We start from the raw sequence: 111650 nt of genomic DNA, 5'->3' as shown, positions 1-111650 counted from the left end.
TAGCCTTGAACAAATGACCACCCAGGTCCAGGCCATCGCCGAGCAATTGGGCCGTGCCGACGCCGGCCGGCAATTGGCCGCGCACCTGCGCCAGCGCCTGGCGCAGTTGCGTCAGCGTTATCAGCGGGCCGAACCGTTGCGGGTGTTCTACCAGGTGTGGAACCAGCCGCTGTACACCGTGGGCGGCGGCCAGATCATCAGCGACGCGCTGAGCGTGTGCGGTGCGCGCAATGTGTTTGACGACCTGAAGCTGCCCGCGCCGCAGGTCAGCATCGAGTCGGTATTGCAGCGCAATCCCGAGATGATCCTGGTGGGCGATCAGGCTCAGAGGGAAGCCTGGAAGATCTGGCCAGCGATGGCGGCGCGGGTGCGGCTGGTTCCGGATAAAGGCCTGGAACGGCCCAGCGGGCAGATGCTGGAAGCGCTGGCGCGGCTGTGTCAGGTGATCGCTCCGAGCCGTTGAGACCAGTCCGGGCGACAATCAGATTTCAGGTGTCCAGGTCACGCCAAACATCCACGTCCGGCCTTCTTCACGGTAATCGTGATTGTTGACGAATGCCGGATCGTTGTAGCTGTAGCGCGCCCGCGCATAAGACTTGTCCAGCAGGTTGTCGACCTTCAGCGACAGCCCCACTTCCCGCGTCACCGCCCAACTGCCGCGCAGCCCGAGCAACCCATAGCCGCCCAGGCGCTGGGTGTTGGCTTCATCGTCATAGCTGTGGCTGATCGCCTGCCAACTGGCGCCCACGCCCACCTGGTCGAATTGCCGGTCCAGGTCCAGGCTCAACGTACGCCGCGCCCGGCGGGCCAGGGTGTGGCCACTGTCGCGGTCGCGCGGGTCGATGATCGACAGTCCGAGGTTGCCTTGCCAGCCGAACAGGTCCTGCTTGAGCGCCGCCTCAACACCGTTGAGGCGTGCCGACGCCACATTCTGCGGCTTGCCGGTTTGGTCGAGAATGATCGCATCGCTCAAATCGGTGCGGTACAGGGACGCTTCCAGGCGCGTGCTGTCACTCAACTGGCTGCGCCACTGCAGTTCGTAGCTCTTTGATGTTTCGGGCTGCAGGTGGGGGTTGCTGTACTTCGTGTCCGGATAATAGAGGTCGTTGAAGGTCGGCGCGCGGAAGCCTTCGCTGTAGCTCAGCAGCACGTCATTGTCGGGGTTGACCGGCAAGGTCAGGATGCCGCTCCAGCTGTTCTGCCCGCCGAACTGCTGGTTCTGGTCGTGACGCAGGCCCAGTTCGGTGGAAAACCACGCGCTGTGAAAGCGATGCTGCATAAAGGCGGCGCGGTTCCAGCGGCTGTTTTCGGTAAAGGTGGTGGAGCCGTGGAAGCGGTCTTCGTACCAGTCGCCGCCGAGGATCAGGCTGTTCTGCTCATCCAGCCTCAGGTCGTTCTGCCAGTTGACCGAATCACGGTAGGTGTTGAATACGCTGAAATCCTCGCTGAGGGTGTCGCGCTTGGTGTCGCGGTTCTCGCTGTGGCCCAGCTCCAGGCGCGATTGCCAGTGCTCATTGAGCGTGGCGTCGACATAGCCGCTGGCGCTGCTCACGGCGTAGTCGGTGTAGGGTTTCTGGCTAACGGTTTGCCCGGTGGCGGCGTCGTAGCGGCCGAAGCTGTTGTCGTACTCCGATTTGCCGCGGTTATCCAACAGATTGAAGCCCACCTCCAGTTCATCGCTGAAGGAGTGGCTGAGGTTCAGGCTCACGGACTGGTTGCGATAAGCATCATGGTCACCGTCGCTGGGGAACGACTGGCGGGTTGAGTTGATGCCGGCAGTGTCATCCAGGCTCGCGCCCAGGTTGAAGCGCGTCTGTTTGTCACCGCCCGAAAGGCCAAGGCTGCGCTCCCAGGTGTTGTGGCTGCCGAACCCGAGTTTCACGCGCGGTTGCACGCCTTGCTCGGCATTGCGCCGGGTGAATACCTGGATCACGCCGCCAATCGCGTCGCTGCCGTAGATCACCGAGCGCGAGCCGCGCAGCACTTCCACCCGCTCAATCTGGTCGACGTTGAGGTATTGCAGGCCGCTGTCGCCGGAGGTGGTGTTGGCGATGCGCTGGCCGTCTACCAGCACCAGGCTTTGGGCGGACTTGGTGCCCCGCAGGTAGATGCCCGGCAAATTGCCACGGCCGCCGGAGGGTGCGACTTGTACACCGGGCACACGGCTGAGCAGGTCGGTGAGGCTGGTGGGTTGCAGGCGGTCGATGTCGTCGCGGGTGAACACGGTGTTGGCGGCGCTGCTGTCGTTGCGTGCCTGGACCTGGCGGTTGGCGCTGATGACGACGTCGGGGAGTTTCAGGGCGTTGTCGCGGGTGTCGGAGAGCAATTCAGGGGAGGGCAGAAGCAGCAGGGCAAGGTACAGGTGTTTCATGGGCTGTCCATAGCGCTTGAGGATGGCACCAATCAAATGTGGGAGGGGGCAAGTCGAATCGTCGCACCGCCCCTCCCACATTGGGTCCCGGTTTCTACTGGGCCAGCAGCGCCAGGCGCTCGCGCACCGAAGCCTCGATCCCTGCTTCATCCAGCCCGCACTCAGCCAGCATCTGCGCCGGCTTGGCATGTTCGACGTAGGTATCCGGCAAGCCCAGGTGCAGCACCGACCTGAGGATGTTTTCCCGCGCCAGGAACTCACTGACCGCCGCACCGGCACCGCCCATGATGGCGTTCTCCTCGACGGTCACCAGCAGCTCATGACTGCCGGCGATGTCGCGCACCAGGGCTTCATCCAGCGGCTTGACGAAGCGCATGTCGACCACGGTGGCGTCGATCTTCTCGGCCACCTTGAGCGCTTCGGCCAATTGCACGCCAAACACCAGGAACGCGGTCCTGCTGCCCTGGCGACGCACAATGCCCTTGCCGATTTCGATCGGCTCCAGGTCCTTCTCGATCAGCGCGTTGGGGCCGTTGCCCCGTGGGTAACGCACGGCGGCCGGGCCGTTATACAGGTGGCCGGTGCTGAGCATCTTGCGCAGTTCGTTTTCGTCGCTCGGCGTCATCACCAGCATGCCGGGGATGCAGCGCAAGTAGGACAGGTCGAAGCTGCCCGCGTGAGTCGGGCCGTCTTCGCCGACTAGACCGGCGCGGTCGATGGCAAACAGCACGTCGAGGTTCTGCACGGCGACGTCATGCACCAACTGGTCATAACCCCGCTGCAGGAACGTTGAGTAGATTGCCACCACCGGCTTGGCGCCTTCGCAGGCCATACCGGCCGCGAACGTGACAGCGTGCTGCTCGGCAATGGCCACGTCGAAATAGCGCAGCGGGAAACGCTCGCTGAACGCCACCAGGTCGGAGCCTTCCTTCATCGCCGGGGTAATGCCCACCAGGCGTGGGTCGACGGCGGCCATGTCACACAACCATTCGCCGAACACACCGGAGTACTTCGGCCCGCTGGCTTTTTTCGGCGCAGCGGCGGGGGCGTCCAGGGGTTCCAGCTTGGTGATCGCGTGGTAGCCGATCGGGTCGACTTCCGCCGGGGCGAAGCCTTTGCCTTTCTTGGTGACGATGTGCAGGAACTGCGGGCCCTTGAGGTCGCGCATGTTGCGCAGTGTGGCAATCAGGGTCGGCAGGTCATGGCCGTCGATGGGGCCGATGTAGTTCCAGCCCAGCTCTTCGAACAGCGTGCCGGGGACCAGCATGCCCTTGGCATATTCTTCGGTACGCCGGGCAATTTCCCAGGCGCCGGGCAGACGCGAGAGCACCTTCTTGCTGCCTTCGCGCATGCTGGCATAGGTGCGGCTGGAGAGAATCTTGGCCAGGTAATTGGACAGGCCACCGACATTGCGCGAGATCGACATGTCGTTGTCGTTGAGGATCACCAGCATGTTGGCGTTCACTTCCGGCGCATGGTTCAGCGCTTCGAAGGCCATGCCGGCAGTCAGCGCGCCATCACCGATCACGGCGATTGCCTTGCGGTCGCTGCCTTGCAGCCGGGCGGCAATCGCCATGCCCAGCGCTGCGCTGATCGAGGTGCTGGAGTGGCCGACGCCAAAGGTGTCGTACTCGCTTTCGGCGCGGCGCGGGAAGGCGGCAACGCCGTCCTTCTGGCGCAGCGTGCCCATGCGCTCGCGGCGGCCCGTGAGGATCTTGTGCGGATACGCCTGATGGCCCACGTCCCACACCAGCCGGTCATCCGGGGTGTCGAACACGTAGTGCAACGCGATGGTCAGCTCGATGACGCCCAGGCCGGCACCGAAATGCCCACCGGTCTGGCCGACCGTGTAGAGCAATTCCAGGCGCAACTCATCGGCCAGGGTTTCCAGCTCGGCTTCACCCAGACGACGCAGGCCGTCCGGCGTGGCAGCACGGTCGAGCAGGGGCGTGGACGGGCGCTTGCGGGGAATCTCTTGAAACGTCGTGGGCATCAGGCGAATCGTTATAGGTATAGAAGAGGCGGCAGTTTACCTCAAGCATCGCAAACTGCCCACGCAGAGCGCCGAACTTGGCCGATATGCGGTTGCAATGGCCGCCGTAATCAGTGGCGGCGTTCGACGATATACCGCGCCAGGTCACGCAGTGGCTCGGCCGCCGCGTCGAAAGGTCGCAGGGCGTCCAGCGCCTGGTCGCGTAGTTCCACGGCGTAGGCCTTGGCGGCTTGCAGCCCGAGCAGCGCAGGATAAGTCGGTTTGTCCCGTGCGATATCGGCGCCCTGGCGTTTGCCCAGGGTGGCGGTATCGCTTTCCACGTCGAGAATGTCGTCCTGCACCTGAAACGCCAGGCCAATGGCCCGGGAATAGGTCTGCAGCGCCGCCAATTGCGTGGCTTCGGCATGTCCGCTGGCCAGCGCGCCCAAGTGCACGGCGGCTTCGATCAGTGCGCCGGTCTTGTGGCGGTGCATGTGCTCAAGGGCTTTTTGATCCAGCTTGACGCTGACTGAACCCATGTCGATCGCCTGCCCGCCCACCATGCCCGCAGGGCCGGCAGCCAGGGCCAGTGCGGTGACCATGCGCAGGCGGATCTCGGCGTTGACGCTGCTCAGGCGTGGGTCCAGCAACGCGCTGAACGCCAGGCTCTGCAAGCCATCACCGGCGAGGATCGCATAGGCTTCATCAAAGGCTTTATGGGTGGTGGGCTGGCCGCGACGCAGATCGTCATCGTCCATCGCCGGCAAATCGTCGTGTACCAGGGAATAGGCGTGAATCAGCTCGACCGCACAGGCGGCACCGTTGGCCTGTTCGGCCGGCGCGCCCAGCGCTTCACAGGCCGCATACGCCAGCAACGGGCGCACGCGCTTGCCGCCATTCATCACGCTGTAGCGCATGGCTTCATACAGACGCTTCATTTCCGGGCTTGGCGCAACAAACAAGGGCTCCAGCGCCGCATTCACCCGGGCTTGGCTACTGGCCTGATACGCGTCGATCATTCCGGCTGTTCCGCGTCGAAAGGTTCTTCGGCCAACTCTCCGTCACGCTCCAGCAATACCTGGACCTTCTGCTCCGCCTGCGCCAACGCGCTCTGGCAGTCACGGGTCAGGCCGATGCCTTGCTCAAACGCCGTCAGCGAGTCCTCCAGCGACAACTCGCCGTTCTCCAGACGCTCGACCAATGTTTGCAGGTCGGCGAGCGATTGTTCGAAATCGAGTGCAACTTTTTTGCGGGCCATGGCGGCTATTCCGGTAGACGGTAAACCGGCGCGACACTAGCAGACATGGGGATTCTGGGCAAATGAGTGGGGCGTCACTCGCCCCCTGTATTGACCTGATAACGCGTGCTGCGGCCGCCTCCGGGGAGACGGACCAGGCAGTTTTTTTCCAGCAGGTCCGCCAGGTGTCGCGTCGCTGTCGCCTTGGAGACCTTGGCCACCGCCTGGTACTGCGCCGCGCTGATGCCGTGTTCGAAGCCCTTCTCACCACCGTCGAGCAGTCGATTGAGGACCTTGATCTGTTCAGCCGACAAAGGGAGGTCGCGGTGTTGCTGCCAGAACCGACTCTTTTCCAGCACCCGGTCAATCCGCCCCATGGCCTGCTGCACGCTGCGTAACAGGGTTTTAAGGAACCACTCCAGCCAGGCAGTGATATCCAGGGAGGCCTTCTGGCTGGATTCCAGCGCGTTGTAGTAGCCGGTGCGGTCTTCGAGGATGCTGGCTGACATGGCATAGAAACGGATGGCCTGGTGTTCACCCTGGGCCAGTGCCAAATCGGTGATAGCGCGTGTCAGGCGACCATTGCCGTCATCGAAGGGGTGCAGTGTGACAAACCAGAAGTGCGCGACGCCGGCGCGTACCAATGGGTCCAGTTCCGGCTGATCGCGGCTGGTTTCGAACCACTCCAGGAAATCCGCCAGTGCCTGCTCCAGTCCCAGACGTGGCGGGGCCTCGAAATGCACGGTCGGCCGATCAAGCCGGCCCGACACCACTTGCATCGGCTCATCTCCCCTCAAGGATCCAATATTGAGCGCTCGAGCGGCATAGCCCGCTTCCGGGGCCGGGAACAATAAGTGATGCCAGTTCAATAGGCGGGCGAGGGTAAACGGCTGGGTGAATTGTTGAGTGGCATCCATCATCAACTCGGCGAGGCCTTCGCTGCGGCGGCTTACCTGACCGTCTTCCATCGCTTCCAGGCCCATCCGCCTTGCCAGGGACGAGCGCACCGAGCCGACATTCAACTGCTCACCCTCAATCGCCGAGGACGTCAGGATATTTTGCAGCAGCGCATCCAGTTCATTCTGTGCGCTGACTGCCTGGCTGACGGAGCCGAGCATGCCCAACAACTTGCCCTGGGCTTGTCCGCACTCGCGCAGCAAAGCCGCGAAGCGACCGGGTTGCCAGTGGAAGTGAGGCCAGTCGGCGCGTTGCCAGATCCAGTGCGGATGAGCCATAGTGGGATGCCTGGGGTGCGTGAGCCGAATAAAGAGGTTATTCGGCTCATTTGGTGAGCCGATTGTGCTGCGGATTTGGCTCAGGGTCTAGTCTGGTGATCGGTGTTTTCTGTAGTTTTTGTGATGTGAAATTTTGACTTATGCCCCTAGACCATATGGCTATCAGCAACCATTAGAAGATTACCTATCTGGCATCTAACAGTGGAAGCGTGGTCATTTGTCGTTAGAATATCAAAGGCAATATTTTGGGGTCTCAGCCCGTAATTAGCTCGTAGCTGATTTTTTTGCGAACCTTTAGTGAGTTGTAATACTCGTTGTCCTAGACACCGGACACACAAGTTAATCCCAGCGAGCCTATCTATTGTATGCGATCCATAAACCCCACCTACCCAACAGTGGGTTAACGATTTACCGTGGCATTTCTGGCGAGCAGTTCCACGGCAGCAAGGCTTCATAATCTTCAAGCGACGAAGCCTGAGGCAGCCACGTATAGGGCTCCTGGCCGTTGACCTTGGCGGTCTCGACCAAGCTGTAGATCTTTGCGCTGGCGGCGGCGCCGTTGACGGTATCGCTCGCCAGGCCAAGCAGGGTTGGGGCAGCAAGGTTATTGAACGTCTTTCCCAGGATTTACGCGCAGCCTTCCCGAACATGAAGGGTTTTTCTCCACGTAATTTGAAGTACATGCGTGCTTTTGCCGAAGCTTGGCCGGATTCGGAATTTGTGCAAGAGGTGCTTGCACAATTGCCTTGGTATCACCAACTGGCGCTGCTGGACAAACTCCCTGGCCCCGAAACCCGTCGCTGGTACGTCGGCCAGGCAATTGAACACAACTGGTCGCGCAACACGCTGGTCATGCACATCGAAAACCGTTTGCTGGAGCGCAGTGGTAAAGCTGTCAGCAACTTCGAAATCCATCTGCCCAAACCTCAATCCGATCTGGCGCGTGAATCGCTGAAAGACCCTTACCGCTTTGACTTCCTCAGTCTGACCTTGGGTGCGCAGGAGCGCGATATTGAAAACGCCTTGATCAAGCACGTCACCGACTTTTTATTAGAGCTGGGTGCGGGTTTCGCTTTCGTTGGTCAGCAGGTGTTGCTGGATGTCGGCGGTGACGAGTTCTTCGTTGACCTGCTGTTCTATCACTTGAAGCTGCGCTGCTACGTCGTGATCGAGCTCAAGGCCGGCAAGTTCAAGCCCGAGCATCTGGGCAAGTTGAGTTTCTATCTCGCCGCCGTGGATGCCCAACTTAAGCATCCACAGGATGTCCCGACAATTGGTCTGCTGCTGTGCAAGAGCAAGAACGAAGTGGTAGCCGAATATGCGCTTCGCGATAACAACCGGCCCATAGGTGTGGCGCAGTATCAGTTGGTGGAGTCCTTGCCAGCGGAGCTGCAAACCAGTTTGCCGAGCATAGAGCAGATAGAGCGCGAGCTTGCCAAATAACAACAAAGCCTGCTTTTGAAGGCAGGCTTATCGCGAATCTCGGCTCACTTACTTCTGATGCGCCGTCAACGCCGCATATCCATTCATCAAGTTGCGATAGTTGGGAATGCGCTGGGACAAGAGATTGCCCAGGCCTTCGATATCGTTGCGCCAGTCGCGGTGCAGCTCACAGGCTACCGAGAACCAATTCATCAACTGCGCACCGGCCTGGGTCATCCGGCTCCACGCGGCCTGCTGCACCGTGGTATTGAACGTGCCGGAGGCATCGGTCACCACAAACACCTCAAACCCTTCCGCCAGTGCCGACAAGGTCGGGAACGCTACGCATACATCCGTGACCACGCCGGCGATGATGATCTGCTTGCGGCCGGTGGCTTTGATTGCCTTGACGAAGTCTTCGTTGTCCCAGGCATTGATCTGGCCGGGGCGGGCGATGTACGGCGCGTCCGGGAACATCTCTTTCAACTCCGGTACCAGCGGGCCGTTGGGGCCTTGTTCGAAGCTGGTGGTGAGGATGGTCGGCAGGTTGAAGAACTTGGCCAAGTCGGCCAGGGCCAGCACGTTGTTCTTGAACTCGTTGGGCGAGAAGTCCTGCACCAGGGAAATCAGGCCGGTCTGGTGGTCGACCAGCAGGACTACGGCGTCGTCTTTGTTCAAGCGGTTGTAGGTTGGAGTGCTCATGGTTGAATCCTTTTTTGTTCAGGTTGGTTGGGCGTTGCGTTCAACATGGGCACAGATTAATGGGTGGATGCTGGGGGATAAATCGGCTGGAATGGGTAATACCGTCAACTCAAAGGCGACAATTCATGGATTGTCAGTAGGACTGATCCTTTTAGCGGTCGGGAAAGTAAGTCAAAAAATCTCACGCGTGAGCTATTGAGTGTGGCAAAAAATGCCTGTAGATTTTCTCACGCGTGAGTTTTTCACAGCGAGGTCAGTACCATGGAAAGCAGCTCTCCATCGAGTCCGCCTAACGGGCCCGATACCGATTCAGCAAGCCTCAAGGGAGAGCGCTTGAAGCCGTCCGCCAAAAAGCCATCGAGCTTTTACATGAAGCAGATGCGTGCAGGCCTGGCGGCCGCCGGCTACGTGAAACACGAGACTTGGGTGCTTCCCGAAAACCGAAGCCTGCTCAAGCAGATGGAGAAACAGCTTCGCCAGCCGATTCTGGCTGGCTCATTCATGTCGGAGAATTTCATGAGCGCAGGTACCAACTGGAATATCGATCGCCTCTTCACCGCTCTTCAGGCCCTGGACGACGTGGTGTCCAAGGACATTACGCTTTCTCTGGTTCAAGGCTCCGAGTCCAGCATCAAGCTGGAAATGAACGACTTCGGTGGCCTGCCGATTTACATCGCGGTGGTGGGCGAGCAGATCATCGTTGACACCGTGCTGGTCGATGTCGAGTCCATCAACGATGTCGCTAAATTCAATGACGCGGTGTTGCGCAGCCGGGAAATGTTCCCGCTGTCCTCCATCGGCATCGAGTCCATGCCTAACGGGCAAGTGGTCTACAACATGTTCGGTGCATTGAGCTCCGACTCCAGCCTGACCAATATCGTCACCGAGGTGAAAACCCTGGTCGACAACGTGCAGCGCGCCAGCGAAGCCTTCGAACGTTTCTTCAATTAAGTATTCGGGAGTATCCAATGACTCAGTCCATCTGGAGCAAATTGTTCACCGCGCTGCGTGGCGGTGCCAACGAAGTCGGCGAATCGATCGTCGACCAACAGGCCCTGCGCATCCTCGATCAGGAAATCCGCGATGCCGATACCGCGCTGGCCAACGCCAAGCGTGAGCTGGTGAGCATCATGGCCAAGCACAAATTGGCGACTGATCGCGTCAATGAGTACGACGCCAAGATCAAGGACCTGGAGTCCAAGGCCGTAGCTGCCCTGCAGGCCAATCGTGAAGACCTCGCCCTGGAAGTGGCCGAAGCCATCTCGACCCTGACCAACGAGCGGGATGTCGAGCATAAGCAAGCCACCGAGTTCGGTGGCTATGCGGAAGGCATGCGCAAGGACATCACCAAGGCCGAAAGCCGGATCAAAAGCCTGCGTCAGCAAGTGGACATGGCCAAGGCGCGCGACAGCGTACAGAAGGCCCAGGTCAGCGCCTCCATCGCCAGCGGCGGTGCCAACGGCAAGCTGGAAACCGCCGTCGGTACGCTGAATCGTTTGCAGGCCAAGCAGCAGCAACGCGCCGCTGAACTGCAAGCCCAGGATGAACTGGCAGATGCATCGACCGGGACCGACCTGGAGCGCAAGCTGCGCGACGCCGGCATCACGCCGAACGAAGGCAGCGCCAATGCGATTCTGGAGCGTTTGAAGCAAAAATCGGCCGAGTAAGCAACGTCGCCGCAGGAAGGGCAGTGTCTGCCCTTCTTTTTTTACGTCGAGGTCAGGATGGGCGCCCTGAAGGGTTTCAAGACAATCGCAGGCCTGGCGCTGTTCATGGTCGCGCTGCAACTGCTCAATGCAGCGACCGGTTACAGCCTGATGACGTTCGGCCTGATCCCGAGAACGCTGCAGGGGCTGCCGGGCATCCTCACCTCACCGTTTTTGCACGGCTCGTTCGCCCACCTGAGCGCGAACCTGGTTGCCTTTTTGATCCTGGGCACCCTGGTGATTATCGAAGGGCTCAATCGGTTTGTGACCGTCAGCGCGATCATCATCCTGCTGGGCGGTTCGCTGGTCTGGCTGTTCGGTTTTGCGGGTGTGCACGTGGGGGCCAGCGGCTGGGTGTTCGGGTTGTGGGCCTACCTGTTGTCTCGCGCCTGGTTCCGCAGGAGCTGGAGCAACCTGATCACTGCCGGAGTGGTGGCGGTACTGTATGGCGGACTGGTCCTTGGCTTCCTGCCTCGCCAAGGCGTTTCCTTCGAAGGGCATCTGTTTGGTGCCTTCGCCGGATTTATTGCCGCCAAGGTACTTCTCTCTCAACCACGCAGCAGGTTTAATGCCGGCTGAACGCACTTGAGCACCCAGGGAGTCAGGGACGCAATGCCGATTTTTCTTTTGTTGCGCAGGTACGCCGCTTCCCTCTTTCACCGCTTCGGCTGGGCAGGCCTGGTCATCGCCTTGGGGGTACACCTGAGCACGGCTTATCTGGGCCTGGTGGTTCTGGGCGAACAACACCTCACCGCGCCCGCCACGTTCGTTTACTTCTATCTCACCACCACGCTGACCGTCGGCTATGGCGATCTATCGCCGCAGACCTCTTTGGGACGCTTGTTCGTGGCGACCTGGGTCATGCTCGGAGGCATTGCGCTGCTGACGGCAGCCATCGGCAAAACCACCAGCACTGTCATCGATGCATGGAGAAAAGGCATGAAGGGCAAAGGCGATTTCACCGGCAAAATCGGCCATACCGTGCTCATTGGCTGGGAGGGCGCGTCCAGTGAACGGGTCATCGAGTTGTTGCTGCAAGACGAAACCTCGAACGACAACCTGATCGTCATTTGCGATTGCACCCTCGAAGAAAACCCGATGCCGGGCAAGGCGGCCTTTATCCGGGGGGAGAGCTTGTCCTCCACAGCGCTGTTGCTGCGTGCCGGTGTGCCCGGTGCCGAGCGTGTGCTGGTGCGAACCCCGTCTGACGATCTGACGCTGGCCACCGTGCTGGCGGTGAATCAATTGAATCCGGTCGGGCATGTGGTCGCCCACTTCAATGCAAGTGAGATCGCCGCACTGGCCAGTTCCTACGCCCCCAGCCTGGAATGCACCTCAAGCATGGCTATCGAAATGCTGGTGCGCGCCTCTCAGGACCCGGGCTCGTCGGTGGTCATTAATGAGCTACTGTGCGTGGGGCAGGGGGCCACCCAATACTTGATGAGATTGCCCGAGGCGTTTGAAGCCACGTTCGGCGATCTGTACACCCAGATGAAAGAACGCCACAACGCCACCCTCATCGGCTATCGCGCCAAAGGTGCCCCGCAACCGTCGATCAACCCGCCCAGTGCCACGCGCGTTGAAGGCGGCGAGCTCTTCTACATTGCCTCCACCCGCCTCAAGGAAATCTCCAATGGGATGGTTTAAACAGTTGATGGGGCTTGAGGCCCCGCAAGCGAATACACACTCGAAAGGCGCCGCCGAACCGCTGCCGACCACCGGGCCGCTTGGCCTGGCGCCGGGCAAAGGCGTGATATTCGACACGACCCTGAAGTTGTTGCTCGAAGGGAAGACCACGGTGGTTATCCCCGGCTCCCAGGAAATCTGGAGTAACGGCACCGTTGACCTCGGGCAGTCGACCTGGCTGTCGCGCTACTACATGAACGACGAAGATTACTGGCTGCAGGTGCACACCACGGGCGACATCGCCGGGCAGGTCGAGTCTGTGATCCTGTTCAACTACCTGAGCTACGTCACTATCAGCAGCGAAGCTGAATTGCGCCGGCTGGCGGGGCCGCAGAGTCCGATCGGGTTGCCGACCTACACCCATAACGGCGTCGAATACGCGCGCGTGTGGGGCAGCGAGGCTGGCCAGACAGAATTGGTGGCCATGAGCGAGCAGGTGATAAACCCCGAGGACTCCTACAGCGTCGAACACCGCTCGATGCTATATGCCCGTGACACCGGCCTGACCGATCGACGGGAGTTTCTGCTGTTCTCTGTCGAAGAAGACGCTGAAGGCACTGTCAGCCTGAGCACCTCCCTGGGCATTTCACTGTACACAACCGACCTGAATGCGCTCTAAAAAAGGAAGAAATCCATGCTAGAAGCTCTCTCCATCTCCCTGAACAAAGCCGCCGTGCTCGGGTTTGTCACCTACATCCTGGGGGCTGCCGTGCTGTTTGCGCTGTTCCAGTTCATCTATACCCGCGTCACCCCGCACAAGGAATTCGAGCTGATCCGGGCGGGCAACGTTTCCGCAGCGGTCGCCCTGGGCGGTGCCATCGTCGGTTTCGCCATTCCGGCCAGCAACGTGATTGCCTATTCGATCAGCATCCTCGACTTCGTCGTCTGGGCGGTGATCGCAGCCGTCGTCCAACTGTTGGCGTTTCTGCTCACCAGTCTCGTGCTCAAGGGCACTTCCGAGCGCATCAAGAGAGGCGAGCTCGCAGCGGGCATCTATGTGGCGGCGGTGGCCATCAGCGTCGGCATGTTGAATGCCGCCTGCATGACACCTACCCAGAACTGATTGCGCACGGAGCTCCCGATGAAACGAAGCAAGTACGTCCAGCTTTCGCTGGCAGCGTCGGTCGCCATGGCGATATCCGGTTGTGGGCCGACGGAAAAAACCTACGATTTGCAGAAGAAGTACAACTTCCAGTCGGTGCAGCAATGCGCCGATGAAAAACTGCCGGTGGACGTCTGTTCGGACGCCTACATGACGGCCCTGGCCGAGCATCGCCGCATCGCCCCGGTATACGCCAGCCAGGCCGATTGCGATGCCGACTTTGTCGCCGGCTGGTGCCAGCTGGACTCCAATGGCCAGTTCATTCCCAAGCTGGGCGGTTTCGAACTGACCGCCGAAGGCCAGGTGACACAATCCCAGGTAGACGCGGCCAACGCCCAGGCGGGTAACGCTCAGGCAAGCGGCGGCTCCGGCTTCTCCACCAGCAGCCTGCTGACCGGTCTGCTGATCGGCAACATGCTGAGCAGCAATCGCAACAGCTACCGCTCTGAGCCCGTGTATCGCTATCGCGATGATCGCGGTGATTACGGCAACTCGACGCTCAATCAGCGCGTCTCCAATGGCGCGACGTTTGGCCGCTCGAATCAGGCCCGTTACGGCAGCAGCAATTACACCAACACGCTGCGCACCTCCAGCCAGTCGAGCTCCGTGGCGTCGGCCACCTCCCGTGGCGGCTTCGGCAGCAAGGCCAGCGCACGCAGCGGCTGGGGCGGTGGCGGGTCGAGCAGTTAAGGAAGCCGGGCCATGAAGAAAATCCATTGTGCAGAACGTCATGACTGGAAACAGACGGCTGAAAACCTCGGCTTTCTGTTCCATACCATCGACAACGAACCCTACTGGGACGAGCGCGCGTATTACCAGTTCACGCTCAAGCAAATCGAGCACGACCTCGAAGACCCGACCACCGAGATCCACGACATGTGCATGGACCTCGTCGCCCGCGTGGTCCAGAGCGAAGAGCTGCTCGAACGCCTGAGCATTCCCGCGCCCTTCTTCGACATGATCAAAACCTCATGGCTCGAAGGCCACCCGCACCTGTACGGGCGCATGGACTTCTCCTACAACGGCACCGGGCCCGCCAAGCTGCTGGAACTCAACTACGACACACCGACCAGCCTCTACGAGGCCGCGGCGTTCCAATGGGGTTGGCTCGAGCAATGCATCGAACGCGGCCTGCTGCCCAAGCATGCCGACCAGTTCAACAGCATCGACACCAAACTGCACCAGGCCTTCGCCCAACTGCAAATCAACCAGCCGTTCTACTTCGCCTCGATGAAAGACTCGGTCGAAGACAAAGGCACCACCGACTACCTGCGCCTCGTCGCGGAAAAAGTCGGCATCGAATCACGCCACATCGACATCGAAGACATCGGCCTGACCAGCGAAGGCCGCTTCGTCGACCTCCAGGACCGCTGGATTCCCCACCTGTTCAAACTGCACGCCTGGGAATTCATCTTCCACGAACCCTTCGGCGCCGCGATTGCCGAGAGCGACACCCAGTTTTTCGAGCCTGCGTGGAAATCCATCATTTCCAACAAAGGCATCCTGCCGCTGCTGTGGGAATTCAACAAAGGCCACCCGAATCTGCTCGCGGCCCACCTGGATACCGAACCGGGTAAAGCTGTGCCGAAGGGCTGGGTGCGCAAGCCATTCTTCTCGCGGGAAGGGGCGAACATCGAGCTGCAAACGGCCGATGGGCTGATTGTTAAGGAGGACGGGCCCTATACGGATGCGCCGTTTATTCTCCAGGAGTTTGCGCCGTTGCCGCGGTTTGGGGACAGCTACACGTTGATTGGGTCTTGGGTGATTGGGGACCAGGCGGCGGGGATTGGGGTGCGGGAGGATAATAGTTTGATTACCAAGGATTCGAGCCGGTTTTTGCCGCATTTGATATTGGATTGAGGCTGGAGCTTAAAGGGCCAGCAGGGCTGATCCCTTTCATTTGCAGGACGTTTCCGAGAGAATTCCAACTGCATTGCGCCAGCGGGAATGGTTGACTAGGCTGCGGATCGTCACTGCCTATTCAGTGATCGGGTTTAGTCGCCCTTACCTCGCTAGGCGCACGCCATCTCAAAGACAGGTGTCTTCTCATCTGCACTTTATGGTGGCTGTGCGCAGGGCACCCTCGGGTGCGCCGGTGCCTAGCGGCCGGTCGACTAACCTGCGTACAGCCGCCACCTCTGATTGTTTAGTCGCGAAAGGACGGTGGTAATCACTTACTGCTAGAGGTTTTGCTATGGATAACGTTATTTCGGATTCACAGTCTTCGCGTGCAACCAATCCATTTGTCGTAAATGAAGAGTTGAGCTTTGAGGATGCCTGGGTGCGTGTGGCTGAGTTGCTGCAGTGTGCGGTGGCGACTTCGCAAGTTCTTGGGGAGCCGGTGGCTGCACCGCAGAGGGCGGTGATGCATCTGGTGGAGATGGCGAAGATGGTGGCGGATCGGGCTGTGGAGTGCATGCGGCCCGCATAAGGCGACTGAGAGAAGGGCCGGATATGACAGCCCGCTTTTGATTACTCAATTGTCCAACAGCTGTTGGACAATTGAGTCTCGATACTTATCAGGCATTAAAAAGCCGGCTTGTGGCCGGCTTCTCTGTGATCGCCTCAGCTTGTTTTTGACAAACCTCAGCAGTCTTCAAATCGCTCAGCCCACATTGCGTCGGGCTGAATAGTAGGGGCATCTGCGGGAAATCCTCCGCATCGCCGAGCAGGGTGGATAGCGCAAAGCCACCCCCTGCCAAATGTGCGGCGCATGATACCCACATTCACTTCAGTTGCCCACCTCCGGATCCGATTTAGAGCCTTCCCAGCCCAATAAATGCTCATCCAGCGGCACCGGCGGCCTACGGTTATTCAACGTGGACCACCAGAACACCCACCCCACAATCTGGAAGTTCTGCTCAAACCGTTGCTCGTGGGTCAGGTATTCGTCCGGATGTTCACCGGCATTGTGGCTGCGCATGCGCAACCCACCTCCAGGGCGGTTGTAGAGGTATTTGATGCGGAGCATTCCGTCGTGTTCGACCGCGTAGATTTCACCGTCGATGATTTGGGTGCGGCCTTTGTCGATGGCGAGGGTGGCGCCTTGTTGGATGATGTCGATCATGCTGTTGTCGACCATGTAGGCGCCCAGCGCGCGGTCGGGGTTGACGTTGAGGGTTTCGAGGGTGTGCAGGGAGACGCGGATGCGTTCGGTTGAGGTGAAGGTGGGGTGGAGGGGGATTTCCACGTCGATTTTTTCCGGGCGGCAGGCGGGGCCTGTGAGGTATTTGCCAGTTTCTTCGCGGGCGGGGAGTCCTTTCCTGGTGCCGGGGCCTTCCAGCAGGAAGTTGGCCGGTGGGTGTTTGGGGCCTTCGCCGGTGCGTAGCCAACGGCTGGAGATGCACAGCAGTTCTGCGATCTCGTTGAGTCGGCCCATGGGTACACCGCGTTTGAACCAGTTGTTCACGTGTTGAGGCGTGACACCACGGTTCTTGGCGAAGTCGGAGGCGGAAAGATGAACTTCCCGTAATAGCGCTTTTAAGCGATCACCTGATGTATTCATAAACGCAGAGTTTACTGGCCGAGAAAACACATCAAATAAACCATGCGTTGAGTTAGGCCTGTAGGTTTTTGCTTAGTTGTGGCTTATTACTTCGGAATTCACAGATGATTAAACTAAGTTTATAAGATGTTGAACTTGTCGTTTAATTTTTCCCACAAAAAAAGCCCCAAGTAATCGGGGCTTTTTCAATTGCCGAGGCAATGAGTAGCCGGTATCAGCCTTTGTAGGCAGCGACCGACTTCATGATTTCGGCGCGGGCGGCGTCTGCGTTGCCCCAACCGTCGATCTTCACCCATTTGCCTTTTTCGAGGTCTTTGTAGTTCTCGAAGAAGTGCTTGATCTGTTCCAGCAGCAGTGGCGGCAGGTCGGTGTATTCCTTCACGTCCACGTACAGCTGGGACAGCTTGTCGTGTGGCACGGCGATCACTTTGGCATCGCCACCGCCGTCGTCGGTCATGTGCAGGATGCCGACCGGGCGAGCGCGGATGACCGAGCCTGGGGTAACCGGGTAAGGGGTTACGACCAGCACGTCGAGGGGGTCACCGTCGTCGGCCAGGGTGTTCGGGATAAAACCGTAGTTGGCCGGGTAGAACATCGGGGTGGCCATGAAACGGTCAACGAACAGGCAGTCGCTGTCTTTGTCGATTTCGTATTTGATCGGCGCGTGGTTGGCCGGAATCTCGATGGCGACGTAGATGTCGTTCGGCAGGTCTTTGCCAGCCGGAATCTTGCTGTAGCTCATTGGGCGTTGCCCCCGTAGTTGGCCATATGACATGGCCGGATTGGCCTAAAAGTGGCGGCGATTATAGGCATATTCTGACGGCGATGCCATGCGCCAGACGTCGTACGGTCATTCGCCTTGTGGCTGATAACGCGGGTCGTGCGCTTGCAGTTGGGTCAGGCGGGCCAAGGGATCCTGGCGGTAAAAGCGGCTGAGTTGGGCGTACACCTGTGGATAACTATTGACGAGTAAATCCGGGGCGCTGAAAAAATATTCGCTGGTGACCGCAAAGAACTCCGCCGGGTTTTCCGCCGCGTACGGGTCTATCTCCGTCTCGGCGTCGGGGTTGGCGTCCAGCTGGCGATTGAGGTCGTCATAAGCACCCTGCATCACGCTGGCCCACTCCTGCACGCGCATGTCGGGGTGCAGTGGCGGCAGGCCATTGGCGTCGCCGTTGAGCATGTCGAGTTTGTGGGCCAGTTCGTGGATCACCAGGTTGTAGCCTTCCCACTGACCGCTGGCCAGTACGCCGGGCCAGGCAAGAATCACCGGGCCTTGCTGCCAGGCTTCGCCGCTGTGTTCGCCGTCCCACTCGTGTTCGATGCCGCTGCTGTCGCGATGGCGCTGGGGGCTGAGGAAGTCGTCGGGGTACAGCACGATTTCATGGAAACCCTGGTACCAGTCGAGGTCGCCCAGGTTCATCAGCGGCAGTTGCGCCTGGGCGGCGAGCAGCAGGCGTTGTTCCTGGTGCAGCTCGACGCCGGGCAGGGCGGTGAGGTGTTTTTCGGCGAGGAACACCACGCAGGCTTCGCGCAGCCACTGGTCCTGCTCGGCACTGATGCCGTCGAGGAAGGTCAGGTGGTGGCGCACCCGCTGCCAGGTGTCATCGGCAATCGGGTGCTTGGCCAGCAGGCGTCGGCGCCGCCAGGCGCTGAGGGACCACATGCCGGGTTACTGCGATTTGGCTTCTGAAGACGTGCGACCAAAGCGGCTGCGGAACACGCCAATGATCATCGGCACCAGCGACAGCAGGATGATGAACACCACCAGCAGCGAAAGGTTTTTCTTGATAAATGGCACGTTGCCGAAGAAGTAGCCCAGGGTCACCAGGCCGCCGACCCAGAGAATGGTGCCCAGCACGCTGAAACCGAAGAAGCGTGCATAGGGCATTTTCGCGATGCCGGCAACGAACGGCGCAAAGGTGCGCAGGATCGGCAGGAAACGCGCGAGGGTCACGGTTTTGCCGCCGTGCCTGTCGTAGAAATCGTGGGTCTTTTGCAGGTAGTCGCGGCGGAAGATTTTCGAGTTCGGGTTGCTGAACAGGCGTTCTCCCGCCGTTCGCCCGATCACATAATTGGTACTGTCGCCGAGGATTGCCGCCAGCATCAGCAGCCCGCCCAGCAATACCGGGTCCATGCCACCGCCTGCTGCCACGGCGCCGGCGATAAACAGCAACGAATCACCTGGTAGGAACGGCATGACCACCAGGCCGGTTTCGCAAAAGATGACCAGGAACAGAATGGCGTATATCCACGGACCATAATTGGTTACCAGCATGTCGAGGTACACGTCGAGATGCAGGATAAGGTCGAGCGGGTTGAAATCCATGGATGGCACCTGTGTGAACGGCCCGACTCGGCAGGCCTGTGCGGAAGCTCGGGTAATAAGGCTACACGTGTATGTAGTGTTTCTTACAACCCTGAAAGGTCCGCATTATACGGATTGAGAGGTGAAAAGCGTGTTGGTTTTGTAGCGGGGGATGTCGCGGGGGGACGGTCCACAGATCGCCAGAAAGGCACTGTGGGAGCGAGTTTGCTCGCGAAAGCATTCGGTCAGTTATAAATAGTCTGACTGAACAGCCGCCATCGGGGTAGCCCCCTCCCACAAGGTGTCCATGGTGTCAGGGCGTCAGTCTTCGCTGATCGGCAAGGTGTAGTTCTTGAACTCGGTGTCTTCACGAAACCCGATGGACTCGTACGTCTTCTGCGCCACCTGGTTATCACTGCTGGTCGATACCCGCAGCCGCACTGCGTGGGTTTCCTTGGCCATTTTCTTCGCCGTGCGCATCAGGTTATCCGCCACCAGTTGCCGGCGCGCGTCTTCGGCCACATAGATGTCGTTGAGGATCCACACGCGTTTAAGCGACAGCGAGGAAAAGCTCGGGTAAAGCTGGCAAAACCCGAGCACGCGTTTGTCGTCGTCATCGGCTAGGGCCAGGTAGATCACCGACTCCTTGCGGCGCAGGCGCTTTTCCAGGAAGGCCCGTGACGAATCCGGAAAGGGCAGGGCCCCGTAGAACTCGCGGTACTTGACGAACAACGGGGTCAACAGGTCCAGGTGTTCCAGGGTCGCTTGAGTAATCCGCATGCCAGGCCTCAACTTCCAAATGGGGTATGACCACACGAGCGGCCGTGACTTGATGCTGCCTAAAGGCGCGAAAAAGCGCAATCGTGCCGGGATCAGTCGGTGGGTGGGCTGAGCAGGAAATTGCCCTTCATCAGGTCCGGGTCGTCGGATTCAAGGGTCTGAACCTGCGCCTCGTCCTTCAGGTTGACCCCCGACAGCTGCCGGCGACACGCCTCTCGCATCAAGTACAGCAGGCGATGGGCCGCCATGCCATAGCTCAGGCCTTCCAAGCGCACATTGGAGATGCAGTTGCGATAGGCATCGGTGAGGCCGACCTTGGGGTTGTAGGTGAAGTACAGCCCCAAACTGTCCGGCGAACTGAGCCCCGGCCGTTCGCCGATGAGGATCACCACCATCTTGGCGCCGAGCAGTTGCCCGATTTCATCCGCGACCGCCACGCGGCCCTGTTCCACCAGGATCACCGGCGACAAGGACCACCCTTCAGCGTGGGTCTGCTCTTCCATGCGCGTCAGAAACGGCAACGTATGTTTATGTACTGCCAGCGCCGACAGACCGTCCGCCACCACGACCGCCAGGTCCATGCCGCCCGGATGCTCAGCCGCGTAATCCCGCAGGCTTTGGGCCGATTCGTCACTCAAGCGCCGCCCCAAATCCGGGCGTTGCAGGTAGCTGTGCCGGTCGGTTGCCGCGCTGTGCAGCAACAGGCTATCGCGCCCACGCTCGGCCAACTGACTGCTCAGGCCTGCATGGTCGAAGGGCAGGTGCACCGCGTCCCGTGCCTGGGCGTGGGCAAATTGGAAATCAAGTTGGGCGTTGGTGGGAATGCTGGTGCCGGTGCGGCCCAGGGCAATTCGCGCCGGGGTCAGGCGGCGCAGTTCCAGCCACGGGTTTTCAGGCAGGTCGAGTTGCACGGGCGGCTCCTTCATCCCAATTGCGCCAGGGCGTGGCGAAACGCCGGTGGCAGGCTGTTGCCGAAGCGCACCTTGCCGTCGGCTTGCGTAAAGATGCCCATTTTGGCCAGCCACTGTTCAAACTCCGGCGCCGGTTTTAAACCCAATGTCTGGCGAGCGTACAAGGCGTCGTGGAACGAGGTGGTCTGGTAGTTGAGCATGATGTCGTCGGAGCCGGGGATCCCCATGATGAAGTTGATCCCGGCGACGCCCAGCAGGGTCAGCAGGGTGTCCATGTCGTCCTGGTCGGCTTCGGCGTGGTTGGTGTAGCAGATGTCGCAGCCCATGGGCACGCCCAGCAGCTTGCCGCAGAAGTGGTCTTCAAGGCCGGCGCGGATGATCTGCTTGCCGTTGTACAGGTACTCGGGGCCGATAAAACCGACCACGGTGTTGACCAGAAACGGCTTGAAATGCCGGGCCACCGCATAGGCGCGGGTTTCGCAGGTTTGCTGGTCGACGCCAAAATGCGCGTTGGCCGACAAGGCACTGCCCTGGCCGGTTTCGAAATACATCAGGTTCTGGCCCAAGGTGCCCCGGTTCAGGCTCAAGCCCGCCTCGTAACCTTCCTGCAGCACGCTCAGGCTGATGCCGAAACTGGCATTGGCCGCCTCGGTGCCGGCAATCGACTGGAACACCAGGTCCAGCGGCACGCCGCGGTTGATGGCTTCGATGGAAGTGGTGACGTGGGTCAGCACACAGGCCTGGGTGGGGATTTCGTAGCGCTGGATGATTGCGTCGAGCATCTCCAGCATGGCGCAGATCGAGGCGATGCTGTCGGTGGCCGGGTTGATGCCGATCATGGCGTCGCCGTTGCCGTAGAGCAGGCCGTCGAGAATGCTCGCGGCGATACCCGCCGGCTCGTCGGTCGGGTGGTTGGGTTGCAGGCGGGTCGACAGGCGTCCGCGCAGGCCCATGGTGCCGCGAAACCGGGTGACCACACGGATCTTCTGCGCCACCAGTACCAGGTCCTGCACGCGCATGATCTTCGACACCGCCGCTGCCATTTCCGGTGTCAGCCCCGGCGCCAATGCGCGTAGGGATTGTTCATCGGCGGCGTCGCTGAGCAGCCAGTCGCGCAGGCCGCCGACGGTCAGGTGGCTGACCACGGCGAAAGCCTGCTTGTCGTGGGTGTCGATGATCAGCCGCGTGACTTCATCGCTTTCATAGGGGATCAGCGCTTCTTCGAGGAAGTGTTTCAGCGGGATATTTGCCAGCGCCATTTGCGCCGCCACCCGCTCACCGTCGTTCTGCGCGGCGACGCCGGCCAGAAAGTCCCCGGAACGCGCGGGACTGGCCTTGGCCATCACGTCCTCGAGGCTGTCGAAGCGGTAGGTCTGTGCACCGACCGCGTGGGAAAAGCTTGCCATACAGTGTCTCCTTGACGACGCGGGCAGGAGAGGAACCCGCGTCGAGGTTTACGGCAGTTAGTGCAAGGCGGCCTCTGCGGCCTGGATCGCGGCGAATTCTTCTTCGGGCGTGCCTGCTACCAAGTGATGCCGGCTGTAGAAAGCAAAGTAAGCAATTAATACTCCATAGATGATCGCGGCGCCAATCACCACCCGTGGATCCACCAGAAAGCCCGCAACGACGGCCACGCAGGCCAGTACCAAGGCGACACCGGAGGTGAAGATGCCGCCCGGCGTGCGATAAGGACGGTCCATTTTGGGGCGACGGATACGCAGGGTGATGTGCGCGGCCATCATCAGCACGTAGGAAATGGTCGCGCCAAACACCGCCACCAGGATCAACAGATCCCCCTGGCCGGTCAGCGACAGGCCGAAGCCGATAATCCCGGGGATCACCAGGGCCAGTACCGGGGCCTTGCTCTTGTTGGTCTGGGACAGTTTGCGCGGCAGGTAGCCGGCACGGGACAAGGCAAAGATCTGCCGCGAATAGGCGTAGATAATCGAGAAAAAGCTCGCGATCAAGCCTGCCAGACCGACCAGGTTGACGAAGCTGCCCATCCAGGTCGAACCGCCATAGGACAGCGCCAGCGCTTCCACCAGCGGGTTACCGGATTTGACCAGTGCGTAGGTGCCCGCGCCGCCCGGTGCGATCACCAGGATCAACAGGGCAAAGCTGGTCAGCACCACAATGGCGCCGATCAGGCCCCGGGGCAGGTCGCGCTTGGGGTTCTTGGTTTCTTCGGCGGCCAGGGGCACGCCCTCTACGGCGAGGAAAAACCAGATCGCATAGGGGATCGCCGCCCACACGCCGACATAGCCGAATGGCAGGAAGGTGCTGGCGCCCTTGGCCTCGGTCACCGGAATATCCAGCAGGTTGGCGACATTGAAGTGCGGCACCATCGACACCAGGAACACGCCCAGCGCAATCGCGGCGATGGCGGTGATCACGAACATCAGCTTCAAGGCTTCGCCGACGCCAAAGATATGGATGCCGATAAAGATGATGTAGAACGCCAGGTAGATCATCCAGCCGCCGATGCCGAACAGCGACTCGCAATAGGCGCCGATAAATACCGCGATGGCGGCGGGGGCGATGGCGTATTCGATCAGGATGGCGGTGCCCGTCAGGAACCCGCCCCAGGGCCCGAAGGCACTGCGGGCAAAACCGTAGCCACCGCCGGCGGTGGGGATCATGGAAGACAGTTCGGCCAGGGAAAAGCACATGCACAGGTACATGGTGGCCATCAGCAATGTGGCGAGGAACATCCCGCCCCAGCCACCCTGGGCCAGGCCGAAGTTCCAGCCGGCGTAGTCGCCGGAGATGACGTAGGCAACGCCAAGACCAACCAGCAGGACCCAGCCGGCGGCGCCTTTTTTCAGTTCGCGTTGTTGGAAGTATTGGGAGTCGACTTTTTCGAAGTCGACAGAAGATCCAGTCGGTTCGCTAGGCATGGGAAAGTACCTTTCATTGTTATTGTTTTTTAACTCGGCCTCTGTGTGCCGAATGCAATTGGCAAGTACTTGTGGAGAGCTAAGTGTGGGAGAGGGCAAGCCCCTCCCACATTTGAGTGCATTTCAACTGTGGGAGGGGTTAGTTAGAAGAAGCCCAACGGATTAATGTCGTAGCTCACCAGCAGGTTCTTGGTCTGCTGGTAGTGATCCAACATCATCTTGTGGGTCTCACGGCCCACGCCGGACTTCTTGTAACCGCCAAACGCGGCATGCGCCGGGTACAGGTGGTAGCAGTTGGTCCACACGCGGCCCGCCTTGATCGCGCGGCCCATGCGGTAGGCGCGGTTGATGTCGCGGGTCCACACACCGGCGCCCAGGCCGAACTCGGTGTCGTTGGCAATCGCCAGGGCTTCGGCTTCGTCCTTGAAGGTGGTGATGCTCACTACCGGGCCGAAGATTTCTTCCTGGAACACGCGCATTTCATTGGTGCCCTTGAGCAGGGTCGGCTGGATGTAATAGCCGCCGGCCATATCGCCGGTGAGCTGCTCGACCTTACCGCCAGTGAGCAATTGCGCGCCTTCGCCCTTGGCAATTTCCAGGTAGGACAGGATCTTGTCGAACTGCTGCTCGGACGCCTGGGCGCCGACCATGGTGTCGGTGTCCAGCGGGTCGCCGCGCTTGATCTGCTCGACCTTCTTCATCACCACTTTCATGAAGTCGTCGTAGATCGACTCTTCCACCAGCGCGCGGGATGGGCAGGTGCACACTTCGCCCTGGTTGAAGAACGCCAGCACCAGGCCTTCGGCGGCTTTCTCGATGAACGACGGTTCGGCTTTCATGATGTCGGCGAAGAAGATGTTCGGCGACTTGCCGCCCAGCTCGACGGTGGACGGAATGATGTTCTCGGCCGCCGCATGCATGATGTGCGAGCCCACCGGGGTGGAGCCGGTGAAGGCGATCTTGGCGATGCGCTTGCTGGTGGCCAGGGCTTCGCCGGCCTCCTTGCCGAAGCCGTGCACCACGTTCAGCACGCCCGGTGGCAGCAGGTCGCCGATGACTTCCAGCAGCACGTTGATGCCCAGCGGTGTTTGCTCGGCAGGCTTGAGCACCACGCAGTTGCCGGCGGCCAGGGCCGGGGCGAGTTTCCACGCGGCCATCAGCAGCGGGAAGTTCCACGGGATGATCTGGCCGACCACGCCCAGTGGCTCGTGGAAGTGATAGGACGCGGTGTGTTCGTTGATCTCGGCGCTGGTGCCTTCCTGGGCGCGGATGCAACCGGCGAAGTAGCGGAAGTGGTCGGCGGCCAGCGGGATGTCGGCGTTGAGGGTTTCACGCACCGCCTTGCCGTTGTCCCAGGTTTCGGTGATGGCCAGCAGTTCGAGATTCTGTTCGATGCGGTCGGCGATTTTCAGCAGCACCAGCGAGCGGTCCTGGGCCGAGGTCTTGCCCCAGGCGTCAGCGGCAGCGTGGGCGGCGTCCAGCGCCTTGTCGATGTCTTTGGCAGTGGAGCGCGGGAATTCGGCGATAGGCTTGCCGTTGACCGGCGAGGTGTTGGTGAAATAGTTGCCATCGACCGGGGCAACGAATTCGCCACCAATGTAGTTGCCGTACTTGGCCTTGAACGAAACGATCGCGCCTTCAGTACCGGGGTGTGCGTAACGCATGGTGGGTATCTCCTGGCTTTTATGTTTATTGGAGTGCAGCGCGCAAGCGCTTGATAAAGCGTAGAGCAAAGGTTGGGCCACTGCTTTGCAGGCCAGGAAAATCAAGGGCTTGGGGTTTGTTGCAAGGCGTTGCTGTGACACGGGTGGTACAGGCGCTGTGACAGTTTGTGCCATAAACGGTACAGGCCGTGACCGGCGAGTCGGCCCGGGATTGCATTGGCTGGGTGCCTGGGGGATGCTGGTGGCTCTCACGCAGGGAGAATAATAAGAACATGCACAACGATCATTTCAGTCGCCATGCCCAGCAAGTCCTTACTGTGGCGCGTGGGCGCGACCCGTCGAGCGACCCGTCCATCGCCCGCTCCTGGCTGCGCTGCCTGGAGGACTACCACCTCGATCCTGCCCAGACCATCGCCCCTACGGTGCTTGAGCACGGCCGCCTGCTGGAAAGCCGCGAGCGCCTGCAACAGGTGCTGCATATCGCCGGCAGCGAGATGAACAGCCTGCACCAGCAGCTGTCGGGCGCTGGCCACGCGGTGCTGCTGACCGATGCCCGTGGGGTGATCCTCAACTGTGTCACAGCACCGTCCGAGCGCAAGATTTTCGAACGCGCCGGGCTGTGGCTCGGTGCCGATTGGAGCGAAGCGTGCGAGGGCACCAATGGCATCGGCACCTGCCTGGTGGAGCGCCAGTCGTTGACCATTCATCGCGATGAACATTTTCGTGGGCGCCACACCGGGCTGACCTGTTCGGCGAGCCCGGTGTTCGACCCCCACGGCGACCTGTTGGCGGTGCTGGACGTGTCGTCGGCCCGGGAGGAGGTGTCGCGGCAGAGCCAGTTCCACACCATGGCGCTGGTTAACCTGTCGGCGAAGATGATCGAGAGTTGCTACTTCCTGCGTCACTTCGAAAACCATTGGCTGCTGCGCTTTCACCTGCAGGCCGAGTCGGTGGGCCTGTTCAGCGAAGGGTTGTTGGCGTTTGACGGCGAAGGGCGGATATGTGCCGTCAACCAGAGCGCACTCAACCTGCTGGGGCAGGTGCGTGGTGGGTTGCTGGGGCAACCGGTGGAGGCGTTGTTCGAGTGTTCCCTGGACCAACTGCTCGGTCGCGCCAGTGCCAATGCCACCGCCAGTTGGCCATTGCGCACGCGGGATGGTCGGCACTTGTTCGCGGCCTTGCGTGGTCAATCGCGCAGTGTACCTGCGCCCATCGCCAAGCCTGAACCCGTGCGCCTGGCCGGTATCTGCCTGGGCGACCCGGCGCTGCAGATTGACTTCCGTAAAGCGCTGCGGGTATTCGAGCGCGATGTGCCCTTGCTGATCAACGGCGAAACCGGCTCCGGCAAAGAGGCTTTCGCCAAGGCGGTGCATCACGCCAGCCAGCGTGCCGACAAGGCGTTCGTTGCCCTCAACTGCGCCGCCATCCCGGAAAGCCTGATCGAAAGCGAACTGTTCGGCTATCGCGGCGGCAGCTTTACCGGCGCGCGCAAGGACGGCATGCAGGGCAAGTTGCAACAGGCCGACGGCGGTACGCTGTTCCTCGATGAAATCGGCGATATGCCGTTGGCGCTGCAGACGCGCCTGTTAAGGGTGCTGGAGGACCGCATGGTGGTGCCCATCGGCGGTGAGCCCCAGGCGGTTGATGTCAGAATTATCAGCGCGACTCACCGGAATTTGCTGGAGCGCGTGCAGGACGGAAGTTTTCGGGAAGACCTGTATTACCGCCTCAACGGCCTGGAAGTCGTTTTGCCAGCGTTGCGTGAACGCAGCGATAAGCCTCAGTTGCTGGATTTCCTGCTGGCGCAGGAGGCGGGCGGCCAGAGCATAAGACTCGACCCGGCGGCGCGTTCGGCGCTGCTGTCCTACCCCTGGCCGGGCAACGTTCGGCAACTGCGCACGGTGTTGCGAACGCTGGCGGCGCTGTGTGACGACGGGCGGGTCGGCCTTGAGGATTTGCCAGCGTTGATTCGCCAGGCACGGCCGCAAGCAGTGGCCGAGGCCAGGCTTGCAGAGTCGCCCCTGGGCGACGCCGAGCGACTCGCCCTGCTCACGGCCCTGGAGCAACAACGCTGGCACATGACCCATACGGCGGAGCAGCTGGGTGTCAGCCGTAACACGCTGTATAGAAAGCTGCGCCGGCACGGTATTGCACGGGCTGCGCCATAGATCGGTCCTACAGCTAAAGAGTGCGATTTTCGCCCCCCTGCGCTAACCTGCCTCGATGTTTACGAGGTCGACTATGCACATTCATATTCTTGGTATCTGCGGCACCTTCATGGGTTCGATGGCGGTTCTGGCCAAAGAACTGGGCCATCACGTAACGGGCTCCGATGCCAATGTTTACCCACCCATGAGCACGCAACTCGAGGCCCAGGGCATTGAACTGACCCAGGGTTACGATCCGGCGCAATTCGACCCGGTACCGGACCTGGTGGTGATCGGCAATGCCATGTCCCGGGGCAATCCGGCAGTCGAATACGTCCTCAACAAAGGCTTGCCTTACGTGTCCGGCCCGCAATGGCTGGCCGACCATGTGCTGCAAGGTCGCTGGGTATTGGCCGTTGCCGGCACCCACGGCAAGACCACCACCAGCAGCATGCTCGCCTGGGTGCTGGAACACGCGGGCATGAGCCCGGGCTTCCTGATCGGCGGCGTGCCGCAGAACTTCTCGGTGTCGGCGCGCCTGGGCGATACGCCGTTCTTCGTGATCGAAGCCGACGAGTACGACAGTGCGTTCTTCGACAAGCGCTCCAAGTTCGTCCACTACCGTCCACGCACCGCGATCCTCAACAACCTTGAGTTCGATCACGCCGACATCTTCCCCGACCTGGCGGCGATCGAGCGGCAGTTCCACCATTTGGTGCGCACCATTGCGAGCGAAGGCCTGGTCATCCACCCGACCACCGAGCCGGCCTTGCAGCGCGTGATCCAGATGGGCTGCTGGACCCCGGTGCAAACCACCGGTGCGGGTGGGCAATGGCAGGTCAAGTTGCTCAGTGAAGACGGTTCCCGGTTTGAAGTGCTGTTTGACGGCGAGGCCCAAGGCATCGTCGAGTGGGACATGACTGGCCAGCACAACGTCGCCAATGCCTTGGTCACCTTGGCGGCCGCGCGGCATGTGGGCGTGGTGCCGTCCATGGGCATTGCTGCGTTGAGCGCATTCAAGAGCGTGAAGCGCCGTATGGAAAAGGTCGCCGACGTGAATGGGATTACCATCTACGACGACTTTGCCCACCACCCAACGGCCATTGCCACCACCCTCGACGGCCTGCGCAAACGTGTTGGCGATGCCCCGATCATTGCGATTGTCGAGCCGCGCTCAAACTCCATGAAGCTCGGCGCACACCGCGACGGCCTGCCGGAAAGCGTTAACGATGCCGACCAGGTGGTGTGGTATGCCCCGGCCAATCTTGGCTGGGACTTGCCAGCGATTGCGGCGCAATGCACGGTGCCGTCGAAAGTCTGTGATTCCATCGAGGGCATCATTGCGTTCGTCAAGCACCAGGCCAAGCCTGGCACCCATGTGGTGGTCATGAGCAACGGCGGCTTCGGCGGCTTGCACGGCAAACTGGCCGAGGCCTTGAAATGAGTGGCCCGGAGCGCGTCACCCTGGCGATGACCGGCGCATCCGGCGCGCCCTATGGCTTGCGCCTGCTCGATTGCCTGGTGCGTGAAGACCGTGAGGTGCACTTTCTGATCTCCAAGGCCGCGCAGTTGGTGATGGCCACCGAGACTGATGTCGCGCTGCCAGCCAAGGTGCAGATGATGCAAGCCTTCCTCACCGAGTACACCGGTGCGGCGGCGGGACAGATCAAGGTCTACGGCAAGGAAGACTGGATGTCGCCGGTGGCTTCGGGCTCCGGTGCGCCGGCGGCAATGGTCGTGGTGCCGTGCTCCACGGGAACGTTGTCGGCGATTGCCACCGGCGCTTGCAATAACCTGATCGAGCGCGCCGCCGACGTGACGTTGAAGGAGCGCCGCCAGTTGATCCTGGTGCCGCGTGAGGCGCCGTACTCGAGCATTCATCTGGAGCACATGCTCAAGCTGTCGAACCTGGGGGTGACCATCCTGCCGGCGTCGCCCGGCTTCTATCACCAGCCGCAGACCATCGATGACCTGGTGGATTTCGTGGTGGCGCGCATTCTCAACCTGTTGAATATCCCCCAGGACATGCTGCCGCGTTGGGGCGAACACCATTTGAGCAGCGATGAATAAGGCGCTGTTGGTGATACTGGCGCTGCAATTGGCCGGCTGCGCCACCGCGCGTACCCTGGACGCCGCGCAGCCCGGCGCGCCGGTGGTGTATGCCGGCACGCGATTGGATTTGTATGCAATGAACGGAGGTTGCTGCGCCAAGGACCGGTTCGGTGCCGAGGCGCCCAGCTACCCCGGTGTCGACCTGCCGGCCAGCGCGTTGCTCGACACGCTTTTATTGCCGCTGTCAGTGTTGACGGTGCTCGGTGTGGGATTTAACGCCACGGGCGGGCTCTAGCCTGGATTTTAAAAGCACCACAAAACCAATGTGGGTGGGCAAGCCCCTCCCACATTCTGCTTTGTGTTCGGCTTTATTTACCGAGCTTGCGCAGTTCATCCGACTCCACCACCCGCACCCCGTCCTGCTCTTCCAGCGCCAGGCGCCACATGGCCCGGGCCAGTTCGCAGACTTCAATGCCGTGGTATTTCCCCGGAATCAACCGTGACAGCGGCCCGGCCAGTTGCTCGGCCAAACGGGGCTCCAGCCGTTCCCCCAGCAGCAACGAAGGCCGCACGATGGTCAGTTGCGGCCAGTCCTGGGCCTTGAGTGCCTGTTCCATTTCCCCTTTGACCCGGTTGTAGAACACCGAGGATTTCGGGTCGGCGCCAATCGCGCTGATCACGATCAGGTGCCGCGCGCCCATCTCCCGCGCGCGCTTGGCAAAGGCTACGACCATATCCAGGTCGACGGCACGAAAAGCTTCTTCCGAACCGGCTTTCTTGATGGTGGTACCCAGGCAGCAGAAGGCAATATCTACCTGGCCGCTCAGTTGCGGCAGGAACACCGCCGGGTCGCCCACCGGGTTTTCCAGGTGCGGATGCTCGGCCAGCGGCTTGCGGCTGGGTGCCAGCACACGGGTCACGGTAGGTTCGTTGAGCAGGCGGTCGAGCAGGTGTTCGCCGGTCAGGCCAGAGGCGCCAGCGAGCAGGATATGCTGAGGTGTCAGGTACATGGTGTTTCCCCCTTGTTACACGTTACAGCTTAGTTGCCTTTGGCTTCCTTGCTATTCATTGAGACGCTTTCCAGCGCCTTTCGTGCCTGCTGCTTGCGTAATAATTGCCAGTGGGCGATCACGCCTTTGGGGGCCCAGATCTGCGGTTCGGACGCTTCGAAGTTGTCTGCCTGTTCGCGTTCGCTCACATGCAGCTGCGCCAGCTTGAAGGCTTGCTGCAGATCGTCGGTCTGGTTGAAGGCTTGGGCGAAGAGGGCATCGCCGAAGTAGGTGAAGTCGGCCTCTTCGGAACAGCCGAAGGACACGCGGTCGGCGCGTGAGGCGGTCATGATCAGGGTGCGTTCGTCTTTGAGCGCCGGGATGAATCCACCGGAGTAGCAGGCTGAAATCACCACGATCTTGTCGCGGTTTTTCAGCGGCGCGAGCACGGCGGCCAGTTCATCGGCGGGCAGGTCGGCCAGTTCCATGCGCGGTTGGTCCAGCACCAGTTCGTGTTCGTGGGTGCCGTGGCTGGTCATGTAGATAAACACCAGGTCTTCCGGTCCGGTGCGCTCGGCCAGGGTTTGCACGGCCCGGCGCAGGCTTTCGCGGGTGGCCAGTGGTCGGTCAGCGATATGGTCGCGGTGGTTGACCAGGCGGATCTGCCCCCGTGCGCCGAAGCGAGTGGTGAGCATATTGCTGACGTAATCGGCTTCGCGCAGGAACACGCTTTGTTTGCCGTCGCCGGCCACGGCCAGGGTGTACAGCTCCACTGCGGGGGTGGACGCAGGCACGGCAGCGAGGGCGGCATCGAGCAAATGGCCCTGGGCCAGTACGCCGATCTCCAGTGGGTCGGGCAACAATGCGCCGTCAGCATCACGCACGCGCATGCCGTTGACCCAGGTACCGGCCTGCACGGTGCCGTCGGTGAGTACCAGGGTGCCGCGGCCTTGATAGTTGTCGCTGTCAAAGCCGCCGATATAGAAGCTGCCGTCGGTCAGGTTCAGGCGGCCTTCGCCGGTAAAGCGCCAGTCGCTGAACTGGCCGACGTAGTGGCTGCCATCCACGCCGATCAGTTCGCCCTTGCCGCTGAGTGCGCCTTCCTTGAACTGGCCGATCCACACGTCGCCATCGGCGTTTTCATAGCGGCCCTTGCCGTTGAGCTGGTTCTGCTTGAACTGGCCGACATAGATGTCGCCGTCGGCGCTGTTGAACGTACCGTTGCCCTCCAGCTGGCCGTCGACGAAGTGGCCGCTGAACTGGTTGCCGCTGTCGTCATTGCGCTGGCCTTCGCCGTTCGGCTTGCCGTGGGCGAACTGGCCCTGATACTGGCTGCCGTCGGCCAGTTCCAGGCGGCCAAGGCCGGAATACTGGTCGTCCTTGAATTCGCCGCGATAGGTCATCTGCCCTTCTTTGAGGGTGCCTTCGCCGTTGCGCCGACCGTTCTTGAACCCGCCCACATAGTGGCTGCCGGCCGTGGTGAGGCTGCCCTGTCCATCGAACAGGCCTTGCTGGAACTGGCCTTTATAGACTTCGCCGTTGCTGCCATGCCATTCGCCCTGGCCGTGCCACTGGCCTTTGTCGAACTGCCCGGCGTACCAGCTGCCGTTGGGATAATCCACGCGGCCCTGGCCTTGCAGCAGACCATTGACCACATCGCCCCGGTAACGGCCGCCATCGGGCAGGCGCGCATCGGGCGGCAACAGCGATTCGCCGTCTCCGCAAGCGGTGAGCAACAGGGCAAGGGCAAGGGGAGCGAGTGGGCGCATAGCGGGATCCGGATAATTGAGCGCCGAGTATGCCGCAGCTGCGAGATTCATACATAAATTTACATACCCTGTGGCGAGTTTCAGTGGCTCGCCACAGGAATGGGCTTACACGAAGTACAGCGACAACGACTCGGCGACGTAAGCGGGTTTTTCCTGGCCATCGATTTCCAGGGTGGCGGTGGCCTTGAGCAGCCATTGGCCGGGCTTTTTCTCGGTGACGTCGGTGAGGGTCACGTTCAGGCGCACCTTGGAATTGACTTTCACCGGCTGGATAAAGCGCACGCTGTCCAGGCCATAGTTGACGGCCATCTTCAGGCCTTCGGGCACGATCAGGATGTCTTCCATCAGCTTGGGCATCAGCGACAGCGACAGGAAGCCGTGGGCGATGGTGCTGCCGAACGGGGTTTGTGCGGCCTTGACCGGATCGACGTGGATGAACTGATGATCGCCAGTGGCCTCGGCGAACAGGTTGATACGTGCCTGGTCGATGGTGAGCCATTCGGAACGTCCCAGTTCCTTGCCGACATAATCTTTGAGCTGCGCTACGGGTACATAGGGCATTGCGTCTCTCCTTGGTTCATCGGTGCTGTTGTTATGGGTTACAGAGAACCAATGTAGATCATCATGGCCAACCAGCCCGGTCAACCCACCATGCTTTTGGCGAATGCCGGAGCATAGGGCGGGCATGCTTATAATGCGGGCGGGTCTTGAGGGGGAAAAAACGGATGCTGTTACGCGGTCTGACATGGCTGGTGCTGTTTCAATTGATCGGCACGGCGATCAATCATTTGCTGGTGCCGGTACTGCCGGGGCCGATCATCGGCCTGCTGTTGATGCTCGGGTTCCTGATCTGGCGTGGCGAAGTCGGCGAGCCCCTGAGCCTGGCGGCCAGCAGCCTGCTGCGCTACTTGCCGTTGCTGCTGGTGCCGCCGGCGGTGGGGGTGATGGTGTATGCCAGGGATATTGCCGCCGATTTCTGGGCTATCGTCGGTGCACTGGTGTTGTCGCTGGTGATCGCCATGGGCTTTGTCGGGCTGTTGATGGAACGCATGGTCAAGCGCAAGGAGCAGGATCAATGATCTTCGACTGGCACGGCGCATGGACGGCGGTGATTCATCACCCGCTGTTCGGTATCGGGATCACCCTGGGCGCCTATCAGCTGGTGCTGGCGGGTTTCGAGAAAACCCGCTGGATTTTCCTGCAACCGGTGCTGGTCTCCATGCTGCTGGTGATCGGCGTGTTGCTCACGTGCGGCCTGAGCTATGCCGAGTACCGCAAGAGCACGGAGATCATGGGGATCCTGCTGGGCCCGGCGACGGTGGCCCTGGCGGTGCCGCTCTATCTGAACCTGCGGCGGATTCGGCAATTGTTCTGGCCGATTTTTACTACGCTGGTGATAGGCGGCGTGTTGGCCACCAGCCTGTGCGTGCTGCTGGGCTGGTGGTTCGGCGCTGAACACAGGATGTTGATGACCATGGCGCCGAAGTCGGTGACATCGCCGATTGCCATGCTGGTGGCCGAGCAGATCGGCGGCGTGGCGGCGTTGGCGGCGGTGTTTGTGCTGATTACCGGGGTGGTGGGCGCGATGGTTGGCCCGGCGTTACTCTCGCGTCTTGGGGTGCACAGCCCCGAGGCGCGCGGCATGGCGCTGGGCATGACCGCCCACGCCGTCGGCACCTCGGTGGCCCTGCAGGAAAGCGAAGAGTGTGGCGCCTTTGCGGCGCTGGCCATGAGTCTGATGGGCGTAGCCACAGCGGTATTCCTGCCGCTGGCCGTGTCAGTGATTGTTTAAACCGGGTTTAAGGAAGCCTTTATGAGTCTGGCGCTGTTCCCCCTCAATACCGTGCTGTTCCCTGGCTGCATCCTCGACCTGCAACTGTTCGAGGCGCGCTACCTGGACATGATCAGCCGCTGCATGAAAAAGGGCGAAAGCTTCGGCGTGGTGTGCATCCTCGATGGCAAGGAGGTGGGCATGGCTCCGGATGGCTATGCCTTGATCGGCTGTGAAGCGTTGATTCGCGACTTCAAGCAGCAGGACAACGGCCTGCTGGGGATTCGCGTCGAAGGCGGGCGGCGCTTCCGCGTGCGAGACGCCGGTGTGCAGAAGGACCAGTTGCTGGTGGCCGAGGTGCAATGGCTGGAAGAACTGCCGGACCAGGCGCTGGAAGAAGAGGATGCCGACCTGCTGGCCTTGCTCCAGGCCCTGGCCGAACACCCGATGGTCGCGTCGCTGGACATGGACACTCACGCCGATGGCCAGCGAGCCTTGGGCAATCAACTGGCTTATCTCTTGCCGTTCACTGAGGCCGACAAGATCGACCTGCTGCAACTCGACGACCCGCAGCAGCGGCTGGATGCGATCCAGATGCTGCTCGATGAGCTTCAGGGTGAGTTGTTTGCCTGAGCCTCGGATCTGTCCTGCGCGGTTTTCAGAGGTTTCCTCGTTGTTCCCTGCGCGTCGCCTGAAATAGTCACCGATCACACAACAATGATTGGGGGTGAACATGATTCGGCTAGCGCCATCGGAACAGGCTGCCTGGGACGTTTTTTTTGTCAGTATTGCCGTGCAGCTGCTGCCGCTGGATGCCAAGCGGGGCCCGGAATACATCGCTGAACGCGCCGCGGAAATCGCCGATGAGATGATGCTGGAGCGACGTGAGCGTTGTGTTGAACGCCGCGCCGCGCCAATCCATTGGCTCGGCCCGACCCAGGGTCAGTAGGCATACCTGAGCAGCGCGTGTGGGGTGCCGGTAAAGGCAATGAAGCCGAGCACCGCCACCACAGCGGGTAATACCAGCCACCAGGCCTTCTGCGGCATCGGCGGCAAAGGGCTGCGGTACTGGCAGACGGTGAGGCTGAATGCACACACGGTCATTGCCAGCAGCGTGCCAGCCAGGATGTCGGTGGGCCAATGGGCGCCAAGGTAGACCCGTGACAGCGCGATGAAGGCCGCAGGAATACAGCCCAGCAACATCCATGTCAGGCGCAGGCGCGTGGGTTGTCCGCGACCGGCCAGCACCGACAACGCCAGGAAAAACGCAAACGCACCGGAGGCGTGGCCGCTGGGCATGCTGAAGCTGGTCAATGGGTCGGTGAGGATTTCCGGGCGGCCACGGGCGAAAAACAGTTTGGTCCCGGTATTGATCACCGCCGCCCCGGCCAGTGTTGCACCGACAAACACGGCATGACGCCATTGCCGCGCCAGTAGCAGCAGCGCGGTGAATACGGCGCTGGCGAAGAACATCTTCTTGAACTCACCCAGTTGGGTCACCATCACCATGGTGTGGTCCAGCCAGGGGCTGCGATGTTCCTGTACCAGCGCGCTCAGGCCCTGGTCAAAGTCATCCAGGTGCGGATAGCCGATAAACAGGGCGATCAACAACGCCAGGCTGGCACACCCTATCCATAGGGTCGCGCGACGATGGCCACGCAGGCTGGTGTTCAGGCTCAGTCCCAGCACGACCGCCAGGCACGCTGTGACAACCCCCGCCTCAGGCCAGAACCCCTCCGGCAATGGCAGGCGGAACGCGGCGCCGGTGGCCCAGCCCGGCAGCAGGTAGGCCAACGACCAACCGGCTGCCGCCAGAAGGCTGACCAGGGCGAAACGCGGGAACGGCATGTCGCACATTCCGGCCACCATCGGCAGCATCGGCCGCAATGGCCCGATGAAACGTCCCACCAGCAGACTGGCGATGCCGTATTTGTGGAAGTAGGTTTCCGCGCCATTCATCCATTCCGGATGGTGGCGCAGGCCGGGCAGGCGGCGGATATTCTGATGGAAGTGTCGGCCGAGGAAGTAGGAAATCCCGTCGCCCAGCAAGCCTCCCAGGAACCCCATCAGCAGGGTTTCACTCAGGGACAAGGCGCCGCTGCCAGCCAGTGCCGCAATGGCAAACAGCAGCACCGTGCCTGGCACGATCAGCCCGGCAATGGCCAGGCATTCCACGCACGCGACGATAAACACCGCCGCCGCCAGCCATTGCGGGTTGAGGGTCAGCCAGCCGGTAATGCCATCGAGCCATTGGCCCATAAATCGTTACTCCATCGCCACAGATTCAAATCAGGAAATAGTCGCGGCCTTCGACCTGGCCCCGGCGCAGCGGGTTCCGCGTGCAGTAGGGCGCATAGCCGGCATCGACGAAGCGGTACATCAAGTGCTCGTCACGGCCGCTGGGGATGCCCAGGCGGGTGGTCTGGATGATCTGTATCGGTGTCTGGCCGACGTCTTCGACAAAGAGCAATTCTTGATCAAAGCGCTTGGCATCCCACATCGGCACCTTCAGGCCCAGCGCCTTGCACAGCAACGTCTGGCCGGCACACAGCTTTTGCGACGCGCGCGGGCTGCCGTCGGCATTCGGGTTGTTCAGCAGCATCTGCGCCAGGCTGGCGGGCCCGGAGGTTTCATCGACCCAGGGATAGGCTGATTTGATCAGCACGGCATTGCCCGGCCCCTGCGCGCTGAAGTTCAGCGAATCGCCGCCACGGGCGTAGTACATATAGATATGTCCGCCATCCAGAAACAAAGCCTTACGCTTTTCTGTGTACCCGAGTGAGGCGTGGCTGCCTTTTTCGGCCACGTAATAGGCTTCGGTTTCAATAATTCGCGCCGAAAGCCAGCTATCGCCGACGCGATGGCGGATGACTTTTCCAAGCAAATCCCGCGCAAGTATTTGCGCGTCACGGTCGAAGAAGCTGTCGGGCAGCGCGCTGGCGGGGAGTTGGGGTGAAGAACTGGGCATGGTGGTCTGGGGTTAATACGGCTAAATGTGACGGAATAATAACAACTCCCACCTTAATTACGGCTGAACCCCAGGTTTTTACAGTTCATTTCGACCATCCGCCCCTCACCGCTGTCAGTCGGGCGGCGTCACAGCTATAATCTGCCGCTTTCCTCTTTGCCAAGACTCCCTGACCATGACTGAGTCCGTTCTTGACTACATGACCCGCCTGGGTCGCGCTGCCCGTCAGGCCTCGCGGTTGATCGCCCGTGCGAGCACTGCGCAGAAGAACCGTGCCCTGCTGGCCGCCGCCGATGCTCTGGACGCTTCGCGCTCCGAGCTGACTGCCGCCAACGAACTGGACCTGGCCAACGGCCGCGCCAATGGCCTTGAGCCCGCCTTGCTGGACCGCCTGGCGCTGACGCCGACACGTATCGACGACATGATCGAAGGGTTGCGTCAGGTGGCCAAGCTGCCTGACCCCATCGGTGAAATTCGCGATATGCGTTACCTGCCGTCCGGCATCCAGGTCGGCAAGATGCGCGTGCCCCTGGGCGTGATCGGCATCATCTATGAGTCGCGCCCGAACGTGACCATCGACGCCGCGAGCCTGTGCCTCAAGTCGGGCAACGCCACCATCCTGCGTGGCGGTTCCGAGGCGATCAATTCCAACCGCGCCATCGCCGCCTGCATCCAGCAGGGCCTGGCCGTGGCCGAGTTGCCGGCCGAAGTGGTGCAAGTGGTGGAAACCACCGACCGCGCCGCTGTCGGCGCGCTGATCACCATGCCGGAATTCATCGACGTGATCGTGCCGCGCGGTGGTAAGAGCCTGATCGAGCGCGTCAGCCGCGATGCCAAGGTGCCAGTGATCAAGCACCTGGACGGCGTGTGCCACGTGTATATCGACATCGCCGCCGACATCGACAAGGCGATCCGCATCGCCGACAACGCCAAGACCCACCGCTACGCGCCGTGCAACACCATGGAAACCCTGCTGGTGCACGTCGGCATTGCCGAGCGCGTGCTGCCGCCGCTGGCTGCCATCTACCGTGACAAGGGCGTGGAGCTGCGCGGTTGCGAACGCACCCGTGCGCTGTTGGGCGCGGACGTGATCGAAGCCACCGAGCAGGACTGGTACACCGAGTACACGGCGCCGATCCTGTCGATCCGCATCGTCGACGACCTGGACCAGGCCATCGAACACATCAACACGTACGGCTCCAAGCACACCGACGCCATTGTCTCCGAGCATTTCAGCGATGCCCGGCGTTTCCTCACCGAAGTGGACTCCGCTTCGGTGATGATCAACGCCTCGACGCGCTTTGCCGACGGCTTCGAGTACGGCCTGGGGGCGGAGATCGGCATCTCCACCGACAAGCTCCACGCACGCGGCCCGGTTGGCCTGGAAGGCCTGACCAGCGAGAAGTACGTGGTGTTCGGCGACGGTCACGTGCGCACTTGATGGCTAAACGCATCGGGCTGCTCGGCGGTACCTTCGACCCCGTGCACATCGGCCATTTGCGCAGTGCCCTGGAAGTCGCGGATGCCTTGGCGCTGGATGAGCTGCGCCTGATCCCTAATTTCCGGCCGCCTCATCGCGATACCCCGCAGGTGTCGCCGCAGCAGCGCCTGGAAATGGTGCGCCTGGCCGTAGAAGGCATACCGCCGCTGGTGGTGGACGATCGTGAGCTCAAGCGCGATAAACCGTCCTACACTGTCGACACCCTGGAGCTGATGCGCGCCGAGTTGGCCGCGGATGACCAGTTGTTTCTGCTTTTGGGCTGGGACGCATTTTGCGGCCTGCCCTCTTGGCATCGCTGGGAGGAACTCCTCCAGCACTGCCACATCCTGGTTTTGCAACGCCCGGATGCCGACAGCGAACCGCCGGATGCCTTGCGCAACCTGCTGGCCGCGCGGTCGGTAAGTGACCCCTTGGCCCTGACCGGGCCGAACGGGAATATTGCATTCGTCTGGCAGACCCCGCTCGCGGTGTCTGCCACCCAGATCCGTCAACTGCTGGCCAGCGGGAAGTCGGTACGTTTCCTGGTGCCTGACGCGGTCCTGGCCTACATCGATGCGCACGGGCTTTACCGTGCGTCGAACTGAAAAGGCGCGCTTGAACGCACGAACACTCGTGCAGCGAGCGCCCGAACATACGAGCAAAACGAGTTTTTTATGACGAACAAAGACGTAAGCAAAGTAAAACGCAAAGGCACGTTCAAAAGCGCCCCGCTGCCGGTTGAAGCCCACGTTGGCCCGGAACTGGCTGGCGAAGCGCTGGTGAAAGTCGCCGTTGCCGCCCTGGAAGACGTGAAGGCCCAGGACATCCAGGTCCTGGACGTACGCGACAAGCAGAGCATCACCGACTTCATGATCATCGCCACCGGTACCTCCAACCGCCAGATCGGCGCGATGCTGGACAAGGTTCGCGAAGCCGTCAAAGCCCAGGGCGTGAAGCCGCTGGGTGAAGAAGGCAAGGGCGACAGCGACTGGGTGCTGCTGGACATGGACGACGTGATCGTTCACATGATGACCAGCAATGCCCGTCAGTTCTACGACCTGGAGCGTCTGTGGAAAGGCGCCGAGCAGAGCCGTGCCGCCGATGGCAAGCACCACAGCCCGGAAGTGGGCCACGCGCACTTCGACAAGCTCAACAAAGACCAGGAATAAGGAACGGCTGTGCGCCTGCGTCTGATTGCTGTCGGTTCACGCATGCCCAAGTGGGTGGAAGAAGGCTGGCACGAGTATGCCAAGCGTCTGCCCGCCGAGCTGTCGCTGGAACTGGTGGAGATACCGCTCAACACCCGGGGCAAGAATGCCGACGTGGCGCGCTTTATCCGTCAGGAAGGCGAAGCGATGCTGGCCAAGGTCGGCCCCAACGAGCGCATCGTCACCCTCGAAGTGCACGGCAAACCCTGGAGCACCGAGCAATTGGCGGTGGAACTGGATCGCTGGCGCCTGGACTCGCGCACCGTCAACTTCATGGTCGGCGGCCCCGAAGGGCTGGCGCCGGAAGTCTGCGCGCGGGCGGACCAGCGCTGGTCGCTGTCGGCGCTGACGCTGCCGCACCCGTTGGTAAGGATCCTGATCGGTGAACAGCTGTATCGCGCCTGGACAGTTCTGTCCGGGCACCCTTATCACAAATAATCTGCGCCCCTCCCGATGACCCAGCCGATCCGCATCAAGGACCACGAGAAAGACGCACGTCTGGTACGCGCGCGGGTGGTGTTTGGCGCGATCATGGTGGTGGCGCTGATCGGGGTGCTGATTGCGCGCCTGTATTTCCTGCAGGTGATCCAGTACGACTACCACTCCACGTTGTCGGAAAACAACCGCGTGCATGTGCAACCGATTCCGCCGACCCGTGGGCTGATCTTCGACCGCAATGGCGTGGTGGTGGCGGATAACCGGCCCAGTTTCAGCCTGAGCATGACCCGCGAGCGTTCCGGCGACTGGCAACAGGTCCTCGATGTCATCGTCGAGGTGCTGCAGTTGACCCCGGAAGACCGGGTGATCTTCGAGAAACGCATGAAACAGGGGCGCCGGCCGTTCGAACCGGTGCCGATCCTGTTCGAGCTGACCGAAGAGCAGATTGCGCGGATTGCGGTGAACCAGTTCCGCCTGCCGGGTGTGGAAGTGGTGGCGCAGTTGGTGCGCCACTATCCCCAAGGGCCGCACTTTGCTCACTCCGTCGGCTATATGGGGCGGATCAACGAGAAAGAGCTGAAAAGCCTCGATCCCGTCAATTACAGCGGCACCCACCATATCGGCAAGACCGGCATCGAGCGATTCTACGAGCCCGAGCTGCACGGCCAGGTGGGTTACGAAGAAGTCGAGACCAACGCTCGCGGCCGCGTGCTGCGGGTGCTCAAGCGTACCGACCCGGTACCGGGCAAGGACATTGTGCTGAGCCTGGACATCAAGCTGCAGGAAGCGGCCGAGATGGCCCTCGGTGGCCGGCGTGGCGCGGTGGTGGCGCTGGACCCGAAGACCGGCGAAGTGCTGGCCATGGTCAGCCAGCCGAGCTTCGACCCCAACCTGTTCGTGACCGGGATCAGCTTCAAGGCCTACGCCGAGTTGCGCGACTCCATCGACCGGCCGCTGTTCAACCGTGTGTTGCGCGGCCTGTACCCGCCGGGTTCGACCATCAAGCCGGCGGTGGCGATTGCCGGTTTAGACGCGGGCGTGGTCACGGCTTCCAGCCGGGTATTCGACCCGGGCTACTACATGCTGCCGAACTACGACCACAAATACCGCAACTGGAACCGTACCGGTGACGGCTATGTCGATCTGGATACCGCGATCATGCGTTCCAACGACACCTATTTTTACGACCTGGCCCACAAGCTGGGGATCGACCGCTTGTCCGCCTACATGGGCAAGTTCGGCCTCGGTCAGAAAGTCTCCCTGGATATGTTCGAAGAATCCCCTGGCCTGATGCCATCGCGGGAGTGGAAGCGTGCGACCCGCCGCCAGGCATGGTTCCCGGGCGAAACCCTGATCCTCGGCATCGGCCAGGGCTATATGCAGGCCACGCCTTTGCAACTGGCCCAGGCCACGGCGCTGGTGGCCAACAAAGGCATCTGGAACCGCCCGCACCTGGCCCGGACCATCGAAGGCGAAAAGCCTGTGGATGAAAACCCGATCCCCGACATCGTACTGCGCGATCCGTCCGACTGGACCAAGGTCAACCACGGCATGCAGCAGGTGATGCACGGTGCACGCGGGACCGCGCGCAAGGCGGCGATCGGTGCGCAATACCGTATCGCCGGCAAGAGTGGTACCGCCCAGGTGGTGGCGATCAAGCAGGGCGAGAAATACGACCGTTCCAAGGTCCAGGAGCGCCACCGCGACCACGCCTTGTTTGTGGGCTTTGCCCCGGCCGACGACCCGAAAATCGTGGTGGCGGTGATGGTCGAGAACGGCGAGTCCGGCTCCGGTGTGGCGGCGCCTGTGGTGCGCCAGGTGATGGACGCCTGGTTGCTGGCCGACGACGGCAGGCTCAAGGCCGAATATGGCGGCCCCCCTTCAACCCCCGAGGTTACGGCCAGTGAAGAGTAATTTTGACCGCATCCTCTCCAGCGAGGATGTGATGCGTCGCCGCGCGACTTTGTTGCAGCGCATGCACATTGACGGCCCGTTGCTGATCCTGCTGCTGACCCTGGCGGCCGGCAGCCTGTTCGTGCTGTATTCGGCCAGCGGCAAGAACTGGGACTTGCTGATCAAGCAGGCTTCGTCGTTTGGCCTGGGCCTGCTGTCCATGGTGGTGATCGCCCAGCTGGAGCCGCGTTTCATGGCGCGCTGGGTGCCGCTCGGTTATGTGGCCGGGGTGTTGCTGCTGGTGGTGGTGGACGTCATGGGCCACAACGCCATGGGCGCGACCCGCTGGATCAACATTCCGGGGGTGATTCGCTTCCAACCGTCGGAATTCATGAAGATCCTGATGCCGGCGACGATCGCCTGGTACCTGTCAAAGCGCACCTTGCCGCCGCAGCTCAAGCATGTGGGCATCAGCCTGATCCTGATCGGCATCCCCTTCGTGCTGATCGTGCGCCAGCCGGACCTCGGCACCTCGCTGCTGATCCTGGCCGGCGGTGCGTTCGTGCTGTTCATGGGCGGGTTGCGCTGGCGCTGGATCCTTAGCGTGCTGGCGGCGGCAGTGCCGGTGGCCGTGGCCATGTGGTTCTTCTTTATGCACGACTACCAGAAGCAGCGGATCCTGACGTTCCTCGATCCCGAAAGCGACCCGCTCGGCACCGGCTGGAACATTATCCAGTCGAAGGCGGCCATCGGTTCCGGCGGTGTATTTGGCAAGGGCTGGCTGCTCGGCACCCAGTCGCATTTGGACTTTCTGCCCGAGAGCCACACCGACTTCATTATTGCGGTGATGGGCGAAGAGTTCGGCCTGGTGGGCATTTGCGCGCTGTTGCTGATCTATTTGCTATTGATTGGTCGTGGCCTGGTGATTACCGCACAGGCGCAGACGCTGTTCGGCAAATTGCTCGCCGGCAGCCTGACCATGACTTTTTTTGTTTACGTTTTCGTCAACATCGGTATGGTCAGTGGCCTGCTGCCGGTGGTTGGGGTGCCTTTGCCGTTCATTAGCTACGGCGGAACTTCGCTGGTGACATTGCTGTCAGCGTTTGGGGTTTTGATGTCGATTCATACGCATCGCAAGTGGATCGCACAGGTTTGAATAAGGTGAAGATGTCAATGCAAGTAATGCGCGGCTGGGCGACTCGGCATGCGTCCTGGATGGGCCTGATCGGGCTGCTGGGGGCAACGCACGAGGCGCAGGCCGGTGACTACGATGGCTCACCCCAGGTCGCCGAATTCGTCGGTGAAATGACCCGCGACTACGGCTTCGCCGGTGAACAGCTGATGGGCGTGTTCCGCGAAGCCCAGCGCAAGCAGGCGATCCTCGACGCTATCTCTCGCCCCGCCGAGCGCGTGAAACAGTGGAAGGAATACCGTCCGATGTTCCTCACCGACGCCCGGGTGGCCCGGGGGGTGGACTTCTGGCGCCAGCACGAGGCCGTGTTGGCCCGCGCCGAGCAGGAATACGGCGTGCCGGCCCAGGTCATCGTTGCGATCATTGGCATTGAAACCTTCTACGGGCGCAATACCGGCAGTTACCGGGTGATCGACGCCTTGTCGACCCTGGGCTTCGATTACCCGCCGCGCGCCGACTTCTTCCGCAAGGAACTGCGTGAGTTCCTGCTGCTGGCCCGCGAAGAGCAGGTCGACCCGCTGACCCTCAAGGGCTCCTACGCCGGGGCGATGGGCTTGCCGCAGTTCATGCCGAGCAGCTTTCGCGCCTACGCGGTGGATTTTGACGGCGACGGTCATATCAATATCTGGAGCAACCCGGACGATGCCATCGGCAGTGTGGCCAGTTACTTCAAGCGCCATGGCTGGGTCGGTGGCGAGCCGGTGGTGATCCGTGCCGATGTCAGCGGGGAGCGTGCCGATGAAGGCCTGACCCAGGGCATCGAGCCGGCCAAGACCGTCGGGGAGTTGCGGGCGCTGGGCTGGTCGAGTCAGAATGCGCCACGCGACGATATGCCGGTGACGGCATTCCGCCTCGAAGGTGAAAACGGCCCTGAATACTGGATGGGCCTGAAGAATTTCTACGCAATCACGCGTTATAACCGCAGTGTGATGTACGCCATGGCCGTGCATCAGCTGTCAGACATGCTGGTCCAAGCACGGGGCAACAAGTAATGCGGGCATCGCCGTTCAATCAACCGCTCAAGCTGGTGGCGTTCGCCGCGTTGTCCCTGCTCGTCGTCAGTTGTTCCACCAGCCGTGGCCCGGTACCGAAGTCCGGCGGCACCGCGGTGCGTTCACAGCCAGGCCTGGACATCAACCGCGCACACAAAGATGGCGCCCCGTGGTGGGATGTCGACGTGTCGAAGATCCCGGATGCCACGCCGACCCTGCACACCGGCCCGTACAAGGCCAACCCCTATACCGTGCTGGGCAAGTCCTACTTCCCGTTGCAGGACTCCAAGACCTACGTGCAATCGGGCACGGCGTCCTGGTATGGCACCAAGTTCCACGGCCAGAACACCGCCAACGGCGAAGTCTATGACCTGTACGGCATGAGCGCGGCCCACAAGACCCTGCCGCTGCCCAGCTATGTCCGCGTGACCAACCTGGACAACAACCGCACGGTGATCCTGCGGGTCAACGACCGTGGGCCGTTCTATTCGGATCGCATCATCGACTTGTCCTACGCCGCCGCGAAAAAACTCGGCTATGCCGAAACCGGTACCGCGCGGGTCAAGGTCGAAGGCATCGATCCGGCGCAGTACTGGGCCCAGCGTGGCAAGCCCGCGCCGTTGATGCTCAACGAGCCGCAGAGCGCGCAGCCGCAAGTGACGGCATCCACCGGCAAGATCGAACAATGGACACCGCCACCGCAGCAGCACGCACCGGATACGGTGGTCGTGCCCCATGCGGCACCGGGCGCCGCGGTCGCGGGCGGGCAATACCTGCAAGTGGGCGCTTTCGCCAACCCGGATGCGGCAGAACTGTTAAGGTCCAAGCTCAGCAGCATGGTCAGCGCGCCGGTATTCATCAGCTCCATCGTGCGTAACCAGCAAACGTTGCACCGTGTGCGCATGGGCCCGATCGGTTCGCCGAGCGAGGTTGCGCAAGTGCAGAACAGCGTGCGCCTGGCCAACCTGGGGCAACCCAGCGTGGTCACTGCCGAATAATAAATTGATGGTTGAGGCTCGCATGCGGGCCTGGACCCTGGTTGTTGGCTCGTTGAACAATAAAACCCAGGGGCAAGGGGTGAGCGGGCAACCGAACACGTGACAGTCTGGTAGCGGGCTGTCTGAATAAGTTTTGCCCGCGAGGGCAAGTTTCCATAAGCAATTTCGAGAGACGGATGAACATCACCACCTTAGCCAAACGCACGTGCCTGCTTCTTTCGCTGATCATCACCCCGGCCGCCTGGGCGGTTGAAATGGTACCGGCTTCACCGCAACTGGCCGCCAAGTCCTGGGTCCTCATGGATGCCGCCAGTGGCAACGTGCTGGTCGAGAGCAACGGTGACCAGCGCCTGCCACCGGCCAGCCTGACCAAGCTGATGACCGCCTACATCGCGACCCTGGAAATCCGTCGCGGCCAGATCGGCGAAAACGACCCGGTGACCGTCAGCGAAAACGCCTGGCGTACCGGCGGTTCGCGGATGTTCATCAAGGTGGGCTCGCAAGTCACTGTGAGCGACCTGCTGCATGGCATCATCATCCAGTCCGGTAACGACGCCAGCGTCGCCCTGGCCGAGCACATCGCCGGCAGCGAAGACGCATTCGCCGACATGATGAACAAAACCGTGGCCGACCTGGGCATGACCAACAGCCACTTCATGAACCCGACCGGCCTGCCAAACCCTGAGCACTACTCGTCGGCTCACGACATGGCGATCCTGGCGCGCGCGATCATTCGTGTCGACCCGGTGCACTACGCGATCTACTCCCAGAAGGAATTCTTCTGGAACAACATCAAGCAGCCTAACCGCAACCTGCTGCTGTGGCGCGACAAGACTGTCGATGGCCTGAAAACCGGCCACACCGACGAAGCCGGCTACTGCATGGTGTCGTCCGCGGTACGTGATGGCCAGCGCCTGATCGCGGTGGTCTTCGGCACCAACAGCGAGCAGGCCCGTGCGGCCGAGACGCAAAAACTGCTGACCTACGGTTTCCGCTTCTTCGAAACCCAGACCTTCTACCAGAAGGGTGCTGAACTGGCGACCGCGCCGGTATGGAAAGGCGCGACCTCGCAAGTCAAGGCCGGCCTGGCTGAAGACCTGACCCTGACCATGCCTAAAGGCCAGCTGAAAAAGCTCGCCGCCAGCATGACCATGAACCCGCAATTGGTTGCGCCAATCGCCAAGGGCGACGTGATCGGTAAAGTCGAAGTGAAGCTGGACGACAAGGTGGTGCACAGCGCCGACCTGATCGCGCTGGACGCCGTCGACGAAGGTGGTATCTTCCGCCGCGTGTGGGATAGCATCCGTCTATTCTTCTACGGCTTGTTCAACTGATTGTGTGCACCTGCAAAGCCCCGCGTTGATCCGACGCGGGGCTTTGCCGTCGCCACGGCTTACCGCTTACGAGGCCGTTCTGCCATGACCGATAAAGAAGTAAAGGCGCCAAAGATCGAATTCCCGGTGACGGATTATCCCGTCAAGGTGATCAGCGATACCGGTGTAGGCAACAAAGACAGAATCCTGGATATCGTGCGTAAACACGCGACGATCAATGACAACCGGGTGGACGAGCGTTCGAGCACCAACGGTAAGTACACCACGATCCAGTTGCACATCGTTGCGACCGGTCAAGACCAGCTCTACGACATCAATAGCGAACTGCGGGCCACCGGCTTCGTGCATATGGTGCTGTGATGTCACAGGTCCTGGGCTTTCGCGAGCTCGGCCGGATGGACTACGAGCCCGTCTGGCACGCCATGCAGCGGTTCACGAATGAACGCGGTACTTCGGCGCCCGACGAAATCTGGTTGGTGGAACATCCACCGGTGTTCACCCAGGGCCAGGCCGGCAAGGCCGAACATCTGCTGCTGCCGGGGGATATTCCGGTGGTGCAGGTCGACCGAGGTGGCCAAGTGACTTACCATGGGCCCGGTCAACTGGTGGCGTACCTGCTGCTGGACGTGCGCAAGCTGGGTTTTGGCGTGCGCGACCTGGTGAGCCGCATGGAGGCTTGCCTGATCGAGCTGTTGGCCAGTTATGGCGTGAGCGCCGCGGCCAAGCCCGATGCACCCGGTGTGTATGTGGACGGCGCGAAAATCGCCTCCCTCGGTTTGCGCATTCGCCACGGTTGTTCCTTTCATGGCCTGGCCCTGAACGTGGACATGGACCTGGCACCGTTCCGGCGCATCAACCCGTGTGGTTATGCCGGGCTGGCGATGACCCAACTGAGCGACCACGCCACACCGATTAAATTTGCCGAGGTAAGTGCCCGGCTGCGTGCGCAGCTCGTCAAACACCTCGACTATGCTGAGCAGACGACCCTCACGGGCGGAATCGACTGATTATGACTACTGATGCAGTGCAAACCATGATCCCGACGCTGGACATCACCGAGCGTCCGGCCCCGGCCCCGCGTGCCAAGGTGGAAGCCGGCGTCAAGCTGCGCGGCGCCGAGAAGGTTGCACGCATCCCGGTCAAGATCATCCCGACCACCGAGTTGCCGAAAAAGCCTGACTGGATCCGCGTGCGCATCCCGGTTTCGCCGGAAGTCGACCGTATCAAGGCCCTGCTGCGCAAGCACAAGCTGCACAGCGTGTGCGAAGAAGCGTCCTGCCCGAACCTGGGCGAATGCTTCTCCGGCGGCACCGCCACCTTCATGATCATGGGTGACATCTGCACCCGTCGTTGCCCGTTCTGCGACGTCGGCCATGGCCGGCCGAAGCCACTGGACGTCAACGAACCGGAAAGCCTGGCCATCGCCATCGCCGACCTGAAACTCAAATACGTGGTCATCACCTCGGTTGACCGTGACGACCTGCGCGACGGCGGTGCCCAGCACTTTGCCGACTGCATCCGCGAAATCCGCAAACTGTCGCCGAACGTGATGCTCGAGACCCTGGTGCCGGACTACCGTGGCCGCATGGACGTCGCGCTGGAAATCACCGCTGCCGAGCCGCCGGATGTGTTCAACCACAACCTGGAAACCGTGCCTCGCCTGTACAAGGCCGCGCGTCCAGGTTCGGACTACCAGTGGTCGCTGACCCTGCTGCAGAAATTCAAGCAGATGATGCCGCACATCCCGACCAAATCCGGCTTGATGCTCGGCCTGGGCGAGACCGATGAAGAAGTCATCGAAGTCATGAAGCGCATGCGCGAACACGACATCGACATGCTGACCCTGGGCCAATACCTGCAACCGTCGCGCAGCCACTTGCCGGTGCAGCGTTTCGTGCACCCGGACACCTTCGCCTGGTTCGCCGAGGAAGGTTACAAGATGGGCTTCAAGAACGTCGCCTCGGGCCCGCTGGTACGCTCTTCGTACCACGCCGACGAACAGGCCAAGCTGGTCAAGGCTAGCCTGGTTTCCTGATCGGGGTTCAGACCCGGTGTGGGAGTGGGCTTATGTGGGAGGGGGCTTGCCCCCGATTGCCATAGGTATCTACACAACTCTTAAAGGCTGACACATAACTCTGTGGTGAGCGGGCTTGCCCCGCGCTGGGCTGCGAAGCGGCCCCAATAAGGTCAACGCAGAGTGCCAGAATCAATCGAGGTGAAGGTTTTGGGGCTGCTTCGCAACCCAGCGCGGGCGGTGCGACGATTCGACAAGCCCGCTCACCACAGAAGCCTAATTGCCATAGATTCCGTATTCACTGGAAGTTGTGTGGATACCAATGCCCCGATTGCGGTATGTCAGTCGCTACATGTGCTGGCTGATCCACCGCTATCGGGGGCAAGCCCCCTCCCACATTGGTTTCAGCGTTAGATAGGGAGATTCTCAGATGACCGCCGCCGTTCCAGCCCTTCGTTCTGAAGGCACCATCGCCCTGATCGCCCCCGCCGGCCCCGCCGTGCTGGACGTTGAAAAGGCTGGCCAATGGATGCGTACGCGCGGCTACGATCTGCGGATTTCCCCCGGTGTCTATGAACGCGACGGCTACCTCGCCGGCAGCGATGCAGTGCGCCTGCGTGACCTGCATGCCGCCTTCGCCGATCCGCACATCGACGCTATCTTCTGTCTGCGCGGTGGTTACGGCACACCGCGGCTGCTCGACGCGCTGGACTTTGACCTGCTGCGTGCCAATCCCAAGCCGTTCGTCGGCTATAGCGACATCAGCGCCCTGCACCTGGCGATCAACCGTTACGCCGGTTTCGTGACCTTCCACGGCCCGATGCTCAATGCCGACCTGCTCGGCAACAAGCAACAACCTACCGAGTCGTCATTGTTCAGCCTTCTGCGCGGCCAGTTGGGCGCTGGCAGTGTGCTTGCGCACCCGGTAGCGTACCCGCTGACCACGATCGAGCCTGGCATTGCCTGTGGGCGCTTGTTGGGGGGTAACCTGTCGATGATTGCGGCGGTCATGGGCACGCCTTACGAAATCGACGCTGAAGGCATCATCCTGTTTATCGAAGACGTCAACGAACCGATCTACCGCATCGACCGCCTGTTGACCCATCTGCGTCTGGCGGGCAAGTTGGCCCAGGTCGCCGGTGTACTGGTCGGGGATGTGGCGGGTGTGGATAACGTGGCGCTGGAGCGCTTGCTGACGCAGACGTTCGAGCCATTGCGCATACCGGTGCTGGCCGGCTGGCGCAGCGGGCATTGCGATCCGAACCTGACGCTGCCCATGGGCGCCTTGGTACGGCTGGATGCGGGGGAGCAGCGGGTGGTGTTGGAGCAGGAAGTGGTCTTCAGGTCTTGAATCTGCTGGCGTTTGCTAAACCGCAATCGGGGGCTTGCCCCCGATTGCGGTAGTCGCCATACGCGGATCTATCGGTTTTGCAGCGACTCCAGCAACTTCACCGTCGGATACCCGTCCGCCGGCCAGCCCAGCGCCTGCTGTGCCGCCCGAATCGCCTTGCGCGTGTTGGCGCCGATAATCCCATCCGGGTTGCCCGCGTCATAACCGTTGGCGCTCAACGCCGTCTGCAGATCAATGCGCTGGGAGCGACTCAGCGGCAGCTCATCCTTGGGCCAGTCACCACGGATCACACCGCCGCCGCCAAAGCGCTCCGACAACAGGCCCACCGCCAGTGCGTAGGACGACGAGTTGTTGTACTTGAGGATCGCGCGGAAGTTATCCAGCACCAGGAACGCCGGGCCACGGTAGCCTGCCGGCAGCAGCAGGGCGGCGGACAGTTGGTCGACATTCGGCGGCATGCTCGCGCCCGGTGGCAGTTGAATGCCCAGTTTCATCCACTCGGCAATGCTCTTGCGCACGCCGCCGTCAGCCAGGGCGTAGTCGAAGTTCGCCGGCAATTGCTTGACTTCAAAGCCCCACGGCTGGCCTTTCTGCCAGCCGGAGCTTTGCAGGTAGTGCGCGGTTGATGCGAGGGCGTCGGCCGGGCTGTTCCAGATGTCGCGGCGACCGTCGCCATCGAAGTCCACCGCGTGGGTGTTGTAAGTGGTTGGAATGAACTGGGTCTGGCCCATGGCCCCGGCCCAGGAGCCCTTCATCTGGTCGGCGGCGATGTCGCCGTGCTGGATGATCTGCAATGCCGCCAGCAATTGCGCCTGGGCAAAGGCCGGGCGACGGCCTTCATAGGCCAGGGTCGCCAGGGAGCGGATCACCGAGTTGTTGCCCTGGAACTGGCCGAAGTTGCTCTCCATGCCCCACACCGAGACCAGTGCCTGACGGTCGACGCCATAACGCTGCTCGATGCTTTGCAGGATGTCGGCGTACTTGATCAGCAGCGCCTGGCCATTGCGTACGCGTACGGGTGACAGGGCGCCGTCGAGGTATTCCCATACAGGGCGGGAAAACTCCGGCTGGCTGCGGTCGGCGCGGATCACCGCCATATCGGGGGTGACATTGGCGAATGCGGTGTCGAAAACGTCGGCCGTGATGCCGGCTTGGAGGGCTTGCGCGCGAAAGCCGGCCTGCCATTCAGCAAAGGTCTGGGTTGGTTGGATGTCGAGATTGTCCACGGCCAGCGGGGCCACGACGGCAGGGGCCACTACGGGTGCGGTCTGGAGCTTCGGCAAGGGTTGGGCATCGGCGGCGGTGGGTTTTTCCGCGCAGGCGACAAGCAGAATGAGGCTGGAGGCAGCGATCAATTGGCGAAGGTGCCAACGACGGGAAAGACAAGAGGGCATGCACAGGTCCAGGAATTACAAATCAGGTACAGACCTTATCATGCCAGAGGGGCGCTTGCCTTCAGGCAGCCAGAAAGTAAGAAGCCTCCCAGCTATTAGACTGGAAGGCTTCGCGGCGGTAGCTGCCTTTGCCCTTGCCGGCGCGTTCCTGACGGCTGCGGAACAGTGGCTGGGCGATGATGGATTTGGCCTTGTTGGGGCCATGCTTGGATGGCTTTTTGCTCATGGTCGATGCTCTTGATGGGGGGAGATGCGGTGCAAATAATCTGCCGAAGTCAGGCCGCTGTAAAGCCCATGAATTGTAAACGCAATCAAAAATGTGGAAGGGGCGGTGCGACGATTCGACTTGCCCCTCCCACATTGGTTCTGTGGTGTTTGGAAACCAGGGTTATTCCGCTGGTAATGTCAGGCGCTGACCGGCCATCAACAGCGATAAACGGCTCAGGCTCATCCACGGCGAACCCGCCGCCTGGCCCTTGATCTGTGCATCAATGCGCTGCGCCTCCAGCAACAGCTGCGCCCAGCGTTGCGCCGAGTGCCGTTGCAGGGCTTTGCTCATCAGGGGTTTGCGCTTGTCCCACACCGGTGGCCGCGCCTGGCTGAAGCACTTGTCCAGCGGCGTGCCCTGGCTGTATTGCAGGGCAATATTGGCCAATACCCGTAGTTCCCGGGCCAGGGCCCAGAGAATCACCGGCGGCTCCACCCCTTCGCCACGCAGGCCTTCGAGCATGCGCAGGGCATGGGCGGGCTCGCCGTTGAGGATCGCATCCACCAGCCCGAACACGTCAAAACGTGCACTGTCTGCCACTGCGCCCTGGACGGTCTCGACGGTAATCTGCCCGTCTTCGGCCATCAGCTTGAGCTTTTCGATCTCCTGGGCGGCGGCAAGCAAGTTGCCTTCGACCCGCGCGGCGATCAGCTCCACTGCATCCTGTGTCGCGGATAGCCCTGCCTGGGACAGGCGCTGGCGAATCCATTGCGGCAACTGATTGCTGTCCACTGGCCAGATCTGGATGAACTGGGTCTGCGCCCCTTCCACCAGGGCCTTGCCCCACTTGGTCTTCTGCGCGCTGCCGTCGAGCTTGGGCAAGCTGATCAGCAACACCGTGTCTTCGGCGGGCCGCGAGCAGTATTCCATCAGTGCAGCCGCGCCCTTATCACCGGGCTTGCCCGACGGCAGGCGCAGCTCCAGCAGGCGTTTTTCGGCGAACAGCGACATGCTTGCACCGGCTTGCAGCAGCGTGCCCCAGTCGAAACTGGCGTCGGCGCTGAATACCTGGCGTTCATCGAAGCCCTGCTGGCGTGCGGCGCTGCGGATGGCGTCGGCGGCTTCCTGGCACAACAGCGGGTCATCACCGCTGACGATGTAGACAGGCGCGAGGCCACCTTGCAGGTGTTTGGCGAGTTGGGCGGGTGCGAGTTTCATAGGCAGGGCGAACGGGGCGCCAGGGGCGCCCCGTCTGGCTTACTCGACAGGGACTTCAACAGGCGATTGTTTCGGCGTGTTGTCTTCGTACTCTTTCGCGGCTTTCAGCGCGTCGGCATCGGCCTTGGCCTTGTCGTCAGCACGTTGCTGCAAGGTTTCGAGCTGTTGTGGGGTGAGCAGCGACAGGCGCAGGACCATGCGTTGCACCAGCTCGCGACGCATCTCCTTGCGCACCTGGATGATTTCGGAGTCCGAACCCACCAGGTTGTTACCATCGTGGCTGACAATCTTCTGCACCTGGATGTTGTCATTCATCAACGGCAGGTGATCGCGGCCCTGGATTTCAAAGCTGAGCACGGTGCTCAGTTCGATATCGGACGCACGTCCGGCGCTGGCGTAGCTCAGGTTGCGCTGGGTTTCTTTCTCGTTAGCCAGGAACAGTTTGTAGGTCGCGCCGGTGTAGACGTGCACGCCGCTGTTTTCCAGGACCTGGCGCAGCTGGGTCACTGTCTCGCTGTAGGCGTCGCGAGCGCTGACGTCCAGTTCCTTGATCGTCAGGTCATTGGTGCCGGTGCCGCGCAGCTGGAAGCCGCAAGCGCTCAGCAGTACGGCAAGGCCCATAACCAGCAGATTGCGTTTGATCATTTTGTTGCTCCCCTTGAAACCATGTGGGCCTTATCGAGGCCCTGAAGGCTTTGTTCGGCGCAGGGCTCGAGCCCCACGCCCGATCCGATTAGCTAGCGACGATATTGACCAGTTTGCCAGGCACCACGATCACTTTGCGGATCGTCAGGCCTTCGGTAAAGCGCAGCACGTTCTCGTTGACCCGTGCGGCCGCTTCGACTTCTTCACGGCTGGCACTGGCGGGCATGTCGATCTGGCCGCGCAGTTTACCGTTGACCTGGATCACCAGTTGCAGCGTGTCCTGTACCAGGGCGCTGTCATCCTGTACCGGCCAGCGCGCATCGATGACCGCGTCGCTATGGCCCAGGCGGCTCCACAGTTCGTGGCTGATGTGCGGTGTAATCGGCGCCAGCAGCAGGGTGACCGTCTCCAGGCCTTCCTGTACCAGTGCGCGATCCTGTGCGGTGGCTTGCGGGGCTTTTTCCAGCACGTTCATCAGCGTCATCACCTGGGCGATGGCGGTGTTGAACTTGTGGTTCTGGCCCACGTCCTGGCTGGCCTGCTTGATGGCCAGGTGGGTGCTGCGACGAATGAGTTTCTGCTCGTCGCTCAACGACGCCACGTCCAGCTTGGCCGGCAGGCCCTGGCTGACATGGGCGTGCGCCAGGCGCCAGACGCGCTTGAGGAAACGGTGCGACCCTTCGACACCGGAGTCGGACCATTCGGCGCTCATGTCAGGCGGCGAGGCGAACATCATGAACAGGCGGCAGGTGTCGGCGCCGAACTGGTCGATCATCGACTGAGGGTCGACGCCGTTGTTCTTCGACTTGGCCATCTTCTCGGTGCCGCCGATTTCCACCGGCAGGCCGTCGGCGATCAGTCTGGCGCTGATGACCTTGGCTTTGCTGTCGCGCTCGAGCTCGACGTCCGCCGGGTTGAACCAGGTGTAGGCGCCATTGGCTTCGCGACGATAGTAGGTCTCGGCGATCACCATGCCCTGGGTCAGCAGGTTCTTGAACGGTTCGTTGGAACTCACCAGGCCTTCGTCGCGCATCAGCTTGTGGAAGAAGCGCGCGTACAGCAGGTGAAGGATGGCGTGTTCGATACCGCCGATGTACTGATCCACCGGCAACCAGTGGTCGGCTGCGGATTTCTCCACCAGGCCGCCCTCGTAGTGCGGCGAGGCGTAGCGGGCGTAGTACCACGAGGACTCGACGAAGGTGTCCATGGTGTCGGTTTCACGCTTGGCCGGCTGGCCGCATTTCGGGCAGCTGCATTCGTAGAACTCGGGCATGCGCGCCAATGGCGAACCGGCACCGTCCGGCACCACGTCTTCCGGCAGAACGACCGGCAACTGGTCTTCCGGAACCGGTACGTCACCGCAGGTCTGGCAGTGGATGATCGGGATCGGGCAGCCCCAGTAGCGCTGGCGGCTGATGCCCCAGTCGCGCAGGCGGAACTGGGTGCGCGAGGCACCGAGGTTCTTCTTGATCAGTGCGACTTCGATGGCGTCGAAGGCGCCGGCGAAGTCCAGGCCGTCGAACTCACCGGAGTTGATCAGCGTACCGTGCTCGCCATAGGCGTCTTGCCACGGGGCCGGGTTGGTGTCGCCGGAACTGGTGCGCACCACTGACTTGATCGGCAGGTTGTATTGGGTGGCGAATTCGAAATCGCGCTCGTCGTGGGCCGGCACAGCCATTACTGCGCCATCGCCGTAGTGCATCAGCACGTAGTTGGCGACCCATACCGGCAACTTCTCGCCGGTCAGCGGGTGCTCGACGAACAGGCCGGTCGGCAGGCCTTTTTTCTCCTGGGTGGCGACGTCGGCTTCGGCCACGCTGCCGCCTTTGCATTCGGCGATGAATGCCTGCAGCTCAGGATTGTTCTGTGCGGCCTGGGTGGCCAGCGGGTGCTCGGCGGCCACGGCGACGTAGGTCGCGCCCATCAAGGTGTCCGGACGGGTGGTGAAGACTTTGAGTGCGCCAGCTTCGCCGATGGAGTCGACGTTGTAGGGGAACTGCACTTCCATGCCCTTGGACTTGCCGATCCAGTTGCGCTGCATGGTCTTGACCTGTTCAGGCCAGCCCGGCAAATCGTCGAGGCTCGACAACAGTTCATCCGCGTAGGCGGTGATCTTGAAGTAGTACATCGGGATTTCGCGCTTTTCGATCAGCGCGCCGGAGCGCCAGCCGCGACCGTCGATCACCTGTTCGTTGGCGAGGACGGTCTGGTCGATAGGGTCCCAGTTCACGGTGCCGCTTTTTTTGTAGATCACCCCTTTTTCGAACAGGCGGGTGAACAGCCATTGTTCCCAACGGTAGTAATCCGGCTTGCAGGTGGTGACTTCGCGGGACCAGTCCACCGCCAGGCCCAGGCTGCGCAGCTGGGTCTTCATGTAGGCGATGTTTTCGTAGGTCCACTTGGCGGGGGCCACGTTGTTTTTCATCGCGGCGTTTTCCGCCGGCATGCCGAAGGCGTCCCAACCCATGGGTTGCAGGACGTTCTTGCCTTGCATGCGCTGGTAGCGGGAGATGACGTCGCCGATGGTGTAGTTACGCACATGCCCCATGTGTAGCTTGCCGCTGGGGTAAGGGAACATCGACAGGCAATAGAATGTCTCCTTGCCTGGCTGTTCACTGACTTCAAAGGACTTTTGCTCGTCCCAGAAGGTTTGGGCGGCATTTTCTATTTCACGGGGCTGATATTGTTCGTGCATGGCTACTTTTGAACTGAATAGGGGTGGCCTAATCCTCTTCGGTGCAACGTTCAGGTTGTTCGACACCAAAAAGCGGCGCGTCCGTGCCCAAACCCTGCGGGAAGTGGAGTTACAGGAAGCGCCGTAGCATACATGACCCCACTCTATCGAGGGAAACCCTGATTGCGCGGCGAGGGCCGTCTGTCGCGGCGCCGGGCAGGCGCAGCCATGGGGACTACGCTGTTTATTGGGGAGCAAGTCTTTCTTCAATGAGGTGAGGGGATGGTCGAATCGCAGCGAATCGCAACGAAACCGGAAATCTACGAAGGACTGATCGACCGATTGGGTCGCGCATTGGATGCAGCGAGGACCGCGGGCCGATTGCGTGATGAACGGCCCGTAGAGTTGGAACTGCGCGGTTTGAGCCGTGCGGAGCTGGAACTGATCAAAGCTTACCTGGAACGTAATAAGCGCAGTGCGCCTTCTTGGGTGGCAACCCCGCCAGCCAAAGAGCCTATGCACTCAGCCAAGGTGGTGTGGCTCAAGGACTTGTCGGCCGGTCGTGGCCCGGAAAGGCTCCGGTCCGCCCGCTTCAAGTAGTTCACTCCCCTGAATCACGTCATCGTGCCATGTCACTGTAAAGATTGTCGCTAAACCCCGTTACACCTTAGGCTTCGGGCATCTATGGAGATGCCCGATGCCTATTCGTTATTTCATCAAACAGCTGCTCCTGCCACCCGGCATTCTCTTGCTGCTGCTGGCCCTTGCCTGGTGGTTTCGTCGCAGCCGCCCCCGTTTGGCCGGCTGCTGCTTTGCCCTCGGATTTGGCGGCATGTGGTTGATCAGCCTGCCGGTGGCGGTGGAGTGGGGCGCACGTGCCCTGGAGACCGAGCCACCGTTGGCCCGTGAAGACTGGTCGACCCTGGCCCAGCGCGCCGATGCCATTGTGGTGCTGGGCTCGGGACGCGAGCGCGGCGACCCGGCATGGGGTTCTGATCAGCCGACCGGCATCGGCCTGGAGCGCCAGCGGTATGCCGCGCGACTGGCCAAGGCCTCAGGGCTGCCGGTGCTGACCACCGGTGGCCTGCATTACGGCACGCCGCCCAGCGAGGCGCAGTTGATGGCGGTATCGATGCAGGATGACTTCGGCGTTGCTGTGCGCTGGAAGGAAGAACGCAGCCGCACCACCTGGGAAAACGCGCAGATGAGTGCCGGGATTCTATTGCCCGAGGGCATCAAGCGTGTGGTGGTCGTGACCCAGGCCTGGCACATGCCGCGTTCGGTGTGGAGTTTTGAAAAGGCCGGCTTCACCGTGGTACCGGCGCCGGTGGGGTTCCTCGGCGTGGACAACGCCCGGCCGCTGGGCGGCTGGATGCCAGAGTTCAAGTCGGTGTGGCAGAGCGGGCAGTTGATCAATGAAGCGGTGGGGCAGCTAGGCTACCGGTTGTTCTATCGATAACCCTGCTGATTAAAATGCAGATCAAAGTGTGGGAGGGGGCTTGCCCCGGTACAAACCGGGGACATCGTTTACATTTCTAACCGGGACATGGTTTACAGGCTAATACGCATGATCAGGAGGTAACTGATCATGCCCTGGAACCAAGAGTCCCCCATGAATCAAAGAATCAAGCTGGTAGCTGATTGGCTTTCTGGCAACTTCACCAAAAGCCAGTTGGCACGCCGCTTTGACGTTAGCCGACCTACCGTCGATAAGTGGATTGCCCGGCACGACGGCGATTTGAGGTCTTTATCCGAACTGTCCCGGCGACCTCACAACAGCCCAAATAAAACCGACGACGAGATTTTGGCCCGTGTAGTCGCGATGAAGGAGGCTCACGATAAATGGGGGCCGAAAAAGCTTCTCGAGCTATTACGGCTGGAAGATCCCTCCGTCACCTGGCCCTCTCCAAGTACGGCCGGTCAATGGCTTGACCGACTTGGGCTCGTCAAAAAGCGGCGCTTCAAACGCCGACACAGCATTTCCCACGCACAAATGCGAAAGGCCGACGAACCTAACAAGACGTGGTGTGCTGACTACAAAGGGCAGTTCAAGATGCTTAATGCTCAGATGTGCTTCCCTTTGACCGTCACAGACCATGCGTCGCGGCTGATTTTAGCGTGCAGGGCCCATCCCAAGATCATGACCCAGCCTGTAAAACAGGCCTTTGAGAGGCTTTTTCAGGAGTACGGCATGCCGGAAGTTATCCGTTCGGACAACGGGGTACCGTTCGCCTCTCCTGGCCTGGCAAGAATATCCACACTGGCAGTTTGGTGGATTCGGCTGGGTATTTATCCCGAGCGAACCATGCCGGGAAGACCCGCCCAGAATGGTCGCCATGAACGAATGCACCGTAGCTTGAAACTTGAGTTGCCCTTAGGGAAAAACTTAGTCGAGCAGCAGCTTTTGCTGGAGCATTTCAGGCATGAGTTTAATTACGTACGCCCTCACGAAGCGCTCGGCATGAAACGTCCGGGAGACTTGTATGTGCCGTCCACCCGAATTTATCCAGGATGCTTGCCCGATGTGGAATATCCGGCAGAAATGAAAGTTCGAAGCGTCAGGCAGGACGGATCGATCAAGTGGAACGGCAAGTTGGTATTTATCAGCGAGGCGCTGTCCGGGGAAAGGATAGGGCTCAAAGAAGCTGAAGATGAAGCTTGGGATTTGTACCTGTGTGATTATCCCTTGGGGAGGCTTGGACGAGGTATGACCCGCGTCCAGGCCTCAAATGTGTAAACGATGTCCCCGGTTTCAGATGTAAACGATGTCTACGGTTCTACACCCCTCCCACATTTTTTGATCTCCAGCGTGTTGGAGACCGAGTCGGATCAGAACGCCGGCAGGATCGCGCCTTTGTACTTCTCTTGGATGAATTGCTTCACCTCAGGGGTGTGCAGGGCTGCAATCAGCTTCTTCATCGCGTCCGAATCCTGGTTGTCTTCGCGGCTCACGAGGATGTTCACGTAAGGCGAGTCATTGCCTTCGATCACCAGGGCGTCCTTGGACGGGTCCAGCTTGGCTTCCAGCGCATAGTTGGTGTTGATCAGCGCCAGGTCGACCTGGGTCAGCACGCGCGGCAGGGTGGCGGCTTCGAGTTCGCGGAATTTCAGGTTTTTCGGGTTTTCGGTGATGTCCTTGATGGTCGACAGGATGTTGGTCGGGTCCTTCAGGGTGATCAGGTTGTGCTTGGCCAGCAGCAACAGCGCGCGGCCACCGTTGGTGGCGTCGTTTGGGATCACCACGTTGGCGCCGTCAGGCAGGTCTTCCAGTTTTTTGTACTTGCTGGAGTAAGCGCCCAGGGGCTCCAGGTGCACAGCGCCGACGCTCACCAGGTGAGTGCCTTTGGCTTTGTTGAATTCATCCAGGTATGGCTGGTGCTGGAAGAAGTTCGCGTCCAGGCGCTTTTCCGCTACCTGGACGTTGGGCTGTACGTAATCGGTGAAGACTTTGACTTGCAGGTCCACGCCTTCTTTGGCGAGGGCAGGTTTCACGAATTCCAGGATTTCCGCGTGGGGCACCGGCGAGGCAGCGACTTTCAGGGTCTCGGCGGCGTGGGCGGAAAGCGCGGCAACGGCGGCGAAAGCAACCAGTAGTTTTTTCATCCAACAAGCTCCTTGTTCGGGCATGTGCCGGCTTTTGACCGGCAATGGCCGTTATTTTCGAGAAAAGTGCACCACCAGCTTGTCGCCGACGGTTTGCAGAATTTGCACCAGGATCAACAGCATTACCACGGTGACCACCATCACATCGGTCTGGAAGCGCTGGTAACCGAAACGGATCGCCAGGTCACCCAGGCCTCCGGCACCGACGACACCGGCCATGGCCGTGTAGGACACCAGGGTAATCGCCGTCACCGTTATCGCCGCGAAGATGCCGGGGCGTGCCTCGGGCAGCAGCGCGTTGATGATGATCTGGCGGGTGCTGGCCCCCATGGACTGGGTGGCCTCGATGATGCCGCGGTCCACTTCACGCAAGGCGGTTTCCACCAGGCGCGCGAAGAATGGCGTGGCCCCTACGACCAGCGGCGGGATCGCGCCCGCTACGCCCAGGGAGGTACCGGTGATCAGCACGGTGAACGGGATCATCACGATCAGCAGGATGATGAACGGCAGCGAGCGCAGGATGTTCACGACCAGCGACAGCAGCGCGTACAGGCCTTTTTGCTCGAACAGCTGGCGTGGGCTGGTCAGGAACAGCAGCACGCCTAAAGGCAGGCCCAATACCACGGTGAAAAACAGCGAACCGAACAGCATGATCATGGTGTCGCCGGTGGCGAGCCAGATTTCGGACCAGTCGATATTGGCGAAGAAACTCAAGAAAACGTCCATCAGCGCAGCACCTCCATGTGGACGTCTGCGGCGGTAAAGCGGGCAAAGGCCGCTTCCATGTCACCGCCGGTGACCGCAAGGGTCAGTTGCCCGTAGGGGATGTCTTTGATGCGGTCGATGCGGCCGGCGAGGATGCTGTAGTCCACCCCCGTTTCGCGGGCGACGGTACCCAGCAATGGCGCGTAGGTCGCTTCACCCTGGAACGTCAGCCGTACGATGCGACCCGGTACATGGGCGAAGTCATCACGCTGCTCGCCTTCATCGACCTGCTCGGCTTCCTGCACAAAACGCTTGGTGGTCGGGTGCTTGGGGTGCAGGAACACGTCGGCCACCGAGCCTTGCTCGACGATCACGCCGGCGTCCATCACGGCTACCTGGTCACACACGCGGCGGATCACATCCATTTCATGGGTGATCAGCACGATGGTCAGTTTCAACTCGCGATTGATCTCGGCCAGCAATTGCAGGACCGAGGCGGTGGTCTGCGGGTCGAGGGCGCTGGTGGCCTCGTCGCATAGCAGGATTTTCGGCTTGGTCGCAAGGGCGCGGGCAATGCCGACGCGCTGCTTCTGGCCACCGGACAACTGCGCCGGGTACTTCCCGGCGTGGTCCGACAGGCCGACGCGGGCAAGTAGCTCGGCGACACGTTGGTCGATGTCCTTGCGCGACAATTCGCCGGCCAGGGTCAGTGGCAAGGCCACATTGTCGGCAACGGTCTTGGACGCCAGCAGGTTGAAGTGCTGGAAGATCATCCCGACCTGCTGGCGGAAACGGCGCAGGCCGTTGGCGTCCAGGGCGGTGACTTCTTCGCCGTCCACCGTGATCTGGCCGCCGCTGGGCTCTTCCAGGCGGTTGATCAGGCGCAGCAGCGTGCTTTTACCTGCACCCGAGTGGCCGATCAGGCCAAACACCTGGCCGTTTTCGACGCGCAGGCTGGTGGGGTACAGCGCGGGAATATCCTTACCGGCGACGCGGTAGGTTTTATGGACGTTTTGAAACTCGATCACGTAGCGAACCTTGTGGGGCGCATTGAAAAGGGATCAGCGGTTAGCCGGGCGCGCATTTTAGCCTGTCCGTATAGCGTTTCTTAGCATTTATTTCGCATTCAACCAGTGATTTGGCAATAACGCGATCAAAGGTCATAAAAAAGGAACGGCAGAAAACCGTGTCAGTCACTACTTAAGCAACTCGATTTCCCAGGTGCCGTGCCTGGGGTTTTGCTCAAACGAGCCGGGGACCGCTCTGGCCACTTTGAATAAGGAGTTTTGACTGATGAGTACCAAGAAGCCAGCCACCCCGACGAAGAGTGAACTTGCAGGCACCGACACCCTGGACCGTGGCAACACCAACGCCAAGCTGCAAGCCCTGGAGGAATTCCGTTCCGATGCGACCGGCCAGGCCCTGCGTACCAACCAAGGCGTGAAGATCTCCGACAACCAGAACACATTGAAAGTCGGTGCCCGCGGCCCCTCGCTGCTGGAAGACTTCATCATGCGTGAAAAAATCACGCACTTTGACCATGAGCGTATCCCCGAGCGCATCGTGCATGCCCGGGGCACCGGCGCCCATGGCTATTTCCAGACCTATGAAAACCATTCCGCGCTGAGCAAGGCAGGTTTCCTGCGTAACCCCGAGCATAAAACCCCGGTGTTCGTGCGTTTCTCCACCGTGCAGGGCCCGCGTGGCTCGGGCGATACGGTGCGTGACGTGCGCGGTTTCGCGGTGAAGTTCTTTACCGACGAGGGCAACTTCGACCTGGTCGGCAACAACATGCCGGTGTTTTTCATTCAGGATGCGATCAAGTTTCCCGACTTCGTGCATGCGGTAAAACCTGAGCCACACAACGAAATTCCTACCGGCGGCTCGGCCCACGATACGTTCTGGGATTTTGTTTCGTTGCAGCCGGAGTCGGCGCACATGGTGATCTGGGCGATGTCTGACCGCGCCATTCCAAAAAGCCTGCGTGCCATGCAGGGGTTTGGCATTCACACCTTCCGCTTGATCAATACCGAAGGTAAGTCCAGCTTTGTGAAGTTCCACTGGCACCCGAAGGTCGGCACCTGTTCCCTGGTGTGGGACGAAGCGCAAAAGCTTGCCGGTAAAGATACCGATTACCACCGCCGTGACCTGTGGGAAGCGATTGAAAGCGGCGACTACCCTGAGTGGGAGCTGGGTGTGCAGATCGTTGCGGAAGAAGACGAGCATAAGTTCGACTTTGACCTGCTCGATCCGACCAAGATCATCCCCGAGGAACTGGTGCCGATCACGCCGCTGGGCAAGATGGTGCTGAACCGTAACCCGGATAACTTCTTTGCCGAAGTCGAGCAGGTCGCGTTTTGCCCGGGCCACATCGTGCCGGGTATCGACTTCACCAACGACCCGTTGCTGCAAGGCCGTCTGTTTTCCTACACGGATACGCAGATCAGCCGCCTCGGCGGTCCGAACTTCCATGAGCTGCCGATCAACCGGCCTGTAGTGCCTTTCCACAATGGCCAGCGCGACGCCCAGCATCGCACCGTGATCGACAAGGGCCGAGCCGCGTACGAGCCGAACTCGATCGATGGCGGCTGGCCGAAAGAAACGCCACCGTCTGCCCAGGATGGCGGTTTCGAAACCTATTACGAGCGCGTCGATGCCAATAAGGTGCGTGAGCGCAGTGAGTCGTTTGGTGACCACTTTTCCCAGGCTGCGCTGTTTTTCCACAGCATGAGCCACCACGAGAAAGAGCACATCATCGCGGCCTACAGCTTCGAGTTGGGCAAGGTGGAGCGCGAGTTTATCCGCGCGCGTCAGGTCAACGAGATTCTGGCCAATATCGATCTGGAACTGGCCAAGCGCGTGGCGCAGAACCTTGGTCTGCCGGCGCCGACCAAAGGCACGGTAGCGCCGCGTGAGTCTTCGCTGAAAGAGTCGCCGGCATTGAGCCAGGTGAACCTGCTGTCCGGCGATATCAAGACGCGCAAAGTCGCGATTCTCGCGGCTGACGGTGTGGATGGAGCAGCAATCGATGCGCTGAAACAAGCACTGGAGACAGAAGGTGCCCATGCCAAGTTGCTGGGGCCGACCTCGGCGCCGGTGAAGACGGCGGATGGCAAGCGCCTGCCGGTGGATGCGTCGATGGAAGGCATGCCGTCGATTGTGTTTGACGCCGTATTTATTCCAGGCGGAAAAGAGTCGGTTAAAGCACTGAGCGGTGATGGTGTGGCATTGCATTACGTTCTGGAAGCCTACAAACACCTGAAGGCGATTGCGGTTGCCAGTGACGTGAAGCCACTGCTGGATCTGCTGAAGCTGGAGACGGATGCGGGGTTGATCGTGGGTTCGGATGCGAAAGCGTTCAAGGCGTTTTTTGCCGCGATTGCACAGCATCGGGTTTGGGATCGTGAGCCGAAGGCTAAGGCGATTCCGGCCTGATTTTTTGGTTGTTTGTTAGATCGCCATCGGGGGGGGGGCAAGTCGAATCGTCGCACCGCCCCGATGCTTTATTCCGTCTTGCGCGGGATCAGCACAACCTGCGCCGGAATATGTTTCAGAATCTGCCGGTGAATCTTCAGGTCATACCCTGAATCAATACGCTTCACCCGTTTGGTCAGCAACGTGGCCAGCCACGGGTAATCCTGGGTGCGCGGCGCCTGGATCGTCACATCGCACTGGTAATTCACCACGTCGGTGGCAATCGCATCCAGTTGATGGCGCAGCGCTTCAATATCAGTAAGGTTCAGCGCCACGGTGGTGCTTGGCGCGGCCGGGTCGATGACCTTGGCAGCGGGCTTGGCTTCGGCGGCCTTGAGGGCCTCTTCGGCTTTATCCAGCTCGACTTTACGGGCGTGGGTGATGGCGCTGTTGACGCCACCGGTCAGCGCCGGCGCCTTGGGCATCAGCGCGCGGGCACGGCTCAGGGCGGTGGCGGCGGCGTTTACGTCGCCTTTTTGCAGCACGATCTGGCTGCGCTGCAGGTAAGCCTCGGCCAATTGACGTTGGTAGGGCTCCAGCGTCGGGTCATTGGGCGACTGGGCCTGCAGCGCGGCCAGTTGGTCTTCGGCGGTGGCCAGCTCACTGCTGGCCAGGTTTTGCTCCAGCTGCGCGATGGCCGCAGCACGCGGATCCGGGGCCTCTGGGGCGGCGGGCGGTGTGCTTTGACAGGCGCCCAGCAGCAGGGAAAACGCGGCAAGGAGCAGATAACGGGAGGTGAACAACTTCATTCCTGCGACTCTCTATTTGCGCAAAAAGCGAGCAAGTCTACACCCCTCGACGGGGCAGGACAAAACTCAGCAGAAACAGGGCGGCCGCCGTGACTACGATCGACGGTCCGGCCGGTGTGTCCTTGAACCATGACAACGCCAGGCCCCCGCACACTGCCAGCATCCCCAACAGGCTGGCACCGATTGCCATCTGCTCCGGCGAGCGGGCGTGGCGCTGGGCGGCGGCGGCCGGAATGATCAACAGCGATGTGATCAACAATACGCCGACAATCTTCATCGCGACAGCGATCACCACGGCAATCAGCAGCATCAGGGCCATGCGCAACGCTGGTACGGGCAAACCTTCGACCCTGGCCAGTTCTTCATGCACCGTGATGGCCAGCAGTGGGCGCCACAGGGCGACCAATAGCACCAATACTGCGGCGCTGCCGCCGAGAATCCAGGCAAGATCGGTGGGGCTGATCGCCAGCAGATCGCCGAACAGATAGGCCATCAGGTCGATGCGCACTTCATGCATAAAGCTCAGCACCACCAGGCCCAGGGACAGCGTGCTCGGCGCCAGGATGCCCAACAGGGTGTCCGAGGCCAGTGGCTGGCGCTGTTGCAGGGTCACCAGCAGCACCGCCAGCAGCAGGCAACCCACGGTCACGGCGATGGTCGGGCTCACATCCAGCAGGAAGCCCATGGCCACGCCCAGCAGCGCGGCATGGGACAAGGTGTCGCCAAAATACGCCATGCGCCGCCAGACCACGAACGAGCCCAGCGGGCCCGCCACCAGCGCCAGAGCCAGGCCTGCCAGCAGGGCGTAAAGCAGAAAATCAGCCATGCTTGCAGCTATCTCCATGAACGTGGGTGTGGGGCGTCGCGGGATCGTCAACGACAGCGCCATGCAGGTCATGGGCGTGATCGTGATGGTGGTGATAGATCGCCAGGCTCTGGGCGTTCTTGCCGAACAGTTCGACGAACGCCGGGTCGCTGCTGACTTGTTCCGGGTGGCCGGAGCAGCACACGTGGCGGTTGAGGCATACCACTTGGTCGGTGGTGCTCATCACCAGGTGCAAATCATGGGAGACCATCAGCACGCCGCAGCCATGGCGGTCGCGCAGGCGGGTGATCAGGCTGTACAGCTCGGCCTGGCCGGCGACGTCGACGCCCTGCACGGGTTCATCCAGCACCAGCAACTCGGGCTCGCGCAGCAGGGCACGGGCCAGCAGCACGCGCTGCATTTCGCCGCCGGAGATGCTTTGCACCGGGCTGTCGATGACCTGCTCGGCACCGACTTCCTTGAGGGCGGCCTGCGCGCGGGCGCGGTCCACACCGGGCACCAGGCGCAAAAACCGCAGTACAGACAAGGGCAAGGTCGGATCAAAATGCAGCTTTTGCGGCATGTAGCCCACGCGCAGCCTGGGCTTGCGCCACACGCTGCCGGTGTCGGGCTTGAGCAGGCCGAGTACGGCGCGCACCAGGGTGGTCTTGCCGGCGCCATTGGGGCCGATCAGGGTGACGATCTGCCCCGGCTCGACGCTCAAGGCGATGTTATCCAGCACGTTCTGCCCGGCAAACGTGACGCCGACCTGCTCCAGGCGGATTAACGCGTTGCTCATCAAGCCCCCTGGCAGCCCGAGCACAGGCCGACCACTTCGACCGTCTGCCCTTCGACCCGGAAGCCTACGTCGGCGGAGCTCTTGATGATGGCGTCGCTGATGCTTTTTTGTTCAAGTTCGATGGCGGCGTGGCACTCGCGGCAGATCAGGAACTGGCCCTGATGCGCGTGCTCCGGGTGGTTGCAGCCGACAAAGGCGTTGAGCGAGGCAATGCGGTGCACCAGGCCGTTTTCCAGCAGGAAATCCAGCGCGCGGTACACGGTCGGCGGCGCGGCCCGGCGGCCGTCCTGCTCGCTGAGCACACCCAGGATGTCGTAGGCACCCAGGGGCTTGTGGCTCTGCCAGACGAGTTCCAGCACCCGGCGACGCAGGGCGGTCAGGCGCAAGCCTTTCTGTGCGCACAGGGTGTCGGCCTCCGACAGCGCGGTATGCACGCAGTGAGAGTGGTCGTGTGGACGGCTGGCAAGCGGTGTTTTAGGCATGAGCGGCGACAGATATTTGATAGAGACGTTATTATGTTACCCGTTCCTACGTCATTGAGTGGTCATCGTGTCCCGACTTTTTCCCGTTTTTGTCGTATTTGTCACCAGTTTGTTCCTCGCTGGCGCCGCTCAGGCCGAGGTCAAGGTGCTCACGAGCATCAAGCCATTGCAGTTGATTGCCGCTGCCGTGCAGGACGGTGTGGCGGTTCCGGAGGTATTGCTGCCGCCGGGTGCATCGCCCCATAACTTCGCCTTGCGCCCATCCGACGTACGGCGCGTGCAGTCGGTCGATCTGCTGTATTGGATCGGGCCGGACATGGAGGGCTTCCTGCCTCGCGTGCTCAAGGGGCGTACCGCGCTGACCGTAGCAGTTCAAGACCTGCCGGGGATGAAATTGCGTCGGTTCGCCGAAGATAGCCATTCCCACGCCGACGATGCCGACGAACATGACCATGATCACCGCCCGGGGAGCCTGGATGCGCACCTGTGGCTGTCCACGGTGAACGCTCGGGTGATCGCAGCGCGTATGGCCGCTGACCTCAGTGCAGCGGACCCCGTGAACGCCGCGCGTTATCAGAGCAATGCCAAGGCTTTCGACGAGCGCCTGGATGCACTGGATGCGCGCCTGAAAAAACGCCTGGCGAGCATCGGTGACAAACCTTACTTCGTGTTCCACGAAGCCTTTGATTACTTTGAAGACGCCTACGGGCTCAAGCATACCGGCGTGTTCAGCGTTGCCGCCGAAGTGCAGCCTGGCGCCCAGCATGTGGCGGCGATGCGTACGCGTTTGCAGGAAGTGGGCAAGACCTGTGTGTTCAGTGAACCGCCGCTGCGTCCACGTTTGGCGGAAACCCTGGTGGCAGGTTTGCCGGTGAAGCTGGCGGAATTGGATGCGCTGGGCGGCTACACCCCGGCCACAGCCCAGGGTTACGAACAGGTGCTGGAGAAGTTGGGGAACGACTTGGCAGGGTGCCTGGAGTCGTTATAAGCCGCAACGCAGATCAAATGTGGGAGGGGGCTTGCTCCCGATAGCAGAGTGCCAGTCAGTGCATAAGTTGACTGATCTACCGCTATCGGGAGCAAGCCCCCTCCCACATTTTTTTGCCCGCCTGAACCGTTAAAGGGCGAACGGCAGGTGGACAGTGACGTCTTGGCGTTGCGCCAGCCGATGCTCGAACTCGGCGGGATCGTGAATGAGAACATTCTGCCCGGCAAAGGACTCAGCGGCGATCAGGCGCGACAGCCAGAACCGCACGCACGCCACCCGCAGCATGGTCGGCCATAGCTCGGCCTCCTTGGCCGTGAACGGCCGCAGGCCTGCGTAGGCACCCAGCAACGCTCGGGCGCGCGGGCCATCAATTACGCCATCGGCGTCCGAACACCAGTCATTCAGGGCGATTGCCACGTCGTACAGCATCGGGCCCGAGCAGGCGTTGTAGAAGTCGATCAGGCCGGTCAGGTGTGTGCCTTCGAACATCGCGTTGTCGCGGAACAGGTCGGCGTGCACGTTGGCGCGTGGCAGGGCGAGGATCTCGGCCTTATGGGCCTCGATTTCAGTCAATACTGCTTGCAGCAGGCTTTGCTGTGCATCGTCCAGGTGCGAAATCAGCTGCGCACCCTCGCTGAGCATCCAGTCCAGGCCGCGATCGGTCCTGCGCTCCAGCACCTTCTCGCCTTGCGTCGCCAGGTGCAGATGGCCGAGCAGGTCGCCGACCTGGGCGCAATGCTGTGAGTTGGCGTCCTTGATGTGCTTGCCGGCCAGGCGCGGTTGCAGCAGCGCCGGTTTGCCTTTCAGTTCGCGCAATGCGACGCCGTCCGTGGTGCGCAGGGCGTAGGGTACCGGCAGGTCGGCATCGTGGAGCACATCGAGCAGTTCGATGAAGAACGGCATTTCTGCGACAGGGCCGCGCTCAACCAGGGTCAGGACGAATTCGCCCTGTTCCAGGCTGATAAAGAAATTGGTGTTTTCGCTACCAGCGGCAATCCCCTGGAAGTCAAGCAGGCGGCCGAGCCCGTAGGGGGCGAGAAAGGTTTCCAGCTCGGGCCGAGCCAGGGGGGTGAACACAGACATGGTTAAAACTGCCAGTACGGGCGCCGCAGTGGGCGGCGCCAATTGAAGTTAAGAAATCATTTCCATTCGAAGATCTTCCATGACGGGATCAGCATATCCGGCTGGTCAGAGCGGATGAAGTTCGCGTCGGTTCCATCCGCGCGTACCAGGAAATACGGAGGCGCGCCTTTTACGGTCACCTTGATTGCATACAGGAAACCGTTTTGACGGTACTCCTGGATAGTCCGGTCGCCTTCCGTGCGAATGGTCACTTCCGGATCACCCGAAGGCGCGCTGTCTGCCGCCATGGCAGCCATCGGAGCGAGTGCAATCAGGCCGGTCAACAGCAGGCGATTGAATGTACGCATGATAACCTTGTCCCTTTGTTTTCATTGGTCCGGCTATTCTAGCGCCTGACCCGCCGAAAAGGTTGATCCTGCTCATGAGCCAAGCCCCCCTCGTCCTGGTGGACGGTTCGTCTTACCTGTACCGCGCGTTCCACGCGCTGCCACCGCTGACCACTTCCAAAGGCCTGCCGACCGGTGCGGTCAAGGGCGTGTTGAACATGCTCAAAAGCCTGCGCAAGCAGTACCCGGACAGCCCGTTCGCGGTAGTGTTCGACGCCAAGGGTGGGACGTTTCGCGATGACATGTACGCCGAATACAAGGCCAACCGCCCAAGCATGCCCGATGACATGCGCGTGCAAATCGAGCCCCTGCACCAGAGCGTGATCGCCCTGGGCTTCCCTTTGCTGTGCGTCGAAGGCGTCGAGGCCGATGACGTGATCGGTACCCTGGCCCGCAGCAGTGCGGCCGCTGACCGTCCGGTGGTGATCTCCACCGGCGATAAGGACATGGCGCAGTTGGTCGACGGGCACATTACCCTGGTCAACACCATGACCGGTAGCTCGATGGACATCGAAGGCGTAAAGGAGAAATTTGGCGTCGCTCCGGAGCAGATCATCGACTATCTGGCGTTGATGGGCGATTCGTCCGACAACATCCCGGGCGTTCCGGGCATTGGTCCGAAGACCGCTTCCGGCTTGCTGGTGGGCGTGAACGGCGGCCTCAAAGAGCTTTATGAGCAGTTGGACATTGTGCCGACCCTGCCGATCCGCGGTGCCAAGACGCTGCCGGCGAAGCTGGAAGAGCATAAGGAGATGGCATTCCTCTCCTATCAGTTGGCGACGATCAAGATCGATGTGCCGCTGGACGTGGGTCTGGACGATTTGCACCTGATTGAACCGGATCGCGAAAAGTTGCTGGAGCTTTACACCCTGCTGGAGTTCAAGAGCTGGTTCGATGAGATTCAGCGCGATGCCAAGCGAGTGGAGCTCAAGGCCGCGCCTGTTGCCGAGGACATTGTTGAGGCCGCGCCCGCGGCACCCGCAGAAACGACCTACACCACGATCCTCGACCAAGCCACATTCGATGCCTGGCTGAAGAAGCTCAACGACGCGAAGTTGTTCGCTTTCGACACCGAAACCACCGGGATCGACGCTCAGCAGGCGCAACTGGTGGGGGTTTCCTTCGCCGTGCAGCCCCATGAAGCCGCCTACATCCCGCTGACCCATTCCTACATCGGTGCGCCGCAGCAGCTGGATCGCGACACTGTGTTGCTGGCCTTGAAGCCATTATTGCAAGACCCGAGCAAGCTCAAGGTCGGCCAGCACGCCAAGTTCGATATGAATATCCTGGCCAACTGTGCCATCGGCGGCGACCCGGCGAATGGCATCAGCGTGCGCGGTATCGCGTTCGACACCATGCTTGAATCCTACGTGTTGAATTCCACTGCGACCCGCCATGATATGGACAGCCTGGCCAAGAAGTACCTGGACTACGACACCGTCAGTTTCCAGGACATCGCCGGCAAAGGCGCCAAGCAGCTCACGTTCGACCAGATCCCGCTCGAACAGGCTGGCCCTTATGCCGCCGAGGATGCGGACGTGACGCTGCGCCTGCATCAGGCACTGCACGCACAGCTCACCGCCATACCGAGCCTGGCGAGTGTGTTGACGGACATCGAAATACCCCTGGTGCCGGTACTTGCGCGTATCGAACGCCAGGGCGCGCTGGTGGATGCGCAGCTGCTCGGTGTCCAGAGCATCGAGCTGGGCAACAAGATGGTCGAACTGGAGCGCCAGGCGTTCGAGATCGCCGGCGAAGCATTCAACCTGGGGTCGCCCAAGCAGCTCGGCGCGATTCTCTACGAGAAACTCGGCCTGCCGGTGCTGAAAAAAACGGGCAAGGGCCAGGCATCCACGGCAGAGGAAGTGCTGGCCAAGCTGGCCGAAGATGACTATCCGCTGCCCAAGGTACTGATGCAGTACCGCAGCATGAGCAAGCTGAAAAGCACTTACACCGACCGCTTGCCGGAGCAGATCAACCCGCGGACCGGGCGTGTTCACACCTCTTACCATCAGGCGGTGGCGGCGACCGGGCGGCTGTCTTCCAGCGACCCGAACCTGCAGAACATCCCGGTGCGCACCGCCGAAGGGCGGCGCATCCGCCAGGCGTTTGTCGCGCCCAAGGGCTACAAACTGCTGGCGGCGGACTATTCGCAGATCGAACTACGGATCATGGCGCACCTGTCCAAGGACGAGGGGCTGATGAATGCGTTCCGTAACGACCTGGATGTGCATACCGCCACGGCGGCCGAGGTGTTCAAGGTCGAATTGGCTGAGGTCACCTCCAATCAGCGTCGCAGTGCCAAGGCGATCAACTTTGGCCTGATCTACGGCATGGGGGCACAGAAGCTCGGCAAGGACATCGGTGTCGATACCAAGACCGCAAAGGCTTACATCGATGTGTACTTCGCCCGCTACCCAGGCGTTCGCGAGTACATGGAGCGCACCCGCGCCCAGGCTGCCGATCAAGGCTACGTGGAAACCTTCTTTGGACGTCGGCTGTATTTGCCGGATATCAACTCCAACAAGCCCCAGGAGCGCGCGGCCGCAGAACGCACGGCGATCAACGCGCCGATGCAGGGCACGGCGGCGGATATCATCAAGAAGGCCATGGTGCTGGTGGATAACTGGCTGACCGCGTCGGGCCTGGATGCCAAGGTGATCCTGCAGGTACACGATGAACTGGTGCTCGAAGTGCGGGAGGATCTGGTGGCCGAGGTCAGCGAGAAGATTCGCGAGCACATGAGCGCGGCCGCGCAGTTGGATGTGCCGTTGGTGGTGGACGTTGGCGTAGGCGACAACTGGGACGAAGCGCACTGATTTCGCGGCATCGCCACCACCGAGCGTGGTGGCGCAGTGCTTTAGATCGGAAATCCGCTGCAGTTATTTCCAATAGTTTTTTGAACCTGCCGGAACTTAACCTGTGAACTGCTACTCAGAGTTACTGAATGGGTGGTGAAGCCCTTCAATGCTCCTATGTTGTGTTAAGTGTTGGCAGATATCCGGACCCCGCCCTAGCGGTCCGGTACTTGAACCCCGAACTTCCCCTCCCCATACGAAGTCCGGGGTTTTTTTTGCCCGCAGAAAAGTTACTCGGCGAGTTCCGCACCTTTATCAGCCAACTCCATCCAGCCGGCCAACACGGTATAGGCGTCTTCCAGGCCCATGCGCTTGGGTGCCGAGAACAGCTGGATGGTGATTGTGTCACCCCAACCCTTGCGGATTTCGGACTGCACTTTAAGCAGGGTGTTCTTGGCGGCGCCGTAGGTGAGCTTGTCGGCCTTGGTCAGCAGGATATGCATCGGCATGCCGCTGGCGACCGCCCAATCCAGCATCAGCAGGTCGAAGTCGGTCATTGGATGACGGATATCCATCATCAGGATCAACCCCTTCAAACTCTCCCGGCCACCCAGGTAAGCCTCCAGGTGACGCTGCCAGTGCAGCTTCAGCGGGATAGGTACTTTTGCATAACCGTAGCCCGGCAGGTCGACCAGACGCCGATCATCGTCTAGCTTGAAGAAGTTGAGTAACTGCGTGCGGCCCGGGGTTTTCGAGGTGCGCGCGAGGCTGGCGTGGGTCAGGGTGTTCAGTGCGCTGGATTTACCGGCGTTGGAGCGACCGGCAAAGGCGACTTCAAAGCCTTCGTCATCGGGGCATTGGTCAACTTTGGCGGCGCTGAGCATGAAGGTGGACTGTTGGCACAGGCCGAGGATGGGGTTCTTGAGTTGCATGAGATTTCCGATGTGGGCGGTGCCGAAAAAGGGTGCGGCAAGCGGTGTCGTTTCCGTTTCAGTAGCGCCAGTATATAATGCCGCAGATTTTGTGTGTGCTTTGTCCCAGCGAAGGATGAAGTTCACGGGAGCGATAGACCTTTATTGCGCATTAGAACGCAAAACGCTCTCAAACCCTGAAAAGGTCGATGTATGACCCGATGGTTGCTCGCTTTCGGTGCCCTGGTTCCGCTGTATGGCGCTCAGGCTACACAGGATCCGGAAGCGGTGTACAACCGAGTTTGCGTGGCTTGCCATGCCGGCCAACTGCCGAACGCCCCGAAACGGGGTGACCAGGCAGCCTGGGCGCCAAGACTGGCGCAGGGCATGGACACGCTGGTGCAACACGTGACCCAGGGTTTCAAGGCAATGCCGCCGCGTGGTTTGTGCATGGACTGCAGTACCGAGGATTACCAGGCCATCATTGAGTTGATGGTGAGTAAACCCGGTAGATAACTCTTAAACCCTTAGCCGTAGTTGGATTAGCTGATGAACAAACTGATCGTGAGTCTGCTGTTGACCTTGGGCATCACCGGTGTTGCCGTCGCCGCAGAGGGCCCCCTTAAAGGTGATGCCACTGCCGGTCAAGCGAAAGCCGCCGTATGTGGTGCCTGCCATGGGCCGGATGGTAACAGCCCGGCGCCGAACTTCCCCAAATTGGCCGGCCAGGGTGAGCGTTACCTGACCAAGCAGATGCACGACATCAAGGATGGCAAGCGCACGGTCCTGGAAATGACCGGCCTGCTGACCAACCTCAGTGACCAGGACCTGGCAGACCTCGCGGCTTATTTTGCCAGCCAGAAAGGCAGTGTGGGAGCTGCTGATCCGAAACTGGTGGCCCGTGGTGAGAAACTGTTCCGCGGCGGTGACCTGGATAAAGGCCTGCCTGCCTGCACCGGTTGCCACTCGCCCAATGGCGCGGGCATAGCCGCCGCCGGCTTCCCGCACCTGAGCGGCCAGCACGCTACCTACATTGCCAAGCAGCTGGCCGATTTCCGTAAGGAAGAGGCCGGGCGAGCCAATGATGGCGACGCGGCAATCATGCGCACCATCGCTCGCAAGCTGAGTGATGAAGACATTGCGGCGGTCTCCAGCTACATCCAGGGCCTGCACTAAGGTGCACGCAACGTTAACGCTCGATTAATCCATCGATGCAAGCATAAAAAGGGTGGCTTAGGCCGCCCTTTTTTGTGGCCGCTGCCGTTACACTAACGAACTCATGCCCGCGTAGACCTGTCACAACAAAGGTCGCGTGAGGCGACTTTATTTGTCCAGGAGTAAAGCATGCGTAATCTGATCCTCAGCGCCGCTCTCGTCACTGCCAGCCTCTTCGGCATGACCGCGCAAGCTGCCGATGTGCCGCTTGAAGCCGGTAAAACCTACGTTGAATTGGCCAACCCAGTGCCGGTTTCGGTACCGGGCAAGATCGAAGTGGTAGAGCTGTTCTGGTACGGCTGTCCGCATTGCTACGCTTTTGAGCCGGTCATCAACCCTTGGGTCGAGAAGCTGCCCAAGGACGTGAACTTCAAGCGCATCCCCGCCATGTTCGGCGGCCCATGGGATGCCCACGGCCAACTGTTCCTGACCCTGGAAGCCATGGGGGTGGAGCACAAGGTCCACAACGCGGTATTCGACGCCATCCAGAAACAAGGCAAGCGCCTGACCAAGCCGGACGAAATGGCTGACTTCATTGCTACCCAAGGCGTCGACAAGGACAAGTTCCTGGCCACCTTCAACTCCTTCGCCATCCAGGGCCAGATCAAACAGGCCAAGGAGCTGGCGCAGAAGTACGGCGTGCAAGGCGTACCCACCATGATTGTCAACGGCAAGTATCGTTTCGACCTGGGCACTACCGGTGGTCCTGAAGCGACCCTCAACGTTGCCGACCAGTTGATCGCCAAAGAACGCGCAGCCAAGTAAGGGGCTCCTCATGCGCCGCTGGGGTACTGAACGTGTGGTTGGCCTGCGTGAACCGCAGGTCAACGCACATCACCTGGAGTCCACAGGTTTGCCGGCAGACAACCGCCTGCGCCTGCTCAGCTTCAATATCCAGGTGGGCAACAGCACCGAGAAGTACCGGCACTACCTCACCCGTGGCTGGCAGCATTTGCTGCCCCACAACGGCCGGGCCCGTAACCTGCAGAAGATCGGCGACCTGTTGAATGATTTCGACCTGGTCGCCCTGCAGGAGGCCGACGGCGGCAGCATGCGTTCCGGCTATATCAATCAGGTCGAACACCTGGCACACCTCGGGGCGTTCCCCTACTGGTATCAGCAGCTCAATCGCAACCTCGGGCGCCTGGCGCAGCACAGTAATGGTGTGCTCAGCCGTTTGAAGCCCACCTCCATCGAAGATCACCCATTGCCGGGCCCCAAGGGGCGCGGGGCGATTCTCGTGCGTTTTGGCGAAGGGCCTGAGGCCTTGGTGGTGGTGATGATGCACCTGGCGCTCGGGGGGCGTACGCGCAACCTGCAGTTGGCCTACGTGCGCGACCTGATTGGCAACTACAAGCATCAGGTGTTGATGGGTGACATGAACACCCATGCGAACGACCTCCTGCTGAATTCCCCGTTGCGTGACCTCGGGCTACTGGCGCCGCAAGTCGAAGCCACGTTCCCCAGCTGGCGCCCGCAACGTTGTCTTGACCATATCCTGCTCAGCCCGACCCTCACACTTGAGAGTGTGCAGGTACTGGCGCAGCCCATCTCCGATCACCTGCCAGTCGCGGTAGAGATTCGTCTGCCGGGTTCGCTCACGGCTGATGCATTGCCCGCGTTGAGCCCCGGCCCTCGCGGACCCCTTGCATGAGCGACGACGCCCAGCGCTGGAAAGAAAAATACCTGTTAAGCATCGAGCAACAAGAAAAGCTCGAACGCCGTTGGGCTGCCCGCCTCGACCTGCTGCGTCGTGGGCTGGTGCGCAGCACGCTGGCGGCGGAAGGCACCGACCGCGCGGTTGACCAATGCATGAAGGAAATGCGCGACGTCGTGCGTACCGACGACATGGACGCTGCCCTCGCCGCCTTGCTGCCGCGCCTGGAAAAGGCGGTACTGGATTCGGAGCAGCGCCGCGAAACCCGGATCGACCAGATGAGCACCGCACTGACCTCCCTGGTCACGCAGTTGCAAAAGCTGCCGCTGCCCCGTGAGGTCGCCCGTCCGCTGAAAACCTTTGCCAAGCAGTTGGATGGCCGCGTCAGCCAGACACGTGAGATTCCCCTGTTACTCAGCGAATTGAGCAGTCTGCAAGGGCAGGCGCTGGATAACCTGGAGCCGGACGGTGAAACCGTGCGCCCTGGGCCGGGTTTATTGCAGCGCCTGTTTGGTGCCAAGGACGTGTCGAGCGAGGCAGCGGCCAGTGAGCCCGTCTCCAGCCCGTCACCGGCGCCGGTTGCCGCCAAGCCCGTCGCCGAGCCCCAGGCGCCCGAACAGTCCGAGGAACTGGCGCAAGCCTTGCGGGCCTTTGCGCCGCAGCCTCAGGAACCGGTTGCCGCGCAGCCTGAACCCGCAGCGCCGGCCAAGGCGGTTGATGCCAGCAGTGAAAAGTTTGTGTACGAGGCGCCTGCTCAAAGCGGCGCCTTGGCTGCGCCTGTCGACGTTTCTCCAGCACCTGTCGTGCCCGGCAAGCCTGAGCCACAGGTGGAAGAAACCAGCACCGAAAGCGCCCTCGCCGCCTTTATCGAACCGCCACAGGCTGTGGTCGAGGCACCGCAGGAGACGGTGATCGGCAGCCTCTCGCTCCCTCCAGTGCTTGAGGCCGAAGAGCCGGACCCCGACGAACTTCAATCGGATGGCCTCTACTCCTTGCCGGATTCACCGGAGCCGTCGTACAGCTCCGTGGCCAAGCACATCGAAGACACCCTGATCGGCCTGTTGGAGGAGTTGGCCTTGCCCGAGCGCCATCGGCCCCAGGCCGAAGCCATGCGTGAGCGCTTGGCCCACGGGTTGAATTGGTACGAATTGCTGCCGATCCTCGATGACTTGGCGGTGCTGATGCTGGCGATCACCGACAGCGGGCAGCACGAGTTCGAGGCATACCTCAAACAGCTCAACGAGCGCCTCGAAGCCTTTCAGGGCCATTTGCAAGTGGCCAGCGACGGCCATGCCGACAGCCGCTCCGCTGCGAGGGAGTTGGACACGCAGATTCGCGAACAGGTCGACGGCCTGCAAAGCAGTGTCCAGGAAGCGGCGGACCTGGACAGCCTCAAGCAGGTGCTCGAAAGCCATCTGGAAGGTTTACTCGGCACCATGGACGAGCACCAGCAACAGCGTGACCAGCGCGAGCAGGAAGTGGCAGCGCGCTTGAAAGGCCTGGCCGAGCGGGTCGCCAATATGGAGCAGGAAGCCCAAGGCTACCGTGAGCACCTGGAGGTGCAACGCCAGAAGGCCTTGATCGATCCGCTCACCGGCTTGCCTAACCGCGCGGCCTGGAGCGAGCGCCTGGATCATGAGGTCAATGCCTGGCACCAGCGTGGCAATAGCCTGTCGCTCGCGATGCTGGACCTGGATCACTTCAAGCGCATCAACGATGGCTACGGCCATCTGGCGGGTGACAAGGTGCTGAAAATCATCGCCAACGTCCTGCGCAAGCGCCTGCGCACCAGCGACTTTATCGCGCGGTTTGGCGGTGAGGAGTTTGTGTTGCTGATGCCCCACTCATCCCTCTCGGATGCGTTGGCGGTGGGTGAGGTGCTACGTGCTGCGATTGCCGCCTGCCCATTCCACTTCAAGGGCGAGCCGGTGACGATTACCGTGTCCATGGGCGTGGCGCAGTTCCTGCCCGGTGAGCGCAGTGAGCTGGCGCTCAAGCGAGCGGACGAAGCGTTGTATCGGGCCAAGGCCGCTGGGCGTAACCAGGTGCAGGCGGCGTAAAAGATGTTCCATTGTGTAATTTGACCGCCGGGCCACAAACGGTACGTTACACTGTTGCATTATCGTCTTCAGCGTACTGTCTTCCGCCATGAAATCCTTGTACTTCGCCTGTGTATTTCTCCTGCTCGCCGGCTGCGCCACTGGCCCGCGCCTGGACACCCGCCACCCTTCGGCGAACCACGACAATCGCGTGCAGTTCGTGGTCGTGCACTACACCTCCACCAATCTTGAGCGTTCCCTCGCCCTGCTGACCCACGGCCAGGTCAGCGCTCATTACCTGATCGGTGACGACGCCGGCGCCACTATCTACAAGCTGGTGGATGAAAGCCAGCGGGCCTGGCATGCGGGAGAAAGCGAGTGGATGGGGCGTACCTGGCTCAACTCCAGCTCCATCGGTATCGAAATCGTAAACCCTGGCTACAAGGACACCCCTACAGGCCGCCTGTGGTACCCGTACTCCGAGGCCCAAGTGAAGTCGCTGGTGGTGTTGCTCAAGGACATCAGCAAGCGCAATGGCATCGATCCCAGGAACATCATCGGCCATAGCGATATCGCACCCCTGCGCAAGCTCGATCCGGGGCCGCTGTTCCCCTGGAAGCGCCTGGCCGATGAGGGCCTGAGTGTGTGGCCGGATGCCCAGGCCGTCGCCCGTTTCCAGGTGCAGTACGCCGCTGAATTGCCGAGCATCACTTGGTTCCAGGAAGAATTGGCGCTCCTCGGTTACCCGACACCCCAGACGGGTGAGTTGGATGTCGCCACGCGCCATGTGATCACGGCGTTCCAGATGCGCTTCCGGCCATCCCGGTTCGATGGCGTGCCGGATGCCGAAAGTGCTGCCATCCTGCGTGCCCTGAACCGGCGCTAAGCTGGCGCCTACAAGGGCAGCGCCATATAGAACTGGGTGCCCTGCCCCGGCCGCGAATACACCCCCATGCGGCCGCCGTGCAATTGCACGATCTCCTTGCACAGCGCCAGCCCCAGGCCGGCGCCGCCTTTCTTGCGGCCAACCTGGACGAAGGGTTCGAAGATGCGCCCTTGCTGGCCATAAGCAATACCTTCGCCGTTGTCTTCGACGCTGATAATCACCCGCTCGCCATGACGTCGCGCCTGCAGGCGAATTTGCCCACCGTCGGCGGTATGACGCAGGGCATTGCCCAGCAGGTTGTCGAGCACCCGTTCCAATTGCGCCTGGTCGGCATACAGCCGTGGCAGATCGGATTGCACTTCTACCAGCAGTTCTATGTGTTGCGCATTGGCGGGCTCCGCAAAGCGCGCGCGGGCGTGTTCGAGCAGATCGGTCACGTCGCAGGGGCCCAAGGTGAGTTTCTGCAGGCCATTCTGGTAGCGCGAGAAATTGAGCAGGTCGTTGATCAACTGCATCAGGCGCTGCATTTCTTCATTGACCGTATCCAGCAGGTCCGCTTCACGGGATTCCGGCGGGAACTTCGCGCGTTCACGGAACAGGCCGAACGCCATATGCATGCCGGTCACCGGCGTGCGCAGTTCATGGGACGCGCGCAAGACAAATTCGCTGCGTACCCGCTCGAAGGCGCGCTGTTCGGTGACGTCGTGCAGCACCATCACCGCCCCAAGGATATGTCCCTGGGTATGGCTGACGGGAGTGAGGCTGTAGGTCAGCAGGCGCAGTTCGCCTTCGACTTCGACTTCCAGGTCCTCCGGCGCGCGCTCCAGAGTGCCGCCGCGCAGCACCAGTTGCAGTTGTTCATCCAGCTCCGGGCGCACCAGGGCTTCGCCAAGGCCTTGGCCCAGGCGTTCCTCGTCCCAGCCCAATTGGCGTTGCGCAACGGGGTTGAGATGCTCCAGGCGGCCTTGGCGGTCAATCATCAGCAGGCCGTCGTCGATGCTGTCGAGCACGGCTTGCAGGCGCTGCTGGCCGGCCAGCAACTCGTCAACATTAGTCGCCTGATGCTGGCGCACCGCCTCGGCCATAAGGCCGAAGCGACGGGTCAACAGGTTCATTTCCGCTGCCGAAGAGAGCGGTAGGGTCACTTCAAAATCGCCCTGGCCGATCTTGTCGGCTGCTTTTGCCAGCGCTTCGATCGGGCCGCCAAATCGCCGGGCGATGCCATGGGCCGTGACAAATCCGATAATCAGCACTGCAAGGCCCACCAACCCCAGCAAACCGGCGATCAGCAAGGCGCGCCCGCGGGATTTATGCTCGCTGGCGCTGATGTTTTCCAGGGCTTGTTTATGTTCGGCAATCAGCCCGTTGCGCAGCACATTGAAGGTTTCGGTGAGTTTTTCCTTGCTGCCCGGTGGTGGCGACGCCTGCTGGGATTGCTCGAAGGCGTCCAGCAGGTCCTGGTATTGGGCTCGCGCCTGGCTGAAACCGTGGTTATGGCCGTCGCGTTGCTCATGGGCGATGCCTTGGTCCAGCAGGTCGAAGTAATGCTGCTTGGAGCTTTGCAATGCCTGCGGATCGGGGCGATGTTCCAGCATCATGATCAATTGGTCGCCCAGGCTTTGGCGCAGTTTGAGCCCCAGGTCCAGCGTGACGAAGTTGCTGCGAATCAGGGACTCCTGGGTCTTGGCCATTTGCATGACGCTGACCAGACCCAGGATCAGACCCAGCAGGGCGACGGTGATCAGCGCTGAGATACTCAGGAACAATCGAGTGCGCAGTGTCATCGCTAGCTTCATAGGGTGCAGCTCACAGGTTGTACTGTTTGCGTTTGCGGTACAGGGTCGACGCGTCGATGCCGAGGGTGCGGGCGGCCTGGTCCAGGGTATCGCTGGTGGCCAATACGGCGCCGATATGGGCTTTCTCCAGCTCGTCCAGGCTCAACGCCGCGCCAATGCGCGGGGCGTTATTGGTCGGTTGTTCGGCCATGCCGAGGTGGATGATTTCGACCTTTTCCTGTGGGCAGATGATGCTGGCGCGTTCCACCACGTTGCGGAGTTCGCGGATATTGCCTGGCCAGCGATAGTTGAGCAGGGCTTCGCGCGCTTGATCACTGAAGCCCCGCGCCGGGCGGGCGTATTCCTTGACGAAGCGCGCCAGGAAGCGGTCTGCCAGGGTGAGGATGTCTTCACTGCGCTCGCGCAGCGGGGGCAGGTGCAAGGTGATGACGTTGAGGCGATACAGCAAGTCTTCACGGAAGCGACCGTCGCGCACCATGTCTTCCAGGTTCAGGTTGGTGGCGGCCAGGATACGCACATCGGCGCGACGGGTGACCGGGTCGCCCACGCGCTCATACTCCTTGTCCTGGATAAATCGCAGCAACTTGGGTTGCAGAGTGAGGGGGAAGTCGCCGATTTCGTCGAGAAACAGTGTACCGCCGTCCGCCTGGTTGACCCGGCCCAACGTGCTCTCACTGGCACCGGTAAAGGCACCACGGCTATGGCCGAACAGCTCGCTTTCCATCAGTTCTGCCGTCAGCGACGGACAGTTGATGGTCACGCAGGATTTCTTCGAGCGCTTGCTCCAGCCGTGAATGGCCCGGGCCAGTTCGCCTTTACCCGTGCCGGACTCGCCGAGGATCAGGATGTTGGCATCGGTGCCCGCCACCTGGCGTGCGGTTTCAAGCACAACCATCATTGACGGGCTGTGGGAGTCGAGGCCGTCTTTCTGCTGGCGTACGGCGCCTTCCAATGCTTCCAGGCGCGCGGAAAGTTGGCGCACCTCCAGCTGTTTGGCGGTGGCCAGGCGAAGTTGGTCGGGGCTGCAAGGCTTGACCAGGTAGTCGGCGGCACCCGCCTGGATCGCGTCCACGGCGGTATCGACGGCGGAATGGGCGGTGACGATCACCACACGCATCCACGGCGCCTGGATCCGCATCTGGGCCAACACATCCAGGCCATTGTCTTCACCCAGGCGCAGGTCCAGGAAGCACAGGTCGAACACCTGGCGTTGCATCAGGGCATCGGCCTGGGCGGCGCTGTTGGCGGTGGCGACGGTGTAGCCTTCATCTTCCAGGCAATAACGGAAGGTGCGGAGGATCGCGGACTCGTCATCCACTAAAAGAATGCGGCCTTGAAGTTCCTTGGCTGATTCCATCTGTCCCGCGCTCCTTAACTATGAATGATGGTGTTTAGTCCCGGAATAATCGGGCAAGTTGCATGGTTTATTCTGATCGATAAAAAGCAACGTCGTGCAGCTATCTGCAAGTCTTCCTACAAAGCCCCGTCTGATGGCGTTTTCATTCCGTCTTGCCACTTCGGCAACTCAACCCGCGCATTCGATCCTTTGACCCGACCGCTGGCCATCGTGCATTTCGCACGGCCTGTAGCGGTGGATCGTGCAGGATGCTGCGCCGCCAGTTGAGCCTTAATTTATAAGATGTTGATTTTAATGGTTTTTATTTTGTAAAAAAGCTGGCATGCGCTCTGCAATACCTCTCTCAAGAGCGTCATGAACGAATAATCAGAATGCGGGAGAAAAGCAGCATGACTCGCCAACACCTCAGCCAACTGCGTGTATCGCCACTGCGTATGCAACAGGGGCTGTTTGCCAGCCTGGCCCTGATGGTCACGCTGATTGCAGGCCAGCAGATGCAACATTGGCAGCAGAGTCAGCCCCAAGCCCCGCAATTCGAACGTCCGGTAATGACCCAGACCCATTTCAGTTCCATTGAGAGCCGTGCCGTCGGGAGCGTTTCTGCCGATGTGACCGCCAAGCAATTGAGAGTGGCCGATCAGGACTCCACCCTGGGCGAGCTGCCAACCCAAGAGCGTTGGGTGTTCTAGGCAAAAACGTCGGACGCTTGTGTTGAGCGCCTGAACGGTATCACCGCTGTTACCTTTTATAGAAGCGTAAGGAGAATCACCATGTTGAGTTGGGCAATCACATTTCTGATCATCGCCATTGTGGCCGCAGTCCTGGGCTTCGGTGGTATCGCGGGCACCGCCACGGGTATCGCCAAGATTCTGTTTGTGGTCTTCCTGGTGATGTTCATTGCTTCGTTCTTCTTTGGTCGTCGCGGCCGAGGCTGAAAATGACCACTTTGTCCCTCAAAGCGATTGCTGCCGCTGTGCTCTTGGGCGGCAGCGGCTTCGCGATGGCCGCCAATGACGGTCAGTCGCGGGCCAACGAACTGCTCAGCGCGGATCCGCAGTACCGCGAGACCTGGCAAGGCGTGGTGAAGAAAGAAGAGCGCCTGCCGGAATGGGTCTTGAACCTGTCGGGCACGGCCGAGCAGATGAATGCCGTGGAAGAGGATGGCGATAAGTACTTGGTGGGGCCGCTCTGCGAAACTGCGGATACGTGCCTTAACAAGCGCCTGATCGTCGCCTTCAGCCTCGACAAGGAAGATGCCTACGCCATGTTGGTGGAAGTCCCTGCCGGTTTGCCGGCGGACAAGTCTCCGACGCGGCATGCCGATTACCGGTTTATCGGTAAGCCGGACGAAGGCATGCAGAAGCTGCTGATGGAGCAGCTGAAGAAAGATCCGAATTGGTACTAGGTTGCGTCTGACGGGTCTGTCGTCTGCGCGATCAGCGTCCATAGAAAGAAGCCTCTCGCTTCTTTCTGTCTGCATCCCCCGCCAAGGGGGATGCATGACCAGGGGGCCGGGTTGTTCTGATCAATTGAGATCGGCGTGACCTACGGGCACAGGGAGTGCCTGCGCAAGGGCCAGGTCAGGTGAAAAGCTGCGACGCAGGTTCACAAGCCCACGGCTTGCTGAACTTGCGGCGGGCTGGTGACTCTTATTCCCGCCTCCTATGCCGCCCATAGCCACAAATCCTGATTTTGCTTTCGACCAACCATTACTGGGTGTGTCGGGGCGACCATCTATCGAGAAAGTTTTGCTCGCGCCATAGGACGTTTCCGACGCTCGACGGCAGAGTTCCCCGGCATTTCTGCCAACCTCTCCAAGACCTCCAAAATCTCTGCGCGAGCCTGAATTGGCAGGTTCACGGCATATTCACCGGACAAAATGTCACATTTGAACTGACCGTTCGGACAGTTATTATGGAAAAAAGTCATGCCGATTTGGCATGGGGTAGGCGTTTACGGCATTAGACGTCGTCCCCTTGCATGGGAATAGTTGCGCCTTTTTTCGCCTGCCAGTAAGCCATTTCGGCCATGCTGCGGTGACCTTCCATGGAGGCAGATGCGCACACTTTTTCGCTCTCGAGCGTTGCAGCTGGCGCATTTGCCTTAAGTCCACTTGAAGTAAGGGTAATGACATGAAGAAGGCAAAGCTAAGCCTCGCCTGGCAGATCCTCATCGGTTTGGTATTGGGGATCGCAATCGGCGCAGTGCTCAACCATTTCAGTGCTGAAAAGGCCTGGTGGATCAGCAATGTGTTGCAGCCAGCGGGCGATATCTTTATCCGCCTGATCAAGATGATCGTGATCCCGATTGTGATTTCCTCGTTGATCGTCGGCATTGCCGGTGTCGGTGACGCGAAAAAACTCGGGCGCATCGGCGTCAAAACCATCCTTTACTTCGAAGTGGTCACCACCATCGCCATCGTGGTCGGCCTGCTGCTGGCCAACCTTTTCCACCCGGGCGCAGGCATCGACATGAGTACCCTGGGTACCGTCGATATTTCCAAGTACCAGGCGACCGCCGCCGAGGTGCAGCATGAGCATGCGTTCATCCAGACCATCCTCAACCTGATCCCGTCTAACATCTTCGCCGCTGTAGCCCGTGGCGAGATGCTGCCGATCATCTTCTTCTCCGTGCTGTTCGGCCTGGGCTTGTCGAGCCTCAAGCCGGAGCTGCGCGAGCCGCTGGTGACCATGTTCCAGGGCGTGTCCGAGAGCATGTTCAAAGTCACCCACATGATCATGAAGTACGCCCCCATCGGCGTATTCGCGCTGATCGCGGTGACCGTGGCCAACTTCGGCTTTGCCTCGCTGCTGCCGCTGGCCAAGCTGGTGATCCTGGTTTACGTCGCCATCCTGTTCTTCGCCTTTGCGGTGCTGGGCCTGATCGCTCGCCTGTTCGGCTTCTCGATCCTCAAGCTGATGCGCATCTTCAAGGACGAGTTGGTGCTGGCCTACTCCACCGCCAGTTCCGAAACTGTGCTGCCGCGTGTGATCGAGAAGATGGAAGCCTACGGCGCGCCCAAGGCCATCTGCAGCTTCGTGGTGCCGACCGGCTACTCGTTCAATCTCGACGGTTCGACCCTGTACCAGAGCATCGCGGCGATCTTTATCGCCCAGCTGTATGGCATCGACCTATCGATTGGCCAGCAACTGATGCTGGTATTGACCCTGATGGTCACCTCCAAAGGCATCGCTGGTGTGCCGGGCGTGTCCTTCGTGGTGCTGCTGGCCACCCTGGGCAGCGTGGGTATCCCGCTGGAAGGCCTGGCCTTCATCGCCGGTGTCGACCGCATCATGGACATGGCCCGTACCGCGCTGAACGTGATCGGCAATGCCCTGGCCGTGCTGGTCATCTCGCGCTGGGAAGGCATGTACGACGACGCCAAGGGCGAGCGCTACTGGAACTCCCTGCCGCACTGGCGCACCAAGCAAGCCCTGCCGACTGCCCAAGCCACTCGCGGCTGATAGCCCGACGGCTGTAAGACAAACCCCGGTAAATCCGGGGTTTGTCGTTTCTGTCAGCCCCGCTATCATTCGCCCCATCTTTCGGGGGATTCAACTGATGCTCAATGGCCTGTGGCTTGGCTTCTTTGTCGTGGCAATGGTGTCAGCACTGGCGCAATGGCTGGTGGGCGGTAACGCCGGGATTTTCGCGGCGATGGTCGAAAGCATTTTCGCCATGGCCAAATTGTCCGTGGAAGTGATGGTGCTGTTGTTCGGCACCCTGACGTTATGGCTGGGCTTCTTGCGTATCGCCGAAAAAGCCGGGATTGTCGAATGGCTGGCCAAGGCCCTGGGCCCGCTGTTCCTGCGCCTGATGCCGGAAGTGCCGGCCGGTCACCCGGCCATTGGCCTGATCACCCTCAACTTTGCCGCCAACGGCTTGGGCCTGGATAACGCAGCAACACCTATCGGCCTGAAGGCCATGAAGGCGCTGCAAGAGCTCAATCCCATCCCTAACACGGCGACTAACGCACAAATCCTGTTCCTGGTGCTCAATGCATCCTCCCTGACCCTGTTGCCGGTGACGATCTTCATGTATCGCGCCCAGCAAGGTGCGCCCGATCCGACCCTGGTATTCCTGCCGATCCTGCTGGCCACCAGCGCATCCACATTGGTGGGCCTGCTGTCGGTGGCGGTGATGCAGCGCCTGCGGCTGTGGGACCCGGTGGTGCTGGCCTACCTGGTTCCAGGCGCATTGGTACTGGGTGGGTTCATGGCCCTGCTGGCGACCCTCTCGGCCACCGCATTGGCCGGGTTGTCGTCAATCCTCGGCAACCTCACGTTGTTCGGCCTGATCATGCTGTTCCTGCTGATCGGCGCGCTGCGCAAGGTTAAGGTCTACGAAGCATTTGTCGAAGGCGCCAAGGAAGGCTTCGACGTCGCCAAGAACCTGCTGCCGTACCTGGTGGCGATGCTGTGTGCGGTGGGCGTGTTGCGTGCCTCCGGCGCGTTGGACCTGGGCCTCGAAGGCATTCGCCATGTGGTGGCCTGGACGGGCATGGACACGCGCTTTGTCGACGCCTTGCCGACCGCAATGGTCAAGCCCTTCTCCGGCAGCGCGGCCCGGGCGATGTTGATCGAGACCATGCAGACCCAGGGGGTGGACAGCTTCCCGGCGTTGGTGGCGGCGACGATTCAGGGCAGTACGGAGACCACCTTTTATGTGTTGGCGGTGTACTTCGGTTCGGTGGGCATCCAGCGGGCGCGGCATGCCGTAGGGTGCGCGTTGCTGGCTGAGTTTGCTGGTGTGGTCGCAGCGATCGCGGTGTGCTACTGGTTCTTTGGCTGAGGCTTAAATAGCTATCGGGAGCAAGCCCCCTCCCACATTCTGAATGTGTTCACAGATCCAAATGTGGGAGGGGGCCCCGATGAGGCCCTCAGCGTTTCACCGCACCATTGCCCTGCTGAACAACCCACTCCACCACCTGCCTGTTCAACTGATCTCCCGCCAACCCAAACCCGGTCACCACCGCCGGCACTTTGGTGTCAGTCACCGCCTGCTGCACTTCAAACCGCCGGCTGGCAATAATCCGCTGATCACTCCCACGCACCAGGCGTGCGTCGAGGCGGATCACCACCGCTACCGCACTGCCCCGGTACTCGCTCTGAAACGCCTGCAACTGCCCGCCCAATTCATAATCGGCCTGCAGGTTGGTGTCGTCGGTGCTCAACAGCGTTACGCGTCCATCGCGCTGGAACCCGTCCATCAGGCGATTGCGCAGCAGCACCGGCACTGGGTCGCTCCAGCGTGAGTTCGCATAGCTGCTGATCAAATCGCCATTGGGCACCACGGCGATGCGTGGGCTGTCGAGGAACTCACTGGTCTGCGGCTTGGCCAGGCGCAGCGACCAATTGACTGGCGCGCCCTGGGTCGTGCCCTGGGCCGTAGGCAGTCGGTAGACGTCCGACGGATCCGCCTTGGGCAGGATCGAACACGCGCTGATCAGCGCCAAGGCCACAGGGGCGATCATTTGGTAAGCACGCTTCATGGCGTGAACTCCTTGTTCTTGTCGCTGCCCAGCAGGTAGCCGCTGGGGTTGGCTTCCAGGCGGCGAGAGATGGCGCGCAGTGAACCGAGGGTTTCGCGCAGTTCGCGCACGGCCGGCGCCAGTTCGTTGAGGCCCTGCATGCCGCTGTTCACCGAGTCCTTGTTGTTGGTCAGCAAGGTATTGATGGTGGCGGTGCTTTGCTCAAGGGATTTCATCGCCTGTTCGGCGCTGCCGAAGACCTGCTTGCCTTGATCACTGAGCAGGCCATTGGCGTTGCGCATCAGCGCCGTGGTTTGCTCCAGGGCGGCCCCGGCCTGCTTGCTTACCTGCATCAATTGCTGCATCACCACCTTGATATCCCCACGCTGGTCGGCAATCGCGCCGGTGGTTTGTTCCAGATGGTCCAGGGTGTTGCTGAGGCGCTCGACATTCTGCGCGGAGAACATGTCGTTGGCGTTGTGCAGCAGCAGGTTGATGCTGGTCATCAGGTCGTTGCTGTTATTGAGTAATCGCGCGATTGGCGATGGCGAGGCGATGATCTCCGGCAGGTTGCCGTCCTTGCCCTTGAGCTCCGGGCTTTGCGGCGTGCCGCCGCTGAGTTGGATGATCGAGGTGCCGGTGATGCCGGTCAGCGCGAGTTTGGCCTGGGTGTCTTCCTTGATCGGCGTCTGGCCGGCCAGGCGAATGCGCGCGAGTACGCGGCGCGGGTCCTTGGGATCCAGGCGCAGGCTGATGACATCGCCCACCTTGATCCCGCTGTATTGCACCGAGCTGCCCTGGGACAGACCGCTGACCGCTTCGTTGAAGATCACTTCGTAATCCTGGAAGGCGCTGTCGACGCTGGATTTGGCCAGCCACAGGCCAAACAGCATCGCGCCGACCACCACGATCACGCTGAACAGACCGATCATCACATGATGGGCTCGGGTTTCCATGTCATACCTCGTTGAGCGGTTGAGCGGCATCCAATGCCGCGCGGCCACGGGGGCCGTGGAAATATTCGTGAATCCAGGCGTCGTCCGTTTCCGAGACGATATCGATGGCATCGGCCACCAGCACCTTCTTCTGCGCCAGCACCGCCACACGGTCGGTGATGGTGTAGAGCGTGTCCAGGTCATGGGTGACCAGGAACACGCTCAGGCCCAGCGCATCACGCAGGGTCAGGATCAGTTGGTCGAATTGCGCCGCACCAATCGGGTCGAGGCCGGCGGTGGGTTCGTCGAGGAACAGGATGTCCGGGTCCAGTGCCAGGGCGCGTGCCAGGGCCGCGCGCTTGATCATGCCGCCGGACAGCGAAGCGGGGTATTTGTCGGCCGCCGACAGCGGCAGTCCGGCCAAGGCCAGCTTGACCGCAGCCAGGTGCTCGGCATCACGGCGGCTGAGCCCGGCATGTTCGATCAGCGGCAGCGCGACGTTCTCGGTCACCGTCAGCGAGGAGAACAGCGCGCCCTTCTGGAACAGTACGCCAAAGCGCCGTTCCACCAGCGAGCGTTCATGTTCCGGCAGACTCGGCAGGTTCTTACCGAACACCCGCACTTCGCCTTCACTGGGCCGGCGCAGGCCGACGATGCTGCGCAGCAGCACTGATTTACCGCTGCCGGATCCGCCGACCACCGCAAGGATTTCGCCCTTGTACAGATCCAGGTCGAGATGCTCGTGCACGCGTTGGCTGCCAAAGCGATTGCACAGGCCACGCACTTCAATCACCGCCTCGGTGGGCGCACGGTGCAGACGACTCACCAGCCCATCTCCATGAAGAACAACGCGGCCACCGCATCCAGCACGATCACCACAAAGATCGATTGCACCACGCTGGAGGTGGTGTGGGCGCCGACCGATTCGGCGCTGCCGCTGACCTTGAAGCCTTCCAGGCAGCCGATGGCGGCGATCAGGAAGGCGAAGAACGGGGCTTTTACCATGCCCACCAGGAAGTGCTGCACGCCAATGTCCGATTGCAGCAGCGAGAGGAACATCGCCGGCGAGATGTCCAGGGCCACGGCGCAGACCACGCCGCCGCCGACGATCCCCGCCAGCATCGCCATGAACGTCAGCATCGGCAGTGCCACCAGCAACGCCAGCACGCGCGGCAATACCAGCAACTCCATCGGGTCCAGGCCCAGGGTGCGGATGGCGTCGATTTCTTCATTGGCCTTCATCGAGCCGATTTGCGCGGTAAAGGCGCTGGCGGTGCGACCGGCAATCAGGATGGCGGTGAGCAATACGCCGAATTCCCGTAGGAAAGAGAACGCCACCAGGTCCACGGTAAAGATCGTTGCGCCAAAGCTCTTGAGCACTGTAGCGCCGAGGAACGCCACGACGGCACCGACCAGAAAGGTCAGCAACGCGACGATGGGCGCGGCGTCGAGGCCGACCTGTTCAAGATGGGCGACCATCGGCGTCAGGCGCCAGCGCTTGGGCCGGAAAATGCCCCGGGCAAAGGTTTCGAGGATCAGGCCGATAAAGCCCAGCAGTTGCTTGCTGTCTTGCCAGACCTTGTCCACGGCCGCGCCGATACGCGCCAGCACCTGAATGCCAGTGGCTTCTTCCGGCGCTTTGTCCGGCACGCAAAAATCGTTGAGGGAGCGGTAGACGGTCTTGAGCAGCGCGCGTTCGGCTGCGGACAGGCTGCAGTCGGTCTGCTCGGCGGATTGTTCGATACGGGTGGGCCCCAGCAGCTCCACCAGCAGCGAGGCGCCGGCGGTATCCAGGGCGCCGAGGCCATTGAGATCGATGCGCGCTCCGGCGTCGTATTGGCCGTCGAGCTTGTCCGACAGCTTCTTCAGGTTTGCGTAGTGGGCAAGCGTCCAGTCCCCTGTAATCCGCAGTAACGGGGGAGCGGTGGACGTATCGAGGTGGGCTGCGCCGGCCGTAGTACTACTGGTCATAAGCTCCGAGCTTGTCTGGCTATCCACAATTCCTACGTAATAGCACGATCCTGCCTACTTTGGGTTGTCGGTTTGTGCTGTGTCCGTCACTTTAAAACGCAGCACGCCGATCACCTGGCCGTCCTCCGTCAACACTTGGACTTGCCAGCGCCCTACCGCTTCGGGCGGGAAGTTCTGCTTGTGGGTCCAGGCGCGGTAGCCCTCCTTGCGTCCGCCGTGGATGTCCAGGGCGATGCGGTCGACCTCTTTGCCGTTGAATTTCCACACGTGGTAGATGCGCTCATCCAGCCCGCGCGGCGCGTTGATTGCGGTGTAGGCATAGAGCCCGCCGCTGCGCAGTTGGGCGGCGCTGACTTCCTTGAGGTCGTCACCCGGCGTGCGGTCTTGCAGTTGGGTGCTGATCGCCACTTCGGTCATCCACAAGGTGGCCGGCGGTACCCAACTGCGCAGGAACCAGCCCGCGCAACCAATGGCGGCCGTTACCCCCAGCAGCATCGCCCAGCCCTTGAGGCTGCGCAGCGGCAGGCTCACCGCCAGGCTTGGAATCGACAAGGCCATGGCGACGCCGAGGGCGAGTTTGTAACTTTCGGCGGTGGTCAGGTGCAGGATGATCGGCAGCGCAGTGAGCAGCGCGGCGAACAGGGTCAGGGTGTGCAACGCGAGGAACAACGAACGCTTGGGCGCCAGCCATTTGTAGTACAGCGGGTCGACGATCGAAACCAGCGCGGCCGCGCCGAGCAGGCCGGTGAACACCGATTGGCCGCTGTTCCAGGCGGTGGTGACGAAAAAGAACGGCAGCACGAAGAACAGACTTTCCTGGTGAATCATCTGGGTCGCGTAGCGCAGCAGGGGTTCGGGTATTTCGCGCTTGAAGACTTTGGTGAACAGCTGGGTAAAGCTGTTTTCCAGCATCAGCCACAGCCAACTCACCAGCATGATCACCGCGATCCAACTGGCCATGCCCTGCTGGCGATCCACCAGGATGAAGCTGCATACACCCGAGATAAAACCGCCGAGTGCAATCACCCCTGGGTAGCGCTTCATCAGTTCGAGGACGCGGGTGATTAAGCGGGTCAGGTTTTGCATTCGGCGGTTCGCAGTCTTTGTAGGAAAAAATCCCAGACAGAATAACGTCTTAGGCCAGGGTTCGGTGCCTCATTACGCGATCCGTTTGCGATAACGGCGCACGCCGATCAACGCAATGGCGATCAGCCCGAGGACGCCGGCGCCGATCCAGTTGAGCATGTCGTAGCTCAGCAGTGGTTTCTCGATGCGCCAGTAACCCGGTTGCTTGAGCAACTCGCGCATGGCCTGGCTGGTCTGCTCCAGGCTCACGGCCTTGATGCGTTTGACCGGGTCGCTGAAGTGGCCGTTGTCGTAATCGCCCGAGGCGCTCCAATAATAGTCGGCCAGCGCGCTGTTGCCCTGCACGGCCCAGGCCTGGCGGGCGATGGCGGCCTGTTTGAGGCGGGCAAATACCGTTGGGTCAAGGCCGTCCTTGAGCAGTTGCGTCTTGAGGTCTTGCAGCACCTGCTCGGCTTCGGGGAGGTGGTCCCGCTCGAGGTCGGCATTCAGGCTGAGGAAGCCAACGCCGCCGAGCACTTCGCGCTCGCTCCAGGGCCCGTAGGACAACCCATGCTTGAGGCGTAGTTGGCGGTACAGCGCCCAGTCCAGGTAATCCTTGAGCAGGTCGTAGGTTTCATCATGCTGGTCGTCCAGTACCGGCTCGGGGAACAGCCAGTGCAGTTTGGCACTGTCGCCCACCCAGCCGTGGATCAGGTCGCGGTGGCTGGCGGCGGCGTGCTGGATCTGCGGCAGCGCCGGGTGCTCGCTGGGTTCGATCGGGTCGAGTTGACCGTAGGTGCGTTCCAGGTAGGCCGGCAGCAGTTTGTCGAGGTCGCCGACGATGATCAGGGTCATGTTGTTGGGGGCGTACCAATTTTTGCGCAGCGTCTCCAGTTGATCGCGGGTCAGGTGATCGACCTCGGCGCGCTCGGCGCATTTGAGCCCCAGCTCGATGGCCAGTTGATTGCTGGCGGTGTGGCCCAGGTCCTGGCGGTCGAGCAGGCGTTGCAGGTGGGAGTAATGACCGCCGTCTTCGCGCTCGACGACCTGTTTGGCCGCGTTGATATTGGCGTCGGTCAACTGGGTGCGGGTGATGATCGCCAGCAGCAGGTCGAGCACCTTGCGCTGGTTTTGCGCGGGTGCCTCGATCACAAAGGTCGTATCGGCGTTGCTGGTGTAGGCGTTCCATTCGCCACCCAGGGCTTGCATGCGGTCTTCCAGCTCGCCTTCGCCGCCGCCGTCGATACCGCTGAACAGCAAGTGCTCGAGCAGGTGCGGCAGTTCCTTGTCTTCGCAACCGAAGTCGTCCAGGCCGACGCCGACCACCAGGCGAATCGCCACATGGCCGCGCTCGGTGCCCGGTTTAAGCAGCAATTGCAGGCCGTTGGGCAAGGTGTAGCCCTCAACCTGCAAGCGGTCAAAGGCAAGGACGTGGGCAGAACCCATGAGCAGGCAAGCGAACAACAGGCGACGCATAACAAGCTTCCTGGCGAGTGAGGTCAGCTTTAACTGACTTCACGGGCCATCGTACGTTCAGGGCGAATGTGTGATGTCGGCAATATCTTCGGCGGAGAGTGCGCCGGTGTCGGACGTTTCCAAGACTACATAAGCACTGCTGCAAAACAACGAGTTCAAGCGTTTCATGTCGGCAATCAGCTCCAAGTGCAGGGAACTGGTCTCCAGGCTCTGCACGATCTTGCGTTGCAGGCGACTGACGTGGGCGTGGGCCAGGCGGCGTTCCTGGGCGCGAAAGCGGCGCTTTTCGCGCAGCAGTTGGCGGGCGCTTTCCGGGTCGGCACTGAGGAACACCGACAAGCCCAGGCGCAGGTTGGCGATCAATTGGCTGTGCAGGCCGGTGAGTTCTTCCAGGCCCACTTCGGAAAACTGGCGGCGTTGGGAGGTTTTCTGCTGCTGGACTTTACGCAGCATGCGTTCGATCAGGTCGCCGGCCAGTTTCAGGTTGATCGACAGCTCGATGATTTCGGCCCAGCGCCGACTGTCTTGCTCGCTGAGGTCTTCGCGGGGCATTTGCGCCAGGTAGAGTTTGATCGCGCTGTAGAGTGCCTCGACATCATCGCTGAGGCTGCGTATTTCCTGGGTAATGGCTGTCTGTTTGCCGCGCAGCACTTCCTGCATGGCGGTGAGCATGTTGTCGATCAGATCACCCAGGCGCAGGGTTTCGCGCGCGGCGTTGGCCAGGGCCAGGCTCGGTGTGGTCAGGGCCGTGGGGTCCAGGTGGCGCGGTTTGGCCTTGCCGTTGACCTCGTCCCGCTCCGGCAGCAACCAGGCGCACAGCCTGGCCATGGGGCCGATGGTGGGCAGCAGGATCAGGCAACGGCTGACGTTGTAGAGCAGGTGGAAGGTGATGACCATGCCTTGGGCGCTGTAGTCCAGGCCGTCCATCCACAGCACCAGCGGGTCGAGCACCGGGATAATCAGCAGCAGGCCGATCAGTTTGTACAGCAGGCTGCCCAAGGCGACCTGGCGACCGGCGGCGTTCTGCATGCTGGTGCTGAGAAAGGCCAGCACGCCACTGCCGATGTTGGCGCCGATTACCAGGCCGATGGCCACGTGCAAGCCGATCACCCCGGCGCCGGCCAGGGTGGCGGTCAGCAGGACAGCGGCGAGGCTGGAGTAGGAAATCATCGCGAACAGGGCGCCGACCAGGGCATCGAGCAAAATATCGCCGGTCAGCGAGGCGAACAGCACTTTCACGCCCTGGGCGTGGGTAATCGGCCCGGCGGCTTCGACGATTAACTGCAGCGCGAGGATGATCAGCCCGAGGCCGATCCCGACCCGGCCCAACTGCCCGGCCCGCGTCTGTTTGCGCGACAGGAAGAAAATCACCCCGAGAAAGATCAGCAGCGGCGACAGCCAGGACAGGTCGAAGGTCAGCACCCGCGCCATCAGCGCGGTACCGACGTCGGCGCCGAGCATGGTCGCCAGGGCGGGCACCAGCCCCATCAGGCCCTGGCCGACAAAGGAGGTCACCAGCATTGCCGTGGCGTTGCTGCTCTGCACCATGGCAGTCACCAGGATGCCGGCGACAAATGCCAGCCAGCGCTTGGACATGTTCTGCCCGATGACTTGACGCAGGTTGGAACCGTAGACCCGCAGGATGCCGGTACGGACGATGTGCGTGCCCCAGATAAGCAGGGTCACGGCGGAAAGCAGATTGAGCAAGGTCAGCATGCTCGGCCCCCCGTGTGGGTGTGCGCCATTTGGCGCAAATGAGAATTGCCGCGTGCCGTTCTACGTCTTGTAGTTAAGCTGTAGTTGGCGAATGGGCTCGGCGCCAGCATCGCATAGCTAAAGTGGGGATTGAAACAAAACTGTCATGAAATCAGCTTTTTATGCATGAAAAAAAGGGGCTTATAAAAGCCCCTTTTTTGTCTGGCTCGGGTTTATTGACCCGGAATATCCTTGCGCAGTTTCACAGGGTCCTGCTGTTTCTTCTTTTTCGCGATGGCGGTGCGCATCTTGATGTTCACCGCTTCCACCGCCAGCGAGAATGCCATGGCGAAGTAGACGTAGCCTTTTGGCACGTGCACGTCGAAGGATTCGGCGATCAGTACGGTACCCACCACCAGCAGGAACGACAGCGCCAGCATCTTCAGCGACGGGTGCTTGTCGATGAAGTCGCTGATGGTGCCGGCGGCCAGCATCATCACCAATACGGCAACAATGATCGCGGCAACCATGACCGGCACATGGGAGACCATGCCCACGGCGGTGATCACCGAGTCCAGGGAGAAGACGATGTCGATGATCGCGATCTGGATGATGGTGTAGATGAACTTGCCACCGGCGCCCTTGGGTTCGTCGTGGGTTTCGTCTTCACCTTCCAGGGCGTGGTACATCTCCTGGGAGCTTTTCCACAGCAGGAACAGGCCACCGAAGAACAGGATCAGGTCGCGGCCGGAAATGCCTTGGCCGAAGACCACGAACAGGTCGTCGGTCAGGCGCATGACCCAGGTGATCGACAGCAGCAACAGGATTCGCGTGACCATGGCCAATGCCAGGCCGAAGATCCGGGTGCGTGCCTGCATATGCTTGGGCATGCGGCTGACCAGGATCGAAATCATGATGATGTTATCGATGCCCAGGACGATCTCGAGGGCCGTCAGGGTGAAGAAGGCAATCCAGATTTCCGGATTGGTCAGCCATTCCATGTGTATTCCTTTGAGCAAGTGTTAAACCGCGCAAGCTGCAGCGCCGCGCGGTGAGTGAGTCGGTACGATTATAGAGTGCTGAACAGCGGAAAAATCCCCATCAGCAATGCGGCGAACATTATGCACAGGCATACCAGTACTGCCCACTTCAGGGTGAAGCGCTGGTGATCGCCAAATTCGATACCGGCCAGGGCCACCAACAGGTAGGTCGACGGTACCAGCGGGCTGAGCAAGTGCACGGGCTGGCCAACAATCGAGGCGCGGGCCATTTCCACTGCGGTGATGCCGTAATGGCTGGCGGCTTCGGCGAGTACTGGCAGTACGCCATAGTAGAACGCATCGTTGGACATGAAGAAGGTGAACGGCATGCTCACCAGTGCGGTGATCACCGCCAGGTAAGGGCCCATGGCTTCCGGAATGACGGCCAGCAGGCTCTTGGACATGGCATCGACCATGCCGGTGCCCGACAGGATGCCGGTGAAGATCCCTGCGGCGAAGATCAACCCGACCACCGCCAATACGCTGCCGGCGTGGGCGGCGACGCGGTCTTTCTGCTGTTGCAGGCACGGGTAGTTGACGATCATCGCGATACTGAATGCCACCATGAACAGCACCGGCAGCGGCAACAGGCCGGCGATCAGGGTGCACATCAGGGCCAGGGTCAGGGCACCGTTGAACCAGATCAGCTTCGGACGACGGGCGTCCGGGTATTGCGACACGCTGATCTCGCTGTGGTCGATCTCGTCGCCTTGCAGGTGCAGTTCACCCAGGCGCGCCCGTTCGCGCTTGCCGTACATGTAGGCAATCACCAGGATCGCGACCACACCGGCGGCCATCGCCGGGATCATCGGTACGAAAATATCCGAGGGGTCCACGTGCAGCGCACTGGCGGCGCGGGCGGTCGGGCCGCCCCAGGGGGTCATGTTCATCACGCCACCGGCGAGGATGATCAGGCCGGCCATGATCCGCGGGCTCATGCCGATGCGCTGGTACAGCGGCAGCATGGCGGCCACGCAAATCATGTAGGTGGTGGCGCCGTCACCGTCGAGGGACACCACCAGGGCCAGTACGGCGGTGCCGACCGACACCTTCAGCGGGTCGCCCTTGACCATCTTGAGGATCTTGCGCACAGCCGGGTCGAACAGGCCGGAGTCGATCATCAGGGCAAAATAGAGGATGGCGAACATCAGCATCACGCCGGTGGGCGCGAGCTTGGTAATGCCTTCGAGCATCATCGGGCCGATCTTCGGTGCGAAACCGCCGAACAGCGCGAACAGGATAGGCACGATGATCAGGGCGATCAGCGCGGACAGGCGCTTGGTCATGATCAGGAACATGAACGTGATGACCATGGCAAAGCCAAGGAAAGTCAGCATAGGAATACTCCAGGCGTAGCGCGGCTAGGGAATGGCGAACCGGGGTGGGGTCAGCGCAGAACGAAGGGCACGAGGCGTACGGGTGGAGTTGGGGCGAACAGGCGGGTACGGACGGACATCGGGGATCACCATTGTTGTTGTGTACAGCCGGTCTGTTGCCGGCAGTTGGGGGCGATCCTAGACGCGTTAGCTTTCAGCCAGCTTTCGTTGGCAAAACAGTTGGTGGTGGGAAGATGTACGGTCTTCAGGTGTACACATTTCAAATGTGGGAGGGGGCTTGCTCCCACATTGGAATGTGTTTATCCCGTGTACTTCAGGGCAGCTCGAGGCCGCCCGCTGCTTTGTGCAGTTTGCGCAGGTGTTCACCCACCTGCTTGAGGTTGGCTTCACACGCAGCAATTTCGGCCGCGCGGGACGGATCCAGCAGCGCCCTCACCTCTTTATCCAGCTCGCCGGTGAGCGATTGCAGCTGCTTCTGGCGCTCGGCGCTTTCCGATTCCAGGCGCTTGGCTTCCGATGGTTGCGGCAGGCCATAGCCACCGCTGCCCAGCAGTTCTGCGGGACGGCTGAGGAAGCCACTGTTGGCGAGGATCTGCTGCAGTGTGGCGTTGGCTTTCTCCATGCCGCCGTTTTTCAGCTCGCGTGCACCGAGGTAGCGTTGCTTGACTTCGTCCTGGGCCAGCATCAGCTGTTTGCGAAAGCTCGCCTGTTCCAGCAGCAGCAGTGCGGCGCTGGTGCGCAGGTCGGCCTGGTCGAACCACTGGCGGCGCTCTTCGGCGCTGAGGGACAGCCAGTCTTCAACCTGGGTCTGTTTGATCGGCAGGTGTTTGCGCAGCACGTCGAACATGGCCTGGTAGCGTTCGCGGAAGGAGTCGAAGTGATACCCCAGGCGCATGGCCTCGCGTTTGTCGTTGAGTACGCTGGTATCCGCCAGGCCGCGGGCTTGCAGCACTTCCAGCAGGCCATTAGGCGTGATGTTATCCAGGCCGGTCAGCTGCGGGTTGGCGCTGCCGCTGCGCAGCAGTTTCAGGCTTTCGACCGCGCAATTGTTGGACAGGAAGTAATAGTTGCCGTCATAGCTCCAGTGCATTTCAGCGGCGTGCTCGACGGTGTCGTTGATCTCCTGGCGCGACAGTTTCAGCGGCACGGACGCCAGGCCGCGCAGTTCGGTCTTGGTGTATTCGTCGATCACCTGGGCCAGCGGCAACACGAACAGCCGTGACGGGTACTTGCCCACCAGGCCGTCCCAGCTGGACAGCTGTACATCGCCGACGAAGGCGCGGTAGGACAGCACCAGGTGCTGGTCCAGGTCGAGCCGGCAGTCCGGCCCACGGGGGCGGCCCGGCGCGCAGATCACCAGGCGCAACATACTGTGGCCCCAGCGGCTGACCAGGTTCTGGTTGGCTTCGGCCAGCAGGTAGTCGATTTCGTAGACCCGCTCCGGGTCGACGTGGCCCAGGGGTGTCTTGGCGAAATCGTTGCCGGCGTTGAGGAACGCGTAGGTCTTGGCGCAGGTGTCTTGTTCCGGTGGGGCCCAGCCGAAGTGTTCCTTGTAATAGCGGAACAGCGCGGGGCGCCGGCAGGCATAGCTTGGGTCGAGGAGGAAGTACTCCATATTGACCGCTACGAATTCCAGCGGGCTGGTGGTTTCGTAGATATCCGGGCTGCGCGCGACCTGACGGTTGTGTTGTTCGCGCTCACCGCGACGGCCGACATATTGCGGCCAGCCCGCCAGGTCCAGCAGGCGCGGGTCATCGCTGAGGGTGAAGCGTCGGTCATTCTGGCCACGGCATTGATCGGGCAGGCCGATCAGGCCGGTGATGTTGTTCTGGCGGCTGCAACGCTGGATCAGCGCGCGTTCGTCCTTGGGCCACAGGCGCGCACGGTCATAGATGTGGGTCAGTTCATGCAGCACGGTGGCGAGCATTTCCCGGCGCACGGTGCCGTGGGGGCGATTGGTTTTTTGCGTGGCGGCGCTGCCGTCGGTCAGGCTGTCGAGCAGGTTGCGGTTGAGGTCCAACTCGGACACCAGGGAGGCCTGGCCGTAGGCATTTTCGGGCATCTTGTCGGTCCAGCCGACATCGATGCGCCGGTCCAACTGCTCGACGAAGCGCGGTGGCAGCGAGCGCATCGCCTCGTCGAGCAATGCCTGGCTGGCCTGCTGTTCGGTCGGGCTCAAGCCATCTGTCTTGAGCCGCAGTTGCAGGCTGGCCTGGGCTGCGCTGGCACACAGCAGCACAGTCCCGGCCAGGAGCCAGGCGACAAGGCGCCTCACAGAGCGAGGATAGCTTCGGCGAGGGTCTGGTCGCTGGCATCGCGCGCTTCCGGCAGGCGGGTGCGCAGGGTGTCGAAGGCGGCTTCCAACTGTGCGCCGCGGATCTCGCCGTTGGTGGCGACGAAACTGGCCGCGTCATCGTGGGCTTCGCGCACGACTTTGGAGTCGCGGATGGAGGTGGTGGTGTCCGAAGTGAAATCAATGGTGCGGCCAGAGGCGCGAACAATGATGTTACTGGTGGCCACCAGGGTATGTGCCTGGGCAACGTCGGCCAACAACAGCAGGCCAAGGGTGGCGGCGATCAGCGGGCTACGCATGGAATGACTCCGAAATACAAAGATGATTATTGGACGAGAATTGCCTGCGCCAGTTCAAGGTCGCTGGCGTTAAGTTTTGGTTGGGTACGGCGCAGGTAATCCAGCGCGGATTCCAGCCGTGCCCCCCGCCATTGGCCGTCAGTGGCGATAAACGCAGCGGCATCAGCCTGGGCAGCCACGACTACTTTCCGGTCGAAAGGCGCTGAGCTCACCTTGCTGGTGGCGTACGCACTCGCGACGGTACCTTGGATGGTCAGGTCAAAGGCCGAAGCCAATGGCGACCAGCTGGCACACAAACACACAGGGACTATTAGCAGGCGGTATGAAAAAGCCATGGGACTCGACAACTGAAAGCGAGCGCCAAGGCTAGCGTAATGCCCGAGCGAGAGCCAGTGCGTCGGCATCGGGGAGCGACGGGCGCTCCCTTTGTCAGCCCACTCAAATAGCCAGGATGGCTTGGGCCAGTTGTGCGTCAGTCGCGGTGTTCAGTTGCGGCGCGTGTTGGCGGATCTGGGCCAGGGCGCTTTCCAGCTTCACCCCACGAATGGCGCCTTCGCTTGCGACGAAGCTGGCTGCGTCGTCACGAGCGGCGCGCACGACCTTGTTATCCCGCAGTGACGAAGTGGCATCGGAGGTGGCGTCGGAAGTAGCCTTCAGTGCGCCGACGATGGAGTCGGTGGTCACGATGAAGCTGGTTGCGCTGGCGTTGGTGGCCAGGGCCAGCAGGGCAGCAGCACTCAGCAGGCGAATACGGGACATGGGGTGACTCCTGTAGGTGAACGAATAAGGTGGCGCAGGGCAGCCATTGGGGATCAGACGCCTGTTCTAAACGGTTCGCCACGTTGTGCATGGATATTAAGCCGCTGTTTATCCGTTCGGAAAGCTTCTTGACTGCCTAGTCTCGCCAGAACGGCTTGGACAGCTCGGCCATTCGGTCTCCCGGGCTGATGCCGACATCGGAGAGTTCTCGAAGATCGAGTTGCGCCAGTTGGCGGCGTTCGTAGGCGTGGCGGAGCCATTTGGCCAGCGTGGAAGCTGTCCTGTGTAACAGCCGTTTATAGAGAGAGGGTTGGGTGTCCATGGTGAGCGCCTTCCGTGAGGTCCTGGAACACCATGGTGGGCGAGTTGCTTTGACCGTTACAGATACACCAATGCTTAATTGTACTGCTTAACTGTTATATTTTTTGAACTGTACTGGTTGAGATGAATGGCTTCTGTTTGGCCTGGAACAAGGCTGGCCCCGAAACAACAAAGCCCGCCTCCGGTCTCCCGGGGCGGGCTTTGTTTTGACAAATCAGTGCTGGCTGTGGACCCGGTGGGTCAGGGCCAGCGGGCGTCAATTAACGCCAGAACGGCTTGCTCAGCTCTTCGTAGCGTTGAGCTTCGCTGATACCGGCATCAGCCAGCAGACGCGAATCCAGACGAGCCAGTTGATGGCGGCTGGAGATGCGGCGCTGCCACAACATCAGGTTGGCGAGAACGCGCAAAGGCAGGGAAGCCTGGGTGTTTACAGCTTTTTCTTCGAAGAACAGTTCGGAACTGAGTGTACGTTCCATGATGACATCCTTCCGCTTGTGGCGGGATTAGGTAGTGGTTTAACTGATGCCAATGATCCTCTTCCGGCGCAAGACTCTCTAGATACAGTTCACCTGTATTGTGAGGGGCCAGTTAACTGTTTATAGGCGCTGTACTGTACGGAAATGGGGCAACTGTACCTGTCCGCACTGAAATAGTGCGAAATAGGCATTTTATGATGTGAGGGTGGGAATTTTCGGTAGGAAATGACCGGTACAGCAGTACAGTTTTTTCAAGAATCGAGGGTTGTGGCATCGAGCTGACGAAACTGTGTTTGCGTCAGCTCGAATCTGTATCAATCAAGCCTTGAGCATATGCCCGGTTTCTTCCAGGTTAATGTGCCAACTCAGTGCTTCGCGCAGGATGTGTGGCGTGTGTCCGCCGATGGCGCAGGCTGTGTTGAAGTAACTGTTCAGCGCATCGCGGTATGCCGGATGCACACAGTTGTCGATGATCACCCGGGCCCGCTCCCGCGGCGCCAGGCCCCGCAAGTCGGCGAGGCCTATTTCGGTGACCAGGATATCGACGTCATGCTCAGTGTGGTCCACATGGCTGACCATCGGCACCACGCTGGAAATCGCGCCGCCCTTGGCAATCGACTTGGTGACGAAGATCGCCAGGTGCGCGTTGCGCGCAAAGTCGCCGGAACCGCCGATGCCGTTCATCATCCGCGTACCGCAGATGTGGGTGGAGTTGACGTTGCCGTAGATGTCGAACTCCAGCGCCGTGTTGATGCCGATAATGCCCAGGCGCCGCACTACTTCAGGGTGATTGGAAATTTCCTGCGGGCGCAGCACCAGCTTGTCTTTGTAGTGCTCCAGGTTGCCGAACACGTCGGCATTGCGCCGCTCCGACAGGGTGATCGAGCTGCCCGAGGCAAAGCTCAGTTTGCCGGCGTCGATCAGGTCGAACGTCGAGTCCTGCAACACTTCCGAATACATGGTCAGGTCTTCGAACGGCGAATCGATCAGGCCGCACATCACTGCGTTGGCAATGTTGCCGATCCCGGCCTGCAGCGGGCCAAGCTTGTTGGTCATGCGCCCGGCGTCCACTTCCTGCTTGAGGAAGTTGATCAGGTGGTTGGCGATGCCCTGGGTGTCGCTGTCGGGTGGTGTCACGGTGGAGGCTGAGTCGGCCTGATTGGTGATCACGATGGCGACGATCTTCTCCGGCGGGATCGGGATCGCGGTGCTGCCGATGCGGTCGTCGACCTTTACCAGCGGGATCGGCGTACGGGTTGGCCGGTAGGTCGGGATATAGATGTCGTGCAGCCCTTCCAGATTCGGGTTGTGTGCCAGGTTGATCTCGACGATCACTTGCTTGGCGAAAATCGCGAAGCTGGCGGAGTTACCCACGGACGTGGTGGGCACGATATGGCCTTGTTCGGTGATCGCAACGGCCTCGATGACGGCAATGTCCGGCAGCTTGAGCTGGTTGTTGCGCAGTTGCTCGACGGTTTCCGACAGGTGCTGATCGATAAACATCACTTCGCCGGCGTTGATCGCCTTGCGCAACGTGCTATCGACCTGGAACGGCATGCGTCGGGACAGCACGCCGGCTTCGGTCAATTGCTTGTCCAGGTCGTTACCCAGGCTGGCGCCGGTCATCAGGGTGATTTTCAGCGGGGACGTCTTGGCGCGTTCGGCCAGGGCGTGGGGGACGGCCTTGGCTTCACCGGCACGGGTGAAGCCGCTCATGCCGACGGTCATGCCGTCCTCGATCAGTGCGGCGGCGTCTGCCGCGCTCATGACCTTGTTCAACAACGAAGGCAAGCGGATACGATCACGGTACATGAATTGTTATCTCAGGCTACGGAAGCAAGGTGGGCAGTGTAGTGATTTCAAAAAGTTTCGGCCCGCTACCATGGTCGAATGCGGGGCAGCGATTTAGAGCCTTTGGTCGGGTTTCATGGGGTAATAAAAAACCCCAGCCTACTGGAGGCCAGGGTTTCGGGTATTGCTCTGGCGCAGTGTTACTCGACGGCCTTGACCATATCTTCGATGACCTTCTTGGCATCACCGAAGACCATCATGGTCTTGTCCAGGTAGAACAGTTCGTTATCCAGCCCGGCATAACCACTGGCCATCGAACGCTTGTTGACGATGATGGTCTTGGCCTTGAACGCCTCCAGGATCGGCATGCCGGCAATCGGCGAGTTGGGGTCGTTCTTGGCGGCCGGGTTGACCACGTCGTTCGCGCCCAGCACCAGCACCACGTCAGCCTGGCCGAATTCGGAGTTGATATCCTCCATCTCGAACACCTGGTCGTAAGGCACTTCCGCCTCGGCCAGCAGGACGTTCATATGCCCAGGCATACGGCCGGCCACCGGGTGGATCGCGTATTTCACGGTCACGCCACGGTGCGTCAGCTTTTCGGTCAGTTCCTTCAGGGCATGCTGTGCCCGTGCCACTGCCAGGCCATAGCCTGGAACGATGATCACGGTGTCGGCGTTGGTCAGCAGGAAGGTGGCGTCGTCGGCCGAACCGGACTTCACCGGGCGTGCTTCTTTAGAACCCGCTGCAGCACCGGCATCCGGCGCATTGCCGAAACCGCCGAGCAGTACATTAAAGAAGGAGCGGTTCATCGCCTTGCACATGATGTACGACAGGATCGCACCGCTTGAACCCACCAGCGAACCGGCAATGATCAGCATCGAGTTGTTCAGCGAGAAGCCGATGCCCGCCGCGGCCCAGCCGGAGTAGCTGTTGAGCATCGACACAACAACCGGCATATCGGCGCCGCCAATCGGGATGATGATCAGCACGCCGAGCACGAACGCCAATGCCAGCATCAGCGCAAAGGCGGTGAGGTTGCCGGTGAACATGAACGCCAGCCCCAGGCCCAGGGTTGCAAGGCCGAGCACCAGGTTGATCTTGTGCTGGCCGCCAAACTGTACCGGTGCGCCTTGGAACAGGCGGAACTTGTACTTGCCCGACAGCTTGCCGAACGCGATCACCGAACCGGAGAAGGTAATCGCCCCGATGGCCGCGCCGAGGAACAGCTCCAGGCGGTTGCCCGCCGGGATCGCATCGCCCAGGTGTTTGACGATGCCCAGGGACTGCGGCTCGACCACGGCGGCAATCGCGATAAACACCGCGGCCAGGCCGATCATGCTGTGCATGAAGGCGACCAGTTCGGGCATCTTGGTCATTTCTACGCGCTTGGCCATGATCGAGCCGGCGGTGCCGCCGACCAGCAGGCCGACGATCACGTAGCCGATACCGGCGGTGGCCAGCTCAGCGCCGAGCTTATAGATGAGGCCTACGGTCGTGAGTACCGCCAGCGCCATGCCGAGCATGCCGAACAGATTGCCGCGTCGCGACGTAGTGGGATGCGACAGGCCTTTGAGGGCCTGGATAAAGCAGATCGACGCGATCAGGTACAGCGTCGTCACCAGATTCATGCTCATTACTTCGGCGCCTCTTCTTTTACTTTCGGGGCTTTCTTCTTGAACATCTCCAGCATCCTGCGAGTTACCAGGAAACCGCCGAACACGTTCACGGCCGCGAGGGCCACAGCCAGGGTGCCCATGGTCTTGCCCAGTGGCGTAACGGTCAGCGCTGCAGCGAGCATGGCGCCGACAATCACAATCGCTGAAATGGCGTTCGTCACTGCCATCAACGGTGTGTGCAGTGCGGGCGTTACGTTCCAGACCACGTGGTAACCGACATAAATCGCCAGCACAAAGATGATCAGGTTGTAGATACCGGGGGAGATAAGCTCTTCCATCGTCTGAATCCCTGCTTAGGCGTTTTTGCGGATGACTTGGCCGTCGCGGCACATGAGGCACGCGGCGACGATGTCGTCTTCGAGGTTGATTTCAAACTGCCCTTCCTTGTTGAAGACCAGTTTCAGGAAGTCCAGCAGGTTGCGCGCATACAAGGCCGACGCATCGGCGGCGACGGCGCCGGCGAGGTTGGTCGGGCCGCAGATGATTACGCCGTTCTCCACCACCACCTGGTCGGCGACGGTCAGCGGGCAATTGCCGCCCTGGGCGGCAGCGAGGTCGATGACCACCGAGCCGGGCTTCATCTGCGCGACGGTGTCGGCGCTGAGCAGCGTCGGCGCCTTGCGGCCGGGGATCAGGGCGGTGGTGATGACGATGTCGGCCTGCTTGGCGCGTTCGTGCACGGCCAGCGCCTGGCGTTGCATCCAGCTGCTGGGCATCGGGCGCGCGTAGCCGCCGACGCCAACGGCGCATTCACGTTCTTCGTCGGTTTCGTAGGGCACGTCGACGAACTTGGCGCCAAGGGATTCGATCTGCTCTTTTACCGCAGGGCGCACGTCGGATGCTTCGATCACCGCGCCCAGGCGTTTCGCCGTGGCGATGGCTTGAAGGCCTGCAACACCGGCGCCGAGGATCAGCACGCGCGCGGCTTTGACCGTACCGGCGGCGGTCATGAGCATCGGCATGAAGCGCGGGTAATGATGGGCGGCCAGCAACACGGCTTTATAGCCGGCGATGTTGGCCTGGGAAGACAGCACGTCGAGGCTCTGGGCCCGCGAGGTACGTGGCGCAGCTTCCAGCGCAAAGGCAGTGATGCCTTGCTCGGCCAGCTTGGCAATGGTTTCGTTGCTGAACGGATTGAGCATGCCCACCAACGCGGTGCCGCTTTTGATCAGCGCCAGTTCGCTGTCGCTGGGGGCGACCACCTTGAGAATCAGCTCGGCGCCAAACGCATCGCCGGCACTGCCAATGGTCGCGCCTGCCGCTTCATAGGCACTGTCGACGATGCTGGCCTTGAGGCCTGCGCCGCTTTGAACAGTGACCTTATGGCCCTGGCCGATCAGCTTCTTGATGGTTTCCGGGGTGGCAGCCACCCGCGTTTCACCGGTCTGGGTTTCGAGAGGAACACCAATGTGCACGTCAAATCTCCTGCATGATCTTTTTGCTTTTGATCTTTTTGTAAAAAGGCCAGTGCACCGCGAGTGGCGCAGCTGGGGCGGCCGATCAGCACGATCCCGCTGAAATGACAGCGGGGCGCGGCATTTTGCAGGCGAACTTTACGGCCTTCAAGGGATTATGACGGGTGACGAAAAATTAACTACAAGTCACCCTGTGACTGATTGTCGCAATGGTCTGAAATAACCTCTTTAAATACAGGTGTTTAAAGGGCTTCAGCTGATTCGTGTGTTTTTTTCCATCGTTGATGTGAATAGTCGGGCATTGGCTGATAGGAGTCGCTACAAGCCACGAAAATCATGGCTTTAAGCCTTGTTTCAGACTGACAGGTACAGTCTGCTTAAATGCGACATATACGTACATCTGTAGGCTTGAGATTTAGCTGACTACAAAGTCAGCATGTGAGGCTTGTCCTTTAAATACTGGGGCTGTAGCGCTGCGATTGGTCTATCAACCAGTCTCTGAACGCGTGCAGTGAGGCGGATTCGACTTTTCTGTCAGGAATCATCAGGTAATAAGCCTTCGAACTGGTCAGCGCCTGCGGGCTTGCGATCACCAGTCGATGCTCATCCAGTTCTCGCTGGATAAGGAATGGCGGGATCAGTGCAATACCCATGTCATGCATGGCGGCTTGAGACAACATCGAGAATAGCTCGTAACGTGGGCCTGTCATGTCGCGGGGCACGTTCAGTTGCTGGGCGTTGAACCATTGGCGCCAGGCGTAAGGGCGGGTGGTCTGCTGCAGCAATGGCAGTTCTGCAATCTCCTGGGGGGTGAATCGCTCAAGTTCGCCCAATAGTCGCGGGCTGCACACGGGGACAGGATTTTCTCCCATGAGCCTGTGGGATTCGGTACCGGACCAATCTGCGTCGCCGAAGTAAATTGCTGCGTCGAATTCCGTATCCGCAAATAGAAAAGGACGCGTGCGGTTAGTCAGGTTTACCGTCACTTCTGGATGCTCTCGTTGAAAGTCCTTGAGGCGAGGGATCAACCATTGCGTACCAAACGTGGGTACTACGGCCAGCTCAATGGTGTTTGCGCCTTGCTGCCCCATGACGGACAGGGTATCGCGCTCCACGGCGTCCAGCTGGGTGGCCACGCGACGGCTGTATGAAAGTCCCGCCTCCGTCAGCTTTACCCCGCGCCGTGAGCGCCGAAACAGCTCGACACTTAAAAACTCTTCCAGGCTGGCGATCTGTCGGCAAATGGCGCCTTGGGTGATGGAAAGCTCATGCGCCGCCTTGGTAAAGCTCTCGTGGCGGGCTGCCGCTTCAAAACTGACAAGGGCGGTGGTGCTGGGAATTTTCCTGCGCATATACCTTGTCCTCACACAAAAAGTGCAGCTGAGTCGCTTATAGGCGTTACGGAGTGAGAAATTAGCACAAGCCTATGCAAAAACCTCGTTTGCTCTCCCTGCCTGCCCGGCCTAGGCTCCATGCACGAATTCTGATTTTCTTTGCGAGGACTCATTCATGGCTGGCAAGGCAAGCTTCAACTGGATCGATCCACTGCTGCTGGATCAACAGCTCACCGAAGAGGAGCGCATGGTGCGCGACAGTGCTGAGCAATTCGCCCAGGACAAGCTGGCGCCGCGTGTGCTTGAAGCTTTTCGCCATGAAAAGACCGACCCGGCGATTTTCCGTGAAATGGGTGAGACCGGTTTGCTGGGGGCAATGATTCCTGAGCAGTACGGGGGCAGTGGTTTGAACTACGTCAGCTACGGCCTGATTGCGCGTGAGGTTGAGCGCGTCGACTCCGGTTATCGCTCGATGATGAGTGTGCAGTCGTCACTGGTGATGGTGCCTATCAATGAGTTCGGCACCGAAGCGCAAAAGCAGAAGTACTTGCCGAAATTGGCCTCGGGCGAATGGATTGGCTGCTTTGGTTTGACCGAGCCTGACCACGGTTCCGATCCCGGCGCGATGGTTACTCGTGCACGCAAAGTGGATGGCGGCTACAGCCTGACGGGCGCAAAAATGTGGATCACCAATAGCCCGATTGCGGACGTGTTTGTGGTGTGGGCCAAGGACGATGCTGGGGATATTCGTGGGTTTGTCCTGGAGAAAGGCTGGAAAGGCCTGAGTGCGCCGGCGATTCACGGCAAGGTCGGCCTGCGCGCCTCCATCACCGGTGAGATCGTGATGGATAACGTGTTTGTGCCGGAAGAGAACATTTTCCCGGATGTGCGCGGCTTGAAGGGCCCTTTCACCTGCCTTAACTCGGCGCGTTATGGCATCTCCTGGGGGGCTTTGGGTGCTGCCGAGTTCTGTTGGCACACCGCACGCCAGTACACCCTGGATCGCCATCAGTTCGGCCGTCCATTGGCAGCAACTCAATTGATCCAGAAGAAGCTGGCCGATATGCAGACCGAAATCACCCTGGCGCTGCAAGGCTGCCTGCGCCTGGGGCGTATGAAGGAAGAGGGAACGGCTGCGGTTGAAATCACATCCATCATGAAGCGCAACTCATGCGGCAAGTCCTTGGACATCGCACGTATGGCGCGGGACATGTTGGGGGGCAACGGCATCTCCGATGAGTTCGGGGTGGCGCGTCATCTGGTGAACCTGGAGGTGGTTAACACCTATGAGGGCACCCATGACGTGCATGCCCTGATTCTGGGGCGCGCGCAAACCGGTCTTCAGGCGTTCTATTAATAGGGGAACGGCATGGGCGCGCTTTCGCATCTGCGGGTATTGGATTTATCGCGAGTGTTGGCAGGCCCCTGGTCCGGGCAGATCCTTGCGGACCTTGGGGCTGAGGTGATCAAGGTCGAGCGACCTGGTAGCGGTGACGATACGCGCGCCTGGGGGCCGCCCTTCCTTAAGGATGTTGATGGCGAGAACACGAGTGAGGCGGCGTACTACTTGTCGGCTAATCGCAACAAAGAGTCGGTGACGATCGACTTCACGCGGCCGGAGGGACAGCGGCTGGTGCGAGATCTGGCTGCCAAGTCCGACATCTTGATCGAGAACTTCAAGGTGGGTGGCCTGGCGGCGTATGGGCTGGACTACGATTCGCTCAAGAAGGTGAATCCGGAGTTGATCTACTGCTCGATCACTGGCTTCGGTCAGACGGGGCCGTATGCCGCTCGCGCGGGGTATGACTTCATGATCCAGGGGTTGGGTGGGCTGATGAGTCTTACCGGTCGGCCGGAAGGCGATGAGGGGGCCGGGCCGGTGAAGGTGGGGGTGGCGTTGACTGACATTCTCACTGGGCTCTACTCGACGGTGGCGATCCTTGCTGCGCTGGCGCATCGGGATCATGACGGTGGTGGGCAGCATATCGATATGGCGTTGCTTGATGTGCAGGTGGCTTGTCTGGCTAACCAGGCGATGAACTACCTGGCCACGGGAGCGGCGCCAAAACGACTGGGTAATGCTCATCCGAATATCGTGCCTTATCAGGATTTTCCTACGGCCGATGGCGATTTCATACTGACCGTGGGTAATGACGGGCAATTTCGCAAGTTCGCCGAAGTGGCTGGGCAGCCGCAGTGGGCGGATGATCCGCGGTTCTCTACTAATAAGGTGCGGGTAGCCAACCGCGCTGAGCTGATTCCATTGATTCGCCAGGTTACGGTCTTCAAGACTACGGCTGAGTGGGTGTCACAACTGGAGCGGGTTGGTGTGCCTTGTGGGCCGATCAATGACCTAGCCCAGGTGTTTGCCGATCCTCAGGTAAAGGCACGAGGGCTGGCGATACAGCTGCCGCATGCGTTGGCGGGGATGGTGCCGCTGGTGGCCAGTCCGATTCGGTTATCCAAGACGCCTGTGGAGTACCGTACTGCGCCTCCTTTGTTGGGGCAGCATACGGCTCAGGTGCTGCAGGATGTGTTGGGGTTGGGCTCGGCGAATGTGAAGGCTTTAAAAGAAGCGGGAGTTATCTAGGGGCGCTCTTCTATATAGAGGGCGTTTTGGTGGTTTTTTAATCAACTTCGGCAAATTGATAGGAAAACTAAATTAAGTGTTGACGGCAGATCCTGGAAGTCTATAATTCGCCCCACTTCCGGCGCAGTCGAAACGCAAAACTCCTTGGTAAACAAAGAGTTATGCAGAATAAGGCAGCGGATTGCTTCAGTTCATCGAAGCCCAGAAGGAGTTGATAGAGTCATGTTGTTTGACGCTATTAACGATTCGATCTTCTCGGTCGAAAGCGGAGAAAAAGAGGTGTTGACAGCAGCGTGTAACGCTGTAGAATTCGCCTCCCGCTAACGAGAGATCGGAAGCGCAAGTGGTTGAAGTTGTTGAAGAAATCTTCGAAAGCTTCTGAAAATAATCACTTGACAGCAAATGAGGCTGCTGTAGAATGCGCGCCTCGGTTGAGACGAAAGCTCTTAACCAACCGCTCTTTAACAACTGAATCAAGCAATTCGTGTGGGTGCTTGTGGAGTCAGACTGATAGTCAACAAGATTATCAGCATCACAAGTTACTCCGCGAGAAATCAAAGAATAACCAACGATTGCTGAGCCAAGTTTAGGGTTTCTTAAAAACCCAAAGATGTTTGAACTGAAGAGTTTGATCATGGCTCAGATTGAACGCTGGCGGCAGGCCTAACACATGCAAGTCGAGCGGTAGAGAGAAGCTTGCTTCTCTTGAGAGCGGCGGACGGGTGAGTAATGCCTAGGAATCTGCCTGGTAGTGGGGGATAACGTTCGGAAACGGACGCTAATACCGCATACGTCCTACGGGAGAAAGCAGGGGACCTTCGGGCCTTGCGCTATCAGATGAGCCTAGGTCGGATTAGCTAGTTGGTGGGGTAATGGCTCACCAAGGCGACGATCCGTAACTGGTCTGAGAGGATGATCAGTCACACTGGAACTGAGACACGGTCCAGACTCCTACGGGAGGCAGCAGTGGGGAATATTGGACAATGGGCGAAAGCCTGATCCAGCCATGCCGCGTGTGTGAAGAAGGTCTTCGGATTGTAAAGCACTTTAAGTTGGGAGGAAGGGCCATTACCTAATACGTGATGGTTTTGACGTTACCGACAGAATAAGCACCGGCTAACTCTGTGCCAGCAGCCGCGGTAATACAGAGGGTGCAAGCGTTAATCGGAATTACTGGGCGTAAAGCGCGCGTAGGTGGTTTGTTAAGTTGGATGTGAAATCCCCGGGCTCAACCTGGGAACTGCATTCAAAACTGACTGACTAGAGTATGGTAGAGGGTGGTGGAATTTCCTGTGTAGCGGTGAAATGCGTAGATATAGGAAGGAACACCAGTGGCGAAGGCGACCACCTGGACTGATACTGACACTGAGGTGCGAAAGCGTGGGGAGCAAACAGGATTAGATACCCTGGTAGTCCACGCCGTAAACGATGTCAACTAGCCGTTGGGAGCCTTGAGCTCTTAGTGGCGCAGCTAACGCATTAAGTTGACCGCCTGGGGAGTACGGCCGCAAGGTTAAAACTCAAATGAATTGACGGGGGCCCGCACAAGCGGTGGAGCATGTGGTTTAATTCGAAGCAACGCGAAGAACCTTACCAGGCCTTGACATCCAATGAACTTTCCAGAGATGGATTGGTGCCTTCGGGAACATTGAGACAGGTGCTGCATGGCTGTCGTCAGCTCGTGTCGTGAGATGTTGGGTTAAGTCCCGTAACGAGCGCAACCCTTGTCCTTAGTTAC

The 111650-nt window shown here is 60.8% G+C and carries 108 protein-coding genes, 1 rRNA gene and 2 pseudogenes (1 of these 111 running past the window's edge); 53 read left to right on the top strand and 58 right to left on the bottom strand.

The genetic code is table 11. From position 1 onward, the window contains the following. A protein-coding gene (locus F6S08_RS28670; protein WP_065924903.1) for a cobalamin-binding protein crosses the window boundary here: on the top strand, nucleotides 1–463 show its 3' portion. 326 nt of this gene lie to the left of the window's left edge; 463 of the gene's 789 nt are visible here — the last part of the coding sequence; its start codon lies beyond the left edge, outside the window; its stop codon occupies nucleotides 461–463. An 18-nt stretch (nucleotides 464–481) separates the two neighbouring features. Here F6S08_RS28670 and F6S08_RS28665 read toward each other — a convergent pair whose 3' ends face one another. The 6 genes and pseudogenes from F6S08_RS28665 to F6S08_RS28640 form a co-directional block, all read right to left on the bottom strand. After that, a complete protein-coding gene (locus tag F6S08_RS28665) occupies nucleotides 482–2371 on the bottom strand; it encodes a TonB-dependent receptor domain-containing protein (protein ID WP_065924902.1) in 1890 nt (629 codons plus the stop codon). A 94-nt stretch (nucleotides 2372–2465) separates the two neighbouring features. Further along, entirely contained in the window at nucleotides 2466–4364 is a 1899-nt protein-coding gene (dxs, locus tag F6S08_RS28660; protein WP_065924901.1) for a 1-deoxy-D-xylulose-5-phosphate synthase, read from the bottom strand. Between the two features lie 110 nt (nucleotides 4365–4474). Beyond that, nucleotides 4475–5362: a (2E,6E)-farnesyl diphosphate synthase gene (ispA, locus tag F6S08_RS28655; protein WP_065924900.1), complete on the bottom strand. Its 888-nt coding sequence runs from the start codon at nucleotides 5360–5362 to the stop codon at nucleotides 4475–4477. Continuing rightward, nucleotides 5359–5601 carry an exodeoxyribonuclease VII small subunit gene (locus tag F6S08_RS28650; RefSeq protein WP_003176346.1) on the bottom strand — a complete coding sequence of 81 codons (243 nt, stop codon included), beginning with the start codon at nucleotides 5599–5601 and terminating at the stop codon, nucleotides 5359–5361. The genes ispA and F6S08_RS28650 overlap by 4 nt, the downstream gene beginning before the upstream one ends. A gap of 74 nt (nucleotides 5602–5675) precedes the next feature. Beyond that, entirely contained in the window at nucleotides 5676–6815 is a 1140-nt protein-coding gene (locus F6S08_RS28645; protein WP_065946583.1) for a Fic family protein, read from the bottom strand. A 408-nt stretch (nucleotides 6816–7223) separates the two neighbouring features. Further along, nucleotides 7224–7394: pseudogene (locus tag F6S08_RS28640) on the bottom strand (transposase domain-containing protein); the annotation flags it as partial. On the opposite strand from F6S08_RS28640, the pseudogene F6S08_RS28635 reads away from it, so the two are divergent. Continuing rightward, nucleotides 7377–8258: pseudogene (locus F6S08_RS28635) on the top strand (YhcG family protein); the annotation flags it as partial. The pseudogenes F6S08_RS28640 and F6S08_RS28635 overlap by 18 nt on opposite strands. A 48-nt stretch (nucleotides 8259–8306) precedes the next feature. Here the strand turns inward: F6S08_RS28635 and ycaC are convergent. Beyond that, nucleotides 8307–8939 (bottom strand): isochorismate family cysteine hydrolase YcaC, encoded by a 633-nt coding sequence (ycaC, locus tag F6S08_RS28630; protein WP_027605204.1) that lies wholly within the window; start codon nucleotides 8937–8939, stop codon nucleotides 8307–8309. Between ycaC and F6S08_RS28625 the strand changes: the two genes are divergently transcribed. The 10 genes from F6S08_RS28625 (at nucleotide 8938) to F6S08_RS28580 (ending at nucleotide 15864) form a co-directional block, all read left to right on the top strand. Beyond that, a complete protein-coding gene (locus F6S08_RS28625) occupies nucleotides 8938–9138 on the top strand; it encodes a hypothetical protein (RefSeq protein ID WP_137211982.1) in 201 nt (66 codons plus the stop codon). The genes ycaC and F6S08_RS28625 overlap by 2 nt on opposite strands. A gap of 170 nt (nucleotides 9139–9308) precedes the next feature. Further along, entirely contained in the window at nucleotides 9309–9890 is a 582-nt protein-coding gene (locus F6S08_RS28620) for a YjfI family protein (protein WP_027605205.1), read from the top strand. Between the two features lie 17 nt (nucleotides 9891–9907). Continuing rightward, nucleotides 9908–10606 (top strand): PspA/IM30 family protein, encoded by a 699-nt coding sequence (locus tag F6S08_RS28615; RefSeq protein ID WP_027605206.1) that lies wholly within the window; start codon nucleotides 9908–9910, stop codon nucleotides 10604–10606. A 57-nt stretch (nucleotides 10607–10663) separates the two neighbouring features. Further along, on the top strand, nucleotides 10664–11224 hold the full coding sequence (locus tag F6S08_RS28610; protein WP_065924898.1) for a rhomboid family intramembrane serine protease: 561 nt from the start codon (nucleotides 10664–10666) through the stop codon (nucleotides 11222–11224). Between the two features lie 33 nt (nucleotides 11225–11257). Next, nucleotides 11258–12292, top strand: coding sequence for an ion channel (locus F6S08_RS28605; protein WP_065924897.1), 1035 nt, complete (start codon nucleotides 11258–11260; stop codon nucleotides 12290–12292). Next, nucleotides 12279–12950 (top strand): DUF2491 family protein, encoded by a 672-nt coding sequence (locus tag F6S08_RS28600; protein WP_065924896.1) that lies wholly within the window; start codon nucleotides 12279–12281, stop codon nucleotides 12948–12950. Before F6S08_RS28605 ends, F6S08_RS28600 begins: the two co-directional genes overlap by 14 nt. Before the next feature lie 15 nt (nucleotides 12951–12965). Then, complete coding sequence (locus tag F6S08_RS28595) at nucleotides 12966–13394, top strand: DUF350 domain-containing protein (protein ID WP_027605210.1); 429 nt, start codon at nucleotides 12966–12968, stop codon at nucleotides 13392–13394. Nucleotides 13395–13412: 18 nt separating this feature from the next. Further along, nucleotides 13413–14123, top strand: coding sequence for a DUF1190 domain-containing protein (locus tag F6S08_RS28590; protein ID WP_137211985.1), 711 nt, complete (start codon nucleotides 13413–13415; stop codon nucleotides 14121–14123). A gap of 12 nt (nucleotides 14124–14135) precedes the next feature. After that, nucleotides 14136–15293: a glutathionylspermidine synthase family protein gene (locus tag F6S08_RS28585; protein WP_065924894.1), complete on the top strand. Its 1158-nt coding sequence runs from the start codon at nucleotides 14136–14138 to the stop codon at nucleotides 15291–15293. Nucleotides 15294–15627: 334 nt separating this feature from the next. After that, a complete protein-coding gene (locus tag F6S08_RS28580) occupies nucleotides 15628–15864 on the top strand; it encodes a hypothetical protein (RefSeq protein WP_065924893.1) in 237 nt (78 codons plus the stop codon). A 300-nt stretch (nucleotides 15865–16164) separates the two neighbouring features. Here F6S08_RS28580 and F6S08_RS28575 read toward each other — a convergent pair whose 3' ends face one another. The 9 genes from F6S08_RS28575 to F6S08_RS28535 form a co-directional block, all read right to left on the bottom strand. Then, nucleotides 16165–16938 carry a helix-turn-helix transcriptional regulator gene (locus F6S08_RS28575; protein WP_027605213.1) on the bottom strand — a complete coding sequence of 258 codons (774 nt, stop codon included), beginning with the start codon at nucleotides 16936–16938 and terminating at the stop codon, nucleotides 16165–16167. 214 nt (nucleotides 16939–17152) lie between these two features. Beyond that, a complete protein-coding gene (gene ppa, locus F6S08_RS28570; protein WP_065924892.1) occupies nucleotides 17153–17680 on the bottom strand; it encodes an inorganic diphosphatase in 528 nt (175 codons plus the stop codon). Between the two features lie 108 nt (nucleotides 17681–17788). Continuing rightward, the gene (locus F6S08_RS28565; protein WP_065946578.1) at nucleotides 17789–18604 is read right to left on the bottom strand and encodes a zinc-dependent peptidase; all 816 of its coding nucleotides are present in this window, start codon (nucleotides 18602–18604) and stop codon (nucleotides 17789–17791) included. 6 nt (nucleotides 18605–18610) lie between these two features. Continuing rightward, on the bottom strand, nucleotides 18611–19267 hold the full coding sequence (locus F6S08_RS28560; RefSeq protein WP_027605215.1) for a DedA family protein: 657 nt from the start codon (nucleotides 19265–19267) through the stop codon (nucleotides 18611–18613). A 300-nt stretch (nucleotides 19268–19567) separates the two neighbouring features. Then, on the bottom strand, nucleotides 19568–20026 hold the full coding sequence (locus F6S08_RS28555; RefSeq protein ID WP_027605216.1) for a GNAT family N-acetyltransferase: 459 nt from the start codon (nucleotides 20024–20026) through the stop codon (nucleotides 19568–19570). A gap of 92 nt (nucleotides 20027–20118) precedes the next feature. Beyond that, the gene (gene eutC, locus F6S08_RS28550; protein WP_074847733.1) at nucleotides 20119–20952 is read right to left on the bottom strand and encodes an ethanolamine ammonia-lyase subunit EutC; all 834 of its coding nucleotides are present in this window, start codon (nucleotides 20950–20952) and stop codon (nucleotides 20119–20121) included. Beyond that, entirely contained in the window at nucleotides 20949–22343 is a 1395-nt protein-coding gene (locus F6S08_RS28545; RefSeq protein ID WP_315872661.1) for an ethanolamine ammonia-lyase subunit EutB, read from the bottom strand. The genes eutC and F6S08_RS28545 overlap by 4 nt, the downstream gene beginning before the upstream one ends. 57 nt (nucleotides 22344–22400) lie before the next feature. Further along, nucleotides 22401–23834, bottom strand: coding sequence for an ethanolamine permease (gene eat / locus F6S08_RS28540; RefSeq protein ID WP_024077594.1), 1434 nt, complete (start codon nucleotides 23832–23834; stop codon nucleotides 22401–22403). A 143-nt stretch (nucleotides 23835–23977) separates the two neighbouring features. Then, a complete protein-coding gene (locus F6S08_RS28535; RefSeq protein WP_027605219.1) occupies nucleotides 23978–25498 on the bottom strand; it encodes an aldehyde dehydrogenase family protein in 1521 nt (506 codons plus the stop codon). Between the two features lie 272 nt (nucleotides 25499–25770). Here F6S08_RS28535 and F6S08_RS28530 point away from each other — a divergent pair, with 272 nt between their 5' ends. From F6S08_RS28530 to F6S08_RS28515, 4 genes are all read left to right on the top strand, one after another. Next, the gene (locus F6S08_RS28530; protein WP_065946576.1) at nucleotides 25771–27666 is read left to right on the top strand and encodes a sigma-54-dependent Fis family transcriptional regulator; all 1896 of its coding nucleotides are present in this window, start codon (nucleotides 25771–25773) and stop codon (nucleotides 27664–27666) included. 73 nt (nucleotides 27667–27739) lie between these two features. Next, nucleotides 27740–29089, top strand: a complete 1350-nt coding sequence (gene mpl, locus F6S08_RS28525; RefSeq protein ID WP_315872660.1) for a UDP-N-acetylmuramate:L-alanyl-gamma-D-glutamyl-meso-diaminopimelate ligase — start codon at nucleotides 27740–27742, stop codon at nucleotides 29087–29089. After that, the gene (gene ubiX, locus F6S08_RS28520) at nucleotides 29086–29715 is read left to right on the top strand and encodes a flavin prenyltransferase UbiX (RefSeq protein ID WP_027605222.1); all 630 of its coding nucleotides are present in this window, start codon (nucleotides 29086–29088) and stop codon (nucleotides 29713–29715) included. Before mpl ends, ubiX begins: the two co-directional genes overlap by 4 nt. Beyond that, entirely contained in the window at nucleotides 29708–29992 is a 285-nt protein-coding gene (locus tag F6S08_RS28515) for a YceK/YidQ family lipoprotein (protein ID WP_027605223.1), read from the top strand. The genes ubiX and F6S08_RS28515 overlap by 8 nt, the downstream gene beginning before the upstream one ends. 73 nt (nucleotides 29993–30065) lie before the next feature. Here the strand turns inward: F6S08_RS28515 and F6S08_RS28510 are convergent, their stop codons facing one another. From F6S08_RS28510 to F6S08_RS28500, 3 genes are all read right to left on the bottom strand, one after another. Beyond that, complete coding sequence (locus F6S08_RS28510) at nucleotides 30066–30707, bottom strand: oxidoreductase (RefSeq protein ID WP_027605224.1); 642 nt, start codon at nucleotides 30705–30707, stop codon at nucleotides 30066–30068. A 29-nt stretch (nucleotides 30708–30736) separates the two neighbouring features. Then, complete coding sequence (locus tag F6S08_RS28505) at nucleotides 30737–32455, bottom strand: C13 family peptidase (protein WP_065924886.1); 1719 nt, start codon at nucleotides 32453–32455, stop codon at nucleotides 30737–30739. A 105-nt stretch (nucleotides 32456–32560) separates the two neighbouring features. Next, nucleotides 32561–33016 (bottom strand): MaoC family dehydratase, encoded by a 456-nt coding sequence (locus F6S08_RS28500; RefSeq protein ID WP_027605226.1) that lies wholly within the window; start codon nucleotides 33014–33016, stop codon nucleotides 32561–32563. A gap of 164 nt (nucleotides 33017–33180) precedes the next feature. On the opposite strand from F6S08_RS28500, the gene F6S08_RS28495 reads away from it, so the two are divergent. The 4 genes from F6S08_RS28495 (at nucleotide 33181) to F6S08_RS28480 (ending at nucleotide 35175) form a co-directional block, all read left to right on the top strand. After that, nucleotides 33181–33534 (top strand): CidA/LrgA family protein, encoded by a 354-nt coding sequence (locus F6S08_RS28495; protein WP_065924885.1) that lies wholly within the window; start codon nucleotides 33181–33183, stop codon nucleotides 33532–33534. Next, on the top strand, nucleotides 33531–34247 hold the full coding sequence (locus tag F6S08_RS28490; RefSeq protein ID WP_065924884.1) for an LrgB family protein: 717 nt from the start codon (nucleotides 33531–33533) through the stop codon (nucleotides 34245–34247). The genes F6S08_RS28495 and F6S08_RS28490 overlap by 4 nt, the downstream gene beginning before the upstream one ends. A gap of 21 nt (nucleotides 34248–34268) precedes the next feature. Beyond that, on the top strand, nucleotides 34269–34859 hold the full coding sequence (locus tag F6S08_RS28485; protein WP_065924883.1) for an LON peptidase substrate-binding domain-containing protein: 591 nt from the start codon (nucleotides 34269–34271) through the stop codon (nucleotides 34857–34859). 100 nt (nucleotides 34860–34959) lie between these two features. Beyond that, on the top strand, nucleotides 34960–35175 hold the full coding sequence (locus tag F6S08_RS28480) for a hypothetical protein (protein ID WP_074847728.1): 216 nt from the start codon (nucleotides 34960–34962) through the stop codon (nucleotides 35173–35175). Here the strand turns inward: F6S08_RS28480 and F6S08_RS28475 are convergent. Together F6S08_RS28475 and F6S08_RS28470 are read right to left on the bottom strand one after the other, a co-directional pair. Then, the gene (locus tag F6S08_RS28475) at nucleotides 35169–36485 is read right to left on the bottom strand and encodes a bifunctional DedA family/phosphatase PAP2 family protein (protein WP_065924881.1); all 1317 of its coding nucleotides are present in this window, start codon (nucleotides 36483–36485) and stop codon (nucleotides 35169–35171) included. The two genes, F6S08_RS28480 and F6S08_RS28475, sit on opposite strands and share 7 nt — an antisense overlap. A 25-nt stretch (nucleotides 36486–36510) precedes the next feature. Beyond that, complete coding sequence (locus F6S08_RS28470) at nucleotides 36511–37194, bottom strand: DNA-3-methyladenine glycosylase (RefSeq protein ID WP_065946574.1); 684 nt, start codon at nucleotides 37192–37194, stop codon at nucleotides 36511–36513. Nucleotides 37195–37369: 175 nt separating this feature from the next. On the opposite strand from F6S08_RS28470, the gene F6S08_RS28465 reads away from it, so the two are divergent. The 13 genes from F6S08_RS28465 to F6S08_RS28405 all read left to right on the top strand — a co-directional run bounded on the left by F6S08_RS28465 (nucleotide 37370) and on the right by F6S08_RS28405 (nucleotide 50094). Next, complete coding sequence (locus F6S08_RS28465) at nucleotides 37370–38635, top strand: glutamate-5-semialdehyde dehydrogenase (RefSeq protein WP_065924879.1); 1266 nt, start codon at nucleotides 37370–37372, stop codon at nucleotides 38633–38635. Next, nucleotides 38635–39279 carry a nicotinate-nucleotide adenylyltransferase gene (gene nadD, locus F6S08_RS28460; RefSeq protein ID WP_065910068.1) on the top strand — a complete coding sequence of 215 codons (645 nt, stop codon included), beginning with the start codon at nucleotides 38635–38637 and terminating at the stop codon, nucleotides 39277–39279. Before F6S08_RS28465 ends, nadD begins: the two co-directional genes overlap by 1 nt. Nucleotides 39280–39348: 69 nt before the next feature. Beyond that, nucleotides 39349–39843 carry a ribosome silencing factor gene (rsfS, locus tag F6S08_RS28455; protein ID WP_065924878.1) on the top strand — a complete coding sequence of 165 codons (495 nt, stop codon included), beginning with the start codon at nucleotides 39349–39351 and terminating at the stop codon, nucleotides 39841–39843. A gap of 9 nt (nucleotides 39844–39852) precedes the next feature. Then, on the top strand, nucleotides 39853–40320 hold the full coding sequence (gene rlmH / locus F6S08_RS28450) for a 23S rRNA (pseudouridine(1915)-N(3))-methyltransferase RlmH (RefSeq protein ID WP_003176297.1): 468 nt from the start codon (nucleotides 39853–39855) through the stop codon (nucleotides 40318–40320). 15 nt (nucleotides 40321–40335) lie between these two features. Continuing rightward, nucleotides 40336–42234 carry a penicillin-binding protein 2 gene (gene mrdA / locus F6S08_RS28445; protein ID WP_315872659.1) on the top strand — a complete coding sequence of 633 codons (1899 nt, stop codon included), beginning with the start codon at nucleotides 40336–40338 and terminating at the stop codon, nucleotides 42232–42234. A gap of 31 nt (nucleotides 42235–42265) precedes the next feature. Continuing rightward, entirely contained in the window at nucleotides 42266–43369 is a 1104-nt protein-coding gene (rodA, locus tag F6S08_RS28440) for a rod shape-determining protein RodA (RefSeq protein WP_051429342.1), read from the top strand. A 17-nt stretch (nucleotides 43370–43386) separates the two neighbouring features. Continuing rightward, on the top strand, nucleotides 43387–44397 hold the full coding sequence (gene mltB, locus F6S08_RS28435; protein WP_027605237.1) for a lytic murein transglycosylase B: 1011 nt from the start codon (nucleotides 43387–43389) through the stop codon (nucleotides 44395–44397). Beyond that, entirely contained in the window at nucleotides 44397–45395 is a 999-nt protein-coding gene (locus F6S08_RS28430; RefSeq protein WP_027605238.1) for a septal ring lytic transglycosylase RlpA family protein, read from the top strand. Before mltB ends, F6S08_RS28430 begins: the two co-directional genes overlap by 1 nt. 176 nt (nucleotides 45396–45571) lie before the next feature. Beyond that, on the top strand, nucleotides 45572–46729 hold the full coding sequence (locus tag F6S08_RS28425; protein WP_027605239.1) for a D-alanyl-D-alanine carboxypeptidase family protein: 1158 nt from the start codon (nucleotides 45572–45574) through the stop codon (nucleotides 46727–46729). Between the two features lie 84 nt (nucleotides 46730–46813). Beyond that, nucleotides 46814–47089: a DUF493 domain-containing protein gene (locus F6S08_RS28420; RefSeq protein ID WP_027605240.1), complete on the top strand. Its 276-nt coding sequence runs from the start codon at nucleotides 46814–46816 to the stop codon at nucleotides 47087–47089. Next, nucleotides 47089–47736, top strand: coding sequence for a lipoyl(octanoyl) transferase LipB (gene lipB, locus F6S08_RS28415; protein WP_027605241.1), 648 nt, complete (start codon nucleotides 47089–47091; stop codon nucleotides 47734–47736). The genes F6S08_RS28420 and lipB overlap by 1 nt, the downstream gene beginning before the upstream one ends. A 26-nt stretch (nucleotides 47737–47762) precedes the next feature. After that, entirely contained in the window at nucleotides 47763–48764 is a 1002-nt protein-coding gene (gene lipA / locus F6S08_RS28410; RefSeq protein WP_057444888.1) for a lipoyl synthase, read from the top strand. Between the two features lie 409 nt (nucleotides 48765–49173). Beyond that, complete coding sequence (locus F6S08_RS28405; RefSeq protein ID WP_315872658.1) at nucleotides 49174–50094, top strand: LD-carboxypeptidase; 921 nt, start codon at nucleotides 49174–49176, stop codon at nucleotides 50092–50094. A gap of 68 nt (nucleotides 50095–50162) precedes the next feature. Here the strand turns inward: F6S08_RS28405 and F6S08_RS28400 are convergent, their stop codons facing one another. From F6S08_RS28400 to leuS, 5 genes are all read right to left on the bottom strand, one after another. Continuing rightward, the gene (locus F6S08_RS28400) at nucleotides 50163–51488 is read right to left on the bottom strand and encodes a lytic murein transglycosylase (RefSeq protein WP_027605243.1); all 1326 of its coding nucleotides are present in this window, start codon (nucleotides 51486–51488) and stop codon (nucleotides 50163–50165) included. 61 nt (nucleotides 51489–51549) lie between these two features. Beyond that, on the bottom strand, nucleotides 51550–51714 hold the full coding sequence (arfA, locus tag F6S08_RS28395; RefSeq protein ID WP_003176285.1) for an alternative ribosome rescue factor ArfA: 165 nt from the start codon (nucleotides 51712–51714) through the stop codon (nucleotides 51550–51552). A 162-nt stretch (nucleotides 51715–51876) separates the two neighbouring features. Continuing rightward, the gene (gene holA, locus F6S08_RS28390) at nucleotides 51877–52914 is read right to left on the bottom strand and encodes a DNA polymerase III subunit delta (RefSeq protein ID WP_065924876.1); all 1038 of its coding nucleotides are present in this window, start codon (nucleotides 52912–52914) and stop codon (nucleotides 51877–51879) included. Between the two features lie 39 nt (nucleotides 52915–52953). Beyond that, nucleotides 52954–53559 carry an LPS assembly lipoprotein LptE gene (gene lptE, locus F6S08_RS28385; protein WP_027605245.1) on the bottom strand — a complete coding sequence of 202 codons (606 nt, stop codon included), beginning with the start codon at nucleotides 53557–53559 and terminating at the stop codon, nucleotides 52954–52956. 88 nt (nucleotides 53560–53647) lie between these two features. Beyond that, nucleotides 53648–56254, bottom strand: coding sequence for a leucine--tRNA ligase (leuS, locus tag F6S08_RS28380; RefSeq protein ID WP_315872657.1), 2607 nt, complete (start codon nucleotides 56252–56254; stop codon nucleotides 53648–53650). A 261-nt stretch (nucleotides 56255–56515) separates the two neighbouring features. Between leuS and F6S08_RS28375 the strand changes: the two genes are divergently transcribed. From F6S08_RS28375 to F6S08_RS28365, 3 genes are all read left to right on the top strand, one after another. Then, nucleotides 56516–56833: a hypothetical protein gene (locus F6S08_RS28375; RefSeq protein ID WP_137211991.1), complete on the top strand. Its 318-nt coding sequence runs from the start codon at nucleotides 56516–56518 to the stop codon at nucleotides 56831–56833. A gap of 97 nt (nucleotides 56834–56930) precedes the next feature. Then, a complete protein-coding gene (locus tag F6S08_RS28370) occupies nucleotides 56931–57692 on the top strand; it encodes a YdcF family protein (RefSeq protein ID WP_027605248.1) in 762 nt (253 codons plus the stop codon). Between the two features lie 129 nt (nucleotides 57693–57821). Continuing rightward, nucleotides 57822–58970 carry an integrase core domain-containing protein gene (locus F6S08_RS28365; RefSeq protein ID WP_065924691.1) on the top strand — a complete coding sequence of 383 codons (1149 nt, stop codon included), beginning with the start codon at nucleotides 57822–57824 and terminating at the stop codon, nucleotides 58968–58970. A 92-nt stretch (nucleotides 58971–59062) separates the two neighbouring features. On the opposite strand, the gene F6S08_RS28360 is transcribed toward F6S08_RS28365, so the two are convergent. The 3 genes from F6S08_RS28360 to F6S08_RS28350 are packed head-to-tail and all read right to left on the bottom strand — an operon-like array spanning nucleotide 59063 to nucleotide 61569. Then, a complete protein-coding gene (locus tag F6S08_RS28360; RefSeq protein WP_315872656.1) occupies nucleotides 59063–59836 on the bottom strand; it encodes a MetQ/NlpA family ABC transporter substrate-binding protein in 774 nt (257 codons plus the stop codon). A gap of 51 nt (nucleotides 59837–59887) precedes the next feature. Further along, entirely contained in the window at nucleotides 59888–60562 is a 675-nt protein-coding gene (locus F6S08_RS28355; protein ID WP_065926851.1) for a methionine ABC transporter permease, read from the bottom strand. After that, nucleotides 60562–61569: a methionine ABC transporter ATP-binding protein gene (locus tag F6S08_RS28350; RefSeq protein ID WP_065946464.1), complete on the bottom strand. Its 1008-nt coding sequence runs from the start codon at nucleotides 61567–61569 to the stop codon at nucleotides 60562–60564. The genes F6S08_RS28355 and F6S08_RS28350 overlap by 1 nt, the downstream gene beginning before the upstream one ends. Before the next feature lie 265 nt (nucleotides 61570–61834). On the opposite strand from F6S08_RS28350, the gene katE reads away from it, so the two are divergent. Continuing rightward, nucleotides 61835–63976: a catalase HPII gene (gene katE, locus F6S08_RS28345; RefSeq protein ID WP_315872655.1), complete on the top strand. Its 2142-nt coding sequence runs from the start codon at nucleotides 61835–61837 to the stop codon at nucleotides 63974–63976. 68 nt (nucleotides 63977–64044) lie between these two features. Here katE and F6S08_RS28340 read toward each other — a convergent pair whose 3' ends face one another. From F6S08_RS28340 to zur, 4 genes are read right to left on the bottom strand one after another with little or no spacing between them, the layout of a single operon-like run. After that, on the bottom strand, nucleotides 64045–64764 hold the full coding sequence (locus F6S08_RS28340) for a PA5502 family lipoprotein (protein ID WP_315872654.1): 720 nt from the start codon (nucleotides 64762–64764) through the stop codon (nucleotides 64045–64047). Between the two features lie 37 nt (nucleotides 64765–64801). Further along, nucleotides 64802–65590, bottom strand: a complete 789-nt coding sequence (gene znuB, locus F6S08_RS28335; RefSeq protein ID WP_027608036.1) for a zinc ABC transporter permease subunit ZnuB — start codon at nucleotides 65588–65590, stop codon at nucleotides 64802–64804. Next, nucleotides 65583–66368 (bottom strand): zinc ABC transporter ATP-binding protein ZnuC, encoded by a 786-nt coding sequence (znuC, locus tag F6S08_RS28330; protein ID WP_315872653.1) that lies wholly within the window; start codon nucleotides 66366–66368, stop codon nucleotides 65583–65585. Before znuC ends, znuB begins: the two co-directional genes overlap by 8 nt. Next, the gene (gene zur, locus F6S08_RS28325; protein ID WP_026136513.1) at nucleotides 66368–66850 is read right to left on the bottom strand and encodes a zinc uptake transcriptional repressor Zur; all 483 of its coding nucleotides are present in this window, start codon (nucleotides 66848–66850) and stop codon (nucleotides 66368–66370) included. The genes znuC and zur overlap by 1 nt, the downstream gene beginning before the upstream one ends. A gap of 58 nt (nucleotides 66851–66908) precedes the next feature. On the opposite strand from zur, the gene F6S08_RS28320 reads away from it, so the two are divergent. After that, the gene (locus tag F6S08_RS28320; RefSeq protein ID WP_065926856.1) at nucleotides 66909–67838 is read left to right on the top strand and encodes a zinc ABC transporter substrate-binding protein; all 930 of its coding nucleotides are present in this window, start codon (nucleotides 66909–66911) and stop codon (nucleotides 67836–67838) included. Between the two features lie 129 nt (nucleotides 67839–67967). Here F6S08_RS28320 and F6S08_RS28315 read toward each other — a convergent pair whose 3' ends face one another. Together F6S08_RS28315 and F6S08_RS28310 are read right to left on the bottom strand one after the other, a co-directional pair. Beyond that, nucleotides 67968–68921 carry a homoserine kinase gene (locus F6S08_RS28315; RefSeq protein ID WP_074848104.1) on the bottom strand — a complete coding sequence of 318 codons (954 nt, stop codon included), beginning with the start codon at nucleotides 68919–68921 and terminating at the stop codon, nucleotides 67968–67970. A 56-nt stretch (nucleotides 68922–68977) separates the two neighbouring features. Next, a complete protein-coding gene (locus F6S08_RS28310) occupies nucleotides 68978–69268 on the bottom strand; it encodes a DUF2782 domain-containing protein (RefSeq protein ID WP_060756492.1) in 291 nt (96 codons plus the stop codon). A gap of 74 nt (nucleotides 69269–69342) precedes the next feature. Here F6S08_RS28310 and polA point away from each other — a divergent pair, with 74 nt between their 5' ends. Beyond that, complete coding sequence (gene polA / locus F6S08_RS28305) at nucleotides 69343–72126, top strand: DNA polymerase I (protein ID WP_065926858.1); 2784 nt, start codon at nucleotides 69343–69345, stop codon at nucleotides 72124–72126. Nucleotides 72127–72395: 269 nt separating this feature from the next. On the opposite strand, the gene yihA is transcribed toward polA, so the two are convergent. Next, nucleotides 72396–73037: a ribosome biogenesis GTP-binding protein YihA/YsxC gene (gene yihA, locus F6S08_RS28300; RefSeq protein ID WP_027608030.1), complete on the bottom strand. Its 642-nt coding sequence runs from the start codon at nucleotides 73035–73037 to the stop codon at nucleotides 72396–72398. 192 nt (nucleotides 73038–73229) lie between these two features. Between yihA and F6S08_RS28295 the strand changes: the two genes are divergently transcribed. The 6 genes from F6S08_RS28295 to F6S08_RS28270 all read left to right on the top strand — a co-directional run bounded on the left by F6S08_RS28295 (nucleotide 73230) and on the right by F6S08_RS28270 (nucleotide 78813). Next, nucleotides 73230–73532, top strand: coding sequence for a c-type cytochrome (locus F6S08_RS28295; protein WP_027608029.1), 303 nt, complete (start codon nucleotides 73230–73232; stop codon nucleotides 73530–73532). A 33-nt stretch (nucleotides 73533–73565) separates the two neighbouring features. Next, nucleotides 73566–74192, top strand: coding sequence for a cytochrome c4 (locus F6S08_RS28290; protein ID WP_315872652.1), 627 nt, complete (start codon nucleotides 73566–73568; stop codon nucleotides 74190–74192). 168 nt (nucleotides 74193–74360) lie between these two features. Continuing rightward, nucleotides 74361–74996 carry a thiol:disulfide interchange protein DsbA gene (dsbA, locus tag F6S08_RS28285; protein WP_027608027.1) on the top strand — a complete coding sequence of 212 codons (636 nt, stop codon included), beginning with the start codon at nucleotides 74361–74363 and terminating at the stop codon, nucleotides 74994–74996. Between the two features lie 10 nt (nucleotides 74997–75006). Then, nucleotides 75007–75885 carry an endonuclease/exonuclease/phosphatase family protein gene (locus tag F6S08_RS28280; RefSeq protein ID WP_315872651.1) on the top strand — a complete coding sequence of 293 codons (879 nt, stop codon included), beginning with the start codon at nucleotides 75007–75009 and terminating at the stop codon, nucleotides 75883–75885. Then, nucleotides 75882–77948 carry a GGDEF domain-containing protein gene (locus F6S08_RS28275; protein WP_074848108.1) on the top strand — a complete coding sequence of 689 codons (2067 nt, stop codon included), beginning with the start codon at nucleotides 75882–75884 and terminating at the stop codon, nucleotides 77946–77948. Before F6S08_RS28280 ends, F6S08_RS28275 begins: the two co-directional genes overlap by 4 nt. Nucleotides 77949–78036: 88 nt before the next feature. After that, nucleotides 78037–78813 (top strand): N-acetylmuramoyl-L-alanine amidase, encoded by a 777-nt coding sequence (locus tag F6S08_RS28270; protein ID WP_074848110.1) that lies wholly within the window; start codon nucleotides 78037–78039, stop codon nucleotides 78811–78813. An 8-nt stretch (nucleotides 78814–78821) separates the two neighbouring features. On the opposite strand, the gene F6S08_RS28265 is transcribed toward F6S08_RS28270, so the two are convergent. Together F6S08_RS28265 and algB are read right to left on the bottom strand one after the other, a co-directional pair. Next, nucleotides 78822–80609 (bottom strand): KinB sensor domain-containing domain, encoded by a 1788-nt coding sequence (locus tag F6S08_RS28265; protein ID WP_065926863.1) that lies wholly within the window; start codon nucleotides 80607–80609, stop codon nucleotides 78822–78824. A 10-nt stretch (nucleotides 80610–80619) separates the two neighbouring features. Beyond that, the gene (gene algB / locus F6S08_RS28260; RefSeq protein WP_065926864.1) at nucleotides 80620–81966 is read right to left on the bottom strand and encodes a sigma-54-dependent response regulator transcription factor AlgB; all 1347 of its coding nucleotides are present in this window, start codon (nucleotides 81964–81966) and stop codon (nucleotides 80620–80622) included. 389 nt (nucleotides 81967–82355) lie between these two features. Here algB and F6S08_RS28255 point away from each other — a divergent pair, with 389 nt between their 5' ends. The 5 genes from F6S08_RS28255 (at nucleotide 82356) to F6S08_RS28235 (ending at nucleotide 86757) form a co-directional block, all read left to right on the top strand. After that, on the top strand, nucleotides 82356–82655 hold the full coding sequence (locus tag F6S08_RS28255) for a hypothetical protein (RefSeq protein ID WP_065926887.1): 300 nt from the start codon (nucleotides 82356–82358) through the stop codon (nucleotides 82653–82655). Between the two features lie 81 nt (nucleotides 82656–82736). Then, the gene (locus tag F6S08_RS28250) at nucleotides 82737–82901 is read left to right on the top strand and encodes a DUF1328 domain-containing protein (protein WP_003170804.1); all 165 of its coding nucleotides are present in this window, start codon (nucleotides 82737–82739) and stop codon (nucleotides 82899–82901) included. 2 nt (nucleotides 82902–82903) lie between these two features. Further along, nucleotides 82904–83371: an inhibitor of vertebrate lysozyme family protein gene (locus tag F6S08_RS28245; RefSeq protein ID WP_065946470.1), complete on the top strand. Its 468-nt coding sequence runs from the start codon at nucleotides 82904–82906 to the stop codon at nucleotides 83369–83371. Between the two features lie 727 nt (nucleotides 83372–84098). Then, complete coding sequence (gene gltP, locus F6S08_RS28240) at nucleotides 84099–85430, top strand: glutamate/aspartate:proton symporter GltP (RefSeq protein ID WP_065926866.1); 1332 nt, start codon at nucleotides 84099–84101, stop codon at nucleotides 85428–85430. Between the two features lie 97 nt (nucleotides 85431–85527). Next, entirely contained in the window at nucleotides 85528–86757 is a 1230-nt protein-coding gene (locus F6S08_RS28235; protein ID WP_027608018.1) for a nucleoside recognition domain-containing protein, read from the top strand. A gap of 88 nt (nucleotides 86758–86845) precedes the next feature. Here F6S08_RS28235 and F6S08_RS28230 read toward each other — a convergent pair whose 3' ends face one another. The 20 genes from F6S08_RS28230 to F6S08_RS28135 all read right to left on the bottom strand — a co-directional run bounded on the left by F6S08_RS28230 (nucleotide 86846) and on the right by F6S08_RS28135 (nucleotide 107340). Next, nucleotides 86846–87457 carry an ABC-type transport auxiliary lipoprotein family protein gene (locus F6S08_RS28230; protein WP_065926867.1) on the bottom strand — a complete coding sequence of 204 codons (612 nt, stop codon included), beginning with the start codon at nucleotides 87455–87457 and terminating at the stop codon, nucleotides 86846–86848. Continuing rightward, the gene (locus F6S08_RS28225; protein WP_027608016.1) at nucleotides 87454–88392 is read right to left on the bottom strand and encodes an MlaD family protein; all 939 of its coding nucleotides are present in this window, start codon (nucleotides 88390–88392) and stop codon (nucleotides 87454–87456) included. The genes F6S08_RS28230 and F6S08_RS28225 overlap by 4 nt, the downstream gene beginning before the upstream one ends. Nucleotide 88393: 1 nt before the next feature. Further along, entirely contained in the window at nucleotides 88394–89197 is an 804-nt protein-coding gene (locus tag F6S08_RS28220; protein ID WP_065937854.1) for an ABC transporter ATP-binding protein, read from the bottom strand. Continuing rightward, nucleotides 89194–90342, bottom strand: coding sequence for an ABC transporter permease (locus F6S08_RS28215; RefSeq protein ID WP_315872650.1), 1149 nt, complete (start codon nucleotides 90340–90342; stop codon nucleotides 89194–89196). The genes F6S08_RS28220 and F6S08_RS28215 overlap by 4 nt, the downstream gene beginning before the upstream one ends. Before the next feature lie 54 nt (nucleotides 90343–90396). Beyond that, a complete protein-coding gene (locus F6S08_RS28210) occupies nucleotides 90397–91428 on the bottom strand; it encodes a DUF5924 family protein (protein ID WP_065946472.1) in 1032 nt (343 codons plus the stop codon). Between the two features lie 72 nt (nucleotides 91429–91500). Further along, a complete protein-coding gene (locus F6S08_RS28205; protein ID WP_137211770.1) occupies nucleotides 91501–92883 on the bottom strand; it encodes a M16 family metallopeptidase in 1383 nt (460 codons plus the stop codon). Between the two features lie 57 nt (nucleotides 92884–92940). Continuing rightward, nucleotides 92941–94599 (bottom strand): Na/Pi cotransporter family protein, encoded by a 1659-nt coding sequence (locus tag F6S08_RS28200; RefSeq protein WP_065926872.1) that lies wholly within the window; start codon nucleotides 94597–94599, stop codon nucleotides 92941–92943. Between the two features lie 212 nt (nucleotides 94600–94811). Then, nucleotides 94812–95579 carry a TerC family protein gene (locus tag F6S08_RS28195; RefSeq protein WP_027608010.1) on the bottom strand — a complete coding sequence of 256 codons (768 nt, stop codon included), beginning with the start codon at nucleotides 95577–95579 and terminating at the stop codon, nucleotides 94812–94814. A 68-nt stretch (nucleotides 95580–95647) separates the two neighbouring features. Beyond that, nucleotides 95648–96955, bottom strand: coding sequence for a CitMHS family transporter (locus F6S08_RS28190; protein WP_003170826.1), 1308 nt, complete (start codon nucleotides 96953–96955; stop codon nucleotides 95648–95650). A 313-nt stretch (nucleotides 96956–97268) separates the two neighbouring features. Beyond that, the gene (locus F6S08_RS28185; protein WP_065926873.1) at nucleotides 97269–99230 is read right to left on the bottom strand and encodes a DUF4105 domain-containing protein; all 1962 of its coding nucleotides are present in this window, start codon (nucleotides 99228–99230) and stop codon (nucleotides 97269–97271) included. After that, nucleotides 99227–99547: a DUF2388 domain-containing protein gene (locus F6S08_RS28180; protein ID WP_027608008.1), complete on the bottom strand. Its 321-nt coding sequence runs from the start codon at nucleotides 99545–99547 to the stop codon at nucleotides 99227–99229. Before F6S08_RS28180 ends, F6S08_RS28185 begins: the two co-directional genes overlap by 4 nt. 26 nt (nucleotides 99548–99573) lie before the next feature. Next, nucleotides 99574–99882 carry a DUF2388 domain-containing protein gene (locus F6S08_RS28175; protein WP_065926888.1) on the bottom strand — a complete coding sequence of 103 codons (309 nt, stop codon included), beginning with the start codon at nucleotides 99880–99882 and terminating at the stop codon, nucleotides 99574–99576. A 103-nt stretch (nucleotides 99883–99985) separates the two neighbouring features. Then, the gene (locus tag F6S08_RS28170; protein ID WP_074848113.1) at nucleotides 99986–100306 is read right to left on the bottom strand and encodes a DUF2388 domain-containing protein; all 321 of its coding nucleotides are present in this window, start codon (nucleotides 100304–100306) and stop codon (nucleotides 99986–99988) included. Between the two features lie 136 nt (nucleotides 100307–100442). Beyond that, the gene (locus F6S08_RS28165; protein WP_027608005.1) at nucleotides 100443–100628 is read right to left on the bottom strand and encodes a DUF1127 domain-containing protein; all 186 of its coding nucleotides are present in this window, start codon (nucleotides 100626–100628) and stop codon (nucleotides 100443–100445) included. 259 nt (nucleotides 100629–100887) lie between these two features. Further along, entirely contained in the window at nucleotides 100888–101103 is a 216-nt protein-coding gene (locus F6S08_RS28160; RefSeq protein WP_003187413.1) for a DUF1127 domain-containing protein, read from the bottom strand. A gap of 318 nt (nucleotides 101104–101421) precedes the next feature. Then, a complete protein-coding gene (locus F6S08_RS28155; protein WP_065926874.1) occupies nucleotides 101422–102915 on the bottom strand; it encodes an acetyl-CoA hydrolase/transferase family protein in 1494 nt (497 codons plus the stop codon). 179 nt (nucleotides 102916–103094) lie between these two features. After that, a complete protein-coding gene (locus F6S08_RS28150; protein WP_027608003.1) occupies nucleotides 103095–104531 on the bottom strand; it encodes an NAD(P)(+) transhydrogenase (Re/Si-specific) subunit beta in 1437 nt (478 codons plus the stop codon). Then, on the bottom strand, nucleotides 104531–104851 hold the full coding sequence (locus F6S08_RS28145; RefSeq protein WP_003187417.1) for an NAD(P) transhydrogenase subunit alpha: 321 nt from the start codon (nucleotides 104849–104851) through the stop codon (nucleotides 104531–104533). The genes F6S08_RS28150 and F6S08_RS28145 overlap by 1 nt, the downstream gene beginning before the upstream one ends. A 15-nt stretch (nucleotides 104852–104866) precedes the next feature. Next, nucleotides 104867–105988, bottom strand: a complete 1122-nt coding sequence (locus F6S08_RS28140) for a Re/Si-specific NAD(P)(+) transhydrogenase subunit alpha (protein WP_065926875.1) — start codon at nucleotides 105986–105988, stop codon at nucleotides 104867–104869. Nucleotides 105989–106440: 452 nt separating this feature from the next. Further along, complete coding sequence (locus tag F6S08_RS28135; RefSeq protein ID WP_065926876.1) at nucleotides 106441–107340, bottom strand: LysR family transcriptional regulator; 900 nt, start codon at nucleotides 107338–107340, stop codon at nucleotides 106441–106443. A gap of 157 nt (nucleotides 107341–107497) precedes the next feature. Between F6S08_RS28135 and F6S08_RS28130 the strand changes: the two genes are divergently transcribed. From F6S08_RS28130 to F6S08_RS28120, 3 genes are all read left to right on the top strand, one after another. Then, a complete protein-coding gene (locus F6S08_RS28130) occupies nucleotides 107498–108679 on the top strand; it encodes an acyl-CoA dehydrogenase (protein ID WP_027608000.1) in 1182 nt (393 codons plus the stop codon). Between the two features lie 12 nt (nucleotides 108680–108691). Further along, complete coding sequence (locus F6S08_RS28125) at nucleotides 108692–109912, top strand: CaiB/BaiF CoA-transferase family protein (RefSeq protein WP_315872649.1); 1221 nt, start codon at nucleotides 108692–108694, stop codon at nucleotides 109910–109912. A 616-nt stretch (nucleotides 109913–110528) separates the two neighbouring features. Further along, nucleotides 110529–111650: ribosomal RNA gene (locus tag F6S08_RS28120) — 16S ribosomal RNA — on the top strand; the annotation flags it as partial.

The organism is Pseudomonas sp. JV449 (assembly GCF_032424295.1).
GTDB lineage: Bacteria > Pseudomonadota > Gammaproteobacteria > Pseudomonadales > Pseudomonadaceae > Aquipseudomonas > Aquipseudomonas marginalis.
The sequence above is the reverse complement of the archived record's forward strand: the minus strand, read 5'-3'. Positions and strand labels throughout refer to the sequence as shown.

What these genes read in the sequence shown, in the direction of transcription:
- lipB (WP_027605241.1), top strand. Translation starts at nt 47,089, where the DNA reads ATGTCACAGGTCCTGGGCTTTCGCGAGCTCGGCCGGATGGACTACGAG.
- F6S08_RS28130 (WP_027608000.1), top strand. Translation starts at nt 107,498, where the DNA reads ATGGCTGGCAAGGCAAGCTTCAACTGGATCGATCCACTGCTGCTGGAT.
- dxs (WP_065924901.1), bottom strand. Translation starts at nt 4,364, where the DNA reads ATGCCCACGACGTTTCAAGAGATTCCCCGCAAGCGCCCGTCCACGCCC.
- znuC (WP_315872653.1), bottom strand. Translation starts at nt 66,368, where the DNA reads ATGAGCAACGCGTTAATCCGCCTGGAGCAGGTCGGCGTCACGTTTGCC.
- F6S08_RS28480 (WP_074847728.1), top strand. Translation starts at nt 34,960, where the DNA reads ATGATTCGGCTAGCGCCATCGGAACAGGCTGCCTGGGACGTTTTTTTT.
- F6S08_RS28485 (WP_065924883.1), top strand. Translation starts at nt 34,269, where the DNA reads ATGAGTCTGGCGCTGTTCCCCCTCAATACCGTGCTGTTCCCTGGCTGC.
- lipA (WP_057444888.1), top strand. Translation starts at nt 47,763, where the DNA reads ATGATCCCGACGCTGGACATCACCGAGCGTCCGGCCCCGGCCCCGCGT.
- F6S08_RS28615 (WP_027605206.1), top strand. Translation starts at nt 9,908, where the DNA reads ATGACTCAGTCCATCTGGAGCAAATTGTTCACCGCGCTGCGTGGCGGT.
- leuS (WP_315872657.1), bottom strand. Translation starts at nt 56,254, where the DNA reads ATGCACGAACAATATCAGCCCCGTGAAATAGAAAATGCCGCCCAAACC.
- F6S08_RS28495 (WP_065924885.1), top strand. Translation starts at nt 33,181, where the DNA reads ATGCTGTTACGCGGTCTGACATGGCTGGTGCTGTTTCAATTGATCGGC.
- mpl (WP_315872660.1), top strand. Translation starts at nt 27,740, where the DNA reads ATGCACATTCATATTCTTGGTATCTGCGGCACCTTCATGGGTTCGATG.
- F6S08_RS28265 (WP_065926863.1), bottom strand. Translation starts at nt 80,609, where the DNA reads ATGAAGCTAGCGATGACACTGCGCACTCGATTGTTCCTGAGTATCTCA.
- F6S08_RS28500 (WP_027605226.1), bottom strand. Translation starts at nt 33,016, where the DNA reads ATGCCCTATGTACCCGTAGCGCAGCTCAAAGATTATGTCGGCAAGGAA.
- F6S08_RS28135 (WP_065926876.1), bottom strand. Translation starts at nt 107,340, where the DNA reads ATGCGCAGGAAAATTCCCAGCACCACCGCCCTTGTCAGTTTTGAAGCG.
- F6S08_RS28125 (WP_315872649.1), top strand. Translation starts at nt 108,692, where the DNA reads ATGGGCGCGCTTTCGCATCTGCGGGTATTGGATTTATCGCGAGTGTTG.
- ispA (WP_065924900.1), bottom strand. Translation starts at nt 5,362, where the DNA reads ATGATCGACGCGTATCAGGCCAGTAGCCAAGCCCGGGTGAATGCGGCG.
- F6S08_RS28600 (WP_065924896.1), top strand. Translation starts at nt 12,279, where the DNA reads ATGGGATGGTTTAAACAGTTGATGGGGCTTGAGGCCCCGCAAGCGAAT.
- F6S08_RS28465 (WP_065924879.1), top strand. Translation starts at nt 37,370, where the DNA reads ATGACTGAGTCCGTTCTTGACTACATGACCCGCCTGGGTCGCGCTGCC.
- F6S08_RS28580 (WP_065924893.1), top strand. Translation starts at nt 15,628, where the DNA reads ATGGATAACGTTATTTCGGATTCACAGTCTTCGCGTGCAACCAATCCA.
- F6S08_RS28590 (WP_137211985.1), top strand. Translation starts at nt 13,413, where the DNA reads ATGAAACGAAGCAAGTACGTCCAGCTTTCGCTGGCAGCGTCGGTCGCC.
- F6S08_RS28160 (WP_003187413.1), bottom strand. Translation starts at nt 101,103, where the DNA reads ATGGAACGTACACTCAGTTCCGAACTGTTCTTCGAAGAAAAAGCTGTA.
- eat (WP_024077594.1), bottom strand. Translation starts at nt 23,834, where the DNA reads ATGCCTAGCGAACCGACTGGATCTTCTGTCGACTTCGAAAAAGTCGAC.
- ubiX (WP_027605222.1), top strand. Translation starts at nt 29,086, where the DNA reads ATGAGTGGCCCGGAGCGCGTCACCCTGGCGATGACCGGCGCATCCGGC.
- F6S08_RS28365 (WP_065924691.1), top strand. Translation starts at nt 57,822, where the DNA reads ATGCCCTGGAACCAAGAGTCCCCCATGAATCAAAGAATCAAGCTGGTA.
- F6S08_RS28575 (WP_027605213.1), bottom strand. Translation starts at nt 16,938, where the DNA reads ATGAATACATCAGGTGATCGCTTAAAAGCGCTATTACGGGAAGTTCAT.
- F6S08_RS28425 (WP_027605239.1), top strand. Translation starts at nt 45,572, where the DNA reads ATGAACATCACCACCTTAGCCAAACGCACGTGCCTGCTTCTTTCGCTG.
- lptE (WP_027605245.1), bottom strand. Translation starts at nt 53,559, where the DNA reads ATGATCAAACGCAATCTGCTGGTTATGGGCCTTGCCGTACTGCTGAGC.
- F6S08_RS28165 (WP_027608005.1), bottom strand. Translation starts at nt 100,628, where the DNA reads ATGGACACCCAACCCTCTCTCTATAAACGGCTGTTACACAGGACAGCT.
- F6S08_RS28650 (WP_003176346.1), bottom strand. Translation starts at nt 5,601, where the DNA reads ATGGCCCGCAAAAAAGTTGCACTCGATTTCGAACAATCGCTCGCCGAC.
- F6S08_RS28475 (WP_065924881.1), bottom strand. Translation starts at nt 36,485, where the DNA reads ATGGGCCAATGGCTCGATGGCATTACCGGCTGGCTGACCCTCAACCCG.
- F6S08_RS28210 (WP_065946472.1), bottom strand. Translation starts at nt 91,428, where the DNA reads ATGCAAAACCTGACCCGCTTAATCACCCGCGTCCTCGAACTGATGAAG.
- dsbA (WP_027608027.1), top strand. Translation starts at nt 74,361, where the DNA reads ATGCGTAATCTGATCCTCAGCGCCGCTCTCGTCACTGCCAGCCTCTTC.
- F6S08_RS28245 (WP_065946470.1), top strand. Translation starts at nt 82,904, where the DNA reads ATGACCACTTTGTCCCTCAAAGCGATTGCTGCCGCTGTGCTCTTGGGC.
- F6S08_RS28565 (WP_065946578.1), bottom strand. Translation starts at nt 18,604, where the DNA reads ATGTGGTCCCTCAGCGCCTGGCGGCGCCGACGCCTGCTGGCCAAGCAC.
- F6S08_RS28370 (WP_027605248.1), top strand. Translation starts at nt 56,931, where the DNA reads ATGCCTATTCGTTATTTCATCAAACAGCTGCTCCTGCCACCCGGCATT.
- polA (WP_065926858.1), top strand. Translation starts at nt 69,343, where the DNA reads ATGAGCCAAGCCCCCCTCGTCCTGGTGGACGGTTCGTCTTACCTGTAC.
- F6S08_RS28255 (WP_065926887.1), top strand. Translation starts at nt 82,356, where the DNA reads ATGACTCGCCAACACCTCAGCCAACTGCGTGTATCGCCACTGCGTATG.
- F6S08_RS28315 (WP_074848104.1), bottom strand. Translation starts at nt 68,921, where the DNA reads ATGTCTGTGTTCACCCCCCTGGCTCGGCCCGAGCTGGAAACCTTTCTC.
- F6S08_RS28190 (WP_003170826.1), bottom strand. Translation starts at nt 96,955, where the DNA reads ATGCTGACTTTCCTTGGCTTTGCCATGGTCATCACGTTCATGTTCCTG.
- F6S08_RS28215 (WP_315872650.1), bottom strand. Translation starts at nt 90,342, where the DNA reads ATGACCAGTAGTACTACGGCCGGCGCAGCCCACCTCGATACGTCCACC.
- F6S08_RS28205 (WP_137211770.1), bottom strand. Translation starts at nt 92,883, where the DNA reads ATGCGTCGCCTGTTGTTCGCTTGCCTGCTCATGGGTTCTGCCCACGTC.
- F6S08_RS28295 (WP_027608029.1), top strand. Translation starts at nt 73,230, where the DNA reads ATGACCCGATGGTTGCTCGCTTTCGGTGCCCTGGTTCCGCTGTATGGC.
- rsfS (WP_065924878.1), top strand. Translation starts at nt 39,349, where the DNA reads ATGACGAACAAAGACGTAAGCAAAGTAAAACGCAAAGGCACGTTCAAA.
- F6S08_RS28430 (WP_027605238.1), top strand. Translation starts at nt 44,397, where the DNA reads ATGCGGGCATCGCCGTTCAATCAACCGCTCAAGCTGGTGGCGTTCGCC.
- F6S08_RS28360 (WP_315872656.1), bottom strand. Translation starts at nt 59,836, where the DNA reads ATGAAAAAACTACTGGTTGCTTTCGCCGCCGTTGCCGCGCTTTCCGCC.
- F6S08_RS28515 (WP_027605223.1), top strand. Translation starts at nt 29,708, where the DNA reads ATGAATAAGGCGCTGTTGGTGATACTGGCGCTGCAATTGGCCGGCTGC.
- F6S08_RS28530 (WP_065946576.1), top strand. Translation starts at nt 25,771, where the DNA reads ATGCACAACGATCATTTCAGTCGCCATGCCCAGCAAGTCCTTACTGTG.
- F6S08_RS28270 (WP_074848110.1), top strand. Translation starts at nt 78,037, where the DNA reads ATGAAATCCTTGTACTTCGCCTGTGTATTTCTCCTGCTCGCCGGCTGC.
- F6S08_RS28280 (WP_315872651.1), top strand. Translation starts at nt 75,007, where the DNA reads ATGCGCCGCTGGGGTACTGAACGTGTGGTTGGCCTGCGTGAACCGCAG.
- F6S08_RS28250 (WP_003170804.1), top strand. Translation starts at nt 82,737, where the DNA reads ATGTTGAGTTGGGCAATCACATTTCTGATCATCGCCATTGTGGCCGCA.
- ppa (WP_065924892.1), bottom strand. Translation starts at nt 17,680, where the DNA reads ATGAGCTACAGCAAGATTCCGGCTGGCAAAGACCTGCCGAACGACATC.
- F6S08_RS28145 (WP_003187417.1), bottom strand. Translation starts at nt 104,851, where the DNA reads ATGGAAGAGCTTATCTCCCCCGGTATCTACAACCTGATCATCTTTGTG.
- eutC (WP_074847733.1), bottom strand. Translation starts at nt 20,952, where the DNA reads ATGAAGGAGCCGCCCGTGCAACTCGACCTGCCTGAAAACCCGTGGCTG.
- F6S08_RS28235 (WP_027608018.1), top strand. Translation starts at nt 85,528, where the DNA reads ATGCTCAATGGCCTGTGGCTTGGCTTCTTTGTCGTGGCAATGGTGTCA.
- F6S08_RS28375 (WP_137211991.1), top strand. Translation starts at nt 56,516, where the DNA reads ATGGTCGAATCGCAGCGAATCGCAACGAAACCGGAAATCTACGAAGGA.
- nadD (WP_065910068.1), top strand. Translation starts at nt 38,635, where the DNA reads ATGGCTAAACGCATCGGGCTGCTCGGCGGTACCTTCGACCCCGTGCAC.
- F6S08_RS28585 (WP_065924894.1), top strand. Translation starts at nt 14,136, where the DNA reads ATGAAGAAAATCCATTGTGCAGAACGTCATGACTGGAAACAGACGGCT.
- F6S08_RS28170 (WP_074848113.1), bottom strand. Translation starts at nt 100,306, where the DNA reads ATGTCCCGTATTCGCCTGCTGAGTGCTGCTGCCCTGCTGGCCCTGGCC.
- mrdA (WP_315872659.1), top strand. Translation starts at nt 40,336, where the DNA reads ATGACCCAGCCGATCCGCATCAAGGACCACGAGAAAGACGCACGTCTG.
- F6S08_RS28470 (WP_065946574.1), bottom strand. Translation starts at nt 37,194, where the DNA reads ATGCCCAGTTCTTCACCCCAACTCCCCGCCAGCGCGCTGCCCGACAGC.
- F6S08_RS28310 (WP_060756492.1), bottom strand. Translation starts at nt 69,268, where the DNA reads ATGCGTACATTCAATCGCCTGCTGTTGACCGGCCTGATTGCACTCGCT.
- zur (WP_026136513.1), bottom strand. Translation starts at nt 66,850, where the DNA reads ATGCCTAAAACACCGCTTGCCAGCCGTCCACACGACCACTCTCACTGC.
- mltB (WP_027605237.1), top strand. Translation starts at nt 43,387, where the DNA reads ATGCAAGTAATGCGCGGCTGGGCGACTCGGCATGCGTCCTGGATGGGC.
- rodA (WP_051429342.1), top strand. Translation starts at nt 42,266, where the DNA reads ATGCGTCGCCGCGCGACTTTGTTGCAGCGCATGCACATTGACGGCCCG.
- F6S08_RS28505 (WP_065924886.1), bottom strand. Translation starts at nt 32,455, where the DNA reads ATGCGCCCACTCGCTCCCCTTGCCCTTGCCCTGTTGCTCACCGCTTGC.
- arfA (WP_003176285.1), bottom strand. Translation starts at nt 51,714, where the DNA reads ATGAGCAAAAAGCCATCCAAGCATGGCCCCAACAAGGCCAAATCCATC.
- F6S08_RS28605 (WP_065924897.1), top strand. Translation starts at nt 11,258, where the DNA reads ATGCCGATTTTTCTTTTGTTGCGCAGGTACGCCGCTTCCCTCTTTCAC.
- katE (WP_315872655.1), top strand. Translation starts at nt 61,835, where the DNA reads ATGAGTACCAAGAAGCCAGCCACCCCGACGAAGAGTGAACTTGCAGGC.
- F6S08_RS28195 (WP_027608010.1), bottom strand. Translation starts at nt 95,579, where the DNA reads ATGGAATGGCTGACCAATCCGGAAATCTGGATTGCCTTCTTCACCCTG.
- F6S08_RS28275 (WP_074848108.1), top strand. Translation starts at nt 75,882, where the DNA reads ATGAGCGACGACGCCCAGCGCTGGAAAGAAAAATACCTGTTAAGCATC.
- gltP (WP_065926866.1), top strand. Translation starts at nt 84,099, where the DNA reads ATGAAGAAGGCAAAGCTAAGCCTCGCCTGGCAGATCCTCATCGGTTTG.
- F6S08_RS28560 (WP_027605215.1), bottom strand. Translation starts at nt 19,267, where the DNA reads ATGGATTTCAACCCGCTCGACCTTATCCTGCATCTCGACGTGTACCTC.
- F6S08_RS28490 (WP_065924884.1), top strand. Translation starts at nt 33,531, where the DNA reads ATGATCTTCGACTGGCACGGCGCATGGACGGCGGTGATTCATCACCCG.
- F6S08_RS28155 (WP_065926874.1), bottom strand. Translation starts at nt 102,915, where the DNA reads ATGTACCGTGATCGTATCCGCTTGCCTTCGTTGTTGAACAAGGTCATG.
- yihA (WP_027608030.1), bottom strand. Translation starts at nt 73,037, where the DNA reads ATGCAACTCAAGAACCCCATCCTCGGCCTGTGCCAACAGTCCACCTTC.
- znuB (WP_027608036.1), bottom strand. Translation starts at nt 65,590, where the DNA reads ATGGCTGATTTTCTGCTTTACGCCCTGCTGGCAGGCCTGGCTCTGGCG.
- F6S08_RS28545 (WP_315872661.1), bottom strand. Translation starts at nt 22,343, where the DNA reads ATGGCAAGCTTTTCCCACGCGGTCGGTGCACAGACCTACCGCTTCGAC.
- ycaC (WP_027605204.1), bottom strand. Translation starts at nt 8,939, where the DNA reads ATGAGCACTCCAACCTACAACCGCTTGAACAAAGACGACGCCGTAGTC.
- F6S08_RS28620 (WP_027605205.1), top strand. Translation starts at nt 9,309, where the DNA reads ATGAAGCAGATGCGTGCAGGCCTGGCGGCCGCCGGCTACGTGAAACAC.
- algB (WP_065926864.1), bottom strand. Translation starts at nt 81,966, where the DNA reads ATGGAATCAGCCAAGGAACTTCAAGGCCGCATTCTTTTAGTGGATGAC.
- F6S08_RS28595 (WP_027605210.1), top strand. Translation starts at nt 12,966, where the DNA reads ATGCTAGAAGCTCTCTCCATCTCCCTGAACAAAGCCGCCGTGCTCGGG.
- F6S08_RS28420 (WP_027605240.1), top strand. Translation starts at nt 46,814, where the DNA reads ATGACCGATAAAGAAGTAAAGGCGCCAAAGATCGAATTCCCGGTGACG.
- F6S08_RS28625 (WP_137211982.1), top strand. Translation starts at nt 8,938, where the DNA reads ATGGTTGAATCCTTTTTTGTTCAGGTTGGTTGGGCGTTGCGTTCAACA.
- F6S08_RS28180 (WP_027608008.1), bottom strand. Translation starts at nt 99,547, where the DNA reads ATGCGTAGCCCGCTGATCGCCGCCACCCTTGGCCTGCTGTTGTTGGCC.
- F6S08_RS28405 (WP_315872658.1), top strand. Translation starts at nt 49,174, where the DNA reads ATGACCGCCGCCGTTCCAGCCCTTCGTTCTGAAGGCACCATCGCCCTG.
- F6S08_RS28535 (WP_027605219.1), bottom strand. Translation starts at nt 25,498, where the DNA reads ATGCGTTACGCACACCCCGGTACTGAAGGCGCGATCGTTTCGTTCAAG.
- F6S08_RS28610 (WP_065924898.1), top strand. Translation starts at nt 10,664, where the DNA reads ATGGGCGCCCTGAAGGGTTTCAAGACAATCGCAGGCCTGGCGCTGTTC.
- F6S08_RS28665 (WP_065924902.1), bottom strand. Translation starts at nt 2,371, where the DNA reads ATGAAACACCTGTACCTTGCCCTGCTGCTTCTGCCCTCCCCTGAATTG.
- F6S08_RS28510 (WP_027605224.1), bottom strand. Translation starts at nt 30,707, where the DNA reads ATGTACCTGACACCTCAGCATATCCTGCTCGCTGGCGCCTCTGGCCTG.
- F6S08_RS28230 (WP_065926867.1), bottom strand. Translation starts at nt 87,457, where the DNA reads ATGAAGCGTGCTTACCAAATGATCGCCCCTGTGGCCTTGGCGCTGATC.
- F6S08_RS28555 (WP_027605216.1), bottom strand. Translation starts at nt 20,026, where the DNA reads ATGCGGATTACTCAAGCGACCCTGGAACACCTGGACCTGTTGACCCCG.
- F6S08_RS28645 (WP_065946583.1), bottom strand. Translation starts at nt 6,815, where the DNA reads ATGGCTCATCCGCACTGGATCTGGCAACGCGCCGACTGGCCTCACTTC.
- F6S08_RS28290 (WP_315872652.1), top strand. Translation starts at nt 73,566, where the DNA reads ATGAACAAACTGATCGTGAGTCTGCTGTTGACCTTGGGCATCACCGGT.
- holA (WP_065924876.1), bottom strand. Translation starts at nt 52,914, where the DNA reads ATGAAACTCGCACCCGCCCAACTCGCCAAACACCTGCAAGGTGGCCTC.
- F6S08_RS28225 (WP_027608016.1), bottom strand. Translation starts at nt 88,392, where the DNA reads ATGGAAACCCGAGCCCATCATGTGATGATCGGTCTGTTCAGCGTGATC.
- F6S08_RS28400 (WP_027605243.1), bottom strand. Translation starts at nt 51,488, where the DNA reads ATGCCCTCTTGTCTTTCCCGTCGTTGGCACCTTCGCCAATTGATCGCT.
- F6S08_RS28175 (WP_065926888.1), bottom strand. Translation starts at nt 99,882, where the DNA reads ATGGCTTTTTCATACCGCCTGCTAATAGTCCCTGTGTGTTTGTGTGCC.
- F6S08_RS28355 (WP_065926851.1), bottom strand. Translation starts at nt 60,562, where the DNA reads ATGGACGTTTTCTTGAGTTTCTTCGCCAATATCGACTGGTCCGAAATC.
- F6S08_RS28200 (WP_065926872.1), bottom strand. Translation starts at nt 94,599, where the DNA reads ATGCTGACCTTGCTCAATCTGCTTTCCGCCGTGACCCTGCTTATCTGG.
- F6S08_RS28150 (WP_027608003.1), bottom strand. Translation starts at nt 104,531, where the DNA reads ATGAGCATGAATCTGGTGACGACGCTGTACCTGATCGCGTCGATCTGC.
- F6S08_RS28340 (WP_315872654.1), bottom strand. Translation starts at nt 64,764, where the DNA reads ATGAAGTTGTTCACCTCCCGTTATCTGCTCCTTGCCGCGTTTTCCCTG.